Genomic DNA, 114954 nt, shown 5'->3' with positions numbered 1-114954 from the left:
ACTGCCCGCGCGCGATCGCGTGGGACGGCGAGATCCACCGGTGGCACGTCTGGCGCTGGGTGCTGCCATTCCTGGCCCTGTTCTTCGGCTCCTGGGTCGTTGTCGGGTACCTATGGCTCAACGAGGACCACTCGGTCACCGTGGATCACGGCGGCTGGAGCGAGGAGTTCGATCCGTTCGACGACTCGACGTACCTGCTCGCCGCGACCGGGGTGGGGTGCTGCTTCATCGGGTTCGTCGCCTCGGTGACCTACCTGTTCACGAGTTTCCGCGCCCAGCTGAACCGCCGCTCCGGGCCGGCGCCGGCGGAGCCGGACGAGGCCGTGCTCGCCGGACCGCTTCCCACCGGGTACGCGATGATCCTGGTCGGCGACGTCCTCCGGGTTCCCGGAATGGAGACCTTCGCCGACGATCTCGATCGCGAGGCCCTGGACGCGCTGGCCGCTTCCGTCGAAGGGCTCGGGGACGAGGAGGTCGCGGGCACGATCCGCCGCTCGGAGGACTGCGTGCGGTGGGAACCGCACCCGGCGTTCGCGCGGATCGGGGTGCGAGGGCTCGTGATCGCCCGCGAGGACATCGACCTGATCGTGCATCCGGGCCCCGACCAGGACCCCCCGGTGTTCGCGATCCTGCTGGACGACTGCGAGTCCGAGCTGGACTTCAGGATCGGGGACCTGGCGCTGCCCGCGGAGGACTGACCCGCTCAGTGCCTGCCCGCGAAGTTCATTGGCCTGAGCGCTTTTTCTCTTCGTAGGCGGCGAGTTCCGCCGAGTATCGGCGCATGGCGGCCCGGTATCGGCGTTGCAGCCGGTCGTTTCTCCGACTTGACGTTGATGGTCAACAGAATCCACACGATGAACCAGATCCCGCCAGTGAGGATGCTCAAGACCAGGTGGAGCAGGTGGTTGACGTGCGTGATCCCGGGCTGGACCGGGGCTAGCGGCACCCCTCCTGGCGTGGTGACGTTGATGCGCGCTTCTTCGGCTTGCTCTTGCGCCGCCTCCTGGCGGAAGCTGGCGTAACCCAGGGCCACCACGAGGCCGCCGAGCATGGCCAGTGTTGCTGCTGCCTCGATACCGATGGTGAGCCAGAGGACGGCGAGCGCGGCTACGGCGACGGCTCCGATTCCGAACTGCTTCTTGTGCGCGTATACGAGATCAAGGTGCATGGTGTGTCCCCCTCCAGGCTCGGTGAGGGTGACATTCGCCCAGCGGTCTCCGGCAGAGCCAGAAGGCCCGACAACCGCCGAGACAGCGAATCCGATGATCGGTCCATGCGAGCAGGAACGGATGAACGTCGCTCTCGGTGATAGGGAGCGAGCTCGTTTCGAGCCGATGGAAGTCTGATATCCGCAGCTCACGACCAGAACAAGGCTGTGAGGATGCTGTACGTGCCCCCGGTGCGATTCGAACGCACACTGGACGGATTTTGAGTCGGCTAGGGACTTTGTCATGGGTGAGGTGCCTGGGCAAACGGGATAAGTGGAGGACAAAGATGGTGCTCGAGTTGCATGGTGGGCAGAAGTTCGCACCCAGATTCGCACCCAGGTAAGTCCGCGCCGACTAGGTCGGACGCGTCGGCGGTCGAAGCGATCACGTCCGTCCTCGACATTTGAGCCGCCCACAAAACGGCCCGGAGGGCTGGAACTTCACCCACGGCGGTACCCCGGCGACCTCGGCAACCCTGTGCGATCGCCTATTCAGCGTGCCAGTGATCAGGCGACTGAACGTGCTCGGCGACAGTGTGCCGACCCCGGTGCTGCGGCCGTCAGCTACGAAACGCACCACATACCTGCCTCAAATCAACTGCGGCGGCGAATCAACCTCCGCTCCAGTTTGCTCGGTTCGGGAGTCAACATCGCGTGGCCGACGGCTCCAGATGCGTGGCTGACTGGTGGAGCGAGATGAGTTCGGTCCGGTTGACGGCGCCGAACTTGCGCATGATGTTTCGGATGTGGGTTTGACGGTGTTCGTGGTGATGGCGAGCTGATGGGCGATCGCAGTGTTGTCACGCCCGAGGACAACGAGTGTCATCACGTCGCGTTCCCGCGAGGTCAGGACATTGTCAAAGGCAGGTGATGGGCCGACGAGCGGCAATCCGACTTCCGACACCGTGTCCGCGTGTTCCCGCCCGACGAGCCGTACGAGGTCGACCCCGGTATCGAGTGAGGTCATGGTGCTTTCTATGGCAGCCAGGGAAGTCCGAACGCGGGACCGTTGTGACCGGAAGCGTTCGTAGAGCAGCTCACGCTCGAGTATGCGACCAAGCCCGATGGCGCAGGTCTCCAGTCGCTCGTTGAGATCGTCATCCTCGTGCGATCTTGCTGGCTCCGGCACGTGCACCAGGGCCGTCACCCGGCCCGCCACCGGGATAGGTGCCACGCGGACACGCCCCGTCTCCGCCCACAGGCTCCTCGAGGTCGAGGACAAGGCGCGTCCGGTGCGGACGGCCTCTGCCTCTGCCGGCAGTTGCGCCAGAGGTACAGTGCCGAATCCGTCCGGCTCCTCCCGACCGCGGAACTGCCCGGAGGTGTCGTACAGCCTCCACTGCGACCAGGTGTCCTTATGTATGCGGGCGATGAGCGCCCACTGCACGCCGAAGGCCTGAGCGATGGCTGGACAGATCTGGTTGCTCAACTCGGACTCATCTCTCAATGAGCGCAACTGCGCGAGGCACTCTGCCACCTGGTCGCGTGCGTACAGGCGGGCTTGGTGGAAGTGGCGGTCCCACTCCTCGCCCAGCGCCAACGCCTCGGCGGCCAGCTCCAGCAACCGTCGATCGTGGTCTACCGGATACGACGCAATCGCGCGAGCGGCGTCGTGCAGCGCACCGGTTGGCTGCGTGACGTGCTCGCGGACCGACGCCGGCACGGCGGGGTCGAGCAACTCGAGTCCGTCGAGACGCGCGGCAAGGCGAAGGGTGCTCGCCCGAAGGTCACGAGTAGAACGAGTGCGCGCCTGCTGAGCGGCCGTCACGAGACTGCCTCGCGGGTCTCCCGCTCGCGCAGCTGCAGGTACTTCGCGACCGCCTCTGAGCGGGTGGCGACACGCAGTTTGCGGAGAATCTTGGAGACGTGGCTCTTCACCGTCTCGCTTGACAACACCAGTTCCTGGGCGATGGCTCGGTTGGTGGCGCCTGCCGCGAGCAGGGTGAGCACCTCCTGTTCCCGTCGACTCAGCAGGTCTGCGGTGCGCTGTGCAGCGCTCGGGCCCGGTTCCTCGCCGCGGGCGCGCTCTTGCGCGGTCGCCGGTAGGGCTAGCGGCTCATCTGCGAGGGCGGCTAGGCCTGCCGTGACTTCGCCCAGCAGTTCACCCACCCGTGCTCGCTGGCCGTCGATGCGCTCGCGCAGCACGGCGGACTCGAACAGGACGCTGAACTCCGCTGCGAATCGGTCGATGCTGTGCAGGTCACCAACGGTGATGTGGCTGTGCTGGCGGAGACGGTCAGCATGGAGGAAGCCGATCACCCGTCGGTTCGTGGTGATCGGGGCCGCGACGTAGGACCTGCTCTGGGTGACCCGGACCAGCGGCTTGTAGGTCCTGGGGTCGGTCTCCGCGTGTTCGACGATCACCGCTTTCCGATGCCGGACCATCTCCGTCTCCAGCATTGAGCGCGCAAGCGGGATCTCGTTGCCCTCCCGTGCGAACCGGTCGAACTCGTCGGCGTCCGGGTCGGCGTAGTCCTCGGGCCGAATGGTGTCTGGCAGCCACCGTGAGCCCCGCGCCGAGGAGATCATCACCCGGGTGAAGCCGCACGCCTCGCGGAGCTCGGCGGGGGCGCGTCGCGACATCTCCCCGCTGGAGGGTGCGGAGGCCAGGCGGTCCAGCGCGGCGGCCAGCGTGGCGTCGGTCGTCCGACGCAGCTCGAGGTCGTGTGCTCTGGCCGCGCGCCGCTCCTCAGCGATCTCAGCCCAGTGCTCGAGGTCCTTGCGAGACCAGCCCGGCTCCGCCGCGGTCTCCCGGTTCCGTTGCTCCAGCTCGTCGAAAACGGCCCAGACGAACCGAGCGATGAAAGCGCGCTCGCGGCGCGCGTGACGCCGGTGTGACCGCAGCCGTTCCAGGTCCGAATGGGCCTCGGTGGCTGAGGACATGCGCAAACACTACCACTGTTGGGGGATGAAGACCCCCTGTTGGCATGGGGAGGAGTGCGGCCACAAAGAAGCACACTATGACCGCCGTCACCGATGAAGGAGACCGATGTCCGCACCGTTGAACTTCTCGATCACCGCTGAACAGCAGGATTTGGTGAGTGTTGCCAGTCGTTTCGGTGAGCAACGTCTGGCGCCGTTCTACAAGCAGCGGGAGATCGAGGGTGCCTTCGACCGTGACACGTTGCTCGAGATGGGCAGGCTCGGCCTGTTCGCGGTCGAACTCCCCGAGGAGTACGGCGGGCTGGGACTGGACTGTGTAACGGCGGGGCTGGTTCTGGAAGCGATCTGCCGTTCCGACTACAACGTCGGGCAGCTGATGGTGTCGATGTCCTTGAGTTCCGCGTTGCTGGCGCGTCACGGGAACCCGGAGGTCGTGAAGCCGTGGCTCTCGGGCATGACTGCCGGTCGGATCATCCCAGCGATCGCGTTGACGGAGCCGGCGGGCGGGTCGGACGCCGCGAACCTCACGCTGCGAGCTGATCGCGACGGCGACACCTACATCCTCGACGGGGAGAAGACTTCGACGAGTTTCGCGACCCAGGCCGACTTCGCCGTGGTATGGGCCAGGACCGGGGGGCCGGGTGCCCGCGGCATCAGCGCCTTCCTGGTACCGCTCGACCTCCCCGGCATCACCACCAGCGAATTCGCCGACCTGGGCGGGCGCAGCGCGGGCCGCGGGTCGGTGCACTTCGACCGGGTGGCCGTGCCCGCGTCGCACCTGCTCGGCGAGGAGAACCAGGGCTTCATCCAGGTCATGCAGGGTTTCGACTACAGCCGGGCCCTGATCGGCCTTCAGGTCCTCGCGGTGGCTCGGCAGTCACTGGACGAGACTTGGCGGTCGGCGGCGGAGCGCACCAGCAAGGGCAAGCCGCTGACCGACCACCAAGGCGTGTCATTCCCTTTGGCGGAGGCCGAGACGCACGTTGAGGCCTGCCGCCTGCTGTGTCTGAAGACCCTGTGGCTGAAGGATCAGGGGATCCCCCACACCGAGGAAGCCGCCATGTGCAAGTGGTGGGGGCCGAAGCTTGCCTTCGAGACGGTCCAGACCTGTCTTCTGATCAACGGCCACTCTGCGTACACCGAGGAGCTGCCTTATGAGCAGCGGCTCCGCGACGTCCTCGGCCTGCAGCTCGGGGACGGGAGCGCGCAGATCATGAAGCTCGTCATCGCACGCCACAAGGTCGGCCAGGCCAAGATCCCGGGCCACTAGGACTGGAGAACCGGATGAGCAAGGTCATCTACGAAAAGCGCGACGCGATCGCGTACATCACCCTCAACCGTCCCGACGTGCACAACGCCATCGACACGGAGGCCGACGAGCTCCTCTTCGAGGCGTGGTCGGAGTTCCGCAACGACCCCGATGTACGGGTGGCCATCCTGACCGGAGCCGGAGAGAAGACCTTCTGCGCCGGTGCGGACCTCAAGTCACACGTCGACCCGTGGCTCAACGCAGGACCCGAGCTGGGTCGGAGCCTGCTGAACAAGGGCTTCGCAGGCCGCATCACACGCGGACTGCACCACACTTCCAAACCGATCATCGCGGCCCTCAACGGCTGGGTTATCGGCGGAGGTATCGAGCTGGCACTGGCCTGCGACATCCGGATTGCCTCGGAGAACGCGAACTTCGGGTTCTTCCACATCCGGCGGGGGATGCACTTCGCCGACGGCGGCATCGTCCGGCTGGTCAACACCTGCGGGGTCGGTGTCGCGATGGAGCTGGAACTGATGGGCGAGCCGATCGACGCGCAGCGAGCCAAGGAGGTCCACCTCGTCAACCGGGTGGTGCCCCAGGCCCAGCTGATGAGCACCGCCGAACACATCGCCTCGAAGATCCTGCGCAATCCCCAGGCGGCCGTGGAGTCGGCCAAGGACACCATCTTGGAGGTGGTGGGACGGCCGTTGGATGACCAACTGCGCCTCGAGGCCCTCTACGGCTACTCGACCATGGGCAATCCCGAGATCGTCGAGCGCAAGCAGGACTTCGTCGAGCGTCGTGATCCCGACCGGGTGAGCACACATACCCCGTCCGAGTGACCGAATCGACCATCCACGAGCAGAGGACCAACATCGTGACCTACCGCAGCGTTTACGCGCCCGGACTCTTCAAGGACCAGGTCATCGTCGTCACCGGTGGCGGCAGCGGAATCGGCCGCTGCACGGCGCACGAACTCGCCTCCCTCGGCGCCCACGTAGCCATCCTCGGGCGCAATCCGGAGAAGCTGGAGCACGTCCGGGACGAGATCTCCACCGATGGCGGCTCGGTCTCTACCCACGTGACCGACATCCGCGATGAGGACACCGTCATCGAGACCGTCGACACGGTCCTCCGAGACCACGGTCGGATCGACGGTCTGGTCAACAACGCCGGCGGTCAGTACCGCGCTCCGCTGAAGACCATCACGACCAAGGGTTTCGATGCCGTTGTGAGAACCAACCTCACCGGTGGTTTCATCGTCATGCGCGAGGTCTACAACCGGTGGATGGCCGACCACGGCGGCTCGATCGTCAGCATGATCGCCGATATCTGGCACGGGTGGCCCCACTTCTCGCACTCCGCGGCATCGCGTGGGGGCATGCTCACCCTGAGCGAGTCGGCCGCGACCGAATGGGCCGAGTCCGGCGTACGGGTCAACACGGTCGCACCCGGCTCCATCGCGTCCAGTGGCCTGGACACCTACGACGCGAAGGACACGGCGTTCATCCAGGATGGCGTCTCACCGCACATCCCACTCCAGCGGTTCGGCACCGAGTCCGAGGTCTCAGCCGCGATCGTCTTCCTGCTGTCGCCGGCCGCGAGCTTCATCACCGGCTCGTGCGTCCGCATCGACGGCGGGGCCCCCAACGCCCGTCGCGGGTGGTGGGAGTTGCAGCCCGCGCGCAACAACGAGCCCTTCAACGGGTTCCATCGTGCGGCCCTTCCGACCATCCTCGCGAACCGATGAGCACGCCAGCCGCCGGATCCGGCGTCGTGGTCCTCGGGGGCACCGGTGGTGTCGGGCTCGAGACGGCTTCGCAGTTCGCGGAGACCGGGGCGCGCGTGGTCATCCTCGGCCGCAACGATGAGCGTGGCGCGATGGCCTGCGACGAGGTACAGCGACGCAGCGGCAGCAAGCCGCACTTCGTCCGGGTCGACGCGACCGACCCGGACGACGCGGTTCGTGCCGGCGAGGCCAGCCTCGCCCTTCTCAGAGCGGTGGACGTGCTCGTCAGCGCGACCGGCCCGAGCGAACCCCCTCGGCTGCTGCACACCATCCCGATTCAGAACATCCGCGACCGCATCGACGAGGTCATGCTGCCACCGCTGCACATGATGCACGCACTGTTGCCCTCGATGCGGGCACAGCGCAGCGGAACCGTCATCAACGTCGCTTCCGATGCCGCGAAGCTCGCGACACCCGGGGAGACCGCCATCGGTGCTGCGATGGCGGCGATCGTCATGTACTCCAAGGCGGCCGCACTCGAGGTCAAGCGTGAAGGCGTGCGCATCAACATGCTTACGCCCTCCCTCATCGCGGGCACGCCCGGCGCGGCTTTGATCGCGGGGGAGCCGTTCAGTGCACGGATGTTCGAGAAAGCCGCGTCGCTGGCGCATCTCGGGGTCGCCGAGCCAGCAGACCTCGCGGCCATGGCGGTCTACCTGGCCAGTCCCGCCGCTCGGCGCGTGACAGGGCAGGCGATCAGCATCAACGGAGGTATCTCGGTGGCCTGACGCCCCCGCGAATCACGGTGATGCTCTCCCACCACAGGAGAGAAATCATGAACTATCAGACCATCGACCTGCTGGTCGACGACGGTCTCGCTGAGCTGGTGCTCAACGACGCCGAGCCTGGCAACCCGATGGGTGCGGTCTTCTGCCGAGAGTTTGGCCAGGTAGCGAACGAGCTCGCAAAGCGCGGGGACGTCCGCGCCGTCCTTCTGCGGGCCGAAGGTCGCTTCTTCAGCGTAGGCGGAGACGTCAACCTGTTCTCGCGCGACCTCGATGCCGCGCCGGCAGCGGTGCGCGACGGGACGTTCGGGCTGCACATGGGGCTGACCCGGCTACTCCGCATGGACGCACCCATCGTGGCGTGCGCACACGCTTCCGCCGCGGGCGGTGCGGTCTCCTTGCTCTCCCACTGCGACGTTGTCTATGCCGCGCGCTCGGCACGTTTCACCGCGGCGTACGCGCAACTCGGGTTCACCTGCGACCTGGGAGCGACCGCCGGCCTCGCTTCCCGCATGGGGATCGCCCGCGCCCGCCGCTTCCTAGTCCTGAGCGAATCCCTCGACGCGGACGAGGCACTGGGTGCCGGTCTGGTCGACCACGTCGTGGCCGACGACGTCGTGGCGGAGCAGGCGCGCGCAGCGGCCGTGGCACTCGCGGCCGGACCGACGCGTGCCTTCGGTGAGGTCCGCCGGCTCGTCGCTCGGTCGCTCGCGACACCGCTCGAGACCCACCTCGAGGACGAGGCGCAGTCCCTCTGCCGTGCTGCGGCCACCGCTGACGCGCGTGAAGGCATTTCGGCGTTCGCCGCACGGCGACAACCACGTTTCTCGGGATTTTGACGCCTACATGCCGTCGCTATCCCACGAAAGGAGCCAACATGTGGCTTTACTCAGAAATCCGCACACTCGATGACATTCCACGTCACTACGCGAGGACCACCCCAGACCGTCCGGCGCTGATCGACGGCCGCGGACCGGTCTCCTGGTCGGATCTGGACCGACGGTCCAACCAGGTCGCGCAGCTCATGGTGAAGCTCGGCGTCGCACGCGGAGATCGGGTGGCCGTCCTGGGTAAGAACGGCCGTCAGAACTTCGAACTGCTCTTCGGAGTGAACAAGATTTCGGCGGCACTGGTCCCCTTGAACTGGCGGCTCGCGCCTCCGGAACTGGTGGACATCATCGCAGACGCGCGCCCCGCTGTGCTGCTCGCGGACGCGGAGTATGCCGAGACAGCAGCAAGAGTGATCGAGACCAGCGGCGTGCCATGCCGCGTGATCGGGTACGACTCCACGCGGCCAGGCGTCAGCGAATTGGACGAACTCATCGCAGCGGCTCCCGCGGTGGACCCCGCCACCGAAGTCAACCCGTGGCATACGGCAGTGCTGATGTACACCTCCGGCACCACCGGCAAGCCGAAGGGGGTGCAGCTGTCGCACCAGAACTACCTCTACCTCCGGCTCTGCGAGCACCTCGAGCCCTCGTTCAGCTACACCTCCGACGACGTGATGCTCACCGTCATGCCGTTGTTCCACGCCATGGGCGTCGGCCTCTCGTTGCAGGCGCTCTACAACGGCGCCGCCGTCGCCGTGTACCCCATGCCCACCCCTGGCGAACTGCTCGAGCTGATCGCCCACGACCGGCCCACGATCCTGCCGCTGGTGCCCACGGTCATCCAGATGATGCTGAATCAGCCCGGAGCCGCCACCGTCGACCTCTCCTGCGTACGGGTCGTGGTCTACGCGGGCGCCGCGATGCCGCTTCCGCTGCTCCAGCGCGCCCTCACCGCAATGGACTGTGACTTCATCCAGTTCTACGGCGGCACCGAAACTTGCGCGGGTGTCACCTTCCTCAGACCGGAGCAGCACCGCCAAGGCGTCAAACTCGAATCTTGCGGGAGCCCGCTTCCCCTGATCGAGATCAAGGTGGCGGACCCGGACGGTAAGGAGGTAGCTGACGGCGAAGTAGGTGAGTTCCTCATCCGGTCTCCCTCGCTGACCACCGGCTACTTCAACCAGCCCGAGCTCACTGCGGCTGCCTTCCCGGATGGCTGGTACCGGTCGGGCGACGCGGGTTACCGCGACGCTGACGGTTTCTTGTACCTGGTTGACAGGGTGAAGGACATGATCATCACCGGCGGTGAGAATGTGTATTCGACGGAGGTCGAAAATGCCCTGGCTCGAATCGACGGGGTGCAGCAGTGTGCAGCGATCGGCGTTCCTGACGAAAAGTGGGGTGAGCGAGTCGTCGCCGTCGTGGTCCTCGCTCCCTCTGCAGCTTTAACAGAGGAAGACATCATCGCGCGCTGCCGCGAGTTCATCGCCGGTTACAAGCTACCGAAGGAGGTCAGGTTCGCCAGTGCCCTCCCGATGACCGCCACCGGCAAAGTCATGAAGAACAGGCTCCGGGAGCAGGTTCGGCAGGGAGGTACGCCGGCGTGAAATTCCCCGTCATCATGGGGCCACCGGAGGCCGCGTTCGAGGTTAGGGACGTCACCGTCGACCGGCGCGGGACCACTGCGCGCGCCAAAATGGTTATCCGGAGCTGGATGTGCGATAGCCGGGGGAAGCTGCGGCCGGGCAACCTCGGCGTACTCGTGGACAACGTCCTCGGTTACTCCATCATCGCCGGTGCGCCGCAAGGTCATTGGGCGGTCACTACTGAGATGTCGGTAGACGTCACGGGGTCGTTACCCACGGACGGCTGCGTGCTCCACGGTGAGGCGGAACTGATCGGCCGAAACGCGACCGACGGCTATGCCGAGGCGCTCGTCATCGACTCCGCCGGCCAGGTCGTCGCCCGGGCACGGCAGTGGGGACACTTCATCCCCGGACTCCCGCAAGTGGGCCCGTGCACCCCTGCTGGTTCCGGATTCGGTCCTCATCCAAGGCACCGCCCACCGGTGTTGCTCGAGCGGGAGTTGACGGACACCGACCGCGGACTCGTGGCGACCCTGGATGTCGAGTCCGGGGTCGCCAACCCGAACGGCAACTTGCACGGAGGTGTCGCGATGGCGTGGTCCGACGCAGCTGCGGCCGCCGCGCTGCAGAGGAACGGTGCGGCCTTTGCGACGACGTCGGCGCACGTCGCCTATGTCCGTCCGACGCCGGCCGGAGCAAGCCTTCAGATGATTGCCACCGTATCCCACCTAGGCCGGTCCCTGGGACTGGTCCACATCGTGTTCAGTCTCCCAGACGGGAAGCAATGCATGTTCGCGACGGTTTCTGCTCACGGCATTTGACGACGAAATCGGCAATTGGGCAGGACCCAGGCGCTGCGAACAGCAGTGCAGTCGTGCCGACATCCCGACCTAAACTGCACGACAACCCCAACCGGCAAGAAGGTCTTCACAGTTGAGTGGCCGTGTGGACGTACTTTTGATCATTGCCCGGGTAGCGGGGCGAGCAGCCATGATCCCGCTGTGATTATCGAGTTGATGGCAGCGCCGTATTTGTGGGTCAACTGGCAGGTTTGGCCAGGTGCTCCCGTAGGCGTTTCGCAGTCGTGATCACTGGGGGAGATTCTGAGCTGGCTTGGCAGCTCGCGACCGGGTGGGAATTTCGTCGGCTGTTCGTCTGCTGCGAGGGAAGTAGCGCTCGCCCCAGCGAAAGCGGTCAGTGAGATCGCAGCCAGCAGAAGTCGCCGGAAGGCAAGCATCGTTGAGGCTCCTTCCTGGCATGCCGGCGTCTGCCGTCTCAGCCACGGTCTTGCACGTTTCGCAGCAGGGGCTCTTCCCACCTAGAACAGTCTACTGACTATGGAACTGTGTCTAACATTGTGTAGAAAGTCAACCCTTGTGGGGAGTGCGCTCGGCCGGTTGCATGCAGCGTGCCAGTGGTGCGCCAAGCGGCGGATACCCAGGCGTCCGGGCTTTCCGGCGTCTCGTGGTTCCCGTTGCGACCGCCCTGAGGTCGCCCCTCGGATGGGCGCGTGCGTGACAGGCCGGCTGCTGCGTGCTGGAACTCGAGGCTGTGGGGTGCCTGTCGAATCTCGTGGGCGCCCGGCCTTGCTCTTCTGTCATTTCGGTCCTACCTTTGGTACATAATACCAAACGATGTGATGGCGATCACGTATCGTAAGGGATTCTGCGAGGGAGGTGCGTTCACGTACGCGGCTCGGTGCCTCCGTCGTAGCGGCCCGGAGCGCCCTGTAGTCGACATGCCGCCCAGCTGCGATCAAGGCCCAGGTCCGATCGTCGTCAGGGCGGAGTGAAGGCATCGCGATTCGGGGCTGCCGCGTCCCTGGTTGCCGCATGCCGGTTCGTGCGGCACCTGACGTGGTACCTGCCGCGCACGTGCGACTCGCCGACCAGGAGCGCGCTGGTGCGGTTTTGCCCTCCACGAGGAAAAGTCAGCCATGAGAACTTCGCCAGGAGTCATAGTATGACCACAGTAGACAGAGTTCTTGCCGAGTCGTATTGGCCGGCGGACGAGGGCGAGACCGTCCACGACGTCACCATTGGGGACCTCCTCCGGGAGGCTGCCGCAACGGTTCCCGATCGGACAGCGCTGGTGGACGCGGTCGCGGACCAGGATTCCCGCAGGAGCTGGACGTATGCGGAGTTCCTCGCTGATGCGACACGAGCTGCGCAGGCTCTCTTGGCGCGCTTCTCACCGGGTGACCGGGTGGCGATCTGGGCGCCCAACAGCGCGGACTGGATCGTCCTTCAGCAGGGGATCAGCCTTGCCGGGATGATCATGGTGGCGAGCAACCCGGCCTATCGGGCACGCGAACTCGAGTACGTGCTGCGGCAGTCGGGAGCCGTCGGTCTCTTCTACGCCGATTCCTACCGCGACGTTGAGCTGGCGCCGATCGTGGAGGAGATTCGACCCCGCCTGCCCGACCTCCGCGAGGCGATCCCGTTCTCCGGGTGGCAGGCATTCCTGAGCAGCGGTGCCGAGGTCGAACTACCGCTCGTCGCCCCGACGGACCCGATTCAGGTCCAATACACCTCCGGTACCACGGGGTTCCCCAAGGGAGCCAGACTGCACCACAAGGGGCTCGCCAACGCAGCCCGTTTCGTCTCAGAGCGCGCAGGCATGGGTGACGGCGGTGTGAACGTCAACTCCATGCCGATGTACCACATCGGCGGAGGTGCGGTGACCTCGTTGGGGACGCTGGCCAAGCGCGGGACGTTCGTCATCGTTCCGCAGTTCGACCCGGCGTTGATGCTGGAAACGTTCGAGACCTACCGGGGAACCCACAGCCTCCTCGTGCCCACGATGCTGCTCGCTGTGCTCGACCACCCCGACCGCGAGAAGCGCGATCTGTCGAGCCTGCAGACCATAATGAGCGGGGCGGCCACCGTCCCGGCGGCTCTCGTCCGCCGCACGGCGGAGACCCTGGGATGTCGGACGACCATCCTGTTCGGGCAGACCGAGATGCACGGGGTGATCGCGCAGACCCGCGTGACCGACTCGCCGGAAGACCAGTCGGAGACCGTCGGGCAACCGCTGCCGCACCTGGAGGTCAAGATCGCCGACGAGGTGACCGGCGAGATCAAGCCCGTCGGCGAGGCGGGGGAGATCTGCTGCCGCGGCTACCAGAACATGATCGAGTACCACGAGATGCCCGAGGAGACAGTGTCGACCATCGACTCGGATGGGGCTGCACATGGGTGACTGGGGCTGCATGGACGAGCGCGGCTTCATCAAGATCACCGGACGCCTCAAGGACATGATCATTCGAGGTGGCGTCAACATCTATCCGAGAGAGATCGAAGAGTTCCTGATCAGCCACCCCGCGGTTGCTGAGGCCGCGGTCGTCGGTGTCCCCGATGAGAAGTGGGGTGAGCAGCTGGCTGCTGTGATCAGGCTCAACCCCGGTGCTGACAAGCCGACGGTTGAGCACATGCGCGCCTTCTGCCGTGCGGAGATGTCCGCGCACAAGACGCCGGCCTACTGGAGCTTCGTCGGAGAACTCCCCATGACACCCACCGGCAAGGTCAAGAAGTTCGTCCTGCGTGAACAGCTCTCCAGCGGAGAACTCGATACCGACACGCACCAGCCGGACAACGGCGAACAGGGCAAGTGAGGCGCTGAGTGGATTTCGGGCTCACCGATGACCAGACCTCGGTTCGAGACGGTGTGCGGGACTTCGCGAACGCCGAGCTCGCACCGGGATACCTTGATCGCGCTTCTCGAAGCGAATTCCCCTGGGAGAGCCACCGTCGCGTCGCTAACCTAGGTGTCCTAGGTCTGCTCGCCGGTGCGGATCACAATCCGCTGGACGCTGAGGACTTCGTGGCTGCCGGTTTGGCGGTGGAGGAGCTTGCGCACGCGGACGTCAACGTCGCCAACGCCGTGATCCCGGTGATGCTGGTATCGAGCCTGATCGACAGGTTCGGATCGGAGCGCGTGCGCGGTGACCGGCTGGATTCGCTGGTCAAAGGCCAGGAGTACGTGTCATTCTGCTTGACCGAGCCGGACACGGGTTCAGACGCCGCCGCCTTGCGGACCACGGCGATCGCGGTGGACGGTGGTTATGTGATCAGTGGGCAGAAGGCCTCGGTCACCATGCTCGCTCACGCAAGCGCCCTGATCGTGACCGCGCAGACCTACCGAGACGGGGTTCGTGCCGGAGTCTCCGCGTTCTTCGTCGAGCTCAGCCGCGCTGGCCTGACGACGTCCGACATCGCGGACACCGGGTGGAAACCCATGGGGCGGGGTCTGGTGCACCTCGACGAGGTGTGGGTGCCGGACGACGCCCTCATCGGTTCGGAAGGGGCGGCCTTCCGAACCGTGCTCAACGGGTTCGATTTCACCAGGCCGCTGCTCGCGTTGACCGGAATCGGTTGTGCTAGAGCATGTCTGGAGGAGACCGTAATGTATGTGCGGGAGCGGGAGGCGTTCGGATCGCCGCTGTCCCGGTTCGAAGGCGTCTCGTTCCCGCTCGCCGAGCACAGCACGACGCTGGAGGCCGCCCGCCTGCTCTGCTACTCCACGTTGTGGAAACGAAGTGTCGGTGTCCGGCACACGGCTGACGCCGCGATGACCAAGTGGTACGGCCCGAAAATGGCGGGAGCCGCGATCAAGGACTGCCTGCTGCTGCACGGAAACTACGGGTACTCCGCGGAGTTTCCTTTCGAGCAGAGGCTGCGGGACGTCATGGCGTTGGAGATCGCGGACGGGACCGCGCAGATCCAGAAGATCATTATCGCCAGGGAGCTCTTCGGGGTGGACTTCATGCCCTACACCCGTTGAGCGGTTCCGAACGGAGCGGGCGGTCAGTCCGCTCCGTTCGGCCGTGCTTCGCGGAGGATCTCCTCCCAGCGTTCCCACGCTCCCGCCAGCCAACGTTCGCGCCGGTCGCGGAACAGATCCGATGCCTCGTGCCCGACCCATTTCGGCAGCAGGTCTTCCGGCAGTTGTGGGTCGAGGCGCATGAACTGCTGGAGGTAGTTCCGGAGCTCCAGGTAGCTCAGCAGCACTTCGTCGCCGTTTGCCGGACGGTGGTCGGCGTATCGGGTCAGCAGGGTCCGGTAGGTTTCGGCCAGCTCGGCGAGGTTCCAGGCTCGCTGGACGATCTGCTCATCGCTGAGGCCGACCTCCTCGGTGTGTCCGATGAAGCTGATGGCGGTGTCGGTGAGGTTGAATTCCGCGATCAGGTCGCGGAGATCGCCTGCGGTGTCAACGTGGGGGGTGAGCCACACACCGGGTGTCGGATTTCCCATGCGCAGCCAGGCCAGGCCGCCGTAGAGGCGCTTGCGGGTGGTGCGCTCGCCCTGCGGCACTGACACCAGCAGGACCAGCCAGCGACCGTCCCAGGGTTCGGAGCGATCGAGGAACGCGGTGGCCCGGTGCATGCCGTCTTCGATGATCTTCTTGCCGGACCGGGTCAGCCGCCAGCGCGCGGTCCGGCCGATCCGCTCCCGTTCGATCCACCCCGCATCCGCGGACCGCGAGATCGCTTGGCGAGCGGCGTGCCCTTCGACGCCCAGGCCGCCGAGAACCCGGACCAAGGCGGTGGTCCAGATCGCCTCATCGCGCGGGTAGGCGAACTCGCCCATCACCGTGAGCAACAACGAGCGCGCGCTCGCTGCGGGCAGTGGTGATCCGCTTCCTGTATCACTCCCAGTCACAGCCCTATTTTCCCCGTTGCTGATGAGCGACGTCCAACTGGGACCTCCCAGGCGTACCGAGGGTCTGGGGAAGCCCCACCCGAAAAGTTACACACAAAAGTTGACTTGGTTTCTTGATTTGTCGTGGATCACGTTCTACCTTCATGTTTCGTGACCAAGCGCAGCCGAGGCCGGGCTCGAAAGCGGCCGCGCTGCATCGGGTAAGGCCGCGTCGGTCGCTTCGCGCTGTCGCGTCAACAGGGGGCGCAGTGACCGGTCGCGACATCATCAGTGCAGCTCGGCGGCTACCGCATCCGAAACGATCTCCTGACCGGTGCGGCAGTCCGAGCGACCGAGAAAATTGTGAGGTAACGGTGGTCTTCGATTCGACGAAGGAGTCCTCGAGCGCACCGTCCATCGGCCGCCGGAGGTTCCTGAGCTACCTGCTGGCCGCACCCACGCTGACCGTGGCGACAGAGATCCTCCTGGACGGAGCCGCGGGTACGGCCGAGGCCGCCGTGCCATCGCCTCCGCAGCTGATCGGTGAGACGGTCGATCTTCAGGACGTCATCAACGTGATCGGTGCACCCACGTCCGCTCTGCTCTTCCAGATCACGGTGAACGAGGACAACACGGTGACGGTCCCGCTGCCCCGGGCCGAGGTGGGGCAGGGGTTGACCACATCGGTACCGATGCTGATCGCGGAGGAGATGGACATTCCGCTGGCCAACATCAAGATGCCTCTCGCCGACGCGCGTCCGGAGTTGCTGTACGGACAGCTCACCGGCGGGTCCTCGAGCATCACCTCGCTCTACAAGCCTGCTCGCCTCGCCGCCGCGGCGGCACGCGCCCGGCTGGTGGCGACCGCGGCCAAGAACTGGGGGCTGTCCGACGATCAGCTCACGGTGTCCGACGGGGTCATCCACGCCCCGGACGGTCGCAGCGCGGACTTCGGCTCGTTGGCCGTCGCGGCGGCCAAGACCGAGCTTCCCGACCTTCCGGTGCGACTCAAACCGGAATCCGAGTTCAAGCTGGTGGGAAGCCGGGTGGGGCGGCTCGACGCCCGCCGGATCGTCACCGGGTCCAACACCTACACCCAGGACCTGAGCGTAGCGGGCGCGAAGCCCTGCGTGGTCCGCCGGCCGCCCACGATCAACGGCACCGTCAAGGCGGTGCACAACGCCGACGCCGTCAAGCAGATGCCCGGCGTCATCGACGTGGCCGCGATCCCCACGGGAGTCGCGGTGCTGGCTGAGACCTTCGCGTTCGCGGTGGACGGCGTGAACGCCCTTGATGTGGCGTGGGGCCCCGGCACCGTGGACGACGAGAGCGACGAGACCGTGCGGCGCAAGCTGCGCGCTGCTGTCGGGCCACTCGGTGACCCGCCGGTGAAGCTTCCGGCCGCCGGCGTGGACACGCTCGAGATGGAGTTCGACTTCGCGTTCCTGAGCCATGCCCCGCTGGAGACCAACGCAGCGGTAGCCGACGTGCGCGACGGTCGAGCCGAAGTCTGGGCGGCGGTGCAGATCCCGACGAGCACGCAGGAGAACCTGGCTCGTGAACTGGGCATTCCGCAGACCTCGGTCACCGTCCACGTCATGCCCAGCGGCGGATCGTTCGGACGACGCCTGTTCAACGACGCCGCAGTCGAAGCCGCGCTGATCTCGCAAGCGATGCGCAAGCCGGTGAAGCTGATCTGGCACCGCACTGATGACATCCGGCACGGGCGCGTGCACCCCGCGAAGCACCACAAGGTGCGCATGCACTACGCAGGCGACCAAGTGCTGTCCTACGAGCACTGGAACGCTGCGGTCGACACCTCGTTGGAACACGGTTTCGGCGACGCGCTGACCACGGCGGCCAGCAAGTTCCCGGCTGTCGGCAACGAGAGCGTCAGCCAGCTGATGTTCCGCGCGATGGTGCACTGCCCCTACAACTTCGGTGCGGTCGCGACCCACCTGCACGAGGTCTCGATCCCGTTGAACACCGGCAGCTGGCGGTCGGTGTTCTCGCTCAACGTCCGCGGCGTCGAGGAGATCGCGGTCGACGAGCTCGCCCGGAAGCTGGGCAAGGACGCCGTCCAGGTCCGTCGCGACTTGCTCAAGGACGGCCGACAGCGGGCGATCCTGGACAAGGTCGCAGCAGAGGGCGATTGGGGCAGGACGATGCCCGAAGGCTTCGCCCAAGGCATCGCGTTCCACGATGAGATGAAGGGCGTCATGGCCGTCCTCGTCGAGATCGACGCGCGGGATCCCAAGCACCCCAGGGTGGTCAAGGCCGTGATGGCCGTCGACGTCGGCCGCCCGATCAACGTCAGCGGTATCGAGGCCCAGGCGCTCGGTGGGCTCACCGACGGCATTTCGGTGGCGCTGCGCGGTGGGCTGCACCTGCGTGACGGCTACTTCCTGGAAGGCAGCTACCACAACTTCCACTACGCACGGCAGAAGAACACTCCGACGGATGTGCGGATCTTCGTCCAGCCCGGTGAGGGCGAGCCGGGTGGCATGGGTGAGTTCGCGGTTCCGGTCGCGTTCGCGGCGGGGTCAACGCCTACCGGCGCGCCACGGGGATCATGCCCACCAGGTTCCCGATCGACAACGAGCTCGACTACGAGCCATACCCGCCGGGGCCTGTCCCAGGCCCGCCGATGCGTCCTCTTCCGGCCCGGAACTGACCGCGGCCCTTCCGAACCAGAATCGTCCACGGAGGAGTTCCCGTGCCGCGTTACACCTTCACACTCAACGGCGACGAGGTCAGCGTCGAGGCGCCGGCCAACCACCCGCTGCTCTGGACACTGCGCGATCAGCTCGGCGTGACGGGCCCGAAGATGGGGTGCAACCTCGACGTGTGCAAGGCCTGCACGTGCCTGATCGACGGCGAGGCCTACACGACCTGCGTCACCGCCATGTCCGACATCGAGGGCCGCGAGGTCACCACGATCGAAGGCTTGGCCGAGGGCGACGAGCTGCACCCTGTCCAGCAGGCCTGGCTCGAGATGGACGTGCCGCAGTGCGGCTACTGCCAGCCTGGGCAGATCATGAATGCGGTGGCACTGCTGAAGAAGACCAGCGAGCCCACCGACGCCGAGATCGACGAGATCGAGAACGTCTGCCGATGCGGCACCTACTTCCGCATCCGCAGGGCGATCAAGTCGGCTGCGGAGAAGTCGGCCGGGAACTAGTCGCCCGCCCGACGAGAACGCCCTTCGGGATTCGCGGGAGTCCCGAAGGGCGTTCTCATTGCTAGTACACGACGCTGCCGCGATCGAAGACGTCCTTGGCGATGATCCGCTTCTGGATCTCCGCGGTGCCGTCGGCGACGAGGTAGGCCATCACGTCGCGGTGGCGCTGCTGGAGCGGGAATTCGGTGGAGTAGCCGAGGTTGCCGTGGATCTTCATGGCCGCCTCGATGGCGTTCTTGGCGACCACCGGCGGCCACCACTTGCTCATCGACGCCAGCGAGGTGTGCGGCTTGTTCTCCTCGCGCAGCCAGAGCGCGTGGTAGCACATCCACCGGGCCGCTTCCAAGTACGTCGTGTGCTCGGCGATCTGGAACGACACGCCCTGGTAGTCGGCGATGGGCTTGCCGAAGGCGTGGCGGTCGGTGGCGTACGTGGCGGCCTCGTCCAGGCTGACCTGAGCCGCGCCCAGGCACATCAGACCGATCGCGGCGCGGCTGAAGTCGAAGTGGCTCATCACCGCCTGGAATCCCTTCCCGGATTCTCCGACCAGGTGCGATTCCGGCACGAACACGTCGTCGAGGTGGATCGATCCCCAGCCGAGCGGAAGACAGCCCATTCCCGGCATGTGGTGCACGCTCACGCCCTCGGCATCGAGAGGGACCAGGTAGCAGCTCACGCCGGCCGCGCGCGTGCTCCCCGGATCGCGGGCGTAGATCAAGGCCGCGGAGGCATTGCAGGCCCAGGAGATCGCGGTCTTCTCGCCGGTGAGCCGCCAGCCACCATCGACCGGGCGGGCCACCGTGGTCATCGCGGCGGCGTCCGAACCGGACCCGGGCTCGGTGAGGGCGATCGCGACCGTTTCGCGGCCCTCGATCATCGCCGGCAGGTAGTGCTGCCGGACTTCCTCGGTGGCGTGCACCAGCTGGGAGCCGATCAGGCCGATCTGGATCGGCGCGGATGCCAGGTTGACGTCCCCGTAGGCCAGCGTCTCGGTGGCCAGGCCCAGCATGAGCGGGTCTTCGGCGCCCGTCCCTCCGTACTGTTCGGGCAGGCCGATTCCGAGCACGCCGAGCTCACCGAGCTGCCGCAGGATGTCGAACGGGAATGCGGTGGACGCGGCACGATCGCGGTAGCCCGGAAGCAGTTGCTTGCGGGTGAACACCGCGAGGGTTTTCTGGAACTCGCTCTGTTCGTCAGTGAACTCGAACGAAACCATCGCATGGCACCTTTCGTGAGGTTGCGTGACAGGTGGTGGTTGTCCCAGCCGATCGGCATCGCATCCGCATTTGGCCCGGTCCGGTGCTCGTCCTGACGGTTCGAGGGGGCCCGATCTGCCGTGCGTTGAGTGCGGCGAGGTCGCGTAGCCGGCTTGGAGGTCACGGTCAACGGTCCGGCGAATCGGAGTTGGCGACGGCTCGGTGATCTGTCATCAACTCGGCTCCTCTCCCGAGGCTGGGTTCTGGCCTGACAGTATTGCACTTTGGTCTGTCCTTTAATAGATTAGGCCAAAAGTAATCGTTGGTCGGCGGGGTCGTCGGCCGGCCTCCGAGCCTGAGCCGCGTTCTTCGCGAGCCGAGACCTGAAGTTGGGGCGTGGACAAGTGAACGTCGTGGTGTTGGTGAAGCAGGTGCCCGACACGTACTCCGAGCGCAAGCTCGCTGCGGCCGATCACACGCTGGACCGTGATGCGGCCGATGCCGTGCTCGACGAGATCAATGAGCGCGCGGTGGAGGAGGCCCTGCAGATCACCGAATCGCAGGGTGGCGAGGTCACCGCGGTGTGCATGGGACCGGACCGGGCCACTGAGGCGATCCGCAAGGCGTTGTCGATGGGCGTGCACAAGGCCGTGCACCTCTCGGATGATGCCCTCGCCGGTACCGATGCGCCGGCGACCGCGCGAGCTCTCGCGGCAGCGATCGGCACCGTGGAGTCGGTGGACCTGGTCATCGCGGGCAACGAGGCGACGGATGGGCGCATTGGCGCGGTGCCGGCGATGCTGGCCGAACTTCTCGGACTGCCGCAGTTGACCTACGTTCGCAAGCTCTCCACTGATGGCTCGGTGGTCACAGCGGAGCGGGAGACCGACACCGGGATCGTTCATCTGGAGGCGAACCTGCCCGCGGTCGTCTCTGTCACCGAGAAGATCAACGAGCCGCGGTACCCGTCGTTCAAGGGAATCATGGCGGCCAAGAAGAAGCCGGTGACCGTGCTCTCGGCGGCCGATGCCGGTATCGACCCGGCCGAGTTCGGATTGGCCAACGCCGATTCGCAGGTCGTGGAATCCGCGCCGAAGCCGCCCAAACAGGCCGGGCAGCGGGTTACCGACGAAGGCGAGGGCGGCATTGCCGTCGCCGAATACCTGGCCGGTCAGAAGCTCGTCTGAATCACTGGTTTTGCGAGAGGAAGTACGTGATGTCCGAGGTCCTGGTTCTCGTCGACCACGTGGACGGCGAGGTCAAGAAGGTCGCGTTCGAGTTGTTGACCGCGGCGCGCCGACTGGGCGAGCCCTCAGCGGTCGTCGTCGGTGAGCCGGGCGTGGCGGCCAAGCTCAACGATGCGCTGCGTACCTACGGCGCGGCGAAGGTGTACGCGGCCGAATCGACCGAGGTCGATCAGTACCTGGTAACGCCGTCGGTGGACGTGCTGGCTGGGCTGGTGCGATCGGCCTCGCCCGCGGCGGTGCTCCTGCCGGCCTCGGTGGACGGCAAGGAGATCGCCGGTCGGCTCGCCGTGCGCACCGGAGCGGGTCTGCTGTCGGAGGCGGTTGACCTGGACGACGAGGGTGTCGCCGCCCACTCGCTGTTCGGCGGCGGCTACGGAGCCAAAGCCAAGGTCGTTGCAGGTGCGCCGGTGGTCACCATGCTGCCGGGTGCGATCGAGGCCGAGCAAGCCGAAGGAGCCGCCGTCGAGCATGCGGTCGAGGTCTCGGCGCTCGATGCGGCGAAGTCGGCCCGTATTACCGGACGGGAGCCGGTCGAGGGCGGCGATCGACCGGAGCTGACCGAGGCCTCCGTGGTCGTCTCGGGCGGCCGCGGCGTCGGCTCGGCGGAGAGCTTCGAGGTGGTCGAGACGCTGGCGGACTCGCTCGGTGCCGCAGTGGGCGCCTCCCGCGCGGCCGTCGACTCCGGCTTCTACCCGCACCAGTTCCAGGTGGGGCAGACCGGCAAGACCGTCTCGCCGCAGCTCTACATCGCCCTGGGCATCTCCGGTGCTATCCAGCACCGGGCGGGCATGCAGACGTCGAAGACGATCGTCGCGGTGAACAAGGACGCCGAGGCGCCGATCTTCGAGATCGCTGATTTCGGCGTTGTGGGCGATCTCTTCGCGGTCGCACCGCAACTCGCCGACGAGATCGGCAAGCGCAAGAGCTGACGGGTGGGGTGAGGCGTCCCATGTTGTGCACGTGCATATGCAACAAGGCCGGGCATCACGGCATCTGCCAGGAGAAGGCGGATCTGAAATGCGTTCTCGCCTACTCGGAGATTCAGCTGTACACGCCTGGGGTCATGTGCCGCCGTTGCTACGAGGCGGTGCTGCGGGCCGTGGATGCGGCGATACGGGCCTCGAAGCACGGCCAGGTCGAAGCTGGCCGTGAGGTTGGCAGCGGCGCCGGGCCCGGGCTGTGCCAGCACGGATGACAGCGCTAATGGCGGTGAGGGCAAGGACCCTGGTGTCTGGTCCCGGCTTGCGGGCGCTACCAGCGGCAGTCGAACCGAAATGGGGTGCGTGGTGAAAGCGGTCGTCCTGCGGGAGTTCGGTGCTGCACGAAATCTGTGCTGCGAAGAGGTTCCCGAGCCGGAGGAGAAGTCCGGGTGGGTGACGGTGAAGCTGCGTGCCAGTGCGCTGAACTGGCACGACGTCCTGGTCCGGGAAGGCCGGTACGGTTCACGACTGCCACACGTGCTCGGTGCGGACGGAGCGGGAACTCGGGTCGACACCGGTGAGGACGTGCTCGTCATCCCGTCCCTGTGGTGGGGCGACGACGACAGCGCACCCGGCCCGGGTTGGGAGATCCTCGGTGACCACCACGCCGGTACCTATGCGGACCTGGTCACCGTGCCCGCTGACTGCGTCCACCCGAAACCAGCGGGTCTGAGCTGGCAGCAGGCTGCGGCACTGCCCCTCGTCGGACTGACCGCCTACCGGGCGTTGTTCACTCGCGGCCGGCTGCGCAAGGGCGAATCGGTTCTCGTCCTCGGAGCGGGCGGCGGTGTTGCCACATCAGCGGTCAGCTTGGCGGCCGCGTGCGGTGCCACGGTCGTGGTCACCTCGTCGTCGGCGGAGAAGATCGCGAAATCACGGGAACTCGGTGCTGCGGATGGCGTTCTCTACACCGAGACCGAGTGGTGGCAGGAAGCCAAACGGCTGTCTCCGCACGGGCGCGGCTTCGACGTCGTTCTCGATCCGGTGGGCAGTTGGCAGGAGTCGGTTCGTGCGCTGCGGCCCGGCGGGCGGGTCGTGGTGCTCGGCTCCTCGGTTCGCACGGACGCGATGCTCGACGTGCGCCAGTTCTACTTCGGGCAGTACGACCTGCTCGGAACCACGATGGGCAGTCCGCGAGATTTCGCCGGGCTGATGTCTCTGATGGAGAGCGGTGATGTCCGGCCTCCCGTGATCGACGAGGTCTTCCCGCTCGACCAGGCCGCCAAAGCCCATGAACACCTGGAGAAGGGCGGCGGCTTCGGCAAGGTCGTCCTGACGCACGACTGACGTTTCCGCGAGTTGGAGGAGAGTGACCGATGGCCGGCGAACTGGTCCGGTACGAGGTGGACGATCACGTCGCAGTGATCACGTTGGACGATCCCGCGACTCGCAACGCGCTCGGGGACGAGCTGCTCGACCAGCTTCTCGAGCTGCTCGACCACGCGGCGCGCAGCGACGACGTGCGGGTGGTCGTGCTCACGTCTTCGCACGAGAAGGTCTTCTCCTCCGGCGGGAATCTGAAGGCGTTCGCCGACGACCGTCCGACGATCGAGAAGTACGCGGGCCTGGACCGCTTTCCGCGGATCTACCAGAAGCTCGCGCAGCTGGGCAAACCCGTGATCTGCGCGGCCAATGGCGATGTGCTGGCGGGCGCATTCGGGCTGGCGCTGGCGTGCGATCTGGTCATCGCCAAGGACTCGGTGCGATTCGGCTGCCCGGAGATCAACGTCGGTGCGTTCCCGTTCATGATCTCGGCGCTGATCTACCGCAACGTCCCGAGGATGAAGGCCAACGAGCTGATGATGGTCGGCGATCTGATCACAGCTGAGCATGCCCGTGAACTCGGCGTGGTCAACGCGGTCGTCCCGGCGGAGAGCTTCGATGGGGTCGTCCGGGACTGGGCGCAGAAGATCGCCGGCAAGTCGCCGTTGTTGATGAAGCTGGGCAAGGACGCCGTCGAAGCCACGCGTGACCTCGCGCTCGGCGAGGCGTTGAACGTTCTTCAGGCGCAGTTGGCCTTGGCATTCACCACCGAAGACCTGCGCGAGGGCGTTCGCGCCTTCCAAGAGAAGCGCGCGCCGGTGTGGCGCATGCGCTGAGCCTTGCATTTTGGTCGGACCAAAAGTATTATCACTCCAAAATTCCTCTGAGGGTGTGACCATGGAGCTATCCGATTCGACCGAGCAGCAGCGGTTCCGCTCCGAGGTGAGGGAGTGGCTGGGCCGGGTTCTGCCGCGTCTGCCTTGGCCCGAACCGGCCGACCTCGTCGGGAAGCGACCGTTCTGGCAGCAGTGGCAGCGCATGCTCTACGACGCCGGATACGCGGGCCTGTCCTGGCCGAAGGAATACGGCGGTGTCGGAGCGAACGCGCAGTACCGAGCGATCTTCAACGAGGAGCTGGACCGGGCCGGTGCGCCGGAGCGGTTGAACACCATCGGTGAGGACTTCGCCGGGCCCACCATCATCGACTTCGGCACCGAGGAGCAGAAGAAGCGCTACCTCAAGCCGATCCTGACCGGAGAGCAGATCTGGTGCCAGCTGTTCTCCGAACCCGAATCGGGCTCCGACCTGGCCTCGCTGCGAACCAAGGCGACCAAGGTCGACGGCGGTTGGCGGATCTCCGGGCAGAAGATCTGGACCAGCCGGGCGCACCTCGCCGCCCACGCGATCCTGCTGGCCAGGACCGGGGGAGGGGATCGGCACAAGGGCATCACCTACTTCCTGCTGCCGATGGACAGTCCCGGCGTCACCGTGCGGCCACTGGCGCACATGCTGGGCGAGGCGGAGTTCAACGAAGTCTTCCTCGATGACGTGTTCGTGCCCGACGAACTGGTCGTCGGTGCCGTCGACGGTGGTTGGCGCGTTGCGATGGCAACGCTCGGATACGAGCGGGTCGCCATCGCCACAGGACGTGTCAACACGAAGAAGGCCGTCGATGCGATCATCGACGACATCCGCGGACGGACCGATGAGGACGGACGCCCGCTCGGCGCGGATCCCGTGATCCGGCAGAAGGCCGCCGATCTCTACGGACGCGCGTTGATCCACTACCTGATCGGTCAGCGAGTGGCGACCCAGGCCGCCGATGGCGGGGCGCCGGGCCCGGTCACCTCGATCGGCAAGCTCTACTTCTGCCCGCTTGTGGAGGACCTCGCCGACTTCCGGCTCTCGCTCGACGAACTCGGCGGCCAGTTCGCGCTCGAAGACGAGCGGACGGCGAGTCCGTCCTGGCTGCGGCTGGCCTACCAGTCGCGGGGCACCGCGATCGCCGGCGGTTCGACCTTCATCCAGCGCAACATCATCGCCGAGCGCATCCTCAAAATGCCCAGGAGCTGACATGTCCGACTACACCTGGTTCCCCTCGGAGGAACGAGTCGCCAACGCCAACGTCACCAGGCTGGCCCGTGCTCACGGGTTGGACTCGCTGGCCGAACTGCGCGAGCGCTCGGTGCGCGACATCGGGTGGTACTGGGACGCCGTGGTGCAGGACCTGCGACTGCCGTTCCGGACGCCGTATTCGAAAGCGGTTGACCTCTCGGCCGGTATCCAGCGTCCCGAGTGGATGGTCGGTGGTGAGCTCAACGTCGTCGACGCGTGCCTGAACCGGTGGCTCCACGACGAGCAGGTGGTGGACAGTCCCGCGGTCGTGCACGTCAGCGAGGACGATTCCGTCCGCACGCTGACCTACCGGGAGCTCGCCGATCAGGTCGAGCGGGCGGCCGCCGGGCTGCGCGAACTGGGCATCGACCGCGGCGATGCGGTGGCGCTGTTCTTGCCGATGATTCCCGAAGCCGTCATCACCTGTTACGCGGTCGCCAAGCTCGGAGCCGTTCTGGTGCCCCTGTTCTCGGGGTTCGCCCCGGCCGCGATCGCCGCCCGGTTGCAGGACGCCGATGCGAAGGCGGTGGTGGTGGCCGACGGCACGGTGCGCCGCGAGCGCACGGTGCGGATGAAGCCGCTGCTCGACGAGGCAGTGCGGTCGTGCCCGACGGTGCGCAACGTGATCGTCGTCGACAACATCTCGGCCGCCGAAGAACAGGCACTGGACCCGCCGGTTCCGGAGACGGCTTGGTCGGACCTGCTCCGCTCGGAGGGGCAGGTGCCGACGGCCGTGGTGAAGTCGGCCGACACGTTGCTGCTGGCCTACACCTCGGGCACCACCGGCAAGCCGAAGGGTGCGGTGCACACCCACGCCGGTTTCCTGCTGAAGGTGGCCAGCGAGGTCGCGTACTCCTTCGACGTCAAGCGCGGTGGGGTGTTCTGCTGGGTGACCGACATGGGCTGGATCATGGGCCCGTTGTCGATCATGGGCACGCACGCCAACGGCGCCGCGCTCCTGCTCTACGAGGGCTCGCCCGACGTGCCGGACCTGAACCGGCTGTGGCGGCTGGCCGCGCGTCATCGCATCACCATGCTCGGGGTTTCGCCGACGCTGATCAGGACTTTGCGTTCCAGCGGAACACCGGTTCCGTCCGATCTGGACCTGTCCTCGGTGCAGGTGCTCGGGTCGACGGGGGAGTCCTGGGATCCGGATTCCTACCAGTGGTTGGCCGAGGAGGTCTTCGGCGGCAGGGTTCCGATCATCAACTTCTCGGGCGGGACCGAGGTCGGTGGATCGTTCCTGGCGCCGTACCCGGTCGAACCGATTCGCAGCTGCTCGCTCGGCGGACCTTCACTGGGCATGGACGTCGACGTCGTCGACGACCGCGGCGAACCGCTGCGCGGTGAGGTCGGGGAGCTGGTGTGCCGACAGCCCTGGCCGTCGATGACGCGCGGTGTGTGGAAGGACGATGCGCGATACATCGAGGCCTACTGGTCGACGTTCCCGGGCCTGTGGCGCCACGGTGACTTCGCCCTGATCGACGAGGACGACCACTGGTTCATCCTCGGCCGGTCCGATGACGTGATGAACGTGGCCGGAAAGCGGTTGGCGCCCGCGGAAGTCGAGTCGGTGATGAGCACGCATCCCGCGGTCGGCGAAGTCGCCGCGGTCGGCGTCCCGGACGCCACCAAGGGCGAAGCGGTGTGGGCGTTCTGGGTGCCCCGCCGCGGTGCCGAGGACGAGGACGTCTCCGACAAGCTGCGCGAAATGGTGGCCGGGGAGCTCGGCAAGCCCTTCGCGCCCTCGTTGGTGCGCCGTGTGTCACAGCTGCCCAAGACGCGGTCGGCGAAGATCCTGCGCCGGGCGATCCGCGCGGCGGCGCTGGGAAAAGACCCCGGAGATCTCTCAGGTGCGGAGAACCCTGGCGCACTGGCCGAGATCACCGAGGCTGCGAAGCACTGATGAACGCGTGCGGACGCGGCCGGCCGCTTCGGGCCGGCCGCGGTTCCTCACTCGTCGTCAACCTCGATCTTCTCCCGCTCTTCCACTTCCAGGACCGCCTGGGCGTAGGAGTGCACGTGCCGGTTCATCCGGCGAACCGCGGCGTCCGGGTCGCCTTCGCGGATCGCGTTGGTGATGGACTTGTGCGCCTTCGCGGTCACGCTGCGGACCTCGGCGTCGACGAACGCCTCGTTCTCGGTCGCGGTGTAGATCGCCTTGGACAGCGCGGACATGAACGCGATCAGCAGTTCGTTGTGGCTGGCGGCGGCCACGCCGACGTGCCAGTCGACGTTGGCCTGCAGGAAGTTCGTCAGGTTGTCGTCATCGGTGGCGATGGCCTTGTTCGCCGCGTCGAGCACCGCGAGGTCCTCGTCAGTGCGGTTCTGCGCCGCGAGACGGGCGCAGAACGGTTCGATGGCCTCGCGGGTTTCCAGCAGGTCGGCGAGACGAAGCTGGCGTCCCCGGATCAGCAGACTGATCGACGTCGCAACCGAATCCTGGCTGGGGCGCTGCACGAAGGTTCCTCCGGCCCGGCCGGCCTTGATGCGCACCAGGCCCTGGACCTCGAGGATGCGCAGGGCTTCGCGGACCGTGGTGCGACTCATCTGCGTCTGGGAGACCAGGTCGCGCTCCGGAGGAAGGGGAGTGTCCTCGGCGAACTCGCCGCTCAGGATGCGCTCGCGCAACTCGCCGGCGAGCACGTCGGACGCCTTCGGGACGGCCATGGGAGTCAACCGCACGGAGGAACGGTCCTTCTTCGGCGAGTCAACCACGTGCATCTCCCAATTTATGGTCTGAAAGTTGGACCCATTCTAACATCAAACGATATGCATGGTGGCGCATCTCCGGCGTGGCCCGGTGCGGACCAGCATAGAAAGGAGTCGGCATGCGTTGGGAATTGACCGACGAACAGGAGCTCTTCCGCACCTCACTGCGCGAGTGGTTGTCCGCTACCGCGCCGACGGAAGCCATCCGCAAGTGGTTGGACGGCGGCGATCGCTCGACGTTCACCGCGCGCCTGGTGTCCGAGGGCTGGTTCGGGGTGGGTTCTCCGGAAGAGCTGGGCGGGCAAGGCGGTGGGCTCCTCGAGCTCGCACTTGCCGCGGAGGAGCTGGCCCGGGCGGCAGCTCCGTCGGGGTCCTGGCTGGCGTCCGTGCTGACCATACCGGCTTTGGTGGAAGCGCCGGAGATCGCTTCAGCCGTGCTGGAGGACGGGCAGTTCGCGGCTTTCGTCGCCGAAGCGGGTCGCCCGCTGGACCGGCCACGCGGTCTTGAATTCGACGGCTCGGAGTTGCACGGCGCGGTGCCATCGGTGCTGGGCGCGGGCGGTGCCCGCTGGCTGCTGGCGCCGGCCCGGACGAAGGACGGTCTGGCGTTGTTCGTGGTCGAGTCGAGCGCGGAAGGCGTCGTGCTGAACGATCGAAGCCTGCTCGACCGCACGAGGGACGCGGCGGACGTGCGCTTCGAAGGAGTGGCTGCGCGGCGCCTGGAGGTCGATGCGTCCGCGGTGCTCGCTGATGCAGCTCTGCGCGCAGCCGTGCTCGTGGCTGCGGACAGCCTCGGTGCCGCCGGGCGGGTGCTCGACCTGGCTGTGGACTACAGCCTGCAGCGCAAGCAGTTCGGTGTCCCGATCGGTTCGTTCCAGGCGGTCAAGCACGCGGCCGCCACGATGCTGGTCTCGGTGGAGTCTTCCCGGTCCATCGCGTACTTCGCGGCGGCGTCAGTGGACCTGGGCGGCGACGAATCGGCGCTGCACGCCGCGACCGCCAAAGCGCAGGTCACGGCGGCCGGGCGGCAGGTGGTCGATACAGCGCTGACCATGCACGGGGCGATCGGTTACACCTGGGAGCACGACCTGCAGCTGTTCTACAAGCGGGCCAAGCTCGACGCCGAGCTGTTCGGGTCGCCGCGCACGTGGAACGAGCGGCTTGCCGATGTCCTCCCCTTGCTGCCCGCCGGCTGACGGCCATGGTTCCGTTTTGGTCTGTCCTTTAGTATAGTAGGGCCAAAGAGGCTTCACCTGGGCCTGGTTGGAGATTTGCTGTGGACTTTGAGTTGACCGAGGACCAGGCGACGATCCGGAAGGCCGTCGCCGAGCTGGCCGGGAAGTTCAGTGATCAGTACTGGCTGGAGAAGGATGCAGCGCACGAATTCCCGACGGAGTTCTACGACGCCTTCGCGCAGGGTGGCTGGCTGGGCATCACCACTCCTGAGGAGTACGGCGGCCACGGTTTCGGGATCACCGAAGCGGCCTTGTTGCTGGAGGAGGTATCGGCGTCCGGTGCCGGGATGAACGGCGCGAGCTCCATGCATCTGTCGATCTTCGGGATGCACCCGGTGATCGTGCACGGGTCCGAGGAGCTCAAGCGCCGCAACCTGCCTCGGATCGTCAACGGTGACCTGCACGTGTGCTTTGGCGTCACCGAGCCGGAGGCGGGCCTGGACACGACCAGGATCACCACCTTCGCCAAGCGCGATGGCGATCATTACGTGGTCAACGGGCGCAAGGTGTGGATCTCGAAGGCCAAGGAATCCGAGAAGGTCCTGCTGCTGACCAGGACCACCAAGCTCGAAGACGTCAAGAAGAAGACTGACGGGCTGACGCTGTTCCTCACCGACCTCGATCGCGACAAGGTCGACATCCGCCCGATCGACAAGATGGGCCGCAACGCGGTCAGCTCGAACGAGCTGTTCATCGACGGCCTCCGGATTCCCGTCGAAGATCGCGTCGGCGAGGAGGGTCAGGGCTTCAAGTACATCTTGGACGGTCTGAACCCGGAGCGGATGCTCGTCGCTTCGGAAGCCCTCGGGCTCGGGCGCGCCGCACTGCGGCGCGCGGTGCAGTACGGCAACGAACGAGAGGTCTTCGGGCGGCCGATCGGAATGAACCAGGGACTCCAGTTCCCGCTCGCGGACTCGCTCGCGCGCCTGGACGCCGCGGAGCTCGCTCTGCGCAAGGCGACGTGGTTGTACGACAACGGCAAGCCCTGCGGCCGGGAGGCGAACACGGCGAAGTACCTGTGCGCCGACGCCGGATTCCAAGCCGCCGACCGGGCGCTGCAGACGCACGGCGGGATGGGCTACTCGGAGGAGTACCACGTTTCGCGCTACTTCCGCGAAGCGCGCCTGCTGCGGATCGCTCCGCTGAGTCAGGAAATGGTTCTGAACTACCTCGGTTCGCACGTCCTCGGTCTTCCCAGGAGTTACTGATGTTCGAACTCAACGGCCGCTCCGCACTGGTGACCGGTGCGGGCAGCGGCATCGGGGCCGCGGTGGCGGTGGCGTTCGCTCAGGCGGGCGCGCGGGTTTTCGTCTCCGACATCGACGAGCGGGCGGCGAAGAACATCGCCGAAGGCATCCGCAACGACGGTGGTGTCGCGGAATACGGCGTGCTCGACGTCCGGGACTCGGCAGCGGCCGGTGAAATCGCGCAACGGGCGGCGGCACTGGCCGACGGCAGCTTGCACATCCTGGTCAACAACGCCGGAGCCATCGCGCCTGCGATGTTCCCCGATATGGAGGAAGAGGCGTTCCGGCGCATCGTCGACATCCACCTGATCGGCAGCTACACCTGCAGCAAGGCGGTCTTGCCATACCTGCCGGAAGACGGTCGCGGGCGCATCATCAACGTGACCTCGGCCGCCGGCTTGCAGGGGACGATCGGGCAGGCCAACTACGGCGCGGCCAAGGCGGGCATCATCGGCCTGACCAAGTCCCTGGCCCGCGAGCTGGCCCGCAGGCAGGTCACCGTCAACGCCTTGGCCCCACTGGCGGCCACGCCGATGACCGAGAACATCCGCAGCAACGAGAAGCTCGCGGCCAAGACGCTCGCGCGCATTCCGCTCGGACGGTGGGCCGAACCCACCGAAATCGCGGGGTCCTTCGTGTTCATGGCCTCCGACGCGGCGGGGTACATCACGGGCCAGGTGCTGCCCGTCGACGGTGGGACGGTGATCTGATGGACCGCGCGAAGGCGGGACCGATGCGACGCGCCGGACGGGAAGTCCTCATCGCCGAGGCCGCCCGAACTCCGATGGGCAAGGGCCACCCGGAGAAGGGCTGGTACCGCGATACGCACCCGAACGAGATGCTCGCGGCCTGCTACGACGAGCTGTTGGCCCGCGCCGACCTGCCGGCGAGGGTGATCGAGGATCTGGTGATCGGCTGCACCGCCCCCTTCGGCGAGCAGTCCCGCAACATCGGGCGCAACGCGTGGCTGCAGGCGGGACATCCGCCGGAGGTCCCGGCAGTGACCCTCGACCGCCGGTGCGGGTCAGCGCAGACCGCCGTCGAGATGGGTGCGGGTCTCGTCGGATCGGGCACCCACGAGGTGGTGATCGCCGGCGGCGTCGAGCACATGGGGCACGTCCCGATCAACTCGCCCATCGAGATCTCCAAGCTCTACGGCGAGCCTTGGCCGGCCGAGCTGCGCGACCAGTACTCCTTCGTGCACCAGGGCGAGAGCGCTGAGCTCATCGCGGAGCGCTGGGGCATCGAACGCGCCGAGATGGACGAGTTCGCGGTGCGTTCGCACCGGTTGGCGGCGCAGGCGGTTGCCGAGGGCCGCTTCGACGCCGAGATGATCCCCCTGGAGCTGGCGGGGGAGACGCGGCGCAGCGACCAGGGGATTCGCCCGGACACCGACCTGGCGGGCCTGACGGGGCTGAAAACCCCGTTCCGCCAGGAGAACGGCCGGATCACGGCTGGGACGTCGTCGCCTATCTCCGACGGTGCTGCGGCGGTGCTGCTGGCATCCCGGGCGGCGACGGAGGAGTACGGCCTCAACGCCCGCGCGCGGGTGGTCGACCAGACCACGGTGGGTGTGGACCCGATCATCATGTTGACCGGCCCGATTCCGGCGACGCACAAGATGCTGGAGCGAAACGGCCTGAGCATCGATGACATCGATCTGATCGAGATCAATGAAGCTTTCGCTTCGGTGGTGCTGGCGTGGGAGCGGGAGTTCAAGCCCGACCTCGACCGGGTCAACGTCAACGGTGGAGCGATCGCGTTGGGACACCCGGTGGGCGCCACCGGAGCGCGGCTGATGGCCACGCTGCTCGCGGAGATGGAACGTCGGGACGTCGAACTCGGCCTGGTCACGATGTGCTGCGGAGGTGGTCTGGGGACCGCGACGCTGATCGAGCGGATCAGCTGATGGTCGACCTCACCGCCCACGTGCGCCCAGGTGATGGCCTTTGGTGGTCGCAGACCAGCGCTGAACCGACTCCGCTGGTGCACGCCTTGCTGGACAGCGTCGCGGAGATCGGCCCGGTGCGCGCGTTCTGCGGGCTGACCTGGGACGAGCGGCTGACCACCGAGCTGCCCGAGCAGATCGCCCTGTCGTCCTACGGGGGTCTCGGGGAACTGCGCAAGCTCGCGAAGCGGGGAGGGTCGACGTGGTGCCGTGCCACTACTCGGCGCTACCTCGGATGTTCGCCGAAGGGCGGCTTCCCCACGACGTCGGTCTCGTTCAGGTGAGCCCGCCGGACTCCGAAGGGCGCTGTTCGCTCGGCGTCGGCGTGGACTACGTCGCCGACGCGATCGCGCACACGCCGGTCCTGATCGGTGAGATCAATGAGCGCATGCCGCGGACCTACGGAGCCCCACGGATTCCGCTGGATCGGTTCGCGGCGGTGGTCGAGACCGATCGCCCTCTCCCCGAGGCACCGGACCGAGGGGCCGACGACGTTGAACGCGCCATCGCGCGCAACGTCGCGAGCCTGGTCGACGATCGCGACACCATCCAGCTCGGGGTCGGCTCGTTGCCCTCCGCGGTGCTGGACTGCCTCACCGAGCACAACGACCTCGGCGTGCACTCCGGGATGGTTTCCGACGGAATCGCCCGGCTCGTGGAGAAGGGCGTGATCACCGGGGCGTACAAGGAGATCGACACCGGTTCGGTGGTCACCGGCGCCGCGCTGGGCAGCAACGAGCTCTACACCGGTCTGCCCGGCCTCCCCATCGAGTTCCGCCCGGCCAGTTACACGCACTCGCCCGCGGTCCTGTCGAAGCTGTCCGGCCTGGTGTCGATTAACTCGGCGATTGAAGTGGACCTCACCGGCCAGGTGGGGTCCGAGATTCGCAAGGGGACCTACATCGGTGCGATCGGAGGCCAGGTCGATTTCTCCCGGGCGGCTTCGTTGACCGGGGCGCGCTCGATCATCACGCTGCGCGCCGCGTCCCGTACTTCGTCCAACATCCGGCCGGTGCTCGAGGGGCCGGTGACCACGGGTCGGACTGACGTCGACTACGTGGTCACCGAACACGGGATCGCTGAACTGCGCGGATGCGACCTGACCGAGCGGGCCGGGCGACTGATCGCGATCGCCGCGCCCGAGCACCGCGCGGAGCTGGAGAAGTCCCTCGGGGACGGCAAGACCGGGACGAACCGATGACTGACGAGAAAGGAGCTGCCGCCATGAGCCAGCGCCCATCCCGCGTGCAGATCCGGGAGGTCGGACCACGCGACGGCTTCCAGAACGAACCCGAGAACATTCCCACGGACGACAAGGTTCGGCTGATCAACGAACTGGGTCGCACCGGGCTCAAGCGCATCGAGGTGGCCAGCTTCGTGCGCCCGGACGTCATCCCGCAGCTCGCCGACGGCGCCGAGGTGCTGCGCCGCGTGGAGGTGCCCGATGACGTGCGCTTGATGACGCTGATCCCGAACAACCGGGGACTGGACAACGCGCTGAAGGTGCGCGACACCTTCCACGAGGCGGCGATCTTCGTCAGCGCCTCGGAAACGCACAACAAGAAGAACGTCAACCGCACCGTCGAGGAATCGATGCGGGAGAACGCCGTCGTGGCACGGCGGATTCGCGAAGAGGGACTCGACTGCGCCGCGGTGATCGCCACGTCCTTCGGCTGCCCCTACGAGGGCGAGGTGAAGCTCGATCGCGTGTTGGAGCTCGCCGAGCGCTTCGCCGAAGCGGGCGCTACTGAGCTCGGTTTCGGGGACACGACCGGAATGGCCAACCCCGCCTACGCTTCCGAGTTCTTCTCGGCGGCGGTGGAGCGGCTGCGCGGGGTGGAGATCACCGCGCACTTCCACAACACTCGAGGGCAAGGCTTGGCGAACGCCTTCGCGGCGCTGGAAGCCGGGTGCGCCAGCTTCGAGTCCAGCTTCGGCGAGCTCGGCGGCTGCCCGGTCCCGCCCGGCTCGACCGGCAACATCGCGACCGAGGACCTGGTGAGCATGTTCCACGAAATGGGTGTGGAGACGGGTCTTTCGCTTCCCGGCGTCATCGACGCGGCGCGGTCGGCGCAGTCGGTGCTCGGCCGCAAGCTCACCAGCCACTCGATCGTCGCTGGCCCCGTGGAGTGGGCCACTACCCGCAGCTGAGCAGTTCCGCTTTTGACACGACGAGGACATCGGAGAAGCACATGAACAATCGAGTCGCCTTCGTGACCGGTGGCGCCCAGGGCATCGGACGCGGGATTTCCGAGACGCTGGGCGCACACGGATTCCAGACCGCCGTCGCCGACATCAACCTGGAGCGAGCGCGCGAGACCGCGACGGCCATCAACGAGGGTGGCGGCAAGGCCCTCGCGGTTGAGGTCGACGTCACCGACACGACGTCGGTGCAGACCGCTGTGAAGACCGTGTCCGACGAGCTGGGGCCGATCGACGTCGTGGTGAACAACGCCGGTTGGGACGACTTCATGAAGTTCGTCGACACCGACGAGCAGTTCTGGAACCGCATCTTGAACCTCAACTTCAACGGCCAGCTGCGGGTGATCCAGAGCGTGCTGCCGGGCATGATCGAACGCGGCTGGGGCCGTGTGATCAACATCGGTTCCGACGCGGGCCGGGTCGGCTCGTCGCTGGAGGCGGTCTACTCCGGTGCCAAGGGCGGGATCATCGCCTTCACCAAGACGCTGGCGCGCGAGGTCGCGACCAAGGGGATCACGGCCAACACCGTGTGCCCCGGGCCGACGGACACGCCCGCCCTGCGCAAGTTCGCCGACAACTCCGGCCAGGATGCGGACAAGGTCCTGTCCGGCATGACCAAGGCCGTTCCCATGAAGAGGCTCGCCACACCGGAGGACATCGCCGCAGCTGTGGCCTTCTTCGCCTCGGACGCGACCGGCTACATCACGGGTCAGACGCTGTCGGTCAGCGGTGGCCTCACGATGGCCTGATCAACCCCGGTCCCGGGTGTCATCGCGGCGATCGAGGCCGCATCGAACACGACGAAGGAGTTTCCATGCAGGACGCGGTGCTGGTCGCCGGAGCCCGGACACCGATCGGCCGGTTCCTGGGAGGGTTGGCCGGCTTCACGGCTGCCGAGCTCGGTGCGGTCGCCATCCGCGAAGCCCTCGCGCGTGCGGGCTTGAGCGGCGCGGATGTGGACGCGGTCCTGATGGGCAACGTCGTGCAGGCCGGGGCCGGGCCGAACCCGGCCCGGATCGCGGCTGTGGACGCGGGTGTGCCGATGTCGGCCCCCGCGACCACCGTGAACAAGCTCTGCCTGTCGGGGCTCGCGACCGCCGCGCAGGCGGCGCAGCTCGTCGCCCTGGGCCAGCACGACGTCGTCGTGGCCGGCGGGATGGAGTCGATGTCCAACGCCCCGCACCTGTTGCGGCGGGTGCGCAAGGGCCTGAAGTTCGGTGCCGGAGACGTGCTCGACGCGCTCGAAGTCGACGCCCTGACCTGTGCGTTCGACGAAGTGCCGATGGGCGCGGCCACGGACCGCTACCAGGCCGAGTTCGAGCTGACTCGTGCCGAGCAGGACGAGTTCGCCGCCGAGTCGCACGCCCGGGCGGCGCGTGCGACCGAGGACGGCCTGCTGGCCGACGAGATCGTGCCGGTCGAGCGTGAGGGCTCGTCGCCGGTGGAGCAGGACGAAGGAATCCGCGCGAGCACCACGGTGGAACGGCTGGCCACGCTGAAGCCGGCGTTCTCCAGCAGCGGCACGATCACCGCGGGATCCTCCTCCCAGCTCTCCGACGGGGCGTGCGCTCTCGTCGTGATGAGCAAGCGCCGTGCCGAGGAACTGGGCGTCGGCTGGCTGGCCGAGATCGGTGCCTACGGGACCGTCGCCGGCCCGGACCCGTCGTTGCTGCGGCAGCCTGCCGAGGCGATCCGGGACGCGGTTCGCCGCGACGGCGAGCTGGAGGTCGACGGGCTCGACCTGGTGGAGATCAACGAGGCCTTCGCCGGCGTCGCGATCGTCTCCACCCGTGAGCTGAAGGTGGCTCCGGAACGGGTCAACGTCAACGGCGGCGCGATCGCGCTGGGCCACCCGGTCGGGATGAGCGGTGCGCGGCTGCTGCTCTCGCAAGCCCACGAGCTGCGCAGGCGCGGCGGCGGCACCGGAGCGGCCGCGCTGTGCGGTGGTGGTGGCCAGGGCGATGCACTGCTGCTGCGAGTGCCCGGCGCGGCGAACTGAGAAACGGGCGAACCGAGGAAGAGGGACGCGGTGGGCGGATCGCTGGTCGGGCTGGTCGTGGACGAGGTCGAGTTCGAGGTGGAGCGCGGCAAGGTCGCCGAGTTCGCGAAGGCCACGTTCGCGCGGGATCCGGTGCACACAGGATCCGAGGCGGCGCGGGATGCGGGTTTCGGCAGCGTCCTGGCGACCCCGACCCACGTCGTGGTCGCCGGGCACCAGCGCCACCAGCGCGCGCTGGTGGATCGGCTGGGCGTGGCGCTGGAACGGATCGTTGTCGGCTCGGTGAAGTGGCGTTACGCCCGGCCGTTGCGGGTCGGCGACGCGGTGCGCGGTGTGCGCCGCGTGGTCGGTGACGAACGACGCGAGGGCAAACGTGGCGGTTCGATGCGTCTGATCACGCTCGAGACCCACTACGTCGACGCTGATGGCGCGACGGTCGTGACGCAGCGGGAAACGCTGATCGAGAAGGGGGTTCAGCGATGAGACACCCAGTGACGGCCGCGGTGGGCGATCGCATTCCGGCCCGCGAGATCGGCCCGCTGACGCAGACCGACATCGTGCGCTTCGCCGGTGCGGGTGGGGATTTCAACCCGCTGCACCACGACCCGGAGTTCGCCCGCAAGGCCGGCTTCGCCATCCCCATCGCGATGGGGCAGATGCAGGCCGGAATCCTCGGTGCCTGGTTGACCGACTGGTGCGGCGTCGAGCACCTGCGGGAGTACGAAGTGCGGTTCCAGGCTGCCGTGCAGCCAGGTGACGTGCTCGAACTCAGCGGGGAGGTCGTGGCCATCACCGAGAACGGGGGCCACTCGGAAGCGCAGCTGACGCTCACGGCGTCCCGCGGCTCCGACCCGGTCGTGACGGCCAAGGCCGCGGTTGCCGTGCGGTCCTGACGCCCCGGTTCAGCTCAGATCCATCGCCGCGAGGCCCTTGCTGGCGAGATCGACGACCAGGTCGGCCAGCGAGGGCGTCGCCACCGTCTGAGGTGGCCAGTAGGCGATCGAGAAGATCATTCCCAGGCAAGACTGAGTGAGAGCGGCGACCTGCTGCTCTCCGACACCGGGAACGCAACGGCTCACAACGGCTTCCCACCGCGCCACGTACTGCTTGCGGCGATGCGTGAAGTGCCGCTTCCACGGCTCGGCGAGCGAGCGGTCCTCGCGCTGGTAGACGTTGACCAGCTGCCGCTTGCGCACCGCGTAGTCGACGTGATGCCGGATGAGCCTGTCGAGGTCCTTGAACGGGTCGTCGTGGACCATCGCGGTGGCGCTGACCAGCTCGTCCATCGCCTCGTTGAACAGCGCGGCGAGGATTTCGTCCTTGCTGGAGAAGTGCCGGTACAGCGTCGGGCCGCTCAGCCCCGCCCGCTTGCCGAGTTCATCGACCCCGACGCCGTGAAAGCCCTTCTCGTAGAAGGCCACGGCCGCCGCGTCCAAGATCTTGCGGTCCCTGTCCACCTGGAGAAGCTAGCACATCGCTGTGAACGATCGTTCCGCGAATCGTGGACTGTTTGGTCTGTCCGTTGTTACAGTAAGTCCAAAGAGCTGCTCCGTCCGGCGTCGTGGCGTGGGGTGGAGTGCGATCGCAATGGTGCGGTCCCGGCACGACGGTGAAACGGAGCGCGGGCGTTGACCAAGGGTGAAGGGCTGCGGAGGAGCGTCCGCTGGGAGCCGGTTCGCGAGTACGAGGACATCGCTTACGAGCACGACGGCGAAGGCATCGCGAAGATCACGATCTGCCGCCCGGAGGTGCGCAACGCGTTCCGCCCCGAGACGCTCGTCGAGATCTCCGACGCGCTGGTGCACGCCCGAGAGGACCCCTCGGTCGGCGTGATCGTGCTGACCGGTCAGGGCGAGCAGGCGTTCTGCTCCGGGGGTGACCAGCGGGTTCGCGGCGATACCGGCTACCTGAGCGATTCCGGCGCGAAAGCCGCGGTCGGACGCTTCCACGTGACCGATCTGCAGGTGCAGATCCGCAGGCTCCCCAAACCCGTGGTGGCCATGGTCGCCGGGTACGCCATCGGGGGCGGCCAGGTGCTGCACCTGATCTGCGACCTGTCCATCGCCGCCGACAACGCGCGGTTCGGCCAGACCGGCCCGAAAGTCGGTTCGTTCGACGGGGGATTCGGCGCTGGCCTGCTGGCGCAGCTCGTCGGCTTCAAGAAGGCCAAGGAGATCTGGTTCCTCTGCCGCCAGTACGACGCCGAGCAAGCGCTGGCGATGGGTCTGGTCAACACCGTGGTACCGGTCGCTGATCTCGAGGAGGAGACCGTGGCGTGGTGCCGCGAGATGCTCGAGCTCTCGCCGTTCGCGCTCCGCTTGCTCAAGGCCAGCTTCCACGCTGCCGAGGACGGGATGGCCGGCATCCAGCAGCTCGCCCACGACACGAATCTGCTCTTCTACGCCACCGACGAGGCCCGGGAGGGGCGCGAGGCGTACCGGGAGAAGCGTTCTCCCGACTTCGCGCGCTTCCCACGACGCCCGTGACGCAGGTGGCTGTTCCCAACCGAATTGGAGAGGTCTGCGCGATGTCGGAAACCGTTGTGAACGCTGTGGTCGCGGAGCGTGTCGGGAAGAACGTGCTGCGGGTGACCTTGCAGCGTCCGCCCGCCAACGCCCTCGGCACGCCCATCATCGATGGACTGAACAAGGCCATGGACGAAGCCGAGGCCGACGACGCGATCAAGGTCGTCGTCGTGGGTTCGAGCGTCGCGGGCTTCTTCGCGGCGGGCGCGGACATCAAGCACATGTCCAAGGCCGACGGTGCTGCCTTCACGGCGTACGGGGACTCCCTGCGCGGGGTCCTGGACCGCCTGGCCGCCGCGAACAAGATCACCATCGCCGCCGTCGAGGGAGTCGCCCTGGGCGGCGGACTCGAACTGGCGATGGCCTGCTCGCTGCGCGTGGGCGGCGCCGAGGCGAAGTTCGGGCTCCCCGAGGTCAAGCTCGGGCTGATCCCGGGCGCGGGCGGCACTCAGCGGTTGCCCAGGCTTGTCGGCCGCGGACGCGCACTGGACATCATGCTCACCGGTCGCCAGGTCGAGGCGGACGAGGCGCAGGTCATGGGTCTGCTCGACCGGCGGGTGGAAGCGGGGCGCGCGGAGGAGACCGCCCTGCAGCTGGCCGCAGAGCTCTGCGGGGCGTCCCTGCCCGCCCAGCAGGCCGTGATCCGCACGGTCGGTGCGGCGTTCGACATGCCGCTGGACGAGGGGCTCGCCTACGAGGTGGCGCAAGTGCAGGGTCTCTTCGAGGACGGAGAGGCGAAGGAGGGCATCAGCGCCTTCTTGGAGAAGCGTCGGCCGAACTTCGCCTGAGCGCTGCATCCCGGAACGATCGTTCTCGCGCTGTGGCCGGGCGGCCGTCGCGGGTCAGGAGGTTTCCCATGTACGGATTGACGATTTTCAACGGCGGCTACGGTCCCGAGCGATTTCGGCGCGCGACGGAGATCGCCGTCGCCGCCGAGCAGGCGGGTTTCGAGGCCGTGTGGAACGGCGAGCTCTACAGCCGGTCGGCGACCGTGCCGATGGCGGCGATCGCGATGGCCACCGATCGCGTCGCGATCGGGTCGAACATCGCCTACGGCGTGGGTCGTACCCCGCTGATGTGGGCGGCGGAGGCCCGTGACCTGGAGGAACTGTCCGGTGGACGGATCATCCTCGGCCTGGGCAACGGCACACCGAAGATGATGGAGAACTGGCACGGCGTGGACGGTTCGGCTCCCGCGGTGCGCATGGAAGAGCTGATCGAGGTGTTGCGCAAGCTCTGGCGGTTGCACGAGGGGCCGGTGCACCACGACGGCAGGTTCTACAAGGTGCACGTCGTTCCGACCGCCGACGTTTCACCGCCGTATCGTGAACGCCTGCCGATCTGGACTGCCGGGGTCAACCCGCGGATGGTCCGCGCTGCGGGCAAGGTGGCCGATGGCCTGGTGGGGCACCCGATGTTCAGCGCGAAGTACATCGACGAACTGGTCCGGCCCGAACTGGCGGCCGGCGTCGCGGCGGCTGAGCGCTCCATCGGGGATGTGAAGCTGATGGGCATGGTGATGTGCTCGGTCGACGAGGACGAGGAGCTCGCCAGGCGCCGCTTGGCCTTCGCGATCGGCCAGTACGCCGCCTCCCGCGTCTACGACCGGCTCTTCGCGATGCACGGCTGGGCCGAGGCGCAGGAGAAGATCCGCGACGCCGCCCGGCAGGGCGACGACGAGGCGCTGATCGCAGCTGTCCCAGACGGCGCGATCGATCAGCTGGGCGTCGCCTGCACGCCGAACGAGGTCCCGGAGCGGGTCGCCAAGCACGCTGTCGGTTACGACCACCTGAACATCACCGTGCCTCCCTGGGGCCTGACGCCCGATCAGGCCGAAGACGCGACCCGGGCGGTGATCACCAGCATGAAGGGTGCCCTGGCCAGCTCGAACGCAGGTAGGTGATCGTTCGCCCGTGCGGAGAGCTCAGGTGCTCTCCGCACGGGCGGAGTTGCCTGCGCAGTCCCTTGGACACACGGAAACGCGGCTGGGAACCCAGATGGAAATTCGGGTTCCCAGCCGCGTTTCGTCGCCTCAGAGCCTCAGGCGCTGCGGTACTTGCCGAAGTCGGGGGAGCGCTTCTCGTTGAACGCGGTGATGCCTTCCTTGGCCTCGTCGGACTCGCCGAACAGGCGAAGGCTGGTGTAGGCCATCTGACCGAGGCCGACGAAGTGCTCGGTGTCGGCGTTCATCGACTGCTTGAGCACCTTCAGCGCGGTCGGGGAGAGCTTCAGGATCTCGTCGGCCCAGGAGCGGACCTCGTCCTTCAGCTCGGCGGCGGGCACGATCTTGTTGACCAGGCCCCACGCTTCCGCCTGCTCGGCGCTGTACTGCCGGCACAGGAACCAGACCTCGCGGGCGCGCTTCTCACCGATCGCCCTGGCCAGGAATCCGGTTCCGAGTCCGGCGTCGAACGAGCCGACGCGCGGGCCGTTCTGGCCGAAGCGCGCGGTGTCGGCGGCGATGGTCAGGTCGCACAGCAGGTGCAGCACGTGACCGCCGCCGATGGCGAAGCCGTTGACGCCGGCGATGACGGGCTTCGGGACGTCGCGGATGACCCGGTGCAGCGCCTCGACCTCGAACAGGCCGCTGTCGGACGGGCCGTAATCACCGGTTTCCATGCGCTGCTTCTGGTCGCCGCCGGTGCAGAAGGCCTTCTCGCCGGCTCCGGTGAGGCAGATGACTCCGACCTCGTTGTCGGCCCAGGCGTGCTTGAACGCCTTGACCAGTTCATCGACCGTCTTCGCGCGGAAGGAGTTGTAGCGGTCGGGCCGGTTGATGGTGATCCATGCGAGGCCGTTGTCGACCTCGTAGGACACGTCGGTGAACGCGTTCATGAGCCTTCGACGTCCCTTCTGCTCTGGAGGGCTCTCCGGATAGGTGGGTTTGGAGGCCAGGTCGGCCGGGACGAATCCGGCCGACCGGCGTTGCTCAGGAAGCTACTCCTGTGAACGATCGTTTTCAACGCCTTGGAGTGCGTGCGGCCACACGAGGGGTCAACGCGCGAAGTGCATGCGCTGAGGAGAAGCGAAATATGCCGACAACGGCTGCCTCGCAGAAGCTCTTCCTCGCGTCCACGGGGAACGAGTGTTCACGCTGGGCTCAGTTGCGCAAGCGCATTGCTCCGCATACCGGTGCTGGCCAGTTCACGTCGGCGTACGCCGCGAATTCCCGGTTCAGGTCTGTGGCGATGTCCGTGGGGATGGGAGTCGCGCGTCGCGTGTCCAGGTCGACGTGCACCAGGATCGTTTCGAGCGTGCAGGCGAGCCTGTCGTTGGTGCGGTCGAGCAGCAGCGCGACGAGGTGCAGTGCCTTGTCGGTGCGCTCGACCGGCCGGACGTGCACCGAGAACTTCTCCCCTTCGCGGAGCTCGCGGTAGTAGTTCAGGTGGTGTTCCGCGGCGAACACGCCCATCCGGCGCTGCTGCCGGTACTCGACGTCGATGCCGGCGTTGCTGCAGATCGTGTCTGCGCCCCAGGCCAGGTGATCCAGGTAGTGCAGGATGTTCATGTGCCCGTTGAGGTCGATGAACTCCGGGGTGACGGTGCCCTCGTTCACCGTGGGGAGGCTCGCCACCTGGTCGAATTCGGGCGTCGTGTCGGTCATGCGGTCCTCCGGGGCTGCGCGTTGGACAACGGCCGCTAGAAGCACTACATCTGAGGCGATTCAGCGGTATGAAATGTAGATCGAGCTTTCCAGGCGCCTCGATCTCTGCATAAACTATACAGTGTGAGGCACTTCAGGGTCATTTCTGTCAAATATCGCTTGCGGGAGTTCTCATGAGCACCGGAAACCTGGTCGTGGTCGGAGCCTCGCTCGCCGGGCTGCGCGCGGTGGAATCCGCCCGGAAGGCCGGGCATCAGGGGCGCATCACGCTCATCGGGGACGAGTCGCACCTTCCCTACGACCGGCCACCGCTGTCGAAGGACTTCCTGAACCCTGATGGCGTGCCGGATGCCGCGTTGCACTGGGATGAAGGGCAGTTCTCGGCCTTCGAGGTCGACCTTTGCCTGGGGCGGCGAGCGTCCGCACTGGACATCGCAGGGCGCAGCGTGGTCGTCGGCGACGGCGCGATCGAATTCGACGCCCTGGTGATCGCGACCGGTGCCGCTGCGCGTTCGTTGCCCGGCGCGGAAGGCCTGCGGGGCGTGCACGCCCTGCGGACGCTGAACGATGCTCGTGCGATCCGGCACGCCCTCGAAGCCGGGGCTCGGACGCTGATCGTGGGCGGCGGTTTCATCGGTTCGGAGGTCGCAGCCGCGGCGAGACGGCGAGGATTGCCGGTGACACTGGTGGAATCGCTACCCACCCCGCTCGTGCGCGCGGTCGGCGCCGAGGTCGGTTCGGCGGTGGCCCGGCTGCACGAGGAAAACGGCGTGGACGTGCGGTGTGGCATCACGGTCACCGGAGTGACCGGCTCCGATCGGGTCGAGCAGGTCGATCTCTCCGACGGCACGGTGCTCGACGTTGACCTGGTCGTGGTGGGCATCGGCGCCAGTCCGGCGACGGACTGGCTGCGTTCGTCCGGGCTCGACGTGGACGACGGAATCGCTTGTGACGAAACGCTGAACGCCGGGGTGCCCGGTGTCTACGCGGCGGGTGATGTCGCCCGTTGGCCAAGCGAGCGCTTCGGTCGTTCGTTGCGAGTCGAGCACTGGACGAATGCGGCGGAGCAGGGAGCGCTGGCGGCCAGCAACGCCGTCGCCCCGGATTCGGCGTCGCGCTACGACGAGGTGCCGTACTTCTGGTCGGACTGCTACGACCGGAAGATGCAGTTCGTCGGGGTCGCTGAAGGGATCGATGAGGTCCACGTCGCCGCAGGTGACCTCGAATCGGCCCGGTTCACCGCGTTGTACCGCAAAGAGGATCGCGTGGTCGGCGCCTTCACCATGAACAACCCGGGGCACAGCGCGAAGTCCCAGCGTTTGATCGCCCGAGGGGCCGGCTGGCAGGAGGCGCTCGACCTGCTGGCTCGGCGAAAGGCGCGCTGACTCCGGTCGGCGCCCGCACCTCGTACCGACGGATGATTCCCGATCCTGTGTCGTGCGTTGTCCGGCTGTCTTCGCACTTGAAAGACCAGTTCAAGGGTGTAAATGCTACTCAAAAGTGGACTGGATGCCGATGTGTGTTGACTAATGCGTTCGTCCTCGCCTACCTTGTCGGTGAGCAGGGTCACCACCGGTTTCGCAGACGGTCGACCCGCCTTCCGGCGCTGATTTCGCGCCATTTTCAACGGTCACGGCAAAGGAGCTGACCATGGCAGTGGTCCATGACAGTCTTTTCATCGACGGAACTTGGGTCCCACCCACGACCGACCGCCGGATTCAGGTGGTCAACGCGACGACCGAGGGGTCGCTGGGCAGCGTGCCGGAGGCCGCCAACGCGGACGTGGACCGCGCCGTCGATGCAGCTAGGCGGGCGTTCGACGAGTCGGGATGGGCCAAGACGTCGCCGGCTGAGCGGGCAGAGGTGCTCAACAGGTTCGCGGACGCGCTGGAGAAGCGCTCCGACCAGTTGACCCGCACGGTGAGCCAGCAGAACGGGATGCCGCTGAGCCTGAGCGAGCAGTTCGAGGGCGGTTACGTCGTGGCGCTGCTGCGCTACTACGCGGCCCTGGCCACCTCCGCCGAGTTCGAGGAGCGGCGTCCGTCGCCGCTGGGATTCGACACGCTGGTGCAGCGATCGCCGGTCGGCGTCGTGGCCGGCATCGTGCCCTGGAACTACCCCGTGGTGTTGGCGGCCACCAAGATCGGCCCGGCGTTGGCGGCCGGGTGCACGATCGTTCTCAAGCCCTCCCCGGGAACGGTGCTCGACTGCTTCATCGTTGCCGAGGCCGCGGAGGAAGCCGGAATCCCGCCCGGTGTCATCAACTGGGTCCCCGGTGGCCGGGAGCTGGGCGCGTACCTGGTCAGCCATCCCGGGGTCGACAAGGTGGCCTTCACCGGATCGACCGCGGCGGGCCGTGCGATCGGGGAGGCCTGCGGGCGTCTACTGCGTCCGGTCAGCCTCGAGCTCGGTGGGAAGTCCGCTGCCGTCATCCTCGATGACGCTGACCTGGACAAGGTCACCGAGGGCCTGTACTTCGCGTCGCTGGCCAACAACGGGCAGACCTGCATGGCCTGCACCCGAATCCTGGCTCCGGCGAGCCGGTACGACGAGGTCGTCGACGCTCTGACCGGCTGGATGGGCGGGCTCAAGGTCGGCGACCCGCTGGACGCGTCCACCCAGGTCGGGCCGCTGGCCTCGGCCGAGCACCGCGAGCGCGTCGAGGGCTTCATCGCCAAGGGGCGTTCTGAAGGCGCGCGGCTCGCGCTCGGCGGCGGTCGCCCGGCGGACATCGACCGAGGCTGGTTCGTCGAGCCCACCGTCTTCGCCGATGTCGACAACTCGTCGACGATCGCTCAGCAAGAGATCTTCGGCCCGGTGTTGTCGGTGATCAAGTACGACGGCGACGACGAGGCCGTGAAGATCGCGAACGACTCGGACTACGGGCTCGGCGGCAGCGTGTGGTCCGCCGATCCTGAGCGGGCCAAGCGGCTGGCCGGTGAGGTGCAGACCGGAACGATCGGTGTCAACGGCTACGTCCTCGACCTCAACGCCCCATTCGGCGGAGTCAAGGACAGCGGCATCGGTCGCGAGTTCGGGCCGGAAGCGCTCGCCGGTTACCAGGAGTTGAAGTCCATCTACCTCCCTGGCCGCCGCAACCGCCACCCTTTCATTCATCTTTTGAGGAGAGTATCCATGCAGGTCACCGCTGCGGTCGTCCGTGAAGCCGAGCAGCCGTTCCAGATCGAGGAGCTGGAACTGGACGCGCCCCGGGACGACGAGATCCTGGTCAAGATCCACTCCGTCGGTATCTGCCACACCGACATCGGTGTGCGCAACCAGTGGCTGCCCGTGCCGTTGCCGCTCGTGCTGGGACATGAGGGTGCTGGTGTAGTGGAGTCGGTCGGCAAGAACATCACCAAGGTCGAACCGGGCGACAAGGTCGTGCTGAGCTACGGCGCGTGCCGCAACTGCACCATGTGCAGACGTGGCGAACCGAGCTACTGCGAGCAGTTCGTGATGCACAACGTCGCCGGTACTCGCCTCGATGGCACCACCGCCCTGCACGGAACCGGCGGTGACGTGAACGGGTTCTTCTTCAGCCAGTCCTCGTTCGCCACGCACGCGATCGCGATCGAGAGCAACACCGTCAAGCTCGATCCGTCGACCGATCTGTCCACTGTGGGTCCGCTGGGCTGCGGCATTCAGACCGGTGCGGGCACCGTGCTCAACAGGCTGAAGCCGCATGCCGGCAGCAGCCTGGTGGTCTTCGGGGTCGGCGCCGTGGGGCTCGCCGCGCTGATGGCGGCCAAGGTCGCGGGTTGCACCAAGATCATCGCTGTCGACCTGGTGCAGGACCGCTTGGCCCTGGCGGAGGAGCTCGGTGCCACGCACACGATCAACGCCAAGACCACCGATGACGTGGTGGCCCAGATCCAAGGCATCACCGGCCGAGGGGCTGACTTCTCGGTGGACACCACCGCGGTGACCTCCGTCGTGCGGCAGGCCGTCGACTGCCTCGCGTTGAAGGGGACCTGCGCGACGCTGGGCTTCGGCACGGCCGGCACCGAGGTGCAGGTCGACATGCTCCAGCTGCTGATGGCCGGCCGAACCATCACCGGCGTCACCGAGGGCGACGCGCGGCCGGACGAGTTCATCCCGCAGATGATCGAGCTGAACAAGCAGGGGCGCTTCCCCTACGAGAAGCTGATCTCCACTTACGACTTCGCCGACATCAACAAGGCGTGCGAGGACGCTGAGTCGGGCAAGGCGGTCAAGCCGGTTCTGAAGCTGGTCTGATCCGAAGAGGATGCGGGAGAAGTTCGGGCGGTGGTGGCTGCGCAAGTCACCACCGCCTGAACGCGTTCGCCGCCAGGGGAGCGGGCAAAGGGACTCAGCCGGGAGAGGTTTCCTTGACCACTTCGCGCCACCGTTGCTGGGCGTCTTCGTACCAGGCCTCTCGGAGCTGGTGGAACAGCACGGCGGCGCGTCTGCCGATCCAGTTGGGCAGCAGTTCGGCGGGCAGCTGCGGATCCATGAAGGGGAACCGTTGCCACTCGTTCGTCAGTTTGACGTGCGTGAACAGCAACGGGTCGCCGGGAGCCGGCTGCAGGCCGCTGTAGCGGATCAGCAGCTCTTCGTACTTCGCGGTGACCTCGTCGAGATCCCAGGAGAGTTCGACGAGCTCCTGCTCGGTCTGCCCGATAGCGCTCGCCTTCCCGACGAAGGCGAGGGTCGAGGATCTCAGCTCGAGTTCGTCGATCACCTTTTGCGCCCGGGGCTGGCGGTCGACGTGAGGGGAGACCCAGACGCCGGGGGTCGGGTTGCCGAAACCTTCCCAGTCCAACGCGGTGTAGAGGGACTTGCGGACCGAACGCTGCGCATCCGGGATGGTGACCAGCAGGATCAACCAGTTGCCGTCCCACGGATCGGCGTCGGCGTGCAGCGAGTAAACGCGCTTGGCCCCGTCCTCCATGAGGCGCTTCCCGCTGTCGGTGAGCTCCCAGCGCACTTCGCGCCCCTGACGTTGCGCTGAGATCCATCCCGATGCCGCAGCGCGGTTGATCGCTTGACGGGCCGTGCGCTGCTCGATGCCCATCCCGACGAGCATGTACAGCAGCGACGAGGTCCACACCGGCTGGTCGTTCGGGTGCACCAGCTCGCCGAGCACAGTGATCAGCATGGAGCGAGCGCTTCCCGTCGTGACCGCGGGCCGCGTGGACTGCTTGCCCGAACGCCCCTTGGCTGATGCGCCTTCGCCTGCTTGGGCCATCACGGGTCCTTCCGCAGTCGACCGAAGTGTCGACCTTCGGGTCGTCGGATCGCCGGTCGTGCGGGGGTGCAGGCCGGCGGCTGCTCGGTGTCAGGAATGCCGCCGATCTCACGATCGGTGACGGGACCTGCGCAAGGCCACTCTAGTTGGAGTAGCCAGGCGGACGCGCCGTGGTCGTTCGGTGCGCGGCTCACGGCGGCGTTGCTGTTTCAGGGTGCCGCGGTGTTGCACGAACGGCGCACCAATAGGACTACACGGATTGAGGTGTACTGGCAACGCATGTCGCGTAATCCTGATGTGCGGTAGCACTTCAAGGCAGGATCGCCCCGGGTGCGAGCCGCCTGGCGTAGAGCTCTAGGTGGGCTCGTTGCGGGGGCGCAACCGGGTTTCCGGGTCGCTTCGTGAGCGTCGATATGCGACACGAGCCTTGACGCAATTCATGCCGATGTATTAGATTTCGGCGTGTGTCACATGTGAGGTGCCTCTCGGGATGCTGATCCTCCGGTCCGCCGACCGCGGACCGGGATCGGCGAGAAGCACCCCCAGTCCCGTCAACGAATCGATCGGCGACTTTCCGTCGCCCGTCTTCGCCGTGCGCCGGCACCCATCGGCAGCCGGGACGCGGTCGGACAACCACCACGGAAGAGGACGGTCATCTTGAGCGCTGCGGACGGCGTTAAGGGCCAGGCGACGACGAAAAGCCTGGATGACAGCAAGATTCGCGAGCTGATCCGACGGTTCAGCTTGCACAGCAAAGACACCCAGAACAACGCACACGAGCTCTTCACGGAGATGCGGGAGTCCTGTCCTGTCGCGCACAGCGAGGAACACGGTGGTTTCTACGCGCTGTCGCGTTACCAGGACGTCTACGACGCGGCGCACAAGCCGGAAACGTTCTCGTCTTTCCCGGTGACGATTCCGCCGTTCGGCAACCCGACCCCGATGATCCCGATCGAGTCTGACCCGCCGGACCACCGAAACTACCGGACGCTGGTCGGGCGTCAGTTCAGCCCGAAGTCGGTGGCGGCCAACGAGCCCTTCATGCGGAAGATGGTCACCAAGATCATCGATGGCCTGGTCGGCGCGACTGAGGCGGACCTGGCCAAGGAAGTGGCCGTCCCGCTGCCGCTCCGGGCGATTCTGGAGCTCTACCTGGGCGTGCCCGAGAAGGACTGGGACATGCTCAAGGACCAGTTTCTCTACATGCTGCAGCCCGACCCCGAGGCCAGTGACGAGGACAACCAGGAACGCTCGATGGAAGCGGGCCTCAACTGCACCAAGTACTTCGCAGAGATGCTCGAGGACCGCCGTGTCAACGGCTACGGCACCGACCTCATCAGTGACCTGGACCAGGCAGAGGTCGACGGTGAGCGCCTTGAGGACGATGAGATCTTCGGCTTCTGCCTCGTGCTGGTGCCCGCCGGATTCGACACGACGGCGAGCGTGCTCAGCCGACTGCTGCTGATGTTCGCCGAGAACCCCGAGCTGCGCACGCAGCTGGAGGCGATCGTCGATGACCCGGACAAGCTGGACCTGGCCGTCGAGGAGCTGGTTCGCTACATCCCGCCGCAGCCGGGAGTCGCTCGCAACGTCACCGAGAAGTGCACCTTCGCGGGACAGGAGTTCGACGAGGGCGACCGGTTGCTCCTGCTGTGGCCGTCGGCGAACCGTGACCCGGAGGAGTTCGCGAACCCGGACGAGATCGTGCTCGACCGGCAGCCCAACCGTCACCTCGGATTCGGCTCCGGGATCCACCGGTGCCTGGGAGCGCACCTCGCGAGGCTGGAGCTGAAGGTCTTCCTGCAGGAGTTCTTGCGGCGGGTGCCGCGATACCAGGTGACTCCGGGGCAGGAGGCCCTGTGGCACACCGGCAACACCTGGGGCGTGAAGAAGCTGCCGGTGACGTTCGAGGCCTGGAGCGGGAACTGATGCGCATCTCCATCGATTTCGACAAGTGCTCGGGCCACGCCAGGTGCGTCGCTCGCGCTCCGGAGCTGTTCGACGTGGACGACGACGGCAACTCCTTCGTGCTCGTGGACGAAGTCGACGAGGCGGACCAGGACGACGCCCGCAAGTCGGTGGACGTCTGCCCGGAGCGAGCCATCTCGCTGCACGAGGACTGACCGGACCCCTCATCGGCTGAATCGGCCGCCGGACTCTAGGTAGGGAAGCGAATCATGGGCGTATTCAACGACGAATCCGAGGTCTACCGGTACCTCGGCCGCATCTTCCAAGTGAGCATGGAGGACCCCGAACTCGGTCCCAAGCTCCGCAAGGTTGGTTCTGTGCTCAAGTTGAACCAGACCGATCCCGAGTCGACGATCGTGATCGATTTCGGGGAGGGAGTGGTGCAGCTCGGCGAGAACGACCAGACCAAGGTCACCCGTCCCATCGACGCCGAGCTCGACATGAAAGCCGATGTAGCGCACCGGTTCTGGTTGGGAAAGGTCAACGTCGCACTGGCCATGGCCAAGGGGGACATCCGCAACCACGGCAAGGTGTCGGCGGTCATGAAGGTCGTGCCGATCACCAAACCGCTGTTCGCGACGTACGAGAAGATCCTGCGCGACGCCGGGCGCGAAGACCTGGTCGATGCGGTGAAGTAGATGAGCGCGCTGAGCCGCCGACTGTGGCCCTCGCGGCTTCGCCACGGATCAGCACCTCTGACCGGGCGCGGTTCGTCGTGCTCACGGGATGTCGCGGTGACCTTTAGGGAGCACGAATGACCACAGTGGAAGAAAGCGAACAGCCGCAACGGCGGCCGCGCGCCTCCGACCGGTTGGTCGGTGCTGTTCCGGGGCCGGCCCGAAACGTGGTGCTGGAAGTCGGCCAGATGTGCCAGCTCCTCGGCAAGGTCGTCTACAGCGCTGTCCGGTACCCGCGCGGGTACTGGAAGGAGACGGTCGATGAGATGTACGCCCTGCTGAAACTGTGCTTCTGGCCGGCGACCTTCTCGATGGCCGGCTTCGGGTTCCTGATCACGGTCATGGGTGTCGGGCTCCTGGTGCTGCTGGGCGCGGCTAACCGCATGGGCGCCTTCTGGGTCATGGCCGACATCCGTGAGATCGCCGCGTTCATGGTCGGGATGGTGGTGGCGGGCGTCATCGGCACGTCCATCACCTCCGACCTCGGTGCCCGGAAGGCCAGGGAGGAACTCGACGCGCTCAAGGTTCTCGGTCTGGACCCGGTCCGGATGCTGGTGCTGCCGCGGGTCATCGCGACCGCGGTCATGTGCGCGATGTTGAACTTCCTGACGTCGTTCGTCGGTGTGCTCCTCGGCCTGCTGGCCGTCGGTGCTCTGGGTGATACCACCACCGCCGCCTACATCGACAGCATGTCGCACAACCTCTACGCGGCCGATGTTTGGGGTGCGGAGCTGAAGACCTTGCTGACCGGCTTGCTGATCGGCGTGGTCTGCAGCTTCAAGGGGCTCAACGCCGGCGGCGGTCCGGAAGGCGTGGGACGCGCGGTCAATCAAGCGGTCGTCATCTGCTTCGCCCTGGTGTGGGTCTTCAACTTCTTCTTCAACGCCATCGCACAGGGGCTGAACCCAGACCTGCTGATGCTGAGATAAGGAATACCGGATGGCCATGGAAAGCGTGCAGCCGTCACCACGCAAGCTCTTGGGCGGGCGTGGGGCTGCGAAGCCGAAACAGCCCATCGTCTTTTCCTCGACGTGTTCTACCGTCGGGAACATCGCCTCGTTCAGCTTCCGGGTGTTCGCGGAAATGCCGATCACCATCGGGCTTTACCTCTCCGAGGTGATCCGGCAGGCTGCGATCCTCATTCGTTCGAGCAGCCTGGTCATCTGGTTCATGATGTTCGCGATCGGTGGGGAAACGGGTCTGCAGGGCAGCTACATCCTCAACCAGGTCGGTGCATCGGACTACGTTGGCGTGTTCAACGCGGTCGGCGACCTCAAGGCTGACGGAACCTCGATGTGGGGCTGGGTCCTCGCGGCGAAGGTCGGGTGCGGTTTCGTCGCCGAGATCGGCTCCATGCGGATCAGCGACGAGATCGACGCCCTGGAAGTGATGGGCTTCCACTCTCGAGCCTACCTGGCCGGGACTCGGCTGTGGGCGATGTGGATCGTCGCGCCGTTCCTGTTCGTGACCGGCCTTGGATTCCAGTTCATCGGCTCGTGGGTGGTCACCCAGGTGATGCTGGACACGACCTCGCCGGGTGCGTACTCGAACATCTTCTGGTCCTTCCAGGCACCGGTGGACCTCCTCTACGCCCTGATCTGGGCGATGCTGCTGGCCACCATGGTCACGCTGGTGGGTTGCTACTACGGCTACACCGCCTCCGGCGGCCCGGTCGGCGTCGGCGTCAACACCGCGAAATCGATGATGGTCAACATGATCATCGTCAGTGCGGCGGCGGCCATTCTCTACCAGTTCTTCTTCGGAACCACGATCCAGACACCGATTGCCAACTAGGGCAACGTCGTTGAGTTGAGGAGCCCACAATGGATGCCCATGACACCGAAGTCATGCCGTCGGCGGTGAGCGCCCCCGAGGCCAACGGCGACGGGCACACCGCCTCAGTGCACAACCTGTACAAGTCCTTCGGGTCCTTCCAGGTGATGAACGGACTGAGCCTGAACTTCAAGCCCCGGGCGATCACCACGATCCTCGGGCCGTCGGGTACCGGTAAGAGCGTCCTGCTCAAGCACATGGTGGGACTGCTGGAACCGGATTCCGGCACGGTGAACGTGTTCGGCCAGGACATCTGGGGGATTGCGGAGCGGGAACGGGCGCAGCTGCGGAAGCGGTTCGGCGTTCTGTTCCAGGACGGTGCCCTCTTCGGCTCCATGAACGTCTACGACAACGTGGCGTTCCCGCTTCGCAAGCACACCGACAAGTCCGAGGCCGAGATCCGCGAGATCGTCAACTACCGGCTCAAGGAAGTTGGTCTTGAGGCGGCCGAGAAGAAGGCGCCGAACGAGATCTCGGGCGGCATGAAGAAGCGAGCGGGGTTCGCCCGGGCATTGGTGATGAACCCGGAAATCGTGCTCTTCGACGAGCCCGACTCCGGCCTGGATCCGGTGCGCACCAGCCTGCTCAACGATGTGATCCTCAAGATCCATGAAGAGGACCGCGGTACCTACGTCGTCGTCACGCACGACATCAGGACGGCGAAGAAGGTGAGCGACTACGTCGGACTGATCTGGCAGGGCCGCGTCGTCTACTACGGCCCGGCGGAAGAGGCGTTCAACTCCAGCGATCCGTTCGTGCGGCAGTTCCTCGCCGGAGATTCGGTCGGCCCACTAGGAATGGACTGAGATGTTTCGAGCGGGGAAGCTGGTCGCGCTCGCGGCCGTGGTGACCGCCGTTGTCGGCGGGACGGCCTGGGCGGTCGAGAACGACGAATACGAACTGCAGCTGGTCATGCCCAACGCGGCGAACGTCCTGGAAGGTTCTCGGGTCGAGGTCGACGGGACTTCCGTCGGGAGCGTGACGGGTTTGGAGGCCCGTGACAACCAGGCCCTGGTCACGGTCTCGGTCGACGGGGACCACGCACCGCTGCACTCCGGCAGCAAGGCACAGGTGGAGTGGCGCGGGCTCCTCGGCGAACGGGTCGTCCGGCTGATCCCGGGGCCGGAGGGCAACCCGGAGATCCCCTCCGGCAGCCTGATGAAGGCTGGTTCCGAGCAGGTCGAGCTGGACCAGGTCCTGGCCGCGCTCGACGAGCCCACCCGGCAACACCTGAACTCCACGCTGCAGCAGCTGGACCAGCAGCTCAAGGCGCATCCGCAGGACCTGCGCGGCACTCTGGACTCGGCGGGCCCCGCCGTTCAGGAGCTCGGGGAGATCCTCAAGGCGGTCGGGCAGGACGGGCCGGCGATCCAGAGCCTGATCCGCAACCTGAAGACGATGATGGAACCGGTGGCGGCCCGGCGAACCGAGCTCGAGAAGATCGTGCGCGATCTCAACAGCGCCACCGGAGCCATGTCCTCGGAGCAGGAGCAGCTCAAGCGCGCGCTGAGTGAACTGCCATCCACACTGGACTCCGCGAAGCGGACCATGGACGGCGTTCCCGCTGCGGTCGACGAGGCAGCCCCGCTGCTGCGAGATCTGCGGCCTGCGACTCAGCAACTGACCTCGGTGTCGCAGAACCTGAGCCCGTTGCTGACGGACCTGCGGCCTGCGATCAAGGATCTGCGGCCGACGCTCAACGCGGCCGACGACCTGCTGCAGCACACGCCGGCGCTGCTGGACAGCGCGCACACGACGGTCCCCGGTGTGGACAACGCGCTTACCCAGCTCAACCCGGCCGTTCAATTCCTGCGGCCCTACACCCCGGACCTCATGGGCTGGCTGAGCAACTGGTCCGCGGCGTTCGCGAACTACGACTCGCAGGGGCACTACTTCCACGGGCTGGTGCAGGTCGGGACGAACGTGCTCGACGACAACCCGGGTGCCGCAGTAGGGCTCAAGGGCGGACCGAACTCGCGACCGGCCCCGGGCATGGCCTCGGGCCAAGCGTGGGTCGACGCGAATGGGAGTGCACCGCGATGAGCATTGTGAGAAGTGCAGGACTGAAGGTCGGGCTTTCGCTCGCGGCGGTGGCGGCCGTGGTCGCCACCGGGTTCACCGCGGCGGGAACCGGCGATGACGACGACGTCTCGCTGACCGTGATGTTTCCGGACGCCAGCCCGCTGATCCCGGGCAACCTCGTTCGGCTGTCCGGCGTGGAGGTCGGCCAGATCGAATCGGTCGAGCTGCAAGACGGACAGGCCGCGGTGAAGATGCGGTTGGACCCGTCGGTGCTGCCGTTGCACAGCGACGCCAGCGCGAAGATCCGGCCGGTCACGCTGCTCGGCGAGCGCTTCATCGACCTCAGCCGGGGCTCGGATAACGCACCGGAGATGCAGGAACCGCTGGTCATCCACTCGCAGCGGACGACCCGTGCGGTGGACCTCGACGAGGTGCTCAACTCGCTCGACGACCCCTCCAGCACCGCGCTCGCCGCGCTGGTGACGACGCTGGGCGAGGGAACCGCCGGGCAGGGCGCCAATGTTGACGAAGCGCTCAAGGCGCTCGCACCGGCCATGCAAAACACCCGCGAGCTCGGTGCCGTGCTCGAACAGCAGAACGCGGTCCTCGGGCAGCTGGTGGATCGCACCAGCCCGGTGGCCCAGGCCCTGGCCGAGCGCAACGGTGGCAACCTCGATCAGGCGGTGGAGCAGGGCAAGCAACTGCTGGCCTCAGTGGCGTCCCAGCGGCAGGCGATGAAGGACTCGCTGGTGCAGCTGCCGGGAACCCTGCAGAAGGCCAACCAGGTGCTCTCCGAGGTGTCCGGCGTCGCCGAGGCCGGCACGCCGGTGCTGCGGGACGTCCGGCCGGTGACCGACAACCTCACCCAGATCACCAGCGAGCTCGACGCGTTCGCCGACGCCGCGGACCCGGCGCTGGGTTCGCTGCCGCCGGTGCTGGACAAGGCGAAGGGCTTGCTCGACCAGGCGGCACCCGCAGTCCGGGATCTCCGGCCGGGTGCGGACCAACTCCCGGTCGTGGGCGAGTCCGCGCACAGGCTGGTCGGTGACCTCACGCCTGCGATGAGCACGGCGCTTGACTTCATCAAGTACTGGGCGATGTCCACTAATGGACGTGACGGTCTGAGTAACTACTTCCGCGCGTTCGTCGTGACGACCCCGCAGAGCATCCTGCAGTACCCCGGTGTGGGCGTCGGCCCACCCGGACCGCCCACGCCCGCACCGGTGCCGCAGGTTCCGATTCCGGGTGTTCCGGGTGTGCCTCCGCCACTTCCGGGGCTGCCGAGCGTGCCAGGACTCACCGGTGGGCCCACTGCGAACGGTGACGGCAGCGCGACGGGACTCGACCAGTCGCAGGAAACGGCCCTGGTTGACCAACTGCTTGGAGGTCGCTGATGACAGCGGTGTCGCAATCGACGACGCGGTCGTTCGTCGCCGGACTGGGTGGCCTCGCCGTCCTGGGAGGCGTGGTACTCCTGGGCGTGACGGCCAGTTCTGGGGTGCCCGGCGCCCCGGTGACCACGGTCCGCGCGGAATTCGACCAGGTCGGGGCCTCGCTGAAGGTGGGCAACGACGTTCGTGAGAACAGCTCGCGGGTCGGGCGAGTCGCCGCGCTGACCTACGAGAACGGCCACGCCGTGGCGACCTTGGAACTGGACGGCAACGTGCCTGTGTACAAGGACGCCAAGGCCGAGGTCTGGGACCAGTCCGCACTGGCGAAGAAGGTCGTGGAGATCGACCGCGGCCACGAGGCGACAGGGCCGCTGGGCGACCAGCCCATCGCTGCCGAGCACAACGTGAATTCGGCCGACCTCGACACCGTCCTGGACGTTCTCGACCCGTCGACGCGCGATGCGCTGACCAGCACCCTCCGAGAGGTCGGTGGTGGGGCGGCGGGCCACGGGCAGGACCTGCACGACCTCGTTGAGCACGCCCCCGGGATCCTCAACGGCCTCGGCAACACCGCAGGAGCGCTGAGCTCGCAGGAGACGGACCTGCCGGCACTGCTCGATCGGGCGGATCAGCTGGCGGGCTCGCTCAACGGACGGGAGCAGCAGCTGGCCGATCTGGTGCGTGAAACCGGAGACACGGCCAAAGCCCTGAACCCTGATGACGGAGCACCGCTGCAGGACAGCATCGAGGTGCTGCCCGCGACGCTGCACGAGGCCCGAGCCGGCCTCGACTCGCTCGACGAGCCGTTGGCCGACCTGCGCTCGGCGGTGTCGGACGTCCGCCCGGGCGCCAAGGCGCTGGGCGCGGCGACACCCGATCTGCGCGGCGTGCTCCGTGAGGGCACGGCGCCGATGAACATGGTTCCGGGCGTGGCGGAGAAGGCCGAACCCGCGGTCGCGGATCTGACCCGGACGGTGGCGGACGCGCGTCCGCTGGTGCAGCCGGTGTCGCGCGGGCTGACCGATGCCGCACTGCCGGTGAACATCCTGTCGAACTACAGCACCGAGGTCGTCAACTTCTTCCGGAGGATCGAGAGCATGGTCTCCACCTCCGTCGCACCGGGCGTGCACGGCGCGCGCGTCGGTGTCGCGGCCACTCCGTCGTCCATCGTGGACGGTGGAGTTCTCAAGGATCCGGTGCAGGGGCAGGACCCCTATCCGGCGCCCGGTGAAGTCGATCGTCAGCGCATCGGCCTGCTGCCGAGTGCGATCAGCGGAGGTGGCCAGTGATGTCGTCGAAGAGGCGGAAGCCGAGGTTCGGCTCGCCGGTCGTCATCGGAGCGGTCCTGCTGGCGGTCGTGATCGCTGTGCTGCTGGCCGTGTACCAGAAAGAGCGGATCAGCACCGCGCTGTCGTCCGGCGAGGAGGTCCAGGCGGAGTTCAGCAGGGCCTACCGGGTGATCCCGGCGAAGTCGGACGTGAAGATCGCCGGTGTCGTCGTCGGGACGGTGACCGACGTGGACAAGGCCGAGGGCGACAAGACCATCGTGTCCATGAAGCTCTGGGGCGACAACCCGGGCAAGCTGGGCAGCGCACCGTCGGCCATCATCCGGCCGACGACCCTGCTCGGTGGCAACTACTACGTGGAGCTCAAACCCGGCGGTGAGCGCGAGAAGTTCTCCGGCGATCGAATCCCCGTGCAGCGCACCAGCGTGCCCAGCGAACTGGACAAGATCCTCGCTGCGATTCCCGGGCGTGCGCAGGAGAGCATTCAGAACACGACTCGCCTGACGGATGATTCGCTGAAGGCGGGCGCCGGCGAGAGCCTGGGCAACCTGCTCGAGCACGCGCCGCAGACGCTCAACCCGGCGGGCGAGGTGCTGCACAGCGCCCGCGGGACGAACCCGGACCAGGACCTCTACGGGATCGTGCCGGACCTCAACACGGTCGCTGCGGCGCTGACCCGGCGAGATGGGCAGCTCGGTACACGATCGATTCGCTCGGTGACGTCAGCTCAACGCTCGCGCGGTCGCAACGCCCTCTGGCGGAGTCGATCGACAGCCTGCCCCAGACCTTGTCGGCCACTCGCAGCGGTCTCGACGCGCTGCACGGCAGCCTGGACCGGTTGACCGCCACGGCGGGCAATGCCAGGCCTGCCGCGCAGGAACTGGGCCCGCTGCTGGCCAAGGCCGATCCCGTGATTCGTGAGGCAAGGCCGATGGTCAACGAGCTCCGCCCGCTGCTGCACGACGTGCAGCCTCTGGTCGGACAGCTGGTACCCACAGCGCAGAAGGCGACCTCGACGCTCAACCTCGTGAACGGTCCAGTCCTGGACCGGATCAACGGACCGATTGCTCAGGCCGTGTTGTCGCCGTGGAAGGGCACCGGCGCCTACGAGGGCAACGGCGGTACCGGGCACAAGCTCTACGAGGAAGTCGGTTACCTGGCGGCGCACACCGCGAACCTGTCGAAGTACGGCAACAAGAACGGCCGGATGCTCGGCCTCGGTCTCGGTGCGGGCGTGTCCTCGGTGGGCGGAAAGAACCCCGGTACGGCGCAGTTCCTGCAGTCGCTCGGGCTGCTGCCGGGCGGGATCGAGGTCCTGCCACCGCCGGACAACGCGGGAGACGACTTCTCGCGGTCGCCGGCGACCGCACCTGGGAAGGACCAGTTCCTCCCCCTCCCGGGCGGGCCGACCTCCGGCGCGCCCCAGACCTCAGGGAATTAGGAGCGGACGGTGGACAAGAAGTTCTCGCTCAGCCGGGTTTGGGAGCGCATCCGAACCGTTCCCGGCCTGGGACGAAATCTCCTCGCGCTCGCGGTGGTGATCGTGTGCGGCTTGGTCAGCGCATCGATGATCCTGGCCAACCAGCGGTTCATCCCGCCGTGGCAGGAGCGGTACGAGGTCGCGGCCGAATTCGAGCAGGTTCCGGCGGTCAACCCTGGGCAGCAGCCGAAGGTGCGCATCGCGGGAGTTGAAGTCGGGCAGATCACCCGCAGCGAGGTTTCGGAAGGTGGCCGGGCGAAGCTGACCCTCTCGTTGGAGCCCGGGTATCAGGTGTACCGGAACGCCCGCATGGTGCTGCGTCCGACCAACCCCCTCAACGAGATGTACGTGGAACTCAACCCGGGTGGGCCGCCGGCCCCGGCCTTGCCGCCGAACGGGGTCATCCCCGCGACTCAGACCGAGCGTCCGGTGCAGCCCGACGAGGTGCTCAACCACCTCGACGAGCGGAGCAGGGCGGCGGTGACCAACCTGCTGTCGTCCTCCGACGTGGCACTGGCGAACGCGCCGCAGCACCTGCCCGCCGGGCTCAACGCCACGGACGCGACGCTCGTCCAGTACCAGCCGGTGTTGCAGAACCTGCGAACCCGCAGGGAGAACATCGCCAAGCTGGTGTCCTCGCTGTCGCAGATCAGCGCCGCGGTGGGTCATAACGACGGTCGGCTCACCGAGCTGATGGACGCCAGTGAGCAGACCCTGTCGGCGTTGTCCGAGCACAACGCGGAGCTGGAATCGACGATTGGGCAACTGCCGGAGACCACCGGACAGCTCAAGCGCGCGATGAAGGGCGTCAACGGGCTGACCGGCCAGTTGAACCCGACGCTGGACAACCTCAACGCGGCGTCGGAGCAGCTGCCGGAGGTGCTGCGCAAGGTCAACGGCACGGTCGACAACCTGGGCCGCACGGTCCAGACCGCGCGGCCGGTCGTCTCCGCCGCCGGTCCGGTGGTGCGCGACCTGCGACCGATGGTCGACGACGTGCACACCGCTCTGGGTGACCTGGAGCCGGTGGCGCGCGATGCGGGACCGAACAGCGAACTGGTCGTGTCCTACCTCAACGACCTGCAGGCGTTCATCTTCAACACCAACGGTGCGTTCAGCCTCTCCGATGCCAACGGCGGGTTCATCCGCGGCCACGTCGCGGTGCCGCTGCCGGACGCGGGCGTGCTGCCCGGAACACACGGTGGCAACACGGGCGGGGCTCCGCCGGTGCAGCCCGATCAGCACGGCGGAACTACGGGTGACGGGAGCAACCCATGAGGTTTTTCCAAGGCACTGCGGGCAAGCTCGTCGTGCTGGGGACCTTCTTCGTCCTGTCCATGGTGTACATGGGATACCTGCTGGACAAAGCGGGTGTCACCAACCCGTTGGCGAACTCGCAGTCCTACACGGCGTCCTTCGAGACGTCCGATGTGGACAACGCGATCCCGGTGGGTGACGTGAAGGTAGCGGGCGTCAACGTCGGCAAGATCGACAGCGTCGAGCGCGCGCACGGCAAGGCGCAGGTCGTGGTGAGCCTGGAACAGCAGGCCGCGCCGCTGCACGAGGGCGCCAAGGTCCGGATCGGTGCCAAGTCCCTGGCAGGGGAGTCCTACATCGACATCATCGACGGGAAGGGAAAGGAACTGCCCAGCGGCAGCCGGATCCCGCCCGAAGGCGTCGAGCGGGGCGTCCAGCTGCGCGACGTGATTAACAGCCTTGACCCCAAGACCAGGGAAGCGCTCGGGGGCGTGATCCGCACGGCGGGCGAGGGCACCACCGGGTCGAAGGAGGACATCGCCGGCGCGATGACAGGCCTGGGTCAGCTCGGTCGGCAGGGCTACACGGCAGTGGACGCCATCTCGGCCCAGTCCAAGGACCTGACGACACTGGCGCAGCAGACGACGACCGTCCTGGACGCTCTCGACACCGGACAGGGGCAGATCGCCTCGCTGGTCGAGAACGCGCAGCGGCTGACCTCGGCCACGAGTGGCCAGCAGGAGGACCTGGCCGCGACGGTACGGAGCCTGCCCGGGGTGCTGTCGAGCACCCAAACGGCCACCGGCAAGCTGCACGAACTGTCCTCGTCCGCGGCACCGGTCGCAGCGGACCTCAAGGCGGCGGCGCCGTACCTGAACTCGTCGCTGCAACAGCTGCCGCAGACGACGGAGGACCTGCGCGGGCTGCTCCCGGACCTGAACTCGACGCTGCACCAGGCGCCGGGCACTCTGGACCGGCTTCCGGTCACGGCGCAGGACGTCAGCGCCCTCGTGCCGCAAGCGCGTACGGCGATGACCAACCTCAACCCGATGTTGTCCTACATCAAGCCGTACGGGCCGGAGCTCGGGGCGTTCTTCGCGAACTTCGGTTCAATCTTCCAGTACACCGATGAGGCAGGCATCCACTACTTCCGACTGCTGCCCGACCTGGGCAACGAGGGCATCGTCAAGGGCGTGCCCGTGCCGCTGCCCGGGGTGCTGACCAACAGCAACCCCTACCCGGCTCCGGGGCAGAGCGTTTCACCGGAAGGACCGGATTTCACCAGGCTCCACCCTCAGCCGAACTGACGGCGAGACGGATCCGGGAGCGTGGACGGACCTCCGGGTCGGTGCGAGTCGAAGGACTCCACCGCCCGGAGGTTCCTCCTTCATGACCGCCGGGATTCTCTACATGAGGGCGTGGGCGACGTGGCGATCTCTTCCAGGTCGGGCCTGGAAGGTCGCCAAGTCATCCGTTGTTCCTGCTCATGGAGCTCCTTTTCGCGCTCTGACATGACGGCAAAGAGGCACCCAAAAAGCTCTACGTAATAGGCGACTGAGTGCCTCACAATGTTGTTTTTGGTGGGTGCGCAGAGGTACTGTGTCCCGCATCACGAGGAATGGCACGACGACGTGGAAGGGATGGGGCTGGAGCGATGCGGCTTTGGAAAGCGCCTCTGGCGCGGGTCCGGACACTCCTGGGCCGGTCCACGTCTCCAGCCGAGGAATCGCGAACCGGGCGAAGCGCCGACACGATGCGAAAGCTGTTGGCGTCCCTGGTGGTTCTCGGGGTAGCGAGCGGCACCGTGCTGGGACTGCTGAACTTGCGGGTCGAAACGACGGTGGAGTCCTTCCTCCCGGAAGGCGACCCCAGCGTTGATCGGTTGGAGGAACACGCGGAGGCCTTCGGCGGGAACCCCGTCGTCGTCCTGCTGGAGTCGGAGAAACCCGGGCACCTGCTGCTCGGCGACAAGCAGCTCGAAAAGCTCATGAAGCTCGAGGGATCGCTGTCGCGAGTACCTGACGTGGCCACGGTCTACGGGCCCGGCACGGTCATGAACCAGCTTGCCATCTCATCGCAGAACCTGCTGGCGAGCCTCAGTGGTACCCGCGACGGACTGCGCGCCCGCGCCGAGGCGGAGGCCCGCAACAAGCACGAATCGGAATCGGCGGTCCGTGCCGCCGGCGATGCCGCCACCGCCGACTTCGATCGCCGCTACGGGACGTTGCTCGTCCGCGGCCTGCCCGGCGGACTTCCCACGACCAAGAACCCGAACTTCGTCCGCAACGTCATCTTCGACGAGACCGGCAAACCCCGGGCGCGGTGGCACTTCGTGGTGCCGAAGGAGGACAGCATCGCCGTGCTGGTCCGCCCTCGTGAGGGGATGGACGAGGCGGCCACCCAGCGTCTGGCCACCGGGGTGCGGGAGGCGGTCGGTGCCGCCGGACTGGAGACCAGCAACACCATCACCGGGGTCCCGGTCATCACCTCCGCCCTGACGGCCGAGGCGAGGGCGGAGATCCCGTTGCTGGCCGGGCTGGCCGCTCTCGTGATCCTGCTGCGCTTCCTGATGGCCTCTCCCGGTTCGAGTCTGTTCCGGAAGCTGTGGCCGCTGCTGGCCGCGTTGATCGGCAGTGCGCTGACGCTGGCCGCGTTCGGCCTCACCGGCGTCCCCATCTCCTTCGGCGCGGTGGCGCTGCTGCCCCTGCTGATGGGCATCGGCAGCTCGTTCTCGCTGTACCTGGCAGTTTCCGCCGACCGGCGCCGCGTGCTGGTCGTGTCGGTGGCCAGCGCGGTCGCGTTCGGCTCACTGGCCATCTCGCCCCTGCCGTTCGTCCGCCAGCTCGGCCTGGCGCTGGGCGTGGGTGTGCTGCTCACGGTTGCGGTCACCTTGCTCATCGGCCGCAGGCTCGGCGTCGCACCGACGCTGGCGAAGCCTTCGAGCAGGCCGGCTTCTGTCCCGCGGCGACCCGGCGTGCGCTGGAGCGCGCTCGGGTGCTTGGCCGCAGTCGCGGTTCTGGGCTGGGCCTCGCTGGCCACGCTCGACGTGCGGGCGAACCCCGAGGACGTCGCGCAGGGGCTGCCGGAGCTCGAGCACGCTCGCTACGCCGAGCAGACGCTGGGTTCCTCCGGCGAGGTCAGCATCGTGTTGCGCGGCCAAGATGTGCGCAGCCCGCAGGCGCTGGACTGGATGTTCCGGGCGCAGGACGCGACCGTCTCGCGCTACGGCGACCAGATACGGCCGGTCCTCACCGCCCCGGACCTGTTGAAGTTCTTGGGCGACAAACCGAGCCCCGAGCAGGTCGCGGCCGGCTTGCAGCTGCTGCCCCCGTACCTGACCAGTGCGGTGTTCAGCCCCGACGGCACTCAGGCGGTCATGACATTCGGCTTGAAGTTCCAGGATCTGGACAGGCAAACAGCACTGCTCGATGAGATGCGCGCCGCTCTGCCACCTCCGCCTGGTGCGACGCAGGTCGACGTAGTCGGTCTTCCGGTGTCGGCGGCTCGTGCCTACGAGCTGATCTCGCAGCACCGGTACCTGGACAACCTGGTGGGCATCGGGGCGGCCGGGCTGGTCCTGTTCTTCGGCCTGCGCAGCCGGCGCGACGCTTGGCGCGCCATGGCGGCCGCCGCTCTGGCGACGGGGTGGACCGTTGCCGGGCTGTGGCTGGTCGGTGAGCCGCTGAGCCCGCTGACCATCGCGCTCGGTTCGCTGGCCACCGTCACCGCCTGCGAGTTCACCGTGCTGTTGGCGGAGGAGAACCGCAGTCGCTCAGTCCCGCTCACGCGAGTGGTCGGGTGGGCCTGTGCCACATCGGTGCTCGGGTACCTGGCCCTCGTCCCGTCCAAGATCGTCTTGCTCCGCGACTTCGGCATCACCCTCGCCGTCACCGTCCTGTTGTCCTACCTGGCCGCTCTCGCGGTAGTGCGCCTGAGCCCGTCGTCTTCGCCGAAGAACGCAACGGTGGCCGCCGGCGAAGTCCGCGGCGCCGACATCGAGCTCTCGGAGGTTGTCTCATCATGAAGATCCGCGTGCCCGCCTTCCTAACTCGGGGCGCCCTCGGCCGCCTGAGCGGATACCTCGGCCGCCCTTCGGCATTCGGGATCAAGGGGTACCGAGCGGGCGTCGTCCTCGCGCTGTTCGTGGTGATCCTCGGTGGATCCGGCACGAAGGCCGTGATGCACGCGGCCGAAGCGCTCCCGGATGGAGCGGCTTACCGCGCCCAGGGCGTGGTGGTCACCGAAGAGCAGTTGCGGCAGCGCGTTGGTCTGATGGAATTCGTCTACGGCTTGCAGCAGCCGAAGGAGCCCGCCAAGCAGGACGAGTTCAAGCGCTCGGTGGCCAAGGCGATGGCGGTCAGCGACGTGGTGGACAAGGCCGCTCGCGATCACGGCATCGTGATCGCGGACAAGGCCGCCAGCGATCAGCTGGAGCGGGTGATCAAGGAAACCGGCTACGCCGACCGGCAGACCTTCATCCAGGAGCTCGGCGCGCGCGGCATCTCCGAACGCAACGTCATCGACGAGATCAAGCGGCAGCAGGCCAACGCGCGCCTGTTCGGCGAGGTGACGAAGTCGGTCAAACCGGCCGGCGACGCCGACGCGCAGCGCTACTTCGACCAGAACCGCGCGCAGATGGTCACCCCCGAACAGCGCGACGTCGCCAACATCGTCGTTCCGGACGAGGCCACGGCGCAGCAGGTCCTGCAGCAGGCGAGCGCCGGTGGCGACTTCGCCGCCCTCGCAGGGCAGTTCTCCATCGACGGAAGCACCAAGGACAAGGGCGGTTCTCTGGGACTGGTGCAGGCCACCCAGCTCGACCAGGCCTATGGGAAGGCGGCGTTCGCCGCTCCGGCTGGCGCGGCGTTCGGCCCGGTGCAGACACCGCAGGGCTGGAACGTCGGCCGGATCGGCGAAGTGCGCCCCTCGGTCCCGGTCTCATTCGACCAGGTCAAGGAAGCGATCAAGGGCAAACTGGACAACGACGCGAAGCTCGCCGCCTGGGACCGGTTCCTCGCGGAGCGGATCAAGGACGCCGACGTCACCTACGCAGCGGACTACCTGCCCGCGAATCCGGACGCATCGCCGGTCCAAGCAAGACAGGGCAACTAGGTCGTCGCTGCGGCCGTACGTCACGACACGGAGAAGGAGGAACGACATGCTGGCTCTCGTGCTGGCCGTGGTCTCGGGTGTGTGCCTCGTGGTCGGGTGGTCGGTGGAGCAGATCATCCTGGTGTACGCGGCTTTCGGGATCTCGGTTCTGGGACTGCTGCTGGTGCTGATCGGGGTTTTGCGCAACAAGCCGATCAACGTGCCGGATGCCGACGCGTCTGGCGACCTCGCTGCATCGGACGCGGCGGAAACCGAGCCGGAGGAGCAGGCGGAAACCGCGGCGCCGGCCTCGGCGGGTGACCTCGCGCACGAGGTCTTCGTCGAACGATCCAGCGGCGACCGGCTCGACGCCGACACACCGGTGTACGTCCTGCAGCGCCGCAAGCGGTTCCACGTCGCAGGCTGCACATTGGTGGAGAGCAAGCAACCTCAGGAGCTGACGTTGGTTGAAGCGCGTGAAGAGGACTTCACGGCGTGCTCGGTGTGCCTCGAGGTTGGCGCGGCGGCGTTGCTGTCTGAACAGCGGTGATGCCCTGCCGAAAAAAGCGCTGCGGCGCAGCGCTATCTGGAAGAGAGGCGGCCTCTGGCCGCTGCTCGACTTGATCGATGCAGAGGGTTCGTCCGATAGTGAACCCCTGTCACTGACCGTGGTTCGGTAAAAGCACGTAGTTATACCCGTGACCCCCACCATAGTGGGGCGGTTAACGTGGTGTTTCCAGAGCGCAAGACCAAGGCGAAGGGGCCGGTCATGAGGCTCGAGCACCACCTAGAGTACGCCGGTGAGCCGTGGACCCGCGGTCGGTTCCACGGTTCCCTGTCGGTTGATCGATTAGCGATCCACACGATCGTCTCGGTGGCTCCGCGAGCGCAGTGCGAATTTCGGCCCGCACGCCCTGGTCGCTTAGCAGCACTCGAGACAGCCCGGGTGAACGTTTGAGCCGGGTGGGAGATCGCCAAGGAGGCCGAAATGCGCGTGACCGCTGCTGTCGCCAGGGATGAGGGCCAGCCGTTCATTCTCGAGGAGCTCGAGCTCGACCAGCCACGACCTGACGAAGTGCTCGTCGAAGTGCACTCGGTCGGTCTCTGCCGCACCGACGTCGCGCTGCGGGACCAGTGGATGCCCGTTCAGCTGCCTGCGGTGCTGGGTCACGAGGGTGCAGGTGTGGTCGCGAAGGTCGGTTCCGAGGTCACCAAGGTCGCGCCCGGCGACAAGGTGATCATGACTTTCGCCTCCTGTGGGCAATGCCGCTACTGCCTGGGTGGTCATCCCGCCTACTGCGTGGAACTGCTGGAGCGCAACCTCAGTGGTGGTAGACCCGATGGCAGCAACGCCCTGCACTGCGATCACGGCGAGATGTATGGCTTCTTCATGAGTCAATCCTCGTTCGCCACCCACGCGATCGCCTGCGAGCGCAATGTCGTGAAAGTTGACGACGACACAGATCTCGACGTCGCCGGACCGCTCGGCTGCGGGATCCAGGCGGGCGCGGGCGCGGTGATCAACCGCCTTCGGCCGGAAGCCGGCTCCACCATCGCGATCTTCGGCGTCGGTCCCGTCGGAATGGCGGCGATGATGGCAGCCCAACTCGTCGGATGCAGCAAGATCATCGCGGTCGACACGCAACCGGACCGGCTGGCCCGCGCCGGTGAGCTCGGTGCGACCCACCTCATCGACTCGGGCCGGGTTAACCCGGTCAGCGCCATCCAGACCATCACCGACGGCGGTGTGGGCTACACGGTCGAGACCACCGCGGAGCCAGAGGTGCTGCGGCAAGCGGTGTACAGCCTGGCCGCGCTGGGCACCTGCGCGATCCTCGGTCTGGGGCCGGCCGGCGCCGAGTTGTCCGTCGATATGACCAACCTGCTGCTGCCCGGGCGCACGGTGACCGGTGTGACCTGGGGAGACAGTCGTCCCGACGAATTTCTTCCGCAACTGCTGGAACTCCACGGGCAGGGACGTTTCCCGATCGACAGGATCATCGACACCTATTCGATGATGGACATCAACAAGGCGGTCGAGGACATGGAGGTGGGCAAATGCCTGAAGGCCGTCCTCAAGCCGTGCCGGCTTCCCGCTAGGCGGAACGGGCGGGACGCCTACATGCGGTGACTTCGGCGGTTTCGCCCGGTCGGACGCCCATCGTCCGCAAAAGGGTGGCATTTGGTCTAGGCCGTGGTACTACACTGACCTCGCTCTGCGCAGCGACGCGCCGAGAAAGGGGACATGTCGGGGTGTGTGCTCAGGTCAAGGCTCTTGGCGACGGTCTGACGAGTTTCGTCGGTCGGCGACGTGAGCTGGCCGAGATCACGCGGCTACTCGGTGAGTCGCGATTGGTGACCCTCACCGGCGTCGGCGGCGTGGGCAAGACCCGTCTGGCGTTGCGCGCTGCCGAGCATGTGCGAGAGGAGTTCCCCGACGGCGTCTGGCTCGTAGAGCTGGCGAAGGTCAGCGAACCGGCGTTGCTCCCGAACGTCGTCGCGGAGGCACTGGGCGTGCGGGACCAGACGACGCGTTCGCGCGAGGCGGTGCTGCTGGAATACCTCGAAGGCCGCCGGTTGCTGCTCATCATGGACAACTGCGAGCACCTGCTGAGCTCGTGCGCGACGTTGATCGCGAAGCTGTGCCGCGCGGACAACAGGCTGGTCGTCCTGGCCACAAGCAGGGAAGCGCTGGGAATCCTCGGCGAGCGCAGCTGGCCCGTTCCTCCGCTGTCGATGCCCGACCTGGCGAACGTGGCTCCCGCGCGAGGAGGGTACGTCTACGGCCACGAAGCGCTGGACCTCTTCGAAGAGCGTGCGCGCATGGTGCTTCCGGACTTCTCGCTCGACCAGGCGACCAAGCAAACGGCCTCGCAGCTGTGCCAGGGCCTGGACGGCCTTCCGCTAGCCATCGAGCTGGCTGCGGTGCGGTTGCGGTCCATGTCGATCGACCAGATCCACGAGCGGCTCCGGGACAGATACCGCCTGCTGAGTTCCGGGAACCGCGGTGGCCCTGCCCGTCACCAGACACTTCGGGCTGCGGTGGACTGGAGCTATGACCTGTGCACGGAGCAGGAGCGGGCGCTGTGGGCCAGGCTGGCGATCTTCGCAGGAGGTTTCGACCTCGAAGCCGCCGAATCGGTGTGCTCCTTCGACGGCATGACCGGCGATGACGTCGTGGAACTTCTGACCAGCCTGGTGGACAAGTCGATCGTGCTCCGGGAAGGCACCGGAACCAAGGTGCGCTACCGGATGCTCGAGACGATTCGGGCTTACGGTAGGGAGAAGGCCGCTACCGCCGGGCTTGAGCGCATCTTCCTGCAACGCCATCGCGACCACTACCTGCGGCTGGCCGAAACGTTCGATGCCAGCTGGTTCGGAGCCGACCAGTTCCGCTGGTGGGACCGGATCCAGGGTGAGCAGGCCAATCTGTGGGCAGCGCTGGACTTCTGCTTGACCACACCAGGCGAAGAAGCCCGCGGCATGCGCCTGGTCGGCTCCCTGTGCTTCTACTGGAACGCTTGCGGTCACCTCCAGGACGGCAGGTACTGGATCGGCCGAGCGCTGAACGCGGATCCGACGGCCAGCTCGGAGCGGGCCAAAGCTCTGTGGGTCAACGGCTACATCGCCATGACCCAAGGCGACGGCCAAGTGGCCATGCACTACTTCGAGGAGTGCCTCGCCCTCGCCGAGGAGCTGGGAGACGAACGTGCTCGATCCTTCGTATTCCAGTTCCGTGGCTCGGCGGAGCAGTTTGCGGGAAACCTCGAAGAAGCCGAGAGTCTGCTGCTCAAAGCCGTTGAAATGCACAGGAACTCCGGTTTGGTGGACTCGCTGACGGTGCTGGGCGTCGCGCAGCTCGCTTTCGTGTCCTGCCTGCTCGGGGAGACGGAGCGCGCGATCGAGCTGTGCGAGGAGTGCCGGCTCACCAGCGAGGCGCATGGAGAGAGGTGGGCGTATTCGTGGGCGATGTGGGTTTCCGGCCTGGCCCGCTGGACGCGTCGTGAGTTCGCGGAGGCGGCGAAGGCGCTGAAGGCCTCGCTGGAAGTGAAGGGCAGCCTCAACGATCGCCTGGGCGTCTCCGCATGCGTTGAGATGCTTGCATGGACCGCGGTCGAGGACGGCAACGAGGAACGGGCTGCACAGCTGTTCGGGGTCAGTCGCGAATCCTGGGCCGCGGTCGGCGACCCTCTCTTCGGCTCGCAGGCGATGTTGGAAACCCACGACCGGTACGAGGAGCGGGTCCGCGACGCGCTCGGACACCGGGCGTTCGAGGAGAACATCCGTCGTGGCGGGCAGCTCGACAACGCCAACGCGATGTCGCTCGCCAGAGCGGGCCAAGAACCGCAGGTCGGTTCGCGCCTGGCGCACTTGACGCGCCGTGAACTCGAAGTCGCGCGTTTGGTGGCGGAAGGCATGACGAACAAGGAGATCGCGACCCGGCTGGTGATCTCGCAGCGGACCGTCGAAGGGCACGTCGAGAACGTGCTCGGCAAGATGGGCGTCAAGTCCCGAACGCAGGTGGCGATTTGGTTCACCAGCCGGGATGCGACCTTGAGCTAGTCCGCGCCGTACCGCGTCCGAGTGCAACGCATTAAGGTGCTGGATCGCCTGAGCTGTAGGTAGTTGGTTTCTTCTGTGTGCGGGTATTTTCACGCGTCTTCGCTGTCGAGGGTACTTGCTGTGGTGCTGATCGGTGCAGATGTGGGGGCCAATGTCTGGTCACCTACTTCCAAAGAAAGCACTACACAGATTGATTGCAAGTGAATCAAAGTGTAGTATTACTCGGGTCGGCACTCGTGGGATCTAGGCGTGGATCCCAGTCGGCGGGCATAGGTGTTCGCCCGGAAGTGCGGAGCCTGTCGGCGTCGGATCGAGGTTCGACACCGACAGGGCGGTTCGTGGAGTTGTCGGTCCCGAGAGCTCGGGCCCGCTAGGAGGTTTCGCGTGAGCACTTCAGTCGAGCAGGTGAGCCGGGTGGTGATCCGGTTCGCGGGTGACTCCGGTGACGGCATGCAGCTCACCGGTGATCGGTTCACCTCCGAAACCGCGGTGTTCGGCAATGATTTCGCCACCCTTCCCAACTTTCCGGCCGAGATCCGGGCACCGCACGGCACGTTGCCCGGTGTTTCGTCGTTCCAGCTGCACTTCGCCGACACCGACATCGCCACGCCGGGCGACAGGCCCGACGTGCTGGTCGCGATGAACCCGGCTGCTTTGAAAGCGAACATCGACGATCTTCCGGCGGGCGGGACGCTGATCGTCAACACCGACGAGTTCACCAAGCGGAACCTGGCCAAGGTCGGCTACGAGACTGATCCGCTCAACGACGAATCCCTCGAGGGCTACTCGGTGCACCAGGTGCCGATGGGCACCCTGACTCGTGGGGCGTTGGAGGACTCCGGCCTGTCGAAGAAGGAGGCGGAGCGCTCGAAGAACATGTTCGCGCTGGGCCTGCTGTCCTGGATGTACAACCGCCCGGTGGAGGGCACCGAACGGTTCCTGCGTGAGAAGTTCGCGAAGAAGCCGGACGTCGCCGAGGCCAACGTTGATGCCTTCCGGGCCGGCTGGAACTACGGTGAGACCACTGAGGCGTTCGCGGTCAGCTACGAGGTCGCGCCGGCGCGGCTCGCCCCCGGCACGTACCGGCAGATCACCGGCAACACCGCGCTCGCCTACGGGATCATCGCCGCCGCACGCTGTTCGGAACTGCCGGTGCTGCTCGGCACCTATCCGATCACGCCGGCCTCGGACATTCTGCACGAACTGGCCAAGCACAAGAACTTCGGCATCACCACACTTCAGGCCGAGGACGAGATCGCCGGTGTCGGTGCTGCACTGGGTCACGCCTTTGGCGGCGGTCTCGGCATCACGTCGACCTCGGGGCCGGGGTTGGCGCTGAAATCGGAGATGATCGGCTTGGCGGTCATGACCGAGCTTCCGCTCCTGGTTCTGGACATCCAGCGAGGTGGGCCTTCCACCGGGCTGCCCACCAAGACCGAGCAGGCGGACCTGCTGCAGGCGATGTACGGGCGGAACGGGGAATCTCCCGTCCCGGTGGTCGCGCCGGCATCACCCTCGGACTGCTTCGACAGCGTGCTCGAAGCGGCGCGCATCGCGTTGACATATCGAACCCCGGTGGTGCTGCTGTCCGACGGTTCGATCGCCAACGGGTCCGAACCGTGGCGCATCCCAGACGCTTCGCAGCTGCCTGACCTCAGGGTCCACTTCGCCTCGGAACCCAACTCGACCGACGGATCCGGCGACTTCTGGCCGTATCTGCGCGACCCGGAGACGCTGGCGCGGCCGTGGGCGGTGCCGGGCACTCCCGGCCTCCAGCACCGGATCGGTGGTCTGGAGAAGGAGGACGTCAAGGGCGGCATCTCCTACGATCCCGACAACCACGACAGGATGGTCCGACTCCGGCAGGCCAAGGTCGACGGTGTTGAAGTTCCTGACGTCGTCATCGACGACCCGGGCAGGCAGGCCAGGTCACTGGTACTGGGCTGGGGCTCGACCTACGGCCCGATCAGCGCCGCCGTGCGTCGGGTCCGCAACCAGGGCTACGCCGTCGCGCACGCCCATCTTCGCCACTTGAATCCGTTCCCGAGCAATTTGGGTCAGGTGCTGCACGACTACGAACGCGTACTGATCCCGGAGATGAACCTCGGCCAGCTCGCCACCCTGATCCGGGCGCAGTTCGTGGTCGACTGCGCGACCTACACGAAGGTCGCGGGACTGCCGTTCAAAGCCGAGGAGCTCCAGGGCGTTCTCACCGATTTCCTAGAGGGAGTACGAGCATGACGACGGATCTGGGACTGCCGCTGCTCGGCGGGCAGCACGAGGTCCCCAAGAGCGCTGAACCGCAGAACGCCAAGGACTACAAGTCCGACCAAGAGGTGCGGTGGTGCCCGGGCTGCGGCGACTACGTCGTGCTCAACGCGGTGCAGTCCTTCCTGCCGACGCTGGGGCTCAAGCGCGAGAACATCGCCTTCATCTCGGGGATCGGTTGTTCCTCGCGGTTCCCGTACTACCTCAACACCTACGGCATGCACTCCATCCACGGACGGGCCCCGTCGATCGCCACCGGGCTGGCGGTCTCACGTCCGGATCTGTCGGTGTGGGTGGTCACCGGTGACGGCGACGCGCTGTCCATCGGCGGTAACCACCTGATCCATGCGCTGCGCCGCAACGTGAACATGACGATCCTGCTGTTCAACAACCGGATCTACGGGCTAACGAAGGGGCAGTACTCGCCGACCTCCGAGCAGGGCAAGGTCACCAAGTCCACGCCCCTGGGCTCGCTGGACGGCCCCTTTAACCCGGTCTCGTTGGCGCTGGGCGCCGAGGCCGGCTTCGTCGCGCGGTCATCGACTCCGACCGCAAGCAGCTCACGGAGGTGCTGCAAGCCGCTGCCGACCACCGCGGATCGTCGTTGGTCGAGATCTACCAGAACTGCCCGATCTTCAACGACGGCGCCTTCGACGCACTCACCGACAGGGAGGAGTCGCAGCACCGCGTCATCCCGCTCCGGCACGGCCGGCAAGTGCGGTTCGGGCCGGGCGCGGAGGTGGGCGAGGGGGAGTACGGGGTGGTGCGCGACCCAGCCGCCGGTGGGCTGTCGGTGCGACGGGTCTCCGAGGTCGGTGCTGATGCGCTGGTGGTGCACGACGCGACCGCCGCCGATCCCACCCAGGCCTTCGGCCTGTCCCGGCTCACCGGCCCGGACCTCGGGCATGCCGTGACCGGGATCTTCCGGCAGGTCCAGCGCCCAGCGTACGACGACCTCGTCCGCGAGCAGGTTCGTGCCGCCGCCGACGCGAAACCGGCGGATCTGCAGGTACTTCTGAACGGGAACGATACCTGGACCGTATCCCCCTGATCGAATCCGAACACCCCGAAGCAAACGGGAATCGCCGAAAGCAGCGGGAATCCCGATGATCGATCGTTCGCTCCGGTATTCGGCCGGCGAACGCCAACAACGCCGTCGCACCGAATCCGGACAACGGAGGTCTGTGATCATGGTTCGAAACCGGGGACAACGAGGCGGGAGTCGAAACCGCGGCACCCAGCGCCGAGTGTGGTGCTATCAGGCGGCGGCATTGGTCGGGATGCTCGCGCTGAGCGCTGCGGACCAGACCTCGTGGGTCGGCGAACCGAGCGTCGAGGCCACCGGCTCGAACGCCGAGCGTCCCCTGCCGCGAAACCTGCCCGAGCCACCGCCGCCGGTTCTCACACCCCAGGCCGCGGTCGCGGGTGGGGAGCCACAGGCGCGCACGTCCACTGCGGGCCCGGCGGCGCCGAAGTACGGAATCCCCTCCACGGTGCTGGACTCCTACCTTCGGGCGGTCGACGTCCAGCAGCGGGAGAACCCGGGATGCCGCATCACCTGGACGCTGCTGGCCGGCATCGGCAAGGTCGAGTCCGGGCACGCGCGAGGCGGCGACGTCAGGCCGGACGGCACGCTGATCCACCCGATCTACGGGCCCTCGCTCAACGGCACGAACAACACGGCAGCGATCGAGGGCGAGGGCGGCTGGGCTCGCGCGGCCGGCTCGATGCAGTTCATCCCGTCCTCGTGGGATCGGTGGGGTGCCGACGGCAACGACGACGGCGAGACGAACCCGCAGAACGTCTACGACGCTTCGCTCGCCGCGTCCCGCTACCTGTGCGCGGACGGCCGCGACCTGTCGACGCCCGAGGACCTGCGGGCCGCGATCTTCAGCTACAACCACTCCGGTGAGTACGTGAACCTCGTGCTCGGGTGGATGTCGGCCTACGAGAACGACGGAGGGGGAGTGCCCGACCGGCACGCCTCGTCCGACCTGCTGCACATGGCCGCTTACGACTCGAGCGACGCCGAGAGCGAGTCCTCGGCGCAGCCCACCGCGCCACCGCCCCCGCCACCGGCGGCGGAGCAGCCGCAGGAACCCGAACCGCCTCAGGACGACGACGGCGGTCAGCCTGCGCCTGCTCCGCGGCCCACCCCGGAACCCGAGCCCGAGCCGGTGCGGGTGCTGGAGCCCGTCAAGGAGCTCCTTCCGCCACCGGTCAACGACGGCCTGGCACCGGTGGTCAAGCCCGTGGAGCAGGTCGTCGATGCCGCTCCGCTGCCGAACATCCTCAGCCCTGGCCGCTGAGCCGGAGATCGCTCACTCGCAACAGCAACGGAGGGCGAGGCCGCGTCACCGCTCCCACCACGAGCGGCCTCGCCTGCCGCGGAAGGTGGTCGTCGGGCGGACGACCGAGGAAACCGAGAGGAACCACAGCCGTGACCTACGTGATCGCCGAGCCGTGTGTGGACGTGCTCGACAAGACCTGCATCGAGGAGTGCCCCGTCGATTGCATCTACGAGGGCGGGCGGATGCTCTACATCCACCCCGACGAGTGCGTCGACTGCGGTGCGTGTGAGCCGGTGTGCCCAGTGGAGGCCATCTACTACGACGAGGACGTCCCGGACGAGTGGGCGGCCTACACCAAGGCGAACGCCGACTTCTTCGAGGAGTCCGGTCTGTCCGGCGGTGGTAAGAAGACGGGCAAGACTGACTTCGACGTCGCCCCGATCGCAGGGCTTCCGGCGCGGGTGGCTGGGCACTGACCAGCAGGGAAAGGGATGAAGGAGGCCCCGGCCACCCGACTGCGCGGGCGGCCGGGGCCTCCTCGGTTCGGTCGTGGTCAGCTGCGAGGAGCGAGCCGGTCGAGGACTTGGGCGGCTTCCTCCGCCATGTGCGGGACGAATTCGGCGACCTTGATGACCTCGCCGATCGCACCGGCGACCTGCCCGGCGAGAACGAGTCCGTCCTCGACGTCTCCCTCGGTCTGCGCGCGCTGCATGGACTCGATCTTCCAGCGAAGCAGCTCGGCGGGGTCAGTGGCGTCGTCGTGATCCTCGACCAGCCGCAGGGATGCCCGGTTCCGCAGACCGCGGCACGGGCCGTAGACGCCCGTGAAGGCGACGTCGTCGCCCTCCTGCGCGGAGAGGAGCGCCTGCGCGTAGGACGGGTGCCAGTCGGAATTCTCCTCCGAAGCGATGAACCTCGTGCCCATCGCCACCGCCTCCGCGCCCATGCACAGCGCTGCAGCGAGGGTGCGGCCGTCCTTGGCGCCACCCGAAAGAACGACGGGCACGTCGACGGCCGCGGCCACGGAGGGGACGAGGACGTAGGTGTGCACCCCCTTGCTCGGTGCGTGGCCGCCCATCTCGAAGCCCGCCGCGATGACCGCGTCGACGCCGGCCTCCTGAGCCTTGACCGCCTGGGCGGTGGATCCGACCTTGTGCTGGTGGACCATGCCGGCGTCCTTGATCGGCCCGACGTACTTGCCCGGGAAACCGGCCGAGGTGGTCAGCACGGTCAACCGCTTGGCGATCTCGCTATCGCCGGCACGGGCTTCGAGCGCGGTGTTGATGTAGGCATCGGTGAAGGCCAGCACGTTGCCGTCGCCGTCCACACCGACCGGGATGTTGACCGCGAAAGGTTTGTCGGTCAGCGCGGCGCATTCCTCGATGTGCTCGCGGAAGGTGCGGGAGCCTTCCGCGAGGTCGCGTGGAAACCCGGGCATGCTCACCGTGCCGAGACCGCCCGCGTTGCTGACCGCCGCGGCGAGCTTGGGGGTTTTGAACGGCCCCAGACCTTCTTGCACGATCGGGTGTTCGATTCCTGCCAGTCGCGTGTACCGGTTGCTGATCGGCGCCATGGTTCGTCGGCTCCTCGGGGGTCGGTGAGCGGGCTTGTGGGCGGCGCGCGAACGGTCGCCCGATCAAGTCAATGTACATTTCAGGGCACTAGGGGGCCAGAGGTGTATGGCATGACTGTCGCGCGCGACCTCGGCTAAGTGGATGATCGAGCAAAATCTTATACATTTTTGGGCGCTCAGTGTTGCGAAGTGTCCAGTGTTGGGGTTACACATGGTGGGGACAGTCAAACGGGGGCGCAGCTCCCGCAGCTCGCCTCCGCCCGCCGCGGGCGGAGGCACGAGAAGGCAGGTGACACGTGTCGGAGGCACTCGCGTCCGCTCTGGCCCCGCTCGCTGAAGTCGCCGAAGATCCGGACGCCTACGTGGTGCGGTGGAAGGAGCGCACCGGCGGCAAGGCCGTCGGGGTGTTCCCGATGAACTTCCCCGTCGAGATCGCGCACGCCGCCGGGGCGCTCCCGGTGCTCATCCAGGAGAGCCGCGAGCCCGACAGCATCGGCCGCAACCTGCTGGCCGAGTTCTACTGCGGCTACACCCGCAACATCGCGGACTCCGCGGCCAAGGGCAAGCTCGACATCTACGACGCCTTCTTCAACGCCGACCACTGCATCCAGCTGCTCGGCGCGGTGGACGTCATCAGGTCGGAGTCGCCGGAGAAGCCGATGTTCTACGGCCACCTGCCGACGTCGCTGACCGACGAGTGGACGCCTTCCGAAGCGCGGAAGATGATGCAGGCCTTCCTCGACGAGGTCGCCGAGTTCGCGGGTGCTCCGATCACTCCGGAGGCTCTGGCGAGCAGCATCGCCCTGTTCAACGAGAACCGCAGGCTGCTGCGCGAACTGTTCGCTGCGCGCCGTGCGGGGGATGCCTGCTTCACCTCGGAGCAGATGCAGATCCTGGTCAAGTCCAGCATGGTCATGGACAAGGCCGAGCACACCGCCGCGCTGCGGGAGGTGATCGCGGCGGCGGCCGTTGCAGCCCGCGACGACCGCGTCCGGATCTACCTGTCCGGGCATCTCTGTCACGCACCGAAACCCGAACTGCTGCGCACGATCGAGGAGTGCGGCGCGATCGTCGTCGACGACGACCTCTTCACAGGTGCCCGATACATCTCGACCGACGTCGCCGAGGGCATCGACCCTGTCGAGGCGATCAGCCGGTGGTATTTGCAGCGCGACGTCTCCATGCCCTGCCCGACCAGGGTCAAGCACGAGGTGGACTGGGAAGAGCAGCTCGTGCGGTCGGTCCGGGAAAGCGGCGCTCAGGGCGTCATCGTGCTGATGGTCAAGTTCTGCGAACCGCACATGCTCTATTACCCCGAATTGCGAAAGAAGCTGGACGAGCAGGGGATTCCGCACCTGCTCATGGAAACCGAGCACGAAGGGCTCCCGGCGGAGACGGTCCGGACCAGGGTGGAAGCGCTGCTGGAACGGATTCGCCGGACGCAGCTCGTCAGTCCCTGACCAACGTTTCGCAGCTCTCTCGACTCAGGAAGTGATCACGTGAGCACAGCAGTCATGGAAAAGGCCAATCGTCTCGAGGCCACCAAGACCGGGGGCACGATGGTCTCCGATTACTGGGACCGCGTCTTCAACGCACGCGAGCGCGGCGAGAAGGTGGTCTGGTACAACGGCTCGGCGCTCAATCCGATCTTCCAGGCCGCGGGCCTGGTCTGGTGCCACGGTGAAGCCTTCTCCGCCCGGCTCGCCGCGCAGCACCTCGAGGAGCCTGCCCAGCAGGCCGGACAGGAGTACGGCTACGTCGGGGAGCTGTGCTCCTACGCGCGGACTCACCTGGGCTGCGCGGTGCTCACCCAGAAGAACCGCCAGGGCGAGGCCACCGGGATCGTCGGCATTCCCGACCAGCAGGAGCTCGCGAGCCGGCTGCCCGCTCCGGACTTCTTCGTCAACGCTTACGCCGGGTGCAGCACGGGTCAGCAGTGGGACGACATCACCTATCGCGTCTTCGGCAAGGAAGTCCCGATCTTCAACGTGTCGCTGCCGTTCCTGTGGGGAAACAAGCCCGACGCCGGCTACCTCGTCGGCGAGGAGTGGGAGCACGCGACGAAGTACGTGTCCGACCAGTTGCACGAGCTCGTTTCCTTCTTGGAGATCATGACCGGCAAGCCGTTCGACTGGGACGCGCTGCGGCAGAACATGGCCTACATCAAGCGCGCCTCGGAGCTTCGCCGGGCGGCCATGGCGCTGTGCAAGCTGGCACCGACGCCGGCGACGTTCTGGGACTGGATCTCCTGCATCGCGCACATCAACTTCCTGCCGGCCAGCCAGGAACTGGTGGATTACTTCGGCGCGATCAAGGACGAGATCGAGCGTCGCGTCGCCAACGGGACCAGGGGAGTGCGCGACGAGCACTACCGGGTGTACTTCGACGGCATCATGAACTGGAACAAGCTCGGCTGGCTGTCCAGGAAGTTCGCCGAGCACGACGTCGCCGTGGTGGCCGGGCGCTACACCCACCAGGCGTTCTGGCAGGAGCCCCACCTGATCGACCCGGAGGACCCGATCCGGGGCATGGCACAGCACTACCTGCTGTGCCCGACCAACCACGGCACCAAGACGATCCAGAACCTGATCCTCTCCGAGTGCGAGCAGTACAACGTGGATGGTCTGGTGTTCCACTCCACCCGCACCTGCCGAGCGTTCACCAACCCGCAGAAGCTGGTCGCCAAGGCGGCCCAGCGCGACCTCGGCATTCCGTCGATGTTCTTCGAAGGAGACGTCGCAGACGCCTCCTTCTACAAGGACGACGTGCTGGAGAGCCGGCTGGTGGCGATGCTGGAGGGCATCGACGTGCGCCGGAGTCAGGCCGCCGCAGGCTGATTTCACCGTAGGGAGCGGGAAGGAGGCGACGATGACGGATCACTACATGGGTGTCGACCTCGGCTCGACAACTGCCAAAACGGTGATCGTCGACGAAGCGGGCGAGATCGTCGCCTCCGAGGTCGTGCAGATGGGCGCGGTGAGCCGCGCCGGTCTGAACCGTTCACTATCCGCGGCACTGCGATCGGCCGCCTTGGAGGAGTCCGACATCGCCCAGACCATCGCGACCGGTTACGGCCGCCGCCTGGTACCTGGCGCAGGACGCACGTTCACCGAGATCACCTGCCACGCCCGGGGTGTCGCGGCGATGTGCCCGGGAACCAGGCTCGTCATCGACATCGGCGGGCAGGACAGCAAGACGATCCTGGTGGACGACTGGGGCATCGCTGAGAACTTCGCCATGAACGACCGGTGCGCCAGCGGTACCGGCAGGTTCTTCGAGGTTCTCGCCCGCGCGATCGAGTGCGACATCGCCGAACTCGCCGATCTCGCTCTGAGCGGGGAGAAGGACCTCGAGGTCAGCAGCATGTGCGCGACCTTCGCCGAGACAGAGCTCATCTCGCTGCTCGCAGCGGGCGAACGGCGCGAGGACATCGCCGCTTCGGTGCACCGCGCGGTGTCGGCGCGCACGCTCGGGCTCGTCGCGCTCGTCGGCAAGAAAGCCCCCGTCGTGATGACCGGTGGCGTGGCGAGGAACGCGGCGGCGGTGCACTTCCTGGAAGAAAAGCTACGACTTCCGGTCACCGTGCCGGAATCGCCGCAGATCACCGGCGCGTACGGGGCGGCGCTGCTGGCCCGTGAACGGGGGCGCGACGCCACGGCACCCGGATCCGAGGAGGACGAGCGTGCCGGAGACCTCACCCGAGAGACGTCCCGATCGTGCTCGACCTGCGGCGTGCCGAACCAGGGGAGCGACCCGGCCGATCACCCGATGATTCCGCTGCGCCCCATCTGATCTCGCCCTTCCCGGGGTAGCAATCCGGACGCCGTTTGCTCGACCGGGCGGGTTCGAAACGAAAGGAAACGTGACATGACCGACCGGACGGACGGCCCACCCCGCGGTGCCGACGGCTACGACTTCTCGGAAACCGCCGTGCTCATCGCGGGGGGAACCTCCGGGGTGGGCCTGGCGACCGCTACCGCCTTCGCCCAGGCGGGCTGTCGCCGGCTGACCGTGCTCGGGCGCAACGAGGAACGCGGGGAGCGTGCGGTCGAAACCGTGCAGAAGGCGGTGCAGGGTGCCGAACTCGAGTTCCTGTCGACCGACGCCAACAACCCCGCCGCGGCCGAAGAGGCCGCGCGGGAGGCGAACCGGCGGATGGGCGCGATCGACGTGCTGGTCAACTCGACCGTTGCGCCGTACTCGCCGACCCTGCTCCGGAACACCCCCATCGACCAGGTCGCCCAGGTGGTCACCGAGCAGTCCGTGGGGCCGCTGCTGATGAGCCGCGCGGTTCTTCCGCACATGTCGGAGCAGCAGGCCGGCTCGATCATCAACATCGCCTCGGACGCGGCCAAGGTTCCGACGCCTGGCGAGACCTGCATCGGTGCCGCCATGGCCGCCATCGTCACGTTCTCCCGGACCCTCGCGTTGGAAGCCAAGCGTGACGGCGTGCGAGTCAACGTCATCACCCCGTCCCTCATCGTCGACACCGGTTCCTATGACCGGGCGATGAACCAGGAGTTCAGCAAGAAGATCTTCGATCGCATCATCTCCCAGGCCCACCTCGGTCTCACCGAACCGGCAGACCTGGCCAATCTCGCACTGTTCCTGGCCTCGCCGATGTCTCGGCTCATCACCGGCCAGGTCGTCAGCGTCAACGGCGGAATCTCCGTGGCCTGAGAACGCGGCTCATCACGGCCACCGCTCACATCGGTGGCCGTGCTGGGTGGTGCGGCGAACCCAGAGTGACAGCCCGACAGAGAGGTCGGACTTTGACAACCCAAGAGAAGGTACGCGCCGCTGACGGCTATCCGGTCGAGCGAAACCTCGCCCGGCGCTTCGACGAGAAGCTGCGGCGCCGGTCCGTCGGAGACCACCGCGATCCGCAGTCCCTCCCTCAGAGGCGGGAGAGGCTGGAGCGCTTCCTGTCCGGACGCGTGGAGGGTGCGTTCGAGGTCCAGGATTTCGCCCGTCTCTCCGGTGGAGGTGCCAACGAGTCCTACAGCTTCCGTCTCGTGCACGCCGACCGCAGTGATGAACTGGTGCTGCGGGTGAAGGCTCCGGTGGGTATCTGCATCACCGAGGTGGAACGGGAATTCCAGCTGTTGCGCGCCACTCACGGTGTGATCCCCGTGCCCAAGCCCTACTGGGTGACGACCGATCCTGATGACTTCGGTGAACCCGCCTTGATCTCCGGCAAGGTGGATGGTGTTCCGTCTCCCACGCAGAACATCCCCCACGCGACCGGGCTCGGCACCGCTTATGGCCCGGGCTTGTGGCCGCTGCTCGCACCGCAGTTCGTCGAGCACTTGGCCAGGCTGCACGCCCACGACTGGTCCGGCGACGACCTCAGCGGTTTCGATCTGCCTCGTCCGAACACCACTGACGCGATCGACTGGCGGCTGGCCATGTGGAACCGCGCTTGGGACGAGGACGCGCTCGAACCTCACCCCACGGTGCTGCTGGCCCGGCAATGGCTGGCCGAGAACCGGCCCGTCGTCGACCACGTGTCGCTGCTGCACGGCGACTACCGGAACGGCAACTTCCTCTTCGACGAGGAGTCTGGGGAGATCACAGCGATCCTGGACTGGGAGCTGGGATACCTCGGCGACCGGCATTCGGACCTCGCCTACGCGATGCTCCCGGGCTGGGGGCATCCGGACGACAACGGCCGCTACCTCAACTCGGGCCTGGTGCACACCGACGCCTTCATCGCCGACTACGAGCGGATCTCGGGCCTTTCGGTGGACCGGGAGCGGCTGGACTACTACCTCGTCCTCAACCTGTACTGGGCGGTGGTCTCGCTGATCGGTACCGGGCCGTGCACCGCCGCCGCCCGGATGACCGAGCTCGACGTCATGTACAACTTCATCTCCGGTCTCGGCGGCTACTTCATCGGCGAGCTCAACCGGATTCTGGCGAAGGACTGATCATGGTTCCCACCGTCACCCAGCAACTGCGGTCGATGCGTCGCCGATTCTGCGACACGATCCTCCCGGCACTTCCCCCTGACGCGGAATTCGCTCATGAGCAGGCGAACTTGATGTTGGCCACCTTCGACTGGTTGCTCGACACCCACGAGCACGAGTACCGCTACCAGGTCGTGGAGAACAACGAATACCGGAGCCTGCTCACCGAACTGGTCTTCCTCGCCGGTGCCGCCGTCGGCGAACAGCTGCGTGAGGAAGCCGATGCATGCCTGGCCGAGCCAGGACCCGCGCCAGGCGAGGCGAGCATTCCGCAGGCCGATCTCGCCGACCAGACCCGCCGACTCAAGGAGCATGCGATGCGCCTGGTTTCAGCGCTTCTCGCTGACTCCGAGTCCGCCGAGGCTCGAGCGCTGCTCGCGAAAACGGCGCGTGCGCAGGGGCATCGCGATCTCGCCTATTACCGGCTTACCGGATTCCCGCGCGACGCGGCAGAAATCCAGTCCACGCTCGACTCCGTTCAGCACGACTGACCCCGACATCGGCGGAAGGGAAGCAGCGTGGATGATCAACTGAAGCAATTCGAACTGCACGTCGCCCAGGGCGAGCTCGACGACCTCCGCGGTCGGCTGGAGCGCGTGCGGTGGCCAGATGAGCAGCCCGTCCAGGACTGGTCGCAAGGAATCCCGCTGTCCTACGTCCAGGGGCTGTGCGCCTACTGGGCCGACGGCTACGACTGGCGCCGGTGCGAGGACAAGCTCAACGCCGCGAATCAGTTCAAGACCGAGATCGACGGAGTGGACATCCACTTCCTGCACGCGCGATCTCGGCACGAGGGTGCCCTCCCACTCATCCTCACGCACGGCTGGCCGGGCTCTGTCCGGGAGTTCCTCGACCTCGTCGAGCCGCTCACCAACCCGCCGGATCCCGCGGACGCCTTCCACGTCGTCTGCCCGTCGTTGCCCGGGTTCGCCTTCAGCGGCCGGCCCCGGGCCACCGGCTGGGGAGTGCAGCGGATCGCCGACGCCTGGTCCGAACTCATGAGTCGGCTCGGATACACCCGCTACGGGGTGCACGGCGGTGACTGGGGCTCGGTGGTCTCCGGGCGGCTCGCCGCGATCGCCCCGGACCGCGTCGTCGGTGTTCACCTGCCGATCCCGTTCGTCGATCTCGCGGCCGAGCCCGACCCGCCGGAGTCGATGAACGACTTCGAGAAGCAGGGTGCCGCCCTCGGCGCTGACTACGCGTTGAGCGGAACCGGCTACTTCGTGGAGCAGATGACCAAACCCCAGACGCTCGGCTACGGTCTCGCCGACTCGCCGGTTGGGCAACTCGCGTGGATCGTGGAGAAGTTCCACGGCTGGACCGACTGCGACGGGCACCCGGAGAACGCGGTCAGCCGGGACGTGCTGCTGGACAACGTGATGCTCTACTGGCTGTCGAACACCGGGACCTCGGCGGCTCGCATATACTGGGAAAGCCTCGCCGACCTGCCGCAGGACAAGATCACCGTGCCGTCGGGCTGCTCGATCTTCCCGAAGGAGATGATCCGGGTCCCGCGTGCGCGGGCGGAAACCCGGTTGACCGACATCCGCTACTGGAACGAACTGCCCGCTGGCGGTCACTTCGCTTCGCTGGAGCAGCCTGAGATCTTCGTGGATGAGCTGCGCAAGTTCTTCCGGCTCGTCCGCTAGGCGACCGGTTTCGACCGGTGCGGTTCATGTCGGATGCCGTCACGATCAAGTCTTCGTGGCATAGCTCGCGAGCGCGGTCGCGACGGTCTCCGGCAACGGGCGCGATTTGCCGTCGTGGGTGGTGACGTTGACGTAGACGATGCTGATCGTGGCCAGGTCGGTCTCGTCGCGGGTGACCGAGTGCCGGAGTGTGAAACTGCTGCGGCCGATGTGAGCGCACTCGACCTCGAAGCCGATCACGTCGTCGAAGAACGCCGGTGCGTGGAACCCGAGCTGGGCGCTCACGACGGACGGGTCAGCGCCGGCGGCGTTGAGCTCGGGGTAGGACCAGCCGAGGTGCCGGAAGAACTCGGTCATGGCGACGTCGGCGATCTCGAGGTAGCGGCTGTTGAACAGGTACGACTGGGCGTCCGTCTCGTGGTATCGCACCCGGTGAACGTGCGTGAAGGGCATGCGTCGGAGGTTAGCTCCCTGCTTGCCGCGCCAATCGACGGCGAGGGCGCCGGCTCGGCGACGCGTTGCTTTTTGGTCGGACCTTAAATACTATAGAACCAGTCTGCTGGTCCGGCAGCGCGCTCCGCTCGAGATCAAGGAAGATCGCCGATGACGTTCGCGACGGTGAGAGACCGCTACTCGCAGGAAGAAATCGAGCGCTTCTACGCCGACGGCAGTTGGCGTCGCGAAACGCTGTTCGACATGCTCGAGGCCCAAGTGGCGCAGCGCCCGGAGAAGGTCTTCATCACCGACGACACGCGCTCGCTGACCTACTCCGAGCTCCGCGACACGGCGCTGCGGCTGGCTGTCGGCATGTACCGCCAGGGAATCCGGCCCGGTGACAGGGTGTGCGTGCAGGTGCCGAACTGGGTCGAGTTCGCGCAGATCGCGGTGGCGCTGTCCAGGCTCGGCGCGATTCTCGTTCCGATCATGCCGATCTACCGGATGGACGAGGTCTCCTACATCGCGAGCAACAGCGGCGCACGGATGATCTTCACCTGCGCGACGTTCAAGAATTTCGACTACGTCGAGATGTACCGCAAGGTGCGGGTGGAATCGCCGGATCTTGGGCGGATCGTCGTGCTGCGCGGTGGCCCGGAGAAGGACACCACCCCGTATGACTCGTTGTTCGCCGACGTCGACCCGAACGACGTGGCCGACGAGATCGGTCCTGGTGTCGGGCCTGACGATCACTTCATGATCGTCTACAGTTCGGGCACGACTTCGCGCCCCAAGGGGTGCCTGCACACGGTCAACACGATGGCCGGCGGGGCCCGCCAGCTCGCGAAGGTCTTCGCCTACAGCGACGAGGACGTGCAGTTCGGCCCCTCACCGATCACGCACACGACCGGCCTGGTCACCAGTGTCCTGCTGCCGCTCATTCACGGAGCCGGTTCGCACCTCATGGAGTCCTGGGAACCGCACGCCGGCCTCGACCACATCCGAAGGTGGGGCTGCACCACAGCGGTCAGCGCGACGACCTTCCTCCAGATGCTCATGGACGCCTACGATCCGGAGGAACACGATGCGAGCAGCCTGCGCCTGTGGGTCGCGGCAGGCGCGCCGATCCCGGGTGCGTTCGTGGAGCGAGCGAGCGAGCTGTTGCCCGATTGCCGGATCTTGAGCCTGTACGGACGGTCCGAGAACCTCACCACCACCACGTGCACGGTTGACGATGATCCGCACCGGGCGGCCACCTCAGACGGCCGCCCGCTGCCGGGAAGTTCCGTGAAGATCGTCGACGAGCTCGGAGAAGAAGTGCCGCGGGGTCAGGAAGGTGACATCGCATACCGGGGGCCATCGCACATGCTGGAGTACATCGGCAGACCCGAGGAGACAGCGGAGCTGTTCACCCCCGACGGCTACTCGCGCTCCGGCGACCTGGGTGTGATGGACGAGGACGGGTACGTGCGGGTCACCGGACGGCTCAAGGACATCGTCATTCGCGGCGGTATGAACATCAGCGTCCGTCAGGTGGAAGACCTGCTGGCTGCGCATCCCGCCGTCGATGCCGTCGCAGTGGTCGGCATGCCGGACCCGAGGCTCGGCGAACGGATCTGCTGTTACCTGGTACCGCACCCCGGCAACGAGTCGGTGACTCTTGAAGAGCTCAAGGACTACCTGCTGGGGCAAGGTCTGGCCATCCAGAAGGTGCCCGAGCGGCTCGAAGTGGTCGAGGAGCTACCGATGACCGCTACCGGCAAGATCCAGAAGCATGTGCTGCGCGCCGACATCGTGGCGAAGCTCGAGAATGCCGGTCCGTCGTGAGCGGTGCAGTCCGGCGAATTCCGAACCCAGTGGCAGTGTGCGGAGGAACTTCGCGGAATCTGATTGAGAGTGAACTGTGAGCTGGGATTTCAGCGAAGAGCAACGCACCGGGCTGGCGAGGTTTCTCGCGGATCGCGGAATCTGCTCCGGCCCGGTGAACACTCGGCCGATCGGGGACGGCCATTCGAACCTGACGTTCCTGGTCGACGACGGGCAGAGCAAGGTCGTCGTGCGGCGGCCACCCCCGCCGCCGACTCCGCCGGGAGCCCACGACATGCTGCGCGAGGCGAGACTGATCGGCGCGCTGGCCGGCACGGACGTGCCGGTCGCCGATGTGCTGGCCGTGAGCCAGGCGGGTGAGGTGCTGGACGTGCCGTTCTACGTGATGAGCTACGTCGAAGGCCCGGTCATCACCGACCAGACCCCGCCCGCGCTGGCCACCCCGTCTGCCCGGCGGCGGATCGGCGAATCCTTGGTGGACACGCTGGTGGCATTGCACGCCGTGGACTGGCAGGCGTGCGGGCTGGCGGACGTCGGCAAGCCCGAGGGGTTCAACGCCCGTCACTTCCGGCGGATGGGCAAGCTCATCGCCGATGCGGACGGCAATCCGCCCGCGGAGTTCGCCGAGCTCGACGCGTGGCTCGCAGCGCACGTGCCGCCGGAGTCCGGCGCTTCGATCGTGCACAACGACTACCGGCTCGGGAACGTGATCATCGGTCCCGAGCGGCCTGGCCGTGTGCTGGCGGTGCTGGACTGGGAACTGGCCACCATCGGCGATCCCTTGTTCGACGTGGGGTACTTCCTGGCTTCGTGGCCGGTCGAAGGCCGGCCGCTGACCCCGACTGAAGAGCTCGGTGTGGCCGCGTTCGAGGACGGCTACCCGACGCGCGCCGAGCTGGCCGAGCGGTACGCCTCGGCGACCGGGCGCGATCTGTCGGGCCTGGACTGGTACACAGCGCTGGCGCTGTGGAAGCTGGCCGTGCTGTACGAGTACGGTCGCCGTCGTGCGGTCGAAGGCGTCGGCGACGAGTACTACGCCGACGCGGCGCTGGTGAAGTCCTTCCTCGACGCCGCGTCCCGGGTGGCATTCTGACGTCGAGCGGTGTGCAGCAGCAGTGAAAAGAAGTCCGGGGCGGCTCCACAGCCGCCCCGGACTTCGCCGTTCACACCGAACGTTGTTGTTTCGCCGCGGTGCTGGCCGCCTGGCTGCGTTCCTTGATCTCCTGCCAGTCCTGGTCGGACAGCGAGGTCAAGCCGGCGAACGTGCCCGGTCCAGCGAGCCGTTGCCCACCGTCCATCGCGATCGTTTCGCCGGTGAGGTAGTCGCAGGCGTCCGAGAACAGGAAGATCGTCAGGTTCGCCAGCTCTTCGACCGTGCCGGACCTGCCCATCGGGACCTGGTCGGCCTGCGTGGCGCCCACGGCGCTCTTGTCGGTCGGGTTCAGCATCTCCCACGCGTAGTCCGTGGGGATCGGACCGGGGGCCAGCGCGTTGAGCCGGATCCCGTATCGCGCCCACTCCACCGCCAGCGACATCGTCATGGCGTGCACTGCGGCTTTCGCCATCGCAGACGGGACGACGAACGCGGAGCCGGACCACACCCACGTCGTCAGGGTCGACAGCACCGTGCCCGGAAGTCCTTGCTCGATCCACCGGCGCCCGGCTGCGTGGGTGGTGTTGAACGAGCCGTTCATGACCGTTGAGCTGATCGCCTCGAAGCCCCTGGGGCTCAATGACTTCGTGGGGGCGATGAAGTTCGCAGCGGCGTTGTTGAGCACGCCGGTCAGGGGGCCGTGCTGGTCCCAGATCTCGGTCATTGCAGCGTCCACGGAATCAGGCTGGCGCACGTCCACGGTCTGGAAGTGCACCGAGCCCGGCCCGCCCGCCTCAGCCGCGGCCTCGGCTAGCACGGCCTCGCGCCGGCCCCACAGGTGCACCTTCGCGCCGTGGTCGGCGAGGTGTCGGGCGACACCCCGACCGAGGCCGGTTCCGCCACCGGTGATCAGAATTCGCTTGTCCGCCAGCAGGTCCGGCGCGAACACCGACTTCTTCGTCTTCGACATGATCGCCCTTCGCGATTTGTCAGAGCCCGAGGCTCTTGCTGATGATCTCGCGCTGGATCTCGTTGGTGCCGCCGTAGATCGGCGGCGCGAGTGCTTTGCGCACCTGTCCCTCCATCCCGTACTCGCGGGCGTATCCGTAGCCGCCCATCAGCTGCATGGCCTCCAGCGCGGCGTGCTTGGCCACCTCGGTGCATTTGAGCTTGGCCATCGAACCTTCGCGGGCGAGCTGCTGCTCCTCGCCCGCGTCAATGCCCTCGGCGACTTCGTAGACGAACGAGCGGCAGAAGGCGATCTCGGTGGCGAGGTCGGACACGCGGTGCCGCACGGCCTGAAAGCTGCCGATCGTGCGCCCGAACTGCTCGCGCTGCTTGACGTAGGCGAGCAGGTCGTCGAGCGAGCGCTGGGCCGCACCGACGGCCATCGCGGCGATGATCAAGCGCTCCACCGACAGCCCGCGCAGCAGGTGCCACCACGCACGCCCCACCTCACCGACGACATTCACCGACGACACCCTGACGTCGGTGAAGAAGATGTCGTTGACGGTGTGCGCCTCCATCGTCTCGATGGGACGGATCTCCAGCCCCTGCGCATCGGTGGGCACGATCAGGAGTGTCAGCCCCTCGTGTTTGGTGCGCCCGGTACCGGTGCGCGCCAGCAGGAGCAGGTGGTCTGCCACGTGAGCGGCCGACGTCCAGGTCTTCTGCCCGTTGATGACGAAGCCGTCCCCGTCGGCGACCGCGCTGAGCCGAGCCGAGCCGAGATCCGATCCGGCCTCGGGCTCGGACAGCGCGATCGCTTCGAGCCTGCCGCGGCACAGCCCGCCGAGGATCTCCTCCTTCTGCGCTTTGGTGCCGTAGCGCAGGTAGGTCTGCGCTGCCGTCAGGCCCGTCGAGTAGGCGGTGATGGGTGCGAGTCCACGTGATGTCTGCTCGAGGAACAGGCACTCCTCGACCATTCCCGCACCTGCACCCCCGTACGCCTCCGGAATCGACACCCCGAGCCAGCCGAGCTCGGCCAGCTTCGCCAGCAGGTCGGGGCTGTTGGCGAGCGTGCCGCCGTCGGTGAGTGCGTCCCGCTGTTGGAGCGTCTTGCACTCGCTGTCGCAGAAATCCCGCACCGCGGCGGCGAACCGGCGTTGCTCCTCGGTGAACCGCATCGTGCCTCCGCGAGCGATCGTTCTCAGCGCTTAGGTGTCCCAGAGTGCGAGTAAATGCCGCCTTTGAACACCTGAATCCACCTCGAATCTAAGTGCGTGAACGATCGTTATCAAGAGGGGCTGGGGATCGGGGTTGATGCGATCGAACTGTTCGGTCATGCCTGCCCGGCGTCGAGGTAGATCGTCTTGAGCGTCTGGTAGGCGTGCAGGCCTTCCTGTCCCAGCTCGCGGCCGAGCCCGCTGGCCTTGATGCCACCGAACGGTGCGGTCGGGTCATTGGTGTAGGCGTTGATGCCGACCGTGCCGGTCGCGACGCGGCGAGCCACCGCCTCACCTCGTTCGGAGTCGGAGGTCCACACCGTGCCTCCCAGGCCGTAGTCGCTGGCGTTGGCGATCGCGACCGCCTCGTCCTCGTCGGCGTAGGGGATCACCGAGAGCACCGGGCCGAAGATCTCCTCGCGTGCGATGGTGTGCCCGTTGTCCACATCGGCGAATACCGTGGGCTCGACGAACCAGCCCTGATCGAGCCCGGTCGGCCTGGCACCGCCCGCTGTCAGGCGCGCGCCTTCGTCGATGCCCTTCGCGATGTAGGACTCCACGCGGTCGCGCTGCCGAGCCGAGACCAGCGGTCCGACCTGGGTGCTGTCCTCGAGCGGGTCGGCGACGGTGAGCGAGCGCGCCAGGTCGGTGATCGTGTCCACGACCTCGCCGTATCGGGAGCGCGGTGCGAGCACCCGAGTGCCCAGCCAGCAGATCTGACCGTTGTTGAGCAGGGTGGCGGCGAAGAAGCTCTCGATCGTGGCGGCCAGGTCGGCGTCATCGAGCACCACGGCGGCCGATTTTCCGCCCAGCTCGAGGGTCACCGGCCGCAGCAGTCGTCCACAGGTCTCGGCGATCGTGCGACCGGCCACGGTCGATCCGGTGAACGACACCTTGTCCACGCCCGGATGTCCGACCAGGTAGCCGCCGAGCTCACGGTCGCCGGGCAGCACGCTCAGCACGCCATCAGGTAGGCCTGCCTCGTGCGCGGCTTCGGCCATCAGCATCGCGTCGAGCACGGTCTCCGGTGCGGGCTTTAGCACCACGGTGCAGCCGGCGGCCAGCGCCGGAGCGAGCTTGAGGAAAGTGATGGCCTGAGGCACGTTCCACGGCACGATCGCGGCCACGACGCCCAGCGGCTCGCGGATGACACGGGAGTTACCGCCGAGCATCCCCACCCTCGTCTCCTCCTGCGGTGACTCGGTGACGAGGCCCGCGAAGTAGCGCAGCAGCACGGGCGGGAAACCGCCTTCGAACTGCCGAGCCAGGGTGATCGGCATGCCGTTCTGAACGGTAACCCGCCGCGCGGTCTCGTCCGAGCGCTTCTCCAGCGCTACCGAGAAACGCTCCAGGGCTTCGGCGCGCTGCGCGGGATCCCATCCCGACCAGCCCGCCGGATCATCGAAGGCTCGGCGCGCGGCGGCGACCGCGCGATCGACGTCGGCGGCGGAAGCCTCCGGCACGCTACCGAGCAGTTCCTCGGTGGTGGCCGAGCGCACGTCGATCCGATCACCGGTCGCGGGCTCGGACCAGTTCCCGGCGATGAAGAGCCGGTCGTAGTCGATGGTCATGCTGGCTCCTCGCCTCGCTCGTGCACGAGCACGATCTTGACGGCCGCACCCTGGTGCTGGGCGGCCACGGCTTCGTTGATCTGGGAGAACGGCATCGTCTTGATCAGCTTGTCGAACGGGAAGCGCCCCGTGCGGTGCAGTTCGAGCAGTTCGGGGATGAACACGTCCGGATCGCTGTCGCCTTCCACGATTCCCATCACGCGCACGCCGAGTACCTGCGCCTGGATCAGCGGAAGCGCCATTGCCGCCTCCGGGTCGGAGGGCACGCCGATGATGCCGACCTTGGAGCGGTGTCCGAGCGCTTGCAGCGCCTGGTTGAGCACGTCGGGGATTCCGGTGGTGTCGATCGCGTAGTCAGCCCCGTCGGGGACGATGGCGCGGACCTGCTCGGCCAGCGGCTCCGCGCCGGGGTCGATCACGTGTGTCGCGCCGAGCGACAGGGCGAGGTCGCGGCGGTCCGCGTGCGGCTCGATGACGATGATCCGCTGCAGTTCACGCACGACGCCGGCGAGCACGGCCGACAGGCCAACAGAGCCGCCGCCGAGCACCAGCAGCGTTCGGCCCGGCAGGCAGTCCATCGAGTTCAGCACCGCGCCCGCGCCGGTCTGAACACCGCACCCGAGCGGTCCGAGCAGTTCCACCGGGGCGTCGTCGGCCACCTTGACCACGTTGCGTTCGTGCGCGATCGCATGGGTGGCGAACGAGGACTGGCCGAAGAACTCCGATCCCAGGGCGACGCCTTGCTGATGCAGCGTGCTGGTGCCGTCCGGCCGCGCGCCGCCGAAGTTGTGCGACATGAAGTCGTGGCAGTAGGCGGGTTCGCCGTCCAGGCATTCCCGGCAGCGGCCGCAGCTGTTGAAGCTGAGCACCACCTTGTCGCCCGCCGCGACCTTGGTGATGCCCGCGCCGACGGCCACGACCACGCCGCTGCCCTCGTGGCCCAGCACACCGGGAAGCGGGAACGGCAGGTGGCCGTCCTTGGCGGCCAGATCGGTGTGGCAGAGGCCGACACCGGCGATCTCGACCACGATCTCACCGGGCCCGGGTTCGGCGAGGGCAGCGGGCTGGAGGCTGAACTCGCCGCCTATTTCTGCGGCCACCGCAGCGGTGATGTCCATTCGAACTCCTTCGTCCATGGAAAAAGCGGTTCAGCCGTTGGTGTCCGGGACGGTGACGCGCACGTCCGGGCTGTCAGCGGCGAGAATCAACTGGCACGACAGCCGCGAGTTCGGTTGAACCCCTTCGGCGAACTCGAGCAGTTCGCGTTCCTCGTCGGAGGGCTCGTCGAAGCTGGACGCGCCATCCTCGAGGAACACGTGGCAGGTGGCGCACGAGCAGCTACCGCCGCATTCGGCGACGATTCCGGGCAGGTTGTTGCGCACCGAACCGTCCATCACGCTCTGTCCACAAGGGACGTCGATGTCGTGCACAGTTCCGTCGGAGAGCTCGTAGGTGACTTTGGGCATGGTGGTTCTCCGTTAAGCGATGACGGCGTCGCGCAGCGGGACCGTCTCGTCGGCCAGCCTGGCCGGATCGACCCGCGTCCCGGACGCGATGAACTTCTTGCCCGCCATGAACTCCGCGGGGGAGTTCGCGGATTCGATGGCGGTGACGGTTTCGCCGTCGTGGTGGAACAGCGCGAACCGGCCGGTGGCGGGATCTCCGCGGACGGCGGTGCGCGGTGCCACCGGTATCAGACCGGCGATCTTGAGCTTGAGGTCGAACTGGTCGGACCAGAACCACGGCACCTCGGCCGCAGCGGGCGCGGCACCGGTGATGGTGGAGACGGCCTGCCGGGCCTGTTCGGTGGCGCTCGGAATGCTCTCCAGCCTGGACAGCACGCCGTTGCCGACCGGCCGCCTGGTCACGTCTCCGATCGCCAGGACGTGCGGATCGCTGGTGCGCGCGTTCGCGTCGACGACCACACCTTGTTCGCAGTGCAGGCCCGCGTCATGTGCGAGTTCTTGCCTGGGCACCGCGCCGACGGCGACCAGGGCGGCCTGGCAGCCGAGGACACGTCCGTCGTCGAGGACCACGCCGCTCACGCGGCCGTCCGAGCCCTCGATCGCCTGCACCTTGGCGCTGGTGACGATCCGCGTTCCGCGGTCGCGGTGGTGCGCGGTCATGATTTCGGAGAGCTGCGCGCTGGCGACGCGAGCCAGTACGCGTTCCTCGCGCTCGATGACGGTGACCCGGATGCCGGCGGCGCGGGCCATGGCCGCCACTTCGAGTCCGATGTAGCCGCCGCCGACGATGACGAGATCGCGCCGTTCGTCGACGCATTTGCGCAGGACCCGAGCATCGGCGAGGGTGCGCAACGACACGACGCCGTTGAGGTCGGTGCCGTGCACGTTCAGCGGGCGTGGGCGCGCTCCTGTCGCCAGGACGAGGTGGTCGTACCCGCGAGTTTCGCCGGCCGCGGTGCGCACCTGCCGCGCTGCCGGATCGATACCTGTGATGTGCTCGCCGAGCCGGATGTCGATGTCCTGCTCGCGGTAGAACTCCGCCGGTCGCAGCCACCGCTCGAGCTCGCCGTCGGCGAACTTCTTCGACAGCGGAGGCCGTTGGTACGGCAGGTCCAGTTCGTCGCCGTAGAGCTCGATCGGGCCGGTGTGGCCGGCCTGCCGAAGTAGACCGGCCAGCGTGGCGCCGGCGTGACCGGTGCCGATGATCAGGACCCGCCCGTCGGAGCCGGATGGTTCGCCCGCGCGCGAAGTCACGTCAGCTCCAGCCGGACCGGCAGCTTCCGCAGCCCGCCGACGAAGTTGGTCATCACCGGCTTGCGCTGGCCGGTCACCTCGACGTTCTTGATCAGCGGGAGCAGCTCTTCGAACATGATCCGCAGCTCCAACTTGGCCAGGTGCTGGCCGATGCACATGTGCGGGCCGTAGCCGAACGCGATGTGCTTGTTGGGCTTGCGGTCGATCCGGAACGTGTCCGGGTCGTCGAACACCTCGGCATCGCGGTTCCCCGACTGGTACAGGAGCATGAAGCGATCGCCCTCGCGGATCTGCTGCCCGCGCAGCTCGTAGTCCTGGGTGGCCTGGCGGGTGAACTGCTTGACGGGCGAGACCCAGCGCAGGCTCTCGTTCACCAGGTCCGGGATGCGCTCGGGGTGCTGCTGCACCTCGGCGAGCTGCTCCGGGAACTGGGCGAGGGCCTCGATGGCACCGGCCATCGTGCTCGACGTCGTGTCATGGCCGGCGGTGGCGATCGCGATGAACCAGCCGTAGGCGACGGTCTTGTCGAAGTACTCGCCGTCGGCCTTCTTGGCCCGCGCGATGATCGTCGCGAGGTCGTCCCGCGGGTTGGCGCGGCAGTCCTCGACGAGCTCGTCGAAGTAGGCGTAGAAGTCGTTGATGGCGGCCGACCACTGCTGCGCGGCAGCCTCGGGGGTGAGCGGTTCGACGTCCTCGCGCTGCGCGTCCGGATCGGCGGTGCCGAAGAACTCCTGGGTCAGCGTCATCATGCGCGGCTCATCGGATTCCGGGACGCCGAACAGGCTCATGATCACGTGCAGCGGGTAGTAGAGCGCGAAGTCCTGGACGAAATCGAGGTCGTTGGTTCCGCTGCGCAGGCGCTTGGTGATGGCCTCCTTCGCCAGTTCCCGGATCCGGTCTTCCCACTTCTTGAGGTTCGCGGGCCGGAACCAGTCGTTGGCGATGTCCTTGACCTCCGTGTGCTCCGGCGGGTCGAGGTAGGTCAGGGTTTCCAGGATCCTGAGGCTGCCGCCGGTGAGGCTCTTGGTGAACTCGTCACCCGCCTGGTTCTGCAGGATCGGGTTGTGCGAGCCGGGTTCCTCACCGCCCCCGCTGGTGAACACGTGCGGCTGCCGTTCGATCTCCATCAGGTCCGCGTGCTTGGTGACCAGCCAGACCGGGTCGTATCCCTCGACCTTCACCTGCGCCAGTGGGTTGTTCTCGCGCAGCCAGCGGTAGGCCTCGAACAGCGGCCCGTCGTCTCGATGCCCCTCGGGCAGCACGACTCGGCGTGCGATTTCGTCCGGGACCGGGCGGGTGGGCAGATCTGTGGTGGTCATGAACGTCCCTCCAGGGAAGACGGCACCGTTGCGCGTAATGGTCCAATCTTTAAGCCGAAGCAACGTGTCGTGCATCACCTGAAGTGGAGAGATTTCTCCCCCCGGCGTCTCACCCCGCAGGAACGAGAATCGGTCGCCACCCGAGGTCGGGCGGCGACCGATTCTCGTCGCGGTTCCTAGCTGGTCAGCGCGTGGTACCGAGCTGCGGCCTCGGAGCGGTTGGCGGCGCCGAGCTTGCGCAGCAGGTTCTTGACGTGGGTCTTGACGGTGCCCGGTGAGACGAACAGATCGGCGGCGATCTGGTTGTTCGTCCGGCCGCGCACCACGTGCCGCAGCACGTCGAGTTCGCGGCGCGTCAGGTTGGAAAGCGGGCCGTCGAGCTGTTCCAGCGGGTCCGCGGCGGGCGATGCCTCCGAGGTGGCGGCGAACCCGCCGATGCCCTCGAGCAGTTCGTCGGTCACTCGGGCCTGCTCGGTCAACTGGTTGCGCAACCGGGCCAGCTGTTCGGCGAAGACGATGCGTTCGAGGGTGCAGCCGAGTCCTTCGGCGAACAGTCCCAGCAGCTGGCGATCGAACGCGCTGACGTGGTCGCTGTCCACGTGCTGATCCGCGTGGACGAATCCGATCACCTCACCGCGGCTGATCAGTGGGGCTACCACGTAGTCGCGAGTCCTGGCCAGGTTGATCAGCCGGTGGTGCACGCGCGGGTTGTGCTGCGCGTCCTCCACCAGCACCGGCGCGCGGGTGCGGACGACCTCGGTTTCGGGCAGCTCGCGGCCCAGCTGGCCGGGTACGGCGGTGCCGACCTCGACGAGATCGTGGGCGAGCTGGGGGTCGGCGTAGGCGAAGGCCGAACTCGGGCGCCAGTCCGGTCCGGTCAGGCGGGAGAACAGTGCGCGTCGGTAGCCGAGGCGGTTGATCTCCACGGGAACCTGTTCGACCAGGTCTGCGACCGAGTTCGCCGACCGCAGCCGGGCCAGGCATTGCTGGAGCTCGTCCATCGCGGTCGTGCGCGCGACCACTCGGGCCTCGCGCAGTATCGCGAGCAGCTCGCCTGCCTGGGACAGGGCCGCGGCGAGCTCGGCTCGAGCTGAGCTCACCTCGCAATCCGCCAGTCCCCGGATGAGAGCCTGCTCGGCGTGGCCGAGTGTCGTCGTCGGGTCCCGCAGCGCGTTAGCGGTGTTCAGGTCGGGCTCGCCCGTCAGCGCGGCGACGGTCCGCAGGAGATCGCGGGACCGTCGCATCAGCGCGTCCGCGGGCACGGGGCTGGTTCGAACATCGTTGTTCAAAGCCGCCTCCTCGCTCGTGTGGGGGACCGTTTGCCGCTCCGTCCGGCAGATTGTCGCCGTCGTCTAGCTGCGAAGACACTGAATTCACCCATATGCCCCGATGGGGGCAGGGAAATCTACCGAACGGCATATGGCGTCGAAGTGTGCTGAGACATCACTGTCGGGTTCCGCGCTGTGGTAAAGGCTTAGCACTAGATTTTGGTCTGACCTTATGTAATATTAACACGCCGTGCATGGGAGGCGGGCGACGTCGACATGCTCACGACTTCCGGCGGCTGGTGAACGTGCCTGGCCGGTTCTCCGCCCGCCGCCGCGTCCGAGAGCGAGGACCTCAGATGAAGTGCCTGAATGCGACGTACGAGACGCTCGCGCTGGCCGAGCTGGCACCCGGCGTCGTCCTGATGACCTTGAACCGTCCCGAGCGGCACAACGCGATGACGAACACTATGTTCGAAGAGTTGGAGCGGGTAGCTCTCTCGCTCGACGACGAGGACGACTGCCGCGTCGTGATCCTCACCGGAGCCGGCCGCGCGTTCTGCGCCGGGTACGACTTGGCCGACGCCGACGAACTGCCGAGCAAAGGCGCTCTGGGCATGCTTGATCAGCAGGAGCGGGCGGCGCGGGCATTGCTCGCCATTCGGTCCATGCGAGTGCCCGTGATCGCCGCGGTCAACGGAGCGGCCGCTGGCGGCGGTCTGGCGCTGGCGCTGGCCGCCGACATCCGGGTGGCCTCCACGGAGGCGAAGTTCAACGCGGCTTTCGTCAAGATCGGTCTCTCGGCCGGCGACTTGGGCACGTCGTGGTTGCTGACGCGCTTGATCGGACCGGCCGCGACCAGCGAGATCTGCTTCACCGCGCGGATGGTGCACGCCCCGGAAGCCGGAACGCTCGGCATCGTGAACTCGGTGACCGAACCTGACGCGCTGCTGTCGGAGGCCCGGAAGTTGGCCGATTCGATCGTGGCGAACTCGCCCGGTGGTGTGCAGCTGTCGAAGCGCGCGCTGCAGGCCAACATGGAGGTCTCCTCCTACGCGGCGGCGTTGGAGCTGGAGAACCGCGGCCAGGCGTTGCTCACGCGGAGCGCCGACATGCCTGAGGCGTTGGCCGCTTTCAAGGAGAAGCGCTCACCGGTCTTCACCGGTCAGTGACGTGGTGACGGTGAAACGGGAGGTAATGCGTTGACCAGTGCGGACACCGTGCGAGGGTTTCCCGAGCTCGAGACCTTGACCTTCGAGGTCCTCGACGGCGAGATCGGCGTGCTGCGGATCAACCGTCCTGACCGGATGAATTCGCAAACCGTGCGCATGTTCAGCGAATACGGGCAAGCCGCGCTCGCTCTGCGGGACAGCGGGCTGCGCGCGCTGATCCTCACCGGAGCGGGGGAGAGGGTGTTCTGCGCCGGGTTCGACCTCGACGAGATCGATGTGATCACCAGCATGGGGGTCAGGGAGTTCCTGAAGTTCCAGGAAACGGCTACCGGCGGGATTCAGGCGATCCGCCACCTCCCGTTCCCGGTGATCGCCGCGGTGCACGGTGCGGCCACCGGCGGCGGGCTCGCGCTCGCGTTGGCCGCCGACATCCGGTTGATCGCCCCGACCTCGAAGTTCAGCGCGGCCTTCGTGAAGGTCGGCCTGTCGATCGGCGAACTCGGCACCTCCTTCCACCTCAGCCGGCTGATCGGATCGGGCCGCGCGGCTGAGATCGGCTATTCCGGACGCTTCGTCGGAGCTGAAGAAGCGGCTCGGATCGGACTGGCCAACCGGATCGTGCCGACCGAGGAGTTGTTCGGAGAGGCCGTTGAGATGGCCCGGACGATCGCGCGGAACGCACCGGGCGCGGTTCGGCTTTCGAAGCGGGCGATCCAGCGCAATCAGGAGGTCGGCTCCTATGCTGCGGCTCTCGAACTGGAGAACCGGGGCCAGGCGTTGCTCGCCCAGACCGCCGACATGCCCGAAGCTCTGGCCGCCTTCAAGGAGAAGCGGGACCCCCGGTTCGTCGGGAACTGAAGGAATGAAACGAGTTCGGGGCGCAGCCGCGTACCGAGCGGGATCGATCGAGGAGAATCGAACCACATGGCCAACGACTTCCACGACGACCTGGTGGCACCGGGAACCTTGGGCCTGCCGGAACGGTTCTTCGATCGGTTCATGTTCAACCTGCACCCTGCGGATGCCACCGCACCTTCGGTCATCATGGGATTCGGCCACTACCCGGCCAAGGACGTGGCCGACGGCTTCGCGATCGTGAGCACTGAGAAGGAGCAGCGAAACCTCCGCTTCTCCACCGAGCTCAGCTGCACGGACGGCAAAGGTGCTGGTCCGCTCTCGTTCGAGGTGGTCGAGCCCAACCGCGCTTGGCGGCTGAAGCTGGATCCCAACCCGTCGGGGATGGAATACGACCTGATCTGGCGAGCCCGCACGCCGTACTGGCTGGGGGAAGTCGCCGTGACCAATGCCGACGCGACTCCGACGAAGTTCGAGCACCTCGTGCAGTCGGGCCGTTACGAAGGCACCCTCACCATCGACGGCGTTCGGCAGGACGTCGACGGCTGGTACGGCCAGCGGGACCGGTCTCGCGGGGTCCGCACCATGTCCGGCGGCCAGGGCCTGCACATCTGGTTCCAGGCGCAGTTCCCCGACCGCTCGGTCGGCTTCCTGCTGGTCGAGGACCGGCAGGGCGGGCGTCTCCTGCTGGAGGGCGCGATCCTGCATGAGGACGGTGGTCTGGACGACGTCGTCGACGTGCGGCACGCCTTGAACTTCGACGCCCTGGATCTGACTTCGGGAACGATCGAGGTATCGACCAAGAGCGGGATGCGCTACGAGATCGATGCCGATGCCTCCGGCGGCGGCGGACTCATGGCGGGCGCCGGATACGGTGGCCACCACGGCCGGCCGAGAGGACGCGATCACGTTGAGCACGAGGTCTACCCGCTGGACGGGTCGGTGAACCAGCTGACGGTCGACTCCTCGCTGACCGACCGGCTCACGGCGTACACCTGGAACGGCGTTCCCGGGACCGGCATCTTCGAGTTCGCCCTCACCCGCAGTAGTTCTTACACCTACCGGCCGACGCTGACATGACCCGAGGCGGACGGCACAGGACATGAACAACAGGAACATCGACACCCGGCGGCTACGCGTCGACGATCTTCGGTACCTGCTGGCGTTGGCGCGGACGGGTCGGCTGGTCGCGGCTGCATCGGCGTTGGGGGTGGACCACACCACCGTTTCGCGGCGCATCTCGGCCTTGGAGAAGGCCGTGGGAGTACGGCTCGTTGAACGCGGCGCCGATGGCTGGGAACTCACCGACATGGGGCGGTCGGTCGCCGAAAGCGCGCGACCGATCGAGGAGGCGATCGAGAACGTCGCCGCTGCGGCCGCGGGTGGCGATGTGGCGTCGTTGCGGGGCACGGTGCGCGTGACGGCGCCGGACGGGTTCGGGGCGTTGTTCGTCGCGCCCGCGCTTACCCGCATCCAGCGCGCGCATCCGCATCTGATCGTCGACCTGATCACCGCGACACGTGAGTTGACCGTGCACCAGTCGGGTTTCGACCTCGCGGTTGCTGTCGGTTCGCCTCAGGGAAGCCGGTTGGTGACCGAGAAGCTGGCCGAGTACTCCTTGTCGTTGTACGCGGCGCCGGAATACCTGGACCTGCACGGTGTGCCGGATTCGGTGGATAGCCTGCGTCACCACGTCTTGATCTTCTACACGGGTTCGATGCTGCGGGTGGGCGATCTCGATCTGGAACGACACCTGCCCGGGGTGACCCCGCGGTTCAGCTCCACGAACATCTTCGCCCACCTGGAGGCCACGAGGGCGGGCGGTGGCATCGGGGTGCTGCCGGACTTCCTCGCACGGCGTTGTCCGGAACTGGTCCGGCTGGGCAGCTTCGGTGTCGACATGCGTTTGCCCTTCTACCTGGCCGCGCGTCGGGAGAGCGTTTCCAGCCCGGTGGTCCGAGTGATCCGCCGGGCACTGCAGGACGAGGTTCGGGAGCGGAAGGCCGAGCTGCAACCCTGACCTCGGGCGGTGCGTGTGCATTTGTGCACATCAGACCTGTGTTCTTGCCTCTTGAGCTGAACCGGGCTCCTCGGGAGCATCTCCAGCAATAGTCGGTAGTCGGGTTGTCGGATGTCCAACCTTTGGCGTTCGGGCTCGGCTCGTGCTGGAGGAACATGATGGATGCACGCGCCACGAGCGGCGGTGCCTTCTGCCTGAACGAGGACCAGGAAGCGCTGGCCGAGACCTGCCGCGAGTTCGCAGACGACGTGCTGGCGCCGCATGCCGTGGAGTGGGATCAGGCCAAGCACTTCCCGGTTGACGTGCTGCGCAAGGCCGCAGAGCTGGGCATGGGAGGCATTTACGTCAGGGAGGAGTCCGGCGGGTCCGGGCTCGGGCGGTTGGACGCGGCGGTGGTCTTCGAGGCGCTGGCGACCGGATGTCCGTCGGTGGCCGCGTACTTGTCGATCCACAACATGGTCGCCTCGGTGATCGACCGGTTCGGCAGTGATGAGCAGCGTGCTCGGTGGCTGCCGGAGTTGTGCTCGATGGAGGCGTTGGGCAGCTATTGCCTGACCGAGCCCGGCGCGGGGTCGGATGCCGCGGCGCTGTCCACCCGGGCGGTCCGGGATGGCGATCATTACGTGGTCAACGGGGTCAAGCAGTTCATCTCCGGGGCCGGCACCTCTGATGTGTACGTCGTGTTCGTGCGCACCGGCGAGGACGGGCACCGGGGGATCTCCGCACTGGTTGTCGAAAACGGCACCGAGGGGCTGTCGTTCGGTCCGAACGAGCACAAGATGGGGTGGAACGCCCAACCCACCCGTCAGGTCCGCCTCGAAGACGCGCGGGTGCCCGTAGCGAACCTGCTCGGTGCCGAGGGTGATGGTTTTCGCTTCGCCATGTCGGGGCTCGACGGTGGTCGGCTCAACATCGGTGCGTGTTCTCTGGGCGGTGCTCAGGCGGCGCTGGAGGCCACGGTGCGCCACTTGTCCGAGCGTGAGGCGTTCGGTTCTGCGTTGCGGGACTTCCAGGCGTTGCAGTTCCGGGTGGCCGACATGGCCACCGAGCTGGAGGCGGCGCGGTCGATGTTGTGGCGTGCGGCCGCGGCGGCGGATGCGAAGGATCCTGCGGCGACGCGGTTGTGCGCGATGGCCAAGCGGGTGGCCAGCGATACCGGGTTCGTCGTGGCCAACGAGGCGCTGCAGCTGCACGGCGGTTACGGCTACCTGTCGGAGTGCGGGATCGAGAAGATCGTCCGTGACCTGCGGGTGCACCAGATCCTGGAGGGCACGAACGAGATCATGCGCGTGATCGTGTCCCGCGACGTGCTGGGGGCGGCCCGATGAGCGAGTTGGAGGTCGTGGTCGAGGTTCGGGGGACGTTGGGGCGGTTGACGCTCAACCGGCCCCGGGCGCTGAACTCCCTGACCGCTGAGATGGTGCGCGTGCTGGACAGCACCTTGTCCCGGTGGGAGCGTGATCCGGAGATCGCGTGCGTGCTGGTCGACGGCGCGGGTGAGCGTGGATTGTGCGCCGGTGGCGACATCCGGGCCATCTACGACGCCGCGCTGGTCGGTGATCCGGCGCCGAAGCGCTTCTGGCGCGACGAATACCGGCTCAACGCGCGGATCAAGCGCTGTGCCAGGCCGTTCGTGGCCTTGATGGATGGCATCGTCATGGGTGGCGGGGTGGGTGTGTCGGCCCACGGGTCGGTCCGGGTGGTCACCGAGCGCACCAGGATCGCGATGCCCGAGGTGGGGATCGGGTTCGTGCCGGACGTGGGTGGCACGTACCTGCTCAGCCGCGCTCCCGGCGAACTCGGCACGCACGCGGCGCTCACCGCCGGCCAGCTGAGTGCGGGGGATGCGATCCGATGCGGGCTGGCGGACCACTTCGTGCCCAGCGACGCCCTGGGGGCCTTGGTCGAGGACTTGGCCGGCGCTTCGGCTGGCGAGGTCGACGCGCTGGTGCGGCGGTACGCGCAAGAGCCGCCGCCGTCGGTGCTCGAGACCGAGCGCGGATGGATCGACGAGTGCTACGGCGCCGACGACGTCGCTGAGATCGTGCGTCGTCTGCAGGCGACCGGTGTTGACGGTGCTCGGCAGGCGGCGGAGGCCATCTGCGCCAAGTCGCCCACTGCGGTGAAGGTGACGCTGCGCGCCTTGCGCAACGCCCGCGCGCTCAGCTCCCTCGAGGAGTGCCTGGAGCAGGAGTACCGCACCTCGTGCGCGCTGCTGTTCTCACCGGATCTGGTCGAGGGGATTCGTGCTCAGGTCGTGGACAAGGACCGCGATCCGCAGTGGAAACCAGCGCTGCTGGACGAGGTCGGTGCCGACATCGTCGAGAAGTTCTTCGCGCCCGGTGACGACGAGCTCGGGCTGTCAACTGTGAGGGAGTGCGATGACTGACATCGGATTCATCGGTCTCGGCAACATGGGTGGCCCGATGGCGGCCAACCTCAGCCGCGCCGGCCACCGCGTCCGCGGCTTCGACCTGTCCGCCGAAGCGTGTGCCGCGGCGGCCGAGAACGGTGTGGAGATCGTGGGCACCGCTGCGGAGGTGTGTGCGGGCGCGGAGATCGTGTTCACCATGCTGCCCAGCGGTCGCCATGTTCTCGACCTCTACGAGGCGGGAGGGCTGCTGGCGGCGGCCGCACCCGGGACGTTGTTCGTCGACACCTCGACGATCGAGGTGGGCGAGTCGCACGCGGCGCGCGACGCCGCGGTGAAGGCGGGACACCGCGCGCTGGACGCCCCGGTCTCCGGAGGTGTGGTCGGTGCGACCGCCGGGACGCTGACGTTCATGGTCGGTGGTGAGTCCGAGGACTTCCAGCGCGCCGAGCCGATCCTGGACGTGATGGGCAAGCGGGTGGTCCACTGCGGGGCCTCCGGTGCGGGGCAGGCGACCAAGATCTGCAACAACATGATCCTGGCGATCTCCATGGTCGGGGTCAGCGAGGCGTTCGTGCTCGGCGAGGAGCTGGGTGTCTCCCACGAGGCGCTGTTCGACGTCATCTCCACGGCGACCGGCCAGTGCTGGGCGCTCAACACCAACTGCCCGGTGCCCGGCCCGGTGCCGACCAGCCCGGCCAACCGCGGCTTCGATCCCGGCTTCGCCACCTCTCTCATGGTCAAGGACCTCGGCCTGGCGCAGCGCGCCGCGGACACCGCGGGCGTGCAGACAGACCTCGGCAAGCACGTCCACGAGCTCTACGTGCGCTACAACGAGCAAGGCGGTGCCGACCGCGACTTCTCCGGGATCATCAACGCGATCCGCGCATCCGCCGGAGAGGAGTCAACCGCATGAGCGAGTACGCGACGATCGAGGTGGAGCGCCGCGACCGGGTGGGCGTGGTGACGTTGAACCGGCCCGAGGCGCTCAACGCGCTCAACACCCAGCTCATGGTCGAGGTCACCGCGGCGGTGTCCGAGCTGGACCAGGACGAGCAGATCGGGTGCGTCGTGCTAACCGGGTCGCAGAAGGCTTTCGCCGCCGGCGCCGACATCAAGGAGATGCAGTCGCTGTCCTACATGGACGCCTACCGCAGCGACTGGTTCGCCGCCTGGGACCGTTTGTCCGCGGTGCGCAAGCCGTTGATCGCTGCGGTGTCCGGCTACGCCCTCGGTGGTGGGTGCGAGCTGGCGATGCTGTGTGACGTGATCATCGCCGCGGAGAACGCGAAGTTCGGCCAGCCGGAGGTCAAGCTCGGTGTCATCCCGGGTATCGGTGGCACGCAGCGCCTCACGCGCGCCATCGGCAAGGCCAAGGCGATGGAGATGTGCCTGACCGGTCGCATGATGGACGTCACCGAGGCCGAGCGCAGCGGCCTGGTGGCCCGCGTCGTCGCGGTCGATCGCCTGATGGAGGAGGTGCTCGAGACCGCTTCGGCGATCGCGGGCATGTCGACGCCGGTCACGATGATGGTCAAGGAGAGCGTCAATCGCGCTTACGAGACGACGCTGTCCGAGGGCGTGCGTTTCGAACGACGCCTCTTCCACGCCACCTTCGCCACCGAGGACCAGAAGGAAGGTATGGCCGCTTTCACCGAGAAGCGGGCACCGTCGTTCACCGATCGATGAACGCGAAAGCCGGTTCGCCTCGGCGAGTCCGAGGCGAACCGGCTCGTTTCCGCTCACACACCGAGGACGGACAACATCCGTTCGGTCACGTCCTCCACCGCACCACTCGCGTCGATGGTCGCGAGAACACCCTGCCGGCGGTATAACTCCAGCAGGGGAGCGGTGTCACGGTCGTAGAGGTCGAGCCGGTGCTGGATCGCCGCCGCCGCGTCATCGCTGCGCTGCTCCAGCGCACCGGCGCAGTCGTCGCAGATCCCGTACACGGCAGGCGGGTTGAACCGGACGTGCCAGATCCGGCCGCAACTACCGCAGCTGCGTCGACCGGCCAAGCGGAGCGCGGCCTCGTCGCGCTCGAGGAGCGTCTCCACCACCAGGTCCACCGGGGTGCCTGCGTCGTTGAGCGCTTCGGTGAGGGATCTGGCCTGGTGCGCGGTCCGCGGGAACCCGTCCACGAGGAACCCGCCTGCGGCGTCGGGCTCGGCCAAGCGTTGCCGCACGATCTCTGTCGTCCACTCGTCCGGGACGAGCTCACCCCGGTCCAGATACGACCTCGAGGCCATCCCGAGGGGTGTCCCGCGTGCGATGTTGCTCCGAAAGAGCTCGCCGATGCAGACGTGCGGCGCTCCGAGCTTGTCGGACACCGCCCGCGCCTGCGTTGTCTTCCCAGAACCGGGCGGACCGACCAGCACGACCCGGCGGATCGATCGCCGGGTCATGCTGCACGGCCGGTTCACTCGCTGTCGAGCCATTGGCTCACAGCCGAGGTGTGCTGGCCGAGCGTGGGCGGTGCGGTGTGCTCGGTGCGCCCCAGGCGCTGCCCGGCGAAGGTCTCGAAGCGCAGCGGAGGACCGGGAATCTCAATCTTGCCGACCACGGGGTGCTCGACTTCGACGACCAGGCCCTGGCTGCGGGTCTGCTCCCACTCGTAGACCTCGTCGATGGTGCGGACCGCGCCTGCCGGGATTCCTGCTTCGTTGCAGCTGGTCAGCCAGAAGTCGCGGGGCCGGGTGCGCAGGACGTCCTCGACCGCGTCGATGAGCGCGGCGCGGTTGGCCGTGCGCACCGAGTTGGTGGCGAAGCGCTCGTCGTCGGCGTCGAGTCCGAGGAGGTCGGCGAACTTGCGCCACTGCGCCTCGCTGCCGACGGCGACCTGCACGGTGCCGTCGGCACACCGGAACGCGCCGTAGGGCGCGATCTGCGGGTGGTGGTTGCCCGAGGCCGCACCGACCTTGCCGGCCGTGGTCCACGCGGTTCCGTGGAAGGCGTGCGCTCCGACCAGCGCTGCCAGCAGGGACGTGCGCACCACGGTGCCGCGGCCGGTCTGGTTGCGGTCGTGCAGCGCCGAGACGACGCCGAACGCGCCGTAGATCCCGGCCAGCAGGTCACCGATGGGCACGCCGACGCGCGTCGGGTGGTCCGGGTCCGGTCCGGTGATGCTCATCAGCCCGGACTCGCCTTGGGCTATCAGGTCGTATCCGGGCCGTTCGGACTCGGGTCCGTCGTGACCGAAACCGGAGATGGACAGCACGACGAGACGTGGGTTGAGCTCCTCCAGTACTGCGGGCGGGAAGCCCAGGCGGTCGAACACACCGGGGCGGAAGTTCTCGATCAGTACGTCGGCGCGGCGGATCAGCTCGCGCAGGGCCTCGTGACCGGAGGTGCTCTTGAGGTCGAGCTGGAGGGATTCCTTGTTCCGGTTGGCGGACAGGTAGTAGGTGGCGTCGGTGGATTCATCGCCGACGAACGGCGGGCCCCAGGTGCGCGAGTCATCGCCGTGGCCGGGGGATTCCACCTTGATGACCCTGGCGCCGAGGTCGCCGAGCATCATGGCGGCGTGCGGCCCGGCCAGTGCGCGGGACAGGTCGAGCACCAGGGCATCTGCCAACGGACCGCTGGTCGTCACAGTCAACTCCCGTTCGAATCACCTTGAAGAGATCCCGGAAATCGCGTGGGTGGACCATGCGAATCCGGAGGCGCAGACGCTGGGGAGGGCGCATCGAGGAGATGCGGTCCGATGCGAGGACTGCTCGGTTCCCAGCCTGCCTTTCGGGGGAGTATCGGCACCGGTTTCAGGCGTGGGCAACGCCCAAGTAGGCACAGCGGATGTGCAGGACTGCGCACCCGGCGGTTGTGCAATCCTGCACAGTCGTTCTGCGTTGTTGGTCGTTGTGCGCGGCACAAACGCTCCTACGATCGACCGCTAAGCGGAATTGTCGAAAACCGGCCGGTTCTGGCTGCTTACCGCCATCGACGGCAGGTTCATCCGCGCGATTCGAACAGCGGTGGACCCGTTGAATGAGGCGTGCGCCGAGCCGACGTCGAGTTCTGCGGGTGGCCCGCGCAAGGAGGCAGGTACGAAGATGGGCAGCACAGTGGGAACGCGGTCGGCGGATCTCCTCAGCGGTGCGGCGGACGCTCGTTCGCAGCTCTACCTGATGCTGGTGGACGGGCAATGGGTCACAGCTCAGGACGGCAAGACCGCGGAGGTGACCACTCCAGCGCAGCGGGGGGAGGTCATCGCCCGGGTTCCGGTCGCCGAAGCCGGCGATGTCGAGCGCGCCGTGGCCGCGGCCCGCAGGGCCCAGCCCGCCTGGGCCGCCGAGCACTTCAAGGTCCGGGCGCGCGCACTGGCGCGCATCGCCGACGACATCGAGGCGCGCGGCGAGGAGTTGGCGCGGCTGACGGCTTTGGACACCGGCAACGCCCTCCGCACGCAGGCCAGGCCCGAGGTAGCCACGCTGGTCGACCTGTTCCGCTACTTCGCCGGCGTCGCGGGTGAGGTCAAGGGCACCGTCCTGCCCGCCGGTGACGGTCAGCTGCAGTACACGCGGCGGGAACCGCTGGGCGTGGTGGCCGCGATCCTGCCGTGGAACTCGCCGCTGATGATCGCGGGCTTCAAGTTCCCGGCAGCCCTGGCGGCGGGGAACGCGGTCGTGGCCAAACCTGCGTTGGACGCGCCGCTGTCACTGCTGCTGCTCGCCGAGATCTGCCAGGAGCACCTGCCGCCGGGCGTGCTCAACATGCTCACCGGCAGCGGGCGGGTTTGCGCACGGCGCTGGTCGAGCACCCCGGGGTGGACAAGGTGTCGTTCACCGGTTCCACCGAGGTCGGCCGGACGGTGGCGCAGCAGGCCGGCCACCGGCTGGCGCACACCTCGTTGGAACTCGGCGGGAAGAACCCGTCCATCGTCTTCCCGGACGCGGTGAACGACGACCTGATCGACGGGCTGCTGCTGGCCACGCGCTTCCACCGGCAGGGGCAGAGCTGCACCTCCGGATCGCGTCTGCTCGTGCACGCCGACGTCCACGACGAGGTGCTGGACCGCCTGGTCAAGAAGCTGGGCGATCTCGTGGTCGGAAACCCGCTGGACGAGGCCTCGGACATCGGTGCGATCATCAACGAGACCCAGTTCTGCGGTGTCCGCGACTACATCGTCGACGGCACCGAACAGCCCGGGGTGAACCTGGCGCTGGGTGGTCTGCCGCCGACGGATGGTCCTCTGTCGGAGGGCTTCTACCACGTGCCCACCGTTTTCGACGCCGTCGAGCCGAATTGGCGCATCTCCCGCGAGGAGATCTTCGGCCCCGTCCTGGTGGTCACGCCGTGGCGCGACGTGGACGAGGCGATCCGGCTGGCCAACGACACCAACTTCGGGCTGGCGGCGTTCGTGTGGAGCCACGACCTGGACCGGGCGCTGAACACGGCGCACCGGGTCGAAGCGGGTTGGGTGCAGGTGAACCAGGGCGGCGGCCAGGTCATCGGCCAGTCCTACGGCGGTGTGAAGCAGAGCGGCATGGGCCGCGAAGCCTCCCTCGAAGGCATGCTCGAAGGGTTCACCCAGACCAAGCAGATCAACGTCAAACTGTCCGCCTGACAGTTCCGCAGGGCGTCGGCACCGGGCGGTCCTCCTCCTGCAGGCCGCCCGGTGCCGGACTCCGACGTGTTCGTCGAGCTCTTACTTCCTGCCGACCTTCTTGAGGTCGACGGTCGGGTCGGCGAGTTCGTCGGCCCCGACTCGGGCGCCGCGCATGATGAGCCGCTTGGCCGCCCTGAGCACCTTTCCCGCGTCGATCGCCGCGCAGCCGACGAGGACTCCGTCGTTGTCCAGCCGGAAGGCGACCTGCTGAGCATCGGACCGGCGGAGCACGGTGGACCCGGGGGCTGACATCGAGCCCACGGCTTCCACGTGCACGCCGTAGCGGTCGGTCCAGAACCAGGCCGGCGGACGTGCGGGGATCTCCTCGTCGAGGATCGAGCAGGCCACTGCGGTACCGCTGAGCATGGCGGCTTCCCAGTGCTCGCTGCGCCGGTGCAGGGTGCCGTCGGCCGACCGCGTCCGAACGCCGTCGCCGGCCGCCCACACAGCGGGGTTCGAGGTGCGGCCGGCCACGTCGACCTCGATTCCCGCGTCCACCGCGAGCCCTGCCGAGTCCGGCAGCGTGGTGTCCACGTCGATGCCGATGGCGGTCAGGACCACGTCGGCGACCACTCGTCCGCGACCCTCTCGCCGTTCCACGTCCACGAGCAGTTCGGCCCCGTCGGCGACGATCCGCTCCGGCACGCCCTCGATGATCTCGACGCCGTGCGCGGTGTGCATCCCGTGCAGCTCATCGGCCAGCTCCGCGCCGACGGCGGGAGCCAGTGGCACGGGCACCGGGTCCACGAGCGTCACTCGCGCGCCCGCCTTCGTCGCGGTGGAGGCCACCTCGGCGCCGATCAGCCCGGCGCCGATGATGGTCAGCCGGACTCCGGGCCGCAGGGACTCCCGCAGTGCGTCGGCGTCGGCGCGATCTCGCAGCGAGACCACACCGGGAAGGTCGCCACCGGGCACCGGAAGCCTTCGGGCCCGGCCACCGGTGGCGAGCACGACGGCGTCGCTGTTGAGCTCGGAGCCGCCCGCGAGCACGACGGAACCGCAGTCGACGGCGATCTTCTCCGCGCTGCCCTCGATGACCTCGACCTCGTTGTCGGCGTACCAGTCCGGCGGGGCGAGGTGCAGGGACGCGGCCTCGGCCTCCCTGGACAGGTAGGCCTTGGACAGCGGGGGCCGATCGTAGGGAAGTCCCTGGGGATCGACGATCCGCAGGGTGCCGTCGAACCCGCGAGCGCGGAGCTCGCGGGCGACGGTGAACCCGGCGAGGCCGCCCCCGACGACGGTGACCGAGCGGACCGGGTCGACGGTGGACACGAAACCTCCTGGCGTGGATGGGCGGATGGTGGTGCGCTGTCGATTCAGAGCATCGAGCTGCCGCCGTTGACGCTGATCGTCTGGCCGGTGATGTAGGAAGCCTCCTCCGAAGCCACGAAGGCGACGGCGGCGGCGACCTCGGCGACCGTGCCCGGCCGCTTCATCGGGATCGTCGAGCGGATCTGGTCGGTGAACGCGGCCCAGTCGGCGCGCTCGGCTTCGGATGATGCGGCGATCCGCGCCTCGGCCTCGGGCGTGGTGATCCACGCGGGCGCGACCACGTTCACGGTGATGCCGTGCTCGGCGTATTCGCGGGCGAGACCGGTGGCCACGGCGTGCACCCCGCCCTTGGCGGCGTTGTAGATCGCGTGCCGGAACAGGCCGTTGCGCACGGACTCCGCGCCGACGTTGACGATCCGCCCGTACCCGGCGGCGGACATCACCGGCAGGGCTTCGAGCGTGCAGTTCAGCGTGGTCCAGAGATTGCGGTCGACGGTCGCCCGCAGGGTCTCCTCGGTGTGGTCGGGAGTGGGCCGGATGACCCCGCCGCCCGCGCAGTTGACCAGCACGTCCAACCGGCCGAAGCGCCCGGTGGTCGCGTCCACGAGAGCGGCGGCGTCCTCGCGCCTGCTGAGGTCGCCGAGCACGGTGTGCACCCGGCCCGGTGCTTCGGCTTCCAACTTGGCGCCGAGGAGCTGGAGCCGCTCCCGGTCGAAGTCGCCCAGCACCACCGCCGCGCCGTCGGCGGCCAGCCTGGATGCGATGCCGAATCCGATGGGACTGGCACCACCGGTCACGAGCGCGACCCGGTCGGCGAAGCGCTCGGCGGTCATGCGGACACCTCGGCGCGGGCGACATACACTCGTCCGTCCTCGACGATCGTCGAGTACGGACGCAGGTCCACCGTCGCCGGGAAGCACAGCGCTTTGCCGTTGCGCACGTCGAACCTGGCGTTGTGCAGCGTGCAGGTGACCTCGAACCCGTCGAGGTCCCCTTCCTCGCCCAGCGACCACTTCTCGTGCGTGCACGTGTCGGCGGTGGCGAAGAACTCGTCGCCGACCCGGTAGAGCGCGACGGGCTCGCCGTCGAGCTCGACGGTCATTGTGTCGCCGTCGTCGAGGTCGTCGACCTCGCAGGCGTAGCTCCGTTCCGTCATGGTCTCCTCCTGGCCCATCGTGTCCTCTCCTCCCGTGGTGATGGCCGTCCTCAGAGGACGAACGAGATCTTGCCCTGCGGGTCGAGCCGGTCATGCGCGAGAACACTCTTCTTGCGGCGGATGAGGAAGCCTTCGAGCGCGGGCACGAGCTCGTAGTAGTGCCTGCCGACGTACTGGTCGAACTTCCCCGCCTTCATCCGCGACACGATGAAGTTGGCCTCGACGAGCAGCGTCTGCTCGAGCCGGTCGGTGATCCGGATGTTGCCGATGATCCGGCTGGTCTGCGAGTGCGGGAACTCCGCGTGGGCCTCGGGCTTCTTGAGCCGGATGATCCGCTGCTCCAGCATCGTCCGCCGGTCGTGGATCAGCGACCAGGTCTGGCCGGGGTCGGTGTCCGGGGCGTCGGTCGCCGGAACCTCGTAGGTGCAGTCGAGGGTGAACAGCTCCACCCATTCCTCGAGTCGCCAGTCGTCGATCAGCGCCGCCTCGGCGTACAGGAATTCTTCGACCTCGCTCCGGGTGATCCCGGAAACGGGGCGGGCGGCCAGCGGTGCCTCGGGTTCGGTGGTGGTCATCGGATCAGGCCTTCCGGTGCTCGCGGGTTTCGAACGGGGTGAACGCCTCGACCTCGGCGGGCAGTTGCTCACCGGTCATGACGTAGTTCCACTGGCGCCACCAGGCGCGCATCTGCAACTCGTCGTTGGCCGCGGGCCGGGCCTTGCCCATGCCCTTGGAGATGTCGGACAGGGGCACTTCGCAGCGGGTGCTGAACCCGCGCTGCGCCTGCTCGAGCGCCTCGACGTCGTCGGGCGTGGCCAGGCCTGCCGGGCCCCAGAAGGTCAGGGCGTTGTCGATCCGGTACTGCAGCGACTCCTGGTCGAGCCCGCGGGGTGCGATGTGCCAGCTCGTGGCCTGGGTGCGGTCCGGACCCAGCGGCATGATGGTTCGGATGATCATCCCGAAGTTCAGGTCGATGAGGACGAAGTTCGGGAAGAAGATCGAGTTGCGGGCGAGGTTGAACACCGCGGAGGCGTACTCCTCGCCATGCCTGTCGACCGCCTTCGCGCGGAGTTCGGCGAGGTTGCGCGCGACCTGCTCGTTGGCCAGCGGCAGACCGTTTCCCGGGTAGATCAGCGTCGCGTGTCCGTTGCCGAACTCCGTGCCGAGACCTGCGGGAGGGACTCCGTTGACGGTGCCTTCGCCGAGCATCGGCGGGGTTTGGCCGAGCTCCATCATCATCTCGAAGTAGGTGTGGTGCACCGACTTCGCGTGGTAGCCGTCGACGCTGTTCTCGACGAGCAGCTTCCAGTTCGCGTTGAGGGTGTAGCTGTGCGTGCCCTCCAAGATTTCGACGCCGTCCTCGGACTGGTCGGCCGTGAGGTCGAACAGGTAGGCCGAGGCGCCCAGCCATGTGCGCAGATCGGGCGCGTGTTCGGAGAAGTTGCAGAAGTAGAAACCGCGGTAGTTCTCCACGCGCGGGGAGCGGAGACCGCCGTAGACGTCGGCGGGTGCCCTCGTGTAGTCCTCACCGGCGGGCACGTTGACGAGCTCGCCGGAGTTGCGGTAGGCCCAGCCGTGGTAAAAGCAGGTGAAGATCTTCTGATTTCCCTTGGGGTGCCTGCAGACTGACGCGCCGCGGTGCAGGCAGGTGTTGAGCAGCACGCGCACTTCGCCGTGGCGGTCCCGGTTGAAGATGACCGATCGTCCGCCGACGTCGCGGGTGCGGAAGTCGTTCTTCTTCGGCAGTTCCGACTCGTGGCCCACGTAGAGCCAGGCGTCGGCGAAGATCAGGTCCCGTTCCTTCTCGAAGATCTCCTGTGAGGTGAACACCTCGCGGTCGACCTGGAACAGGCAGTCCTCGCGTTTGTCGATCACATACGGTTGGGGCACGGGTGACTCCGTTCTTCTCAAGTGGCCGGGTCGTGCTGGCGGCCCGGGGTGCGGCGGTGGTCAGACTGCGTCGGCAGCGGGGCGAGCCGCGGTCTTGGTTGCGGTGTCATCGAGCGACCGGCCGCGGGTCTCGTTCAGGAACGCCACGGACACCGTGGCTGCGAAGGCGAACGCTGAGAGCATCACCGCGACGCCGATTCCCCCGAACGCGGCGAGCAGGGGAGCGGCGATGATCGACGGGACGGATGCGCCGACGGCGCTGCCGAGGTTGAAAGCCGCGCCGGTGCCGGTCGACCGGTAGGCCGTGCGGAAGAGCTCCGGCATGAACGCGGTCATCGTGCTGCTGGAGATTCCGACGAAGAACAGGGTTGCCGAGATGCCGAGTCCCATCAGGACGGGACTGCCGGTGTCGGCCAGCGGGAAGAGCGCGAACGCCCAGATGACGCCGAAGCTGGTGGAGATCAGCATGCTTCGCCTGCGCCCGATCCGGTCGGCGAGCCTGCCGCCGATGATGCTTCCCGCGATGTTGAACAGGATTGCCACGATGTTGATGGTGAGCATCGTGTTCCGGGAGTGGCCGACCTCGGCGGTTCCATAGTTGACCAGGAACACGGCTGCGATCGTGAAGAACGGCTGCCAGAACAGGATCGCGCCTGCTGCTAGCAGCATCTGCTTCCACTGGTGGCGCAGCAATTCGGTGATGGGGAGCTTCGCCTTCTCCGTCGCGGCGGCTCGCTCCTGCGCGGCCCGGAAGACCGGTGTGTCGGCCACCCCGAGGCGCACCCAGAGCCCCACGAAGACCAGCACGACGCTCAGCAGGAACGGCAGCCGCCAGCCCCATGTCAGGAACGTCTCGGTTGACATCGTGAACCCGGTGACGAGGAACGTCAGCGTCGAAAGCAGCAGTCCGGCGGAGGTTCCCAGAGTCGGGGCGAGGGCGTACAGCCCGCGCTTGCGCGGTGGCGCGTACTCGCCCACGAAAAGCGCAGCGCTCGACCACTCACCGCCGACCGCCAGCCCCTGCAGGAATCGCAGCGCTACGAGGAGGATCGGTGCGGCGACGCCGATGGTCGCCCCGGTGGGGAGCACACCGATGAGAACCGTCGAGACACCCATGATCAGCAGCGTCGCGACCAGCGTGGTCTTGCGGCCGACCCGGTCGCCGAGATGTCCAAAGACCACACCGCCGAACGGCCGCGCCACGAACGCGACGGCGAAGGTCGCGAAAGAGGCCGTCGTCGCCGCTGCGGCGCCCAACTCGGGGAAGAACACCTTGGGGAACACCAGTGCTGCTGCGGTCCCGTAGATGAAGAAGTCGTAGTACTCGATCGTCGTCCCGAGGAAACCGGCTCCGACGACGCGTCGAAGGGTTTTGGGGTCGGCGGTCGGCGAATCCGTTGACGGCGAGCTCATTGTTTCTGCCCTCTGGTGTCAGCGCTGAGCGGTCGAGGTGCTTGCGAGTGCGTCGACGCTAGGCGTGGCCGCGGTCATCGTGGGACGCGGTTCCAGCCGCTGGAACCGCGTCGACGATGCGGGGCAAAAGCGGTTCCAGGCACCGGAACTCGTCCGCCCCCGCAGCGCGCGGAACGTTAGCGTCGCCCAAATTCCCAACCATGTGAATCGGGTCGGTTCGGCCGGTCTCGACAACCCAACGCCAGGGAGTGCTGATGCGCATCGTCGATCACCTGACGCCCGACGGTCCGGACAAGATCCTGCACGTTCGCTCGGTCGGCTGCGACGTCAACATCATCGTCGGGACCCACGACCCCAACGGCGTCCCCTTCACGACCATCGAGGTCATGCCGCACCAGCCTGATGACGAGGGCATGCGGTGGATGCAACTCGGGACTTCGAACGTGGTCGTCATGCCGGTCTCGCACGACGGGTTCCCGACCGAACCGCCGGCCGACGCCACATCCACACCCCTTCACGGAGAGGCACGACGGTGAGCCGCTTCCTCGGCATCGGAATGACCCACTACCCGCTGCTGGCGGGCACGGATGAGCACATGGCCGGTCTGCTGCGCTGGACCCTCACCGACCCGGACATCCCGGAGGAGGAGAAGGACCCGGCGAACTGGCCGGAAGCCATGCGCGAGGAATGGGGCAACGACCAGGGGCGCGCCTCAGCGGCCGGTCACCGCGCCCGATTGCTCGACGGGCTGCGGCGCTGTCGTGGGGCGCTCGACCGGTTCGCGCCGGACGTGGTCGTGGTGTGGGGGGACGATCAGTACGAGAACTTCCGCGAGGAGGTCGTCCCGCCCTTCTGCGTGCTGGCCTACGACGATCTGGAGGTCCCGGCCTTCGAGGTGATGAACGAG

General features: G+C 67.1%; 102 protein-coding genes and 2 pseudogenes (2 of these 104 only partly in view). 76 read left to right on the top strand and 28 right to left on the bottom strand.

The window, feature by feature from the left end; genetic code table 11:
• On the top strand, positions 1-698 hold the 3' portion of the coding sequence (locus REH65_RS08290; protein WP_406691977.1) for a hypothetical protein. 475 nt of this gene lie to the left of the window's left edge; 698 of the gene's 1173 nt are visible here — the last part of the coding sequence; its start codon lies beyond the left edge, outside the window; it ends in the stop codon at positions 696-698.
• A 5-nt stretch (positions 699-703) separates the two neighbouring features.
• Here the strand turns inward: REH65_RS08290 and REH65_RS08285 are convergent, their stop codons facing one another.
• From REH65_RS08285 to REH65_RS08275, 3 genes are all read right to left on the bottom strand, one after another.
• Positions 704-1168: a hypothetical protein gene (locus REH65_RS08285; RefSeq protein ID WP_406691976.1), complete on the bottom strand. Its 465-nt coding sequence runs from the start codon at positions 1166-1168 to the stop codon at positions 704-706.
• A gap of 628 nt (positions 1169-1796) precedes the next feature.
• Positions 1797-2885: a LuxR C-terminal-related transcriptional regulator gene (locus REH65_RS08280; protein WP_406691975.1), complete on the bottom strand. Its 1089-nt coding sequence runs from the start codon at positions 2883-2885 to the stop codon at positions 1797-1799.
• A gap of 86 nt (positions 2886-2971) precedes the next feature.
• The gene (locus tag REH65_RS08275; protein ID WP_406691974.1) at positions 2972-4090 is read right to left on the bottom strand and encodes a LuxR C-terminal-related transcriptional regulator; all 1119 of its coding nucleotides are present in this window, start codon (positions 4088-4090) and stop codon (positions 2972-2974) included.
• A gap of 106 nt (positions 4091-4196) precedes the next feature.
• On the opposite strand from REH65_RS08275, the gene REH65_RS08270 reads away from it, so the two are divergent.
• The 10 genes from REH65_RS08270 to REH65_RS08225 all read left to right on the top strand — a co-directional run bounded on the left by REH65_RS08270 (position 4197) and on the right by REH65_RS08225 (position 15054).
• Positions 4197-5360 carry an acyl-CoA dehydrogenase family protein gene (locus REH65_RS08270; protein WP_406691973.1) on the top strand — a complete coding sequence of 388 codons (1164 nt, stop codon included), beginning with the start codon at positions 4197-4199 and terminating at the stop codon, positions 5358-5360.
• A 14-nt stretch (positions 5361-5374) separates the two neighbouring features.
• Positions 5375-6184, top strand: coding sequence for an enoyl-CoA hydratase/isomerase family protein (locus REH65_RS08265; RefSeq protein WP_406691972.1), 810 nt, complete (start codon positions 5375-5377; stop codon positions 6182-6184).
• Positions 6181-7092 (top strand): SDR family oxidoreductase, encoded by a 912-nt coding sequence (locus tag REH65_RS08260; RefSeq protein ID WP_406691971.1) that lies wholly within the window; start codon positions 6181-6183, stop codon positions 7090-7092. The genes REH65_RS08265 and REH65_RS08260 overlap by 4 nt, the downstream gene beginning before the upstream one ends.
• A complete protein-coding gene (locus REH65_RS08255; RefSeq protein WP_406691970.1) occupies positions 7089-7859 on the top strand; it encodes an SDR family NAD(P)-dependent oxidoreductase in 771 nt (256 codons plus the stop codon). The genes REH65_RS08260 and REH65_RS08255 overlap by 4 nt, the downstream gene beginning before the upstream one ends.
• 47 nt (positions 7860-7906) lie before the next feature.
• Positions 7907-8695, top strand: a complete 789-nt coding sequence (locus tag REH65_RS08250) for an enoyl-CoA hydratase/isomerase family protein (RefSeq protein WP_406691969.1) — start codon at positions 7907-7909, stop codon at positions 8693-8695.
• Between the two features lie 38 nt (positions 8696-8733).
• Complete coding sequence (locus tag REH65_RS08245) at positions 8734-10293, top strand: long-chain-fatty-acid--CoA ligase (protein ID WP_406691968.1); 1560 nt, start codon at positions 8734-8736, stop codon at positions 10291-10293.
• Positions 10290-11093, top strand: a complete 804-nt coding sequence (locus REH65_RS08240; RefSeq protein ID WP_406691967.1) for a PaaI family thioesterase — start codon at positions 10290-10292, stop codon at positions 11091-11093. The genes REH65_RS08245 and REH65_RS08240 overlap by 4 nt, the downstream gene beginning before the upstream one ends.
• A gap of 1141 nt (positions 11094-12234) precedes the next feature.
• Positions 12235-13473 carry an AMP-binding protein gene (locus REH65_RS08235; RefSeq protein ID WP_406693123.1) on the top strand — a complete coding sequence of 413 codons (1239 nt, stop codon included), beginning with the start codon at positions 12235-12237 and terminating at the stop codon, positions 13471-13473.
• A complete protein-coding gene (locus REH65_RS08230; protein ID WP_406691966.1) occupies positions 13454-13885 on the top strand; it encodes a class I adenylate-forming enzyme family protein in 432 nt (143 codons plus the stop codon). Before REH65_RS08235 ends, REH65_RS08230 begins: the two co-directional genes overlap by 20 nt.
• An 8-nt stretch (positions 13886-13893) precedes the next feature.
• A complete protein-coding gene (locus REH65_RS08225; RefSeq protein ID WP_406691965.1) occupies positions 13894-15054 on the top strand; it encodes an acyl-CoA dehydrogenase family protein in 1161 nt (386 codons plus the stop codon).
• Between the two features lie 23 nt (positions 15055-15077).
• On the opposite strand, the gene REH65_RS08220 is transcribed toward REH65_RS08225, so the two are convergent.
• Positions 15078-15875, bottom strand: coding sequence for a PaaX family transcriptional regulator C-terminal domain-containing protein (locus tag REH65_RS08220; RefSeq protein WP_406691964.1), 798 nt, complete (start codon positions 15873-15875; stop codon positions 15078-15080).
• Between the two features lie 410 nt (positions 15876-16285).
• Between REH65_RS08220 and REH65_RS08215 the strand changes: the two genes are divergently transcribed.
• Complete coding sequence (locus tag REH65_RS08215) at positions 16286-18727, top strand: molybdopterin cofactor-binding domain-containing protein (RefSeq protein ID WP_406691963.1); 2442 nt, start codon at positions 16286-16288, stop codon at positions 18725-18727.
• Positions 18628-19092 carry a (2Fe-2S)-binding protein gene (locus tag REH65_RS08210; protein WP_406691962.1) on the top strand — a complete coding sequence of 155 codons (465 nt, stop codon included), beginning with the start codon at positions 18628-18630 and terminating at the stop codon, positions 19090-19092. The genes REH65_RS08215 and REH65_RS08210 overlap by 100 nt, the downstream gene beginning before the upstream one ends.
• Positions 19093-19153: 61 nt before the next feature.
• Here the strand turns inward: REH65_RS08210 and REH65_RS08205 are convergent, their stop codons facing one another.
• Positions 19154-20308 (bottom strand): acyl-CoA dehydrogenase family protein, encoded by a 1155-nt coding sequence (locus tag REH65_RS08205; RefSeq protein ID WP_406691961.1) that lies wholly within the window; start codon positions 20306-20308, stop codon positions 19154-19156.
• Between the two features lie 384 nt (positions 20309-20692).
• On the opposite strand from REH65_RS08205, the gene REH65_RS08200 reads away from it, so the two are divergent.
• The 6 genes from REH65_RS08200 (at position 20693) to REH65_RS08175 (ending at position 27799) form a co-directional block, all read left to right on the top strand.
• Positions 20693-21475: an electron transfer flavoprotein subunit beta/FixA family protein gene (locus REH65_RS08200; RefSeq protein WP_406691960.1), complete on the top strand. Its 783-nt coding sequence runs from the start codon at positions 20693-20695 to the stop codon at positions 21473-21475.
• Positions 21476-21504: 29 nt separating this feature from the next.
• Positions 21505-22464 (top strand): electron transfer flavoprotein subunit alpha/FixB family protein, encoded by a 960-nt coding sequence (locus REH65_RS08195; RefSeq protein ID WP_406691959.1) that lies wholly within the window; start codon positions 21505-21507, stop codon positions 22462-22464.
• A 357-nt stretch (positions 22465-22821) separates the two neighbouring features.
• Complete coding sequence (locus REH65_RS08190; RefSeq protein WP_406691958.1) at positions 22822-23802, top strand: zinc-binding alcohol dehydrogenase family protein; 981 nt, start codon at positions 22822-22824, stop codon at positions 23800-23802.
• 29 nt (positions 23803-23831) lie between these two features.
• Positions 23832-24614: an enoyl-CoA hydratase/isomerase family protein gene (locus REH65_RS08185; RefSeq protein ID WP_406691957.1), complete on the top strand. Its 783-nt coding sequence runs from the start codon at positions 23832-23834 to the stop codon at positions 24612-24614.
• A 61-nt stretch (positions 24615-24675) separates the two neighbouring features.
• On the top strand, positions 24676-25851 hold the full coding sequence (locus tag REH65_RS08180; protein ID WP_406691956.1) for an acyl-CoA dehydrogenase family protein: 1176 nt from the start codon (positions 24676-24678) through the stop codon (positions 25849-25851).
• 1 nt (position 25852) lies between these two features.
• Positions 25853-27799 carry an AMP-binding protein gene (locus REH65_RS08175; RefSeq protein ID WP_406691955.1) on the top strand — a complete coding sequence of 649 codons (1947 nt, stop codon included), beginning with the start codon at positions 25853-25855 and terminating at the stop codon, positions 27797-27799.
• A 47-nt stretch (positions 27800-27846) separates the two neighbouring features.
• On the opposite strand, the gene REH65_RS08170 is transcribed toward REH65_RS08175, so the two are convergent.
• Positions 27847-28578, bottom strand: coding sequence for a FadR/GntR family transcriptional regulator (locus tag REH65_RS08170; protein ID WP_406691954.1), 732 nt, complete (start codon positions 28576-28578; stop codon positions 27847-27849).
• 158 nt (positions 28579-28736) lie between these two features.
• On the opposite strand from REH65_RS08170, the gene REH65_RS08165 reads away from it, so the two are divergent.
• From REH65_RS08165 to REH65_RS08120, 10 genes are all read left to right on the top strand, one after another.
• Positions 28737-29801 (top strand): acyl-CoA dehydrogenase, encoded by a 1065-nt coding sequence (locus REH65_RS08165; RefSeq protein WP_406691953.1) that lies wholly within the window; start codon positions 28737-28739, stop codon positions 29799-29801.
• 80 nt (positions 29802-29881) lie between these two features.
• A complete protein-coding gene (locus REH65_RS08160) occupies positions 29882-31048 on the top strand; it encodes an acyl-CoA dehydrogenase family protein (RefSeq protein ID WP_406691952.1) in 1167 nt (388 codons plus the stop codon).
• Entirely contained in the window at positions 31048-31797 is a 750-nt protein-coding gene (locus tag REH65_RS08155) for an SDR family NAD(P)-dependent oxidoreductase (RefSeq protein ID WP_406691951.1), read from the top strand. Before REH65_RS08160 ends, REH65_RS08155 begins: the two co-directional genes overlap by 1 nt.
• Entirely contained in the window at positions 31797-32996 is a 1200-nt protein-coding gene (locus tag REH65_RS08150) for a thiolase family protein (protein WP_406691950.1), read from the top strand. Before REH65_RS08155 ends, REH65_RS08150 begins: the two co-directional genes overlap by 1 nt.
• Before the next feature lie 127 nt (positions 32997-33123).
• A complete protein-coding gene (locus tag REH65_RS08145; protein WP_406693122.1) occupies positions 33124-34236 on the top strand; it encodes an acetyl-CoA hydrolase/transferase family protein in 1113 nt (370 codons plus the stop codon).
• Positions 34237-34259: 23 nt separating this feature from the next.
• Positions 34260-35186: a hydroxymethylglutaryl-CoA lyase gene (locus REH65_RS08140; RefSeq protein WP_406691949.1), complete on the top strand. Its 927-nt coding sequence runs from the start codon at positions 34260-34262 to the stop codon at positions 35184-35186.
• A gap of 41 nt (positions 35187-35227) precedes the next feature.
• A complete protein-coding gene (locus tag REH65_RS08135) occupies positions 35228-35986 on the top strand; it encodes an SDR family NAD(P)-dependent oxidoreductase (RefSeq protein WP_406691948.1) in 759 nt (252 codons plus the stop codon).
• Positions 35987-36051: 65 nt separating this feature from the next.
• Positions 36052-37236 carry an acetyl-CoA C-acyltransferase gene (locus tag REH65_RS08130; protein WP_406691947.1) on the top strand — a complete coding sequence of 395 codons (1185 nt, stop codon included), beginning with the start codon at positions 36052-36054 and terminating at the stop codon, positions 37234-37236.
• A gap of 30 nt (positions 37237-37266) precedes the next feature.
• Complete coding sequence (locus REH65_RS08125) at positions 37267-37719, top strand: MaoC family dehydratase N-terminal domain-containing protein (protein WP_406691946.1); 453 nt, start codon at positions 37267-37269, stop codon at positions 37717-37719.
• Entirely contained in the window at positions 37716-38129 is a 414-nt protein-coding gene (locus tag REH65_RS08120) for a MaoC/PaaZ C-terminal domain-containing protein (RefSeq protein WP_406691945.1), read from the top strand. The genes REH65_RS08125 and REH65_RS08120 overlap by 4 nt, the downstream gene beginning before the upstream one ends.
• 9 nt (positions 38130-38138) lie before the next feature.
• Here REH65_RS08120 and REH65_RS08115 read toward each other — a convergent pair whose 3' ends face one another.
• Complete coding sequence (locus REH65_RS08115) at positions 38139-38693, bottom strand: TetR/AcrR family transcriptional regulator (protein ID WP_406691944.1); 555 nt, start codon at positions 38691-38693, stop codon at positions 38139-38141.
• Positions 38694-38864: 171 nt separating this feature from the next.
• Here REH65_RS08115 and menB point away from each other — a divergent pair, with 171 nt between their 5' ends.
• The 3 genes from menB (at position 38865) to REH65_RS08100 (ending at position 41664) form a co-directional block, all read left to right on the top strand.
• Entirely contained in the window at positions 38865-39722 is an 858-nt protein-coding gene (menB, locus tag REH65_RS08110) for a 1,4-dihydroxy-2-naphthoyl-CoA synthase (protein ID WP_406691943.1), read from the top strand.
• Between the two features lie 41 nt (positions 39723-39763).
• On the top strand, positions 39764-40549 hold the full coding sequence (locus REH65_RS08105; protein WP_406691942.1) for an enoyl-CoA hydratase/isomerase family protein: 786 nt from the start codon (positions 39764-39766) through the stop codon (positions 40547-40549).
• Positions 40550-40617: 68 nt separating this feature from the next.
• Positions 40618-41664 carry an LLM class flavin-dependent oxidoreductase gene (locus REH65_RS08100; protein ID WP_406691941.1) on the top strand — a complete coding sequence of 349 codons (1047 nt, stop codon included), beginning with the start codon at positions 40618-40620 and terminating at the stop codon, positions 41662-41664.
• A gap of 137 nt (positions 41665-41801) precedes the next feature.
• Here REH65_RS08100 and REH65_RS08095 read toward each other — a convergent pair whose 3' ends face one another.
• Both REH65_RS08095 and REH65_RS08090 read right to left on the bottom strand, forming a co-directional pair.
• On the bottom strand, positions 41802-42596 hold the full coding sequence (locus REH65_RS08095; protein WP_406691940.1) for an enoyl-CoA hydratase-related protein: 795 nt from the start codon (positions 42594-42596) through the stop codon (positions 41802-41804).
• A gap of 265 nt (positions 42597-42861) precedes the next feature.
• The gene (locus tag REH65_RS08090; RefSeq protein ID WP_406691939.1) at positions 42862-43365 is read right to left on the bottom strand and encodes a thioesterase family protein; all 504 of its coding nucleotides are present in this window, start codon (positions 43363-43365) and stop codon (positions 42862-42864) included.
• Between the two features lie 173 nt (positions 43366-43538).
• Here REH65_RS08090 and REH65_RS08085 point away from each other — a divergent pair, with 173 nt between their 5' ends.
• Both REH65_RS08085 and REH65_RS08080 read left to right on the top strand, forming a co-directional pair.
• A complete protein-coding gene (locus tag REH65_RS08085) occupies positions 43539-44750 on the top strand; it encodes an NAD(P)/FAD-dependent oxidoreductase (RefSeq protein ID WP_406691938.1) in 1212 nt (403 codons plus the stop codon).
• Positions 44751-45015: 265 nt separating this feature from the next.
• Positions 45016-47604 carry an aldehyde dehydrogenase family protein gene (locus REH65_RS08080; RefSeq protein ID WP_406691937.1) on the top strand — a complete coding sequence of 863 codons (2589 nt, stop codon included), beginning with the start codon at positions 45016-45018 and terminating at the stop codon, positions 47602-47604.
• 94 nt (positions 47605-47698) lie between these two features.
• Here the strand turns inward: REH65_RS08080 and REH65_RS08075 are convergent, their stop codons facing one another.
• Positions 47699-48487, bottom strand: a complete 789-nt coding sequence (locus REH65_RS08075) for a PaaX family transcriptional regulator C-terminal domain-containing protein (RefSeq protein WP_406693121.1) — start codon at positions 48485-48487, stop codon at positions 47699-47701.
• A gap of 834 nt (positions 48488-49321) precedes the next feature.
• Between REH65_RS08075 and REH65_RS08070 the strand changes: the two genes are divergently transcribed.
• The 22 genes and pseudogenes from REH65_RS08070 to fdxA all read left to right on the top strand — a co-directional run bounded on the left by REH65_RS08070 (position 49322) and on the right by fdxA (position 75180).
• A complete protein-coding gene (locus tag REH65_RS08070) occupies positions 49322-50506 on the top strand; it encodes a cytochrome P450 (protein WP_406691936.1) in 1185 nt (394 codons plus the stop codon).
• Positions 50506-50700, top strand: coding sequence for a ferredoxin (locus REH65_RS08065; protein WP_406691935.1), 195 nt, complete (start codon positions 50506-50508; stop codon positions 50698-50700). The genes REH65_RS08070 and REH65_RS08065 overlap by 1 nt, the downstream gene beginning before the upstream one ends.
• A 117-nt stretch (positions 50701-50817) precedes the next feature.
• Positions 50818-51183, top strand: a complete 366-nt coding sequence (locus REH65_RS08060) for an SCP2 sterol-binding domain-containing protein (protein WP_406693120.1) — start codon at positions 50818-50820, stop codon at positions 51181-51183.
• A gap of 116 nt (positions 51184-51299) precedes the next feature.
• Complete coding sequence (locus REH65_RS08055; protein WP_406691934.1) at positions 51300-52151, top strand: MlaE family ABC transporter permease; 852 nt, start codon at positions 51300-51302, stop codon at positions 52149-52151.
• A 10-nt stretch (positions 52152-52161) separates the two neighbouring features.
• The gene (locus REH65_RS08050; RefSeq protein WP_406691933.1) at positions 52162-53016 is read left to right on the top strand and encodes an ABC transporter permease; all 855 of its coding nucleotides are present in this window, start codon (positions 52162-52164) and stop codon (positions 53014-53016) included.
• Positions 53017-53069: 53 nt separating this feature from the next.
• Complete coding sequence (locus REH65_RS08045) at positions 53070-53861, top strand: ABC transporter ATP-binding protein (protein WP_406693119.1); 792 nt, start codon at positions 53070-53072, stop codon at positions 53859-53861.
• 1 nt (position 53862) lies between these two features.
• Positions 53863-55098 (top strand): MlaD family protein, encoded by a 1236-nt coding sequence (locus tag REH65_RS08040; RefSeq protein ID WP_406691932.1) that lies wholly within the window; start codon positions 53863-53865, stop codon positions 55096-55098.
• A complete protein-coding gene (locus REH65_RS08035) occupies positions 55095-56471 on the top strand; it encodes an MlaD family protein (RefSeq protein ID WP_406691931.1) in 1377 nt (458 codons plus the stop codon). Before REH65_RS08040 ends, REH65_RS08035 begins: the two co-directional genes overlap by 4 nt.
• Complete coding sequence (locus REH65_RS08030) at positions 56471-57757, top strand: MlaD family protein (RefSeq protein ID WP_406691930.1); 1287 nt, start codon at positions 56471-56473, stop codon at positions 57755-57757. The genes REH65_RS08035 and REH65_RS08030 overlap by 1 nt, the downstream gene beginning before the upstream one ends.
• A complete protein-coding gene (locus REH65_RS08025; RefSeq protein ID WP_406691929.1) occupies positions 57757-58596 on the top strand; it encodes an MlaD family protein in 840 nt (279 codons plus the stop codon). The genes REH65_RS08030 and REH65_RS08025 overlap by 1 nt, the downstream gene beginning before the upstream one ends.
• On the top strand, positions 58542-59195 hold the full coding sequence (locus tag REH65_RS08020; protein ID WP_406691928.1) for a hypothetical protein: 654 nt from the start codon (positions 58542-58544) through the stop codon (positions 59193-59195). The genes REH65_RS08025 and REH65_RS08020 overlap by 55 nt, the downstream gene beginning before the upstream one ends.
• A 9-nt stretch (positions 59196-59204) precedes the next feature.
• On the top strand, positions 59205-60512 hold the full coding sequence (locus REH65_RS08015) for an MlaD family protein (RefSeq protein WP_406691927.1): 1308 nt from the start codon (positions 59205-59207) through the stop codon (positions 60510-60512).
• Positions 60509-61798: an MlaD family protein gene (locus tag REH65_RS08010; protein WP_406691926.1), complete on the top strand. Its 1290-nt coding sequence runs from the start codon at positions 60509-60511 to the stop codon at positions 61796-61798. The genes REH65_RS08015 and REH65_RS08010 overlap by 4 nt, the downstream gene beginning before the upstream one ends.
• A 446-nt stretch (positions 61799-62244) precedes the next feature.
• A complete protein-coding gene (locus tag REH65_RS08005; RefSeq protein WP_406691925.1) occupies positions 62245-64515 on the top strand; it encodes an RND transporter in 2271 nt (756 codons plus the stop codon).
• Positions 64512-65603: a peptidyl-prolyl cis-trans isomerase gene (locus REH65_RS08000; protein ID WP_406691924.1), complete on the top strand. Its 1092-nt coding sequence runs from the start codon at positions 64512-64514 to the stop codon at positions 65601-65603. The genes REH65_RS08005 and REH65_RS08000 overlap by 4 nt, the downstream gene beginning before the upstream one ends.
• Positions 65604-65649: 46 nt before the next feature.
• A complete protein-coding gene (locus REH65_RS07995; RefSeq protein WP_406691923.1) occupies positions 65650-66132 on the top strand; it encodes a hypothetical protein in 483 nt (160 codons plus the stop codon).
• A 438-nt stretch (positions 66133-66570) separates the two neighbouring features.
• A complete protein-coding gene (locus REH65_RS07990) occupies positions 66571-67713 on the top strand; it encodes an NAD(P)-dependent alcohol dehydrogenase (protein ID WP_406691922.1) in 1143 nt (380 codons plus the stop codon).
• Positions 67714-67835: 122 nt separating this feature from the next.
• Positions 67836-70145, top strand: coding sequence for a LuxR C-terminal-related transcriptional regulator (locus tag REH65_RS07985; RefSeq protein WP_406691921.1), 2310 nt, complete (start codon positions 67836-67838; stop codon positions 70143-70145).
• Between the two features lie 384 nt (positions 70146-70529).
• The gene (locus REH65_RS07980; protein ID WP_406691920.1) at positions 70530-72386 is read left to right on the top strand and encodes a 2-oxoacid:acceptor oxidoreductase subunit alpha; all 1857 of its coding nucleotides are present in this window, start codon (positions 70530-70532) and stop codon (positions 72384-72386) included.
• Positions 72383-73464 (top strand): annotated as a pseudogene (locus REH65_RS07975) (2-oxoacid:ferredoxin oxidoreductase subunit beta). Before REH65_RS07980 ends, REH65_RS07975 begins: the two are co-directional and overlap by 4 nt.
• Positions 73465-73693: 229 nt before the next feature.
• Positions 73694-74722, top strand: a complete 1029-nt coding sequence (locus tag REH65_RS07970; protein ID WP_406691919.1) for a lytic transglycosylase domain-containing protein — start codon at positions 73694-73696, stop codon at positions 74720-74722.
• Between the two features lie 131 nt (positions 74723-74853).
• Positions 74854-75180, top strand: coding sequence for a ferredoxin (gene fdxA, locus REH65_RS07965; protein ID WP_406691918.1), 327 nt, complete (start codon positions 74854-74856; stop codon positions 75178-75180).
• A 77-nt stretch (positions 75181-75257) separates the two neighbouring features.
• Here fdxA and REH65_RS07960 read toward each other — a convergent pair whose 3' ends face one another.
• On the bottom strand, positions 75258-76277 hold the full coding sequence (locus tag REH65_RS07960; RefSeq protein ID WP_406691917.1) for an NAD(P)H-dependent flavin oxidoreductase: 1020 nt from the start codon (positions 76275-76277) through the stop codon (positions 75258-75260).
• A 296-nt stretch (positions 76278-76573) separates the two neighbouring features.
• On the opposite strand from REH65_RS07960, the gene REH65_RS07955 reads away from it, so the two are divergent.
• The 7 genes from REH65_RS07955 (at position 76574) to REH65_RS07925 (ending at position 83898) form a co-directional block, all read left to right on the top strand.
• Positions 76574-77737 (top strand): 2-hydroxyacyl-CoA dehydratase subunit D, encoded by a 1164-nt coding sequence (locus REH65_RS07955; protein ID WP_406691916.1) that lies wholly within the window; start codon positions 76574-76576, stop codon positions 77735-77737.
• 39 nt (positions 77738-77776) lie between these two features.
• Positions 77777-79114: a 2-hydroxyacyl-CoA dehydratase subunit D gene (locus tag REH65_RS07950; protein ID WP_406691915.1), complete on the top strand. Its 1338-nt coding sequence runs from the start codon at positions 77777-77779 to the stop codon at positions 79112-79114.
• A 31-nt stretch (positions 79115-79145) separates the two neighbouring features.
• Positions 79146-80069, top strand: coding sequence for an acyl-CoA dehydratase activase (locus REH65_RS07945; protein ID WP_406691914.1), 924 nt, complete (start codon positions 79146-79148; stop codon positions 80067-80069).
• A 75-nt stretch (positions 80070-80144) separates the two neighbouring features.
• Positions 80145-80957, top strand: a complete 813-nt coding sequence (locus REH65_RS07940) for an SDR family NAD(P)-dependent oxidoreductase (protein WP_406691913.1) — start codon at positions 80145-80147, stop codon at positions 80955-80957.
• Between the two features lie 92 nt (positions 80958-81049).
• A complete protein-coding gene (locus tag REH65_RS07935) occupies positions 81050-82207 on the top strand; it encodes a phosphotransferase family protein (RefSeq protein WP_406691912.1) in 1158 nt (385 codons plus the stop codon).
• Between the two features lie 2 nt (positions 82208-82209).
• The gene (locus REH65_RS07930; protein WP_406691911.1) at positions 82210-82737 is read left to right on the top strand and encodes a hypothetical protein; all 528 of its coding nucleotides are present in this window, start codon (positions 82210-82212) and stop codon (positions 82735-82737) included.
• 27 nt (positions 82738-82764) lie between these two features.
• Positions 82765-83898 carry an epoxide hydrolase family protein gene (locus REH65_RS07925; RefSeq protein WP_406691910.1) on the top strand — a complete coding sequence of 378 codons (1134 nt, stop codon included), beginning with the start codon at positions 82765-82767 and terminating at the stop codon, positions 83896-83898.
• Between the two features lie 45 nt (positions 83899-83943).
• Here the strand turns inward: REH65_RS07925 and REH65_RS07920 are convergent, their stop codons facing one another.
• The gene (locus tag REH65_RS07920; RefSeq protein WP_406691909.1) at positions 83944-84351 is read right to left on the bottom strand and encodes an acyl-CoA thioesterase; all 408 of its coding nucleotides are present in this window, start codon (positions 84349-84351) and stop codon (positions 83944-83946) included.
• A gap of 150 nt (positions 84352-84501) precedes the next feature.
• Between REH65_RS07920 and REH65_RS07915 the strand changes: the two genes are divergently transcribed.
• Together REH65_RS07915 and REH65_RS07910 are read left to right on the top strand one after the other, a co-directional pair.
• Positions 84502-86160, top strand: coding sequence for an AMP-binding protein (locus REH65_RS07915; protein ID WP_406691908.1), 1659 nt, complete (start codon positions 84502-84504; stop codon positions 86158-86160).
• 154 nt (positions 86161-86314) lie between these two features.
• Entirely contained in the window at positions 86315-87253 is a 939-nt protein-coding gene (locus REH65_RS07910) for a phosphotransferase family protein (protein ID WP_406691907.1), read from the top strand.
• 70 nt (positions 87254-87323) lie between these two features.
• Here REH65_RS07910 and REH65_RS07905 read toward each other — a convergent pair whose 3' ends face one another.
• From REH65_RS07905 to REH65_RS07870, 8 genes are all read right to left on the bottom strand, one after another.
• The gene (locus REH65_RS07905) at positions 87324-88223 is read right to left on the bottom strand and encodes an SDR family oxidoreductase (protein ID WP_406691906.1); all 900 of its coding nucleotides are present in this window, start codon (positions 88221-88223) and stop codon (positions 87324-87326) included.
• 19 nt (positions 88224-88242) lie between these two features.
• A complete protein-coding gene (locus REH65_RS07900) occupies positions 88243-89379 on the bottom strand; it encodes an acyl-CoA dehydrogenase family protein (protein ID WP_406691905.1) in 1137 nt (378 codons plus the stop codon).
• Between the two features lie 155 nt (positions 89380-89534).
• Positions 89535-90989 (bottom strand): aldehyde dehydrogenase, encoded by a 1455-nt coding sequence (locus REH65_RS07895; RefSeq protein ID WP_406691904.1) that lies wholly within the window; start codon positions 90987-90989, stop codon positions 89535-89537.
• Positions 90986-92107 (bottom strand): NAD(P)-dependent alcohol dehydrogenase, encoded by a 1122-nt coding sequence (locus REH65_RS07890; RefSeq protein WP_406691903.1) that lies wholly within the window; start codon positions 92105-92107, stop codon positions 90986-90988. The genes REH65_RS07895 and REH65_RS07890 overlap by 4 nt, the downstream gene beginning before the upstream one ends.
• Positions 92108-92137: 30 nt before the next feature.
• Positions 92138-92455, bottom strand: coding sequence for a 2Fe-2S iron-sulfur cluster-binding protein (locus REH65_RS07885; protein WP_406691902.1), 318 nt, complete (start codon positions 92453-92455; stop codon positions 92138-92140).
• A 12-nt stretch (positions 92456-92467) separates the two neighbouring features.
• Complete coding sequence (locus REH65_RS07880; RefSeq protein WP_406691901.1) at positions 92468-93709, bottom strand: NAD(P)/FAD-dependent oxidoreductase; 1242 nt, start codon at positions 93707-93709, stop codon at positions 92468-92470.
• On the bottom strand, positions 93706-95028 hold the full coding sequence (locus tag REH65_RS07875) for a cytochrome P450 (RefSeq protein ID WP_406691900.1): 1323 nt from the start codon (positions 95026-95028) through the stop codon (positions 93706-93708). Before REH65_RS07875 ends, REH65_RS07880 begins: the two co-directional genes overlap by 4 nt.
• Before the next feature lie 176 nt (positions 95029-95204).
• Positions 95205-96317 carry a LuxR C-terminal-related transcriptional regulator gene (locus REH65_RS07870; RefSeq protein ID WP_406691899.1) on the bottom strand — a complete coding sequence of 371 codons (1113 nt, stop codon included), beginning with the start codon at positions 96315-96317 and terminating at the stop codon, positions 95205-95207.
• A gap of 335 nt (positions 96318-96652) precedes the next feature.
• Here REH65_RS07870 and REH65_RS07865 point away from each other — a divergent pair, with 335 nt between their 5' ends.
• The 8 genes from REH65_RS07865 to REH65_RS07830 all read left to right on the top strand — a co-directional run bounded on the left by REH65_RS07865 (position 96653) and on the right by REH65_RS07830 (position 104400).
• The gene (locus tag REH65_RS07865; protein WP_406691898.1) at positions 96653-97465 is read left to right on the top strand and encodes an enoyl-CoA hydratase/isomerase family protein; all 813 of its coding nucleotides are present in this window, start codon (positions 96653-96655) and stop codon (positions 97463-97465) included.
• A gap of 75 nt (positions 97466-97540) precedes the next feature.
• The gene (locus REH65_RS07860) at positions 97541-98323 is read left to right on the top strand and encodes an enoyl-CoA hydratase/isomerase family protein (RefSeq protein WP_406691897.1); all 783 of its coding nucleotides are present in this window, start codon (positions 97541-97543) and stop codon (positions 98321-98323) included.
• Positions 98324-98389: 66 nt separating this feature from the next.
• Positions 98390-99400 (top strand): hypothetical protein, encoded by a 1011-nt coding sequence (locus tag REH65_RS07855; RefSeq protein ID WP_406691896.1) that lies wholly within the window; start codon positions 98390-98392, stop codon positions 99398-99400.
• Between the two features lie 22 nt (positions 99401-99422).
• Positions 99423-100340: a LysR family transcriptional regulator gene (locus REH65_RS07850; protein WP_406691895.1), complete on the top strand. Its 918-nt coding sequence runs from the start codon at positions 99423-99425 to the stop codon at positions 100338-100340.
• 155 nt (positions 100341-100495) lie between these two features.
• Complete coding sequence (locus tag REH65_RS07845; protein ID WP_406691894.1) at positions 100496-101668, top strand: acyl-CoA dehydrogenase family protein; 1173 nt, start codon at positions 100496-100498, stop codon at positions 101666-101668.
• Positions 101665-102729: an enoyl-CoA hydratase/isomerase family protein gene (locus tag REH65_RS07840; protein WP_406691893.1), complete on the top strand. Its 1065-nt coding sequence runs from the start codon at positions 101665-101667 to the stop codon at positions 102727-102729. Before REH65_RS07845 ends, REH65_RS07840 begins: the two co-directional genes overlap by 4 nt.
• Positions 102722-103627 carry a 3-hydroxyisobutyrate dehydrogenase gene (mmsB, locus tag REH65_RS07835; RefSeq protein WP_406691892.1) on the top strand — a complete coding sequence of 302 codons (906 nt, stop codon included), beginning with the start codon at positions 102722-102724 and terminating at the stop codon, positions 103625-103627. The genes REH65_RS07840 and mmsB overlap by 8 nt, the downstream gene beginning before the upstream one ends.
• Positions 103624-104400 carry an enoyl-CoA hydratase gene (locus REH65_RS07830; RefSeq protein ID WP_406691891.1) on the top strand — a complete coding sequence of 259 codons (777 nt, stop codon included), beginning with the start codon at positions 103624-103626 and terminating at the stop codon, positions 104398-104400. The genes mmsB and REH65_RS07830 overlap by 4 nt, the downstream gene beginning before the upstream one ends.
• 53 nt (positions 104401-104453) lie before the next feature.
• Here the strand turns inward: REH65_RS07830 and REH65_RS07825 are convergent, their stop codons facing one another.
• Both REH65_RS07825 and REH65_RS07820 read right to left on the bottom strand, forming a co-directional pair.
• Positions 104454-105116 (bottom strand): adenylate kinase, encoded by a 663-nt coding sequence (locus REH65_RS07825; RefSeq protein ID WP_406691890.1) that lies wholly within the window; start codon positions 105114-105116, stop codon positions 104454-104456.
• Between the two features lie 14 nt (positions 105117-105130).
• Positions 105131-106303 carry a CaiB/BaiF CoA transferase family protein gene (locus tag REH65_RS07820; protein ID WP_406691889.1) on the bottom strand — a complete coding sequence of 391 codons (1173 nt, stop codon included), beginning with the start codon at positions 106301-106303 and terminating at the stop codon, positions 105131-105133.
• Between the two features lie 457 nt (positions 106304-106760).
• Here REH65_RS07820 and REH65_RS07815 point away from each other — a divergent pair.
• Positions 106761-108274 (top strand): annotated as a pseudogene (locus tag REH65_RS07815) (aldehyde dehydrogenase family protein).
• 81 nt (positions 108275-108355) lie between these two features.
• On the opposite strand, the gene REH65_RS07810 reads toward REH65_RS07815, so the two are convergent.
• Genes REH65_RS07810 through REH65_RS07785 form a run of 6 tightly spaced genes read right to left on the bottom strand, consistent with a single transcriptional unit; the run spans position 108356 to position 114047 of the window.
• Positions 108356-109588 carry an NAD(P)/FAD-dependent oxidoreductase gene (locus tag REH65_RS07810; RefSeq protein WP_406691888.1) on the bottom strand — a complete coding sequence of 411 codons (1233 nt, stop codon included), beginning with the start codon at positions 109586-109588 and terminating at the stop codon, positions 108356-108358.
• Between the two features lie 44 nt (positions 109589-109632).
• On the bottom strand, positions 109633-110421 hold the full coding sequence (locus tag REH65_RS07805) for an SDR family oxidoreductase (protein ID WP_406691887.1): 789 nt from the start codon (positions 110419-110421) through the stop codon (positions 109633-109635).
• Entirely contained in the window at positions 110418-110744 is a 327-nt protein-coding gene (locus REH65_RS07800; RefSeq protein ID WP_406691886.1) for a non-heme iron oxygenase ferredoxin subunit, read from the bottom strand. The genes REH65_RS07805 and REH65_RS07800 overlap by 4 nt, the downstream gene beginning before the upstream one ends.
• Before the next feature lie 50 nt (positions 110745-110794).
• Positions 110795-111319: an aromatic-ring-hydroxylating dioxygenase subunit beta gene (locus REH65_RS07795; RefSeq protein ID WP_406691885.1), complete on the bottom strand. Its 525-nt coding sequence runs from the start codon at positions 111317-111319 to the stop codon at positions 110795-110797.
• A gap of 4 nt (positions 111320-111323) precedes the next feature.
• Positions 111324-112634 (bottom strand): aromatic ring-hydroxylating dioxygenase subunit alpha, encoded by a 1311-nt coding sequence (locus REH65_RS07790; protein ID WP_406691884.1) that lies wholly within the window; start codon positions 112632-112634, stop codon positions 111324-111326.
• Between the two features lie 60 nt (positions 112635-112694).
• A complete protein-coding gene (locus tag REH65_RS07785; protein WP_406691883.1) occupies positions 112695-114047 on the bottom strand; it encodes an MFS transporter in 1353 nt (450 codons plus the stop codon).
• Between the two features lie 254 nt (positions 114048-114301).
• Between REH65_RS07785 and REH65_RS07780 the strand changes: the two genes are divergently transcribed.
• A complete protein-coding gene (locus REH65_RS07780) occupies positions 114302-114583 on the top strand; it encodes a hypothetical protein (protein WP_406691882.1) in 282 nt (93 codons plus the stop codon).
• Positions 114580-114954: the start of an extradiol ring-cleavage dioxygenase gene (locus REH65_RS07775; RefSeq protein WP_406691881.1), read on the top strand. 690 nt of this gene lie beyond the right edge of the window; the window shows 375 of its 1065 coding nt (coding positions 1-375); the start codon lies at positions 114580-114582; its stop codon lies off the right edge, out of view. Before REH65_RS07780 ends, REH65_RS07775 begins: the two co-directional genes overlap by 4 nt.

The organism is Saccharopolyspora sp. ID03-671, assembly GCF_045278815.1.
Classification (GTDB): Bacteria; Actinomycetota; Actinomycetes; order Mycobacteriales; family Pseudonocardiaceae; genus Saccharopolyspora; species Saccharopolyspora ipomoeae.
The sequence above is the reverse complement of the archived record's forward strand: the minus strand, read 5'-3'. Positions and strand labels throughout refer to the sequence as shown.

Excerpts from the sequence above, each read along its gene's own strand:
- REH65_RS08250 (WP_406691969.1), top strand. The coding sequence starts at position 7,907 with ATGAACTATCAGACCATCGACCTGCTGGTCGACGACGGTCTCGCTGAG.
- REH65_RS08040 (WP_406691932.1), top strand. The coding sequence starts at position 53,863 with ATGTTTCGAGCGGGGAAGCTGGTCGCGCTCGCGGCCGTGGTGACCGCC.
- REH65_RS08245 (WP_406691968.1), top strand. The coding sequence starts at position 8,734 with ATGTGGCTTTACTCAGAAATCCGCACACTCGATGACATTCCACGTCAC.
- REH65_RS08285 (WP_406691976.1), bottom strand. The coding sequence starts at position 1,168 with ATGCACCTTGATCTCGTATACGCGCACAAGAAGCAGTTCGGAATCGGA.
- REH65_RS07990 (WP_406691922.1), top strand. The coding sequence starts at position 66,571 with ATGCGCGTGACCGCTGCTGTCGCCAGGGATGAGGGCCAGCCGTTCATT.
- REH65_RS07900 (WP_406691905.1), bottom strand. The coding sequence starts at position 89,379 with ATGCGGTTCACCGAGGAGCAACGCCGGTTCGCCGCCGCGGTGCGGGAT.
- REH65_RS07785 (WP_406691883.1), bottom strand. The coding sequence starts at position 114,047 with ATGAGCTCGCCGTCAACGGATTCGCCGACCGCCGACCCCAAAACCCTT.
- REH65_RS07795 (WP_406691885.1), bottom strand. The coding sequence starts at position 111,319 with ATGACCACCACCGAACCCGAGGCACCGCTGGCCGCCCGCCCCGTTTCC.
- REH65_RS08155 (WP_406691951.1), top strand. The coding sequence starts at position 31,048 with ATGTTCGAACTCAACGGCCGCTCCGCACTGGTGACCGGTGCGGGCAGC.
- REH65_RS08255 (WP_406691970.1), top strand. The coding sequence starts at position 7,089 with ATGAGCACGCCAGCCGCCGGATCCGGCGTCGTGGTCCTCGGGGGCACC.
- REH65_RS08235 (WP_406693123.1), top strand. The coding sequence starts at position 12,235 with ATGACCACAGTAGACAGAGTTCTTGCCGAGTCGTATTGGCCGGCGGAC.
- REH65_RS07850 (WP_406691895.1), top strand. The coding sequence starts at position 99,423 with ATGAACAACAGGAACATCGACACCCGGCGGCTACGCGTCGACGATCTT.
- REH65_RS08030 (WP_406691930.1), top strand. The coding sequence starts at position 56,471 with ATGACAGCGGTGTCGCAATCGACGACGCGGTCGTTCGTCGCCGGACTG.
- REH65_RS08135 (WP_406691948.1), top strand. The coding sequence starts at position 35,228 with ATGAACAATCGAGTCGCCTTCGTGACCGGTGGCGCCCAGGGCATCGGA.
- REH65_RS08090 (WP_406691939.1), bottom strand. The coding sequence starts at position 43,365 with ATGACCGACACGACGCCCGAATTCGACCAGGTGGCGAGCCTCCCCACG.
- mmsB (WP_406691892.1), top strand. The coding sequence starts at position 102,722 with ATGACTGACATCGGATTCATCGGTCTCGGCAACATGGGTGGCCCGATG.
- REH65_RS08035 (WP_406691931.1), top strand. The coding sequence starts at position 55,095 with ATGAGCATTGTGAGAAGTGCAGGACTGAAGGTCGGGCTTTCGCTCGCG.
- REH65_RS07800 (WP_406691886.1), bottom strand. The coding sequence starts at position 110,744 with ATGACGGAACGGAGCTACGCCTGCGAGGTCGACGACCTCGACGACGGC.
- REH65_RS07825 (WP_406691890.1), bottom strand. The coding sequence starts at position 105,116 with ATGACCCGGCGATCGATCCGCCGGGTCGTGCTGGTCGGTCCGCCCGGT.
- REH65_RS07960 (WP_406691917.1), bottom strand. The coding sequence starts at position 76,277 with ATGGCGCCGATCAGCAACCGGTACACGCGACTGGCAGGAATCGAACAC.
- REH65_RS08095 (WP_406691940.1), bottom strand. The coding sequence starts at position 42,596 with ATGAACGCGTTCACCGACGTGTCCTACGAGGTCGACAACGGCCTCGCA.
- REH65_RS07830 (WP_406691891.1), top strand. The coding sequence starts at position 103,624 with ATGAGCGAGTACGCGACGATCGAGGTGGAGCGCCGCGACCGGGTGGGC.
- REH65_RS07855 (WP_406691896.1), top strand. The coding sequence starts at position 98,390 with ATGGCCAACGACTTCCACGACGACCTGGTGGCACCGGGAACCTTGGGC.
- REH65_RS07805 (WP_406691887.1), bottom strand. The coding sequence starts at position 110,421 with ATGACCGCCGAGCGCTTCGCCGACCGGGTCGCGCTCGTGACCGGTGGT.
- REH65_RS08195 (WP_406691959.1), top strand. The coding sequence starts at position 21,505 with ATGTCCGAGGTCCTGGTTCTCGTCGACCACGTGGACGGCGAGGTCAAG.
- REH65_RS07840 (WP_406691893.1), top strand. The coding sequence starts at position 101,665 with ATGAGCGAGTTGGAGGTCGTGGTCGAGGTTCGGGGGACGTTGGGGCGG.
- REH65_RS08050 (WP_406691933.1), top strand. The coding sequence starts at position 52,162 with ATGGCCATGGAAAGCGTGCAGCCGTCACCACGCAAGCTCTTGGGCGGG.
- REH65_RS08025 (WP_406691929.1), top strand. The coding sequence starts at position 57,757 with ATGTCGTCGAAGAGGCGGAAGCCGAGGTTCGGCTCGCCGGTCGTCATC.
- REH65_RS08120 (WP_406691945.1), top strand. The coding sequence starts at position 37,716 with ATGAGACACCCAGTGACGGCCGCGGTGGGCGATCGCATTCCGGCCCGC.
- REH65_RS07905 (WP_406691906.1), bottom strand. The coding sequence starts at position 88,223 with ATGTCGAAGACGAAGAAGTCGGTGTTCGCGCCGGACCTGCTGGCGGAC.
- REH65_RS08055 (WP_406691934.1), top strand. The coding sequence starts at position 51,300 with ATGACCACAGTGGAAGAAAGCGAACAGCCGCAACGGCGGCCGCGCGCC.
- REH65_RS07885 (WP_406691902.1), bottom strand. The coding sequence starts at position 92,455 with ATGCCCAAAGTCACCTACGAGCTCTCCGACGGAACTGTGCACGACATC.
- REH65_RS08150 (WP_406691950.1), top strand. The coding sequence starts at position 31,797 with ATGGACCGCGCGAAGGCGGGACCGATGCGACGCGCCGGACGGGAAGTC.
- REH65_RS08275 (WP_406691974.1), bottom strand. The coding sequence starts at position 4,090 with ATGTCCTCAGCCACCGAGGCCCATTCGGACCTGGAACGGCTGCGGTCA.
- REH65_RS07845 (WP_406691894.1), top strand. The coding sequence starts at position 100,496 with ATGATGGATGCACGCGCCACGAGCGGCGGTGCCTTCTGCCTGAACGAG.
- REH65_RS08080 (WP_406691937.1), top strand. The coding sequence starts at position 45,016 with ATGGCAGTGGTCCATGACAGTCTTTTCATCGACGGAACTTGGGTCCCA.
- REH65_RS08100 (WP_406691941.1), top strand. The coding sequence starts at position 40,618 with ATGTACGGATTGACGATTTTCAACGGCGGCTACGGTCCCGAGCGATTT.
- REH65_RS08005 (WP_406691925.1), top strand. The coding sequence starts at position 62,245 with ATGCGAAAGCTGTTGGCGTCCCTGGTGGTTCTCGGGGTAGCGAGCGGC.
- REH65_RS08010 (WP_406691926.1), top strand. The coding sequence starts at position 60,509 with ATGAGGTTTTTCCAAGGCACTGCGGGCAAGCTCGTCGTGCTGGGGACC.
- REH65_RS08230 (WP_406691966.1), top strand. The coding sequence starts at position 13,454 with ATGGGGCTGCACATGGGTGACTGGGGCTGCATGGACGAGCGCGGCTTC.
- REH65_RS08060 (WP_406693120.1), top strand. The coding sequence starts at position 50,818 with ATGGAGGACCCCGAACTCGGTCCCAAGCTCCGCAAGGTTGGTTCTGTG.
- REH65_RS08105 (WP_406691942.1), top strand. The coding sequence starts at position 39,764 with ATGTCGGAAACCGTTGTGAACGCTGTGGTCGCGGAGCGTGTCGGGAAG.
- REH65_RS08085 (WP_406691938.1), top strand. The coding sequence starts at position 43,539 with ATGAGCACCGGAAACCTGGTCGTGGTCGGAGCCTCGCTCGCCGGGCTG.
- REH65_RS08140 (WP_406691949.1), top strand. The coding sequence starts at position 34,260 with ATGAGCCAGCGCCCATCCCGCGTGCAGATCCGGGAGGTCGGACCACGC.
- REH65_RS07920 (WP_406691909.1), bottom strand. The coding sequence starts at position 84,351 with ATGCCCTTCACGCACGTTCACCGGGTGCGATACCACGAGACGGACGCC.
- REH65_RS07780 (WP_406691882.1), top strand. The coding sequence starts at position 114,302 with ATGCGCATCGTCGATCACCTGACGCCCGACGGTCCGGACAAGATCCTG.
- REH65_RS07930 (WP_406691911.1), top strand. The coding sequence starts at position 82,210 with ATGGTTCCCACCGTCACCCAGCAACTGCGGTCGATGCGTCGCCGATTC.
- REH65_RS08065 (WP_406691935.1), top strand. The coding sequence starts at position 50,506 with ATGCGCATCTCCATCGATTTCGACAAGTGCTCGGGCCACGCCAGGTGC.
- REH65_RS07915 (WP_406691908.1), top strand. The coding sequence starts at position 84,502 with ATGACGTTCGCGACGGTGAGAGACCGCTACTCGCAGGAAGAAATCGAG.
- REH65_RS08175 (WP_406691955.1), top strand. The coding sequence starts at position 25,853 with ATGTCCGACTACACCTGGTTCCCCTCGGAGGAACGAGTCGCCAACGCC.
- REH65_RS08045 (WP_406693119.1), top strand. The coding sequence starts at position 53,070 with ATGCCGTCGGCGGTGAGCGCCCCCGAGGCCAACGGCGACGGGCACACC.
- REH65_RS07970 (WP_406691919.1), top strand. The coding sequence starts at position 73,694 with ATGCTCGCGCTGAGCGCTGCGGACCAGACCTCGTGGGTCGGCGAACCG.
- REH65_RS08205 (WP_406691961.1), bottom strand. The coding sequence starts at position 20,308 with ATGGTTTCGTTCGAGTTCACTGACGAACAGAGCGAGTTCCAGAAAACC.
- REH65_RS07890 (WP_406691903.1), bottom strand. The coding sequence starts at position 92,107 with ATGGACATCACCGCTGCGGTGGCCGCAGAAATAGGCGGCGAGTTCAGC.
- REH65_RS08075 (WP_406693121.1), bottom strand. The coding sequence starts at position 48,487 with ATGCTGATCACTGTGCTCGGCGAGCTGGTGCACCCGAACGACCAGCCG.
- REH65_RS08000 (WP_406691924.1), top strand. The coding sequence starts at position 64,512 with ATGAAGATCCGCGTGCCCGCCTTCCTAACTCGGGGCGCCCTCGGCCGC.
- REH65_RS07995 (WP_406691923.1), top strand. The coding sequence starts at position 65,650 with ATGCTGGCTCTCGTGCTGGCCGTGGTCTCGGGTGTGTGCCTCGTGGTC.
- REH65_RS07875 (WP_406691900.1), bottom strand. The coding sequence starts at position 95,028 with ATGACCACCACAGATCTGCCCACCCGCCCGGTCCCGGACGAAATCGCA.
- REH65_RS08180 (WP_406691956.1), top strand. The coding sequence starts at position 24,676 with ATGGAGCTATCCGATTCGACCGAGCAGCAGCGGTTCCGCTCCGAGGTG.
- REH65_RS08185 (WP_406691957.1), top strand. The coding sequence starts at position 23,832 with ATGGCCGGCGAACTGGTCCGGTACGAGGTGGACGATCACGTCGCAGTG.
- REH65_RS07895 (WP_406691904.1), bottom strand. The coding sequence starts at position 90,989 with ATGACCATCGACTACGACCGGCTCTTCATCGCCGGGAACTGGTCCGAG.
- REH65_RS07945 (WP_406691914.1), top strand. The coding sequence starts at position 79,146 with ATGACGGATCACTACATGGGTGTCGACCTCGGCTCGACAACTGCCAAA.
- REH65_RS08130 (WP_406691947.1), top strand. The coding sequence starts at position 36,052 with ATGCAGGACGCGGTGCTGGTCGCCGGAGCCCGGACACCGATCGGCCGG.
- REH65_RS08270 (WP_406691973.1), top strand. The coding sequence starts at position 4,197 with ATGTCCGCACCGTTGAACTTCTCGATCACCGCTGAACAGCAGGATTTG.
- REH65_RS07940 (WP_406691913.1), top strand. The coding sequence starts at position 80,145 with ATGACCGACCGGACGGACGGCCCACCCCGCGGTGCCGACGGCTACGAC.
- REH65_RS08265 (WP_406691972.1), top strand. The coding sequence starts at position 5,375 with ATGAGCAAGGTCATCTACGAAAAGCGCGACGCGATCGCGTACATCACC.
- REH65_RS07865 (WP_406691898.1), top strand. The coding sequence starts at position 96,653 with ATGAAGTGCCTGAATGCGACGTACGAGACGCTCGCGCTGGCCGAGCTG.